The following is a 110,044-nucleotide window of genomic DNA, read 5'->3' as shown; positions in this document are numbered from 1 at the left end:
TCGAGGCGCCGTGAATGCCGTCGCGGCCGGTCTTGGAGCCCAGATAGACGATCGGCATGTTCACGCCGGAGGCGGCTGCATAAAAGATCTTGTCGGCATCGGCGAGGCCCACCGCCATCGCGTTGACGAGGATGTTGCCGTCATAGCGGGTGTGGAAGCGCACCTGCCCGCCGACCGTCGGCACGCCGAAGGAATTGCCGTAGCCGCCGACGCCAGCCACCACGCCGGAGACGAGATGCCGGGTCTTCGGGTGCTCGGGCGCGCCGAAGCTGAGCGCATTGAGGCAGGCGATCGGACGCGCGCCCATGGTGAAGACGTCACGCAGGATGCCGCCGACGCCGGTGGTCGCGCCCTGATACGGCTCGATATAGCTCGGGTGGTTGTGGCTCTCCATCTTGAAGACCACGGCCTGGCCGTCGCCGATGTCGATCACGCCGGCATTCTCGCCGGGGCCCTGGATCACCCAGGGAGCCTTGGTCGGCAAGCCGCGCAAATGGATGCGCGAGGACTTGTACGAGCAGTGCTCGTTCCACATCGCCGAGAAGATGCCGAGCTCGGTGAAGGTCGGCTCCCGCCCGATCAGCTTCAGGATGCGCTCGTACTCGTCGGGCTTGAGCCCGTGGGCGGCAACCAGTTCGGGGGTGATCTTGGGTTCGTTCTTCATGGATTCGGGGCTTTCGGCGGCGGTTGGCCGTTCTTAGGAACATCGGGGGCTCGCGGAAAGCCCTTTATGGCGCATTTTCCCGCAGTCCCACGTTTTGCGCCGGGGGCCCCGCGGGAACAGGAATTGCACGGCGCGAATGGATCGGATTTAAGGACTAAAGACCCGCAATTGAAGGCCCATTTCCTTGCACGAATTGACCAAAGCGCCCCCGCCCCGCCGTCCCGACCTCCACATTGCCACGGAGGGCGAATTTGTGGGCTGGCGGACCTGGATTCGCGATAGTTTTGAGGTCCATGTCGGCCCCTTCTGGCACCGGATCGAGGCGGACGGCAGTGTCCGCAGCGCCTTCCGGGTCGAGAAGAAGCACCTCAACGGCTCCGGGAACGTCCATGGCGGCTGCTACATGGCCTTTGCCGACTATTCCCTGTTCGCGATCGCCACGCACGTCCTTGACAGCCGGGCGGTGACGACCAATTTCGGCTGCGAATTCCTCGACGCGGCACGGGAGGGCGAGCTGATCGAATGCACCGGCGAGGTCACCCGCGCCGGCGGCTCGCTGATCTTCCTGCGCGGCAAGATGATGTCCGGGACGCGCGTGCTGCTGACCTTTTCCGGCACGATCAAGCGGATGAAGCGGAAGGCACTGCCTCAGCCAAACGCATAGCTCGGCGCCTTCCCTTTTCGCGCGCCCTCGCCCAGACTTCCCGGCAAGCGCTATCGCGCCGGGGAGCAGGAACAAGGTGCCGCAGAGCACATCGCCGACGGGGGGCACGGCGGCCTCCGCATCATCGCCGTTGCCGTCCGTGGCCGCCGCCGGCGCACGCAACTGGCGTGACTACACGCTGCTGCTCACGCTCGCCTGCTGCTGGAGCTCGACCTATCCGCTGGCCAAGCTGGCGCTTCCCACCATCCCGCCCATCACCTTCATCTCGGCGCGCTCGCTGATCGCGGCCGCCTTCCTGTTCGCGATCCTGTGGATGCGCGGCATCAAGCTCCCGACCGACGCCAGGGCCTGGAAGCTGTTCGCGACCCAGCAATTGATCAACTCGACCTTCCCGTTCCTGATCATCACCTGGTCGCAGCAATATGTGCCGGCCTCGAACACGGTGGTGCTGGCTTCGACGACGCCGATCTTCGCCTTCCTGATCACCTCGCTGATCACGCGGCACGAGCCGGCAACGCTGCTCAAGCTCGCCGGTGCGATCCTCGGACTTGCCGGAACTGTCGCCATCGTCGGCCTCGATGCGCTGCGCGGCCTCAGTAGCGAGATCGTCGCGGAGATCGCGATCTTGCTCGCCACCATCTCCTTTGCCTGCGCGACGATCTTCGGTCTTCGCCTCTCCGAATACGACCCGATGGTGGTGGCGGCCGGCTCGCTGCTGTTCGGCGGCTTCATCCTGTTGCCCCCCTCGCTGATCATCGACCAGCCCTGGACGCTGCACCCGACGCCGACCGCGATCGTCGCCACCATCGTCATGGGTATCGTCTCCAGCGCGCTCGGCTTGATGCTGTTCTACGTCTGCCTCGGCCGCCTCGGCACACTGACCACGAACGCCCAAGGCTATTTGCGCATCCCGATCGGCGTCGGTTTGTCGGTGCTGCTGCTCGGCGAGAGCGTGCCATCGAATTTGGCGCTGGGCCTGCTGCTGGTGATGGCCGGCGTTGCCGCGATGACGGTGCCTGCGGAGAAGCTCAAGCTGCGCTAGGGTCAGGACTCAAACAAGCTGTGGCCGTGGAATCAATCTGAACAGGAGAATCAGACAACATGGTGAGCGACACGAACGTTTGGGCCGGCCAGTGTCATTGCGGCGCGGTGCGCTTCGAGGCGACGCTCAGCGACGGCTTCAATTCGATCCGCCGCTGCACTTGCTCTTACTGCCGGATGCGAGGCGCCGTCGTTGCCATGGCGGAAATGGGTGGGATCAGGTTCCTGCAGGGCGAGGACGCGCTGACAACCTACCGCTTCCATACCGGATCGGCGCAACACTTCTTCTGTTCTCGCTGCGGAATATACACGCATCATCAACGGCGATCTGACACGACATCATATGCCGTCAACGTGGCCTGCCTGGACGGAGTAAGCCCGTTCGATTTCACTGAGGTGCCTGTCATGGATGGCGTCAATCACACCAACGATACCGGCAAGCCAACGCGTCGGGCAGGCACGCTCCGGTTTATACCGGCTGGCTAAAGCGGAATGGCTTTCGCAGCTGTCGCGAACGACACCGCCGCAATCGCGGCGAGCGTCCGCTTCAACACCGGCAGGATCACGCGGCCTTTTCCAGATGCTGGACGAGGCCGGCGAACAGGCCGCGGCCGTCGGTGCAGCCCATGATGTCTTCGACGTGGTTTTCCGGATGCGGCATCATGCCGAGCACGTTGCCCCTGTCATTGACGATGCCGGCGATGGAATGCGCTGCGCCGTTGATGTTGGCGGCCTCGTCGACCACGCCGGCGGCCGAGCAGTAGCGATAGAGCACCCGCCCCTCGCCTTCGAGCCGCTTGATGGTCTCCTCGTCCGCCTCGTAATTGCCCTCGCCGTGCGCGACGGGCACGCGGATCACCTGGCCCGCATTGTAGCCGCGCGTGAAGGGCGTGTCGGAGCGCTCGACGCGCAGGTGCACATCCCTGCAGATGAATTTCAGCCGCGCATTACGCATCAGGACGCCCGGCAGCAGGCCGGATTCACAGAGGATCTGGAAACCGTTGCAGACGCCGAGCACGAGGCCGCCCCCGGCCGCATAGGCGCGCACCGCGTCCATCACCGGCGCGCGTGCCGCGATGGCGCCGCAGCGCAAATAGTCGCCGTAGGAGAAGCCGCCCGGCACCACCACGAGGTCGGTACCCGCAGGCAATGACGTCTCGGCGTGCCAGACCATCGCCGGCTCGCCGCCCGAGATCAGCCTCAAGGCACGCGCCATGTCGCGCTCGCGGTTGATTCCGGGAAAGACGAGGATGGCGGCTTTCATGGTTCGGGGTTCCGGCGATGACGGGAATCGGGCTGGCCAAAGGGCCAATTCGCGAAAAGACATAGCCATTTGACGGGAATTTTACCAGTGCTAGCCTCGCCGGGCGGCCTTGTACACAGGCCATAGCCACGGCACGTCTGCCTGACGATCTAGCCCGGGATTGAAGCCATGAATGTCCCGTCGCTCCCCACATCCCTCTCCGAGCCGGTGCCCACCGAGGGCGTCGTCGCCGCCGGCGCCTATGTCGACGGACGGCGTGTCGCCAATATCGCCATCAGTGAGGCCTCGAGCTGGCGGGCCAAGCCCGGCCATGTGGTCTGGATCGGCCTGCACGAGCCCGACATGGCACTGCTCGGTGCGGTGCAGAAGCAGTTCGACCTCCACGAGCTCGCGATCGAGGACGCCAACCACGCCCATCAGCGACCCAAGATCGAGCAATATGGCGAGGCCCTGTTCATCGTCGCGCGCACCGCGCAATTGATCGAGGGCCGCATCGCCTTCGGCGAGACGCACATTTTCGTCGGCGAGGGCTATCTGGTCTCGGTGCGCCACGGCGCTTCGACCTCCTATACGCCGGTGCGCGAGCGCTGCGAGAGCTGCCCGCGGGCGCTCGCGCGCGGCGAGGACTACATCCTCTACGCCATCCTCGATTTCATCGTCGACAACTACTCGCCCGTGCTGGAAAGCATTCACGAAGAGATCGAGGAGATCGAGGACGACGTGCTCGCGCACGCGATCACCAAGACGCAGATCGAGCGGCTCTACATGCTGCGCCGTGACCTGTTACGGCTCCGCAACGCGATCGGGCCGCTGGTGGAGGTCTGCCGCCGGCTCGAGCACGATGAGCTGTCGATGGTGCGCGCGACGATGCAACCCCTGTTCCGCGACGTCACCGACCATGTCCGCAACATCCAGGAGCGCATCGATTCCATGCGCGAGGTGCTGGCCTTCGCCTTCGAGGCGAGCCTGCTGGTCGGCCAGGCCCACGAGACCGCGGTGTCGAAGAAGCTCGCCTCGTGGCTGGCGATCATCGCGATCCCGACCGCGCTCGCCGGCATCTACGGCATGAACTTCAAGCACATGCCGGAGCTCGAATGGGAGTACGGCTACTACATGCTGCTCGGCGTGATGCTGACGGCCTGCACCGCACTGTACTGGCGTTTTCGCAGAGCGGGATGGCTGTAAAGCATGTCGGCTTCACCGGACCGGCGCATCACTGAATTCAAGTCGGTGCTCGATGCGGTCGAGCCCTTCATGCCGCACCAGCCTGGCATGAATTCCGGAGATCTCCTGAAAGACGCTGGTGATCTCCTGACGAGGCTCCGCCTAGATCGATTTCAACACCTCGAACATGATCTCTGCCGTCACGTCGGGCATTTACGCACCTGTCACGCCTTCATCTCAATCGCGTAGTTCTCGATCACGGTGTTCGCCAGCAGCTTGTCGGCGGCTTCCTTCAGCGCCGCTTCCGCCTTGGCCTTGTCGGCGCCGGCAAGCTCGATGTCGAACACCTTGCCCTGCCGGACGCTGGCGACGCCGTCGACGCCGAGCGACCTCAGCGCGCCTTCGATGGCCTTGCCTTGCGGATCGAGGATGCCCGTCTTCAAGGTAACGGTGACACGTGCCTTCACGTCGAAATCCTCTCTCAGCTCTTCACCAGCACCGGGCCGGAGCCCTGCGGACGCTCGTTCTCCATGAGGATGCCGAGACGTTTTGCGACTTCGGTATAGGCCTCGAGCAGGCCGCCGAGATCCCTGCGGAAACGGTCCTTGTCGAGCTTCTCGTTCGACTTGATATCCCACAGACGGCAGCTGTCCGGCGAGATCTCGTCGGCGACGATGATGCGCATCATCTCGTTCTCGAACAGGCGCCCGCACTCCATCTTGAAGTCGACGAGGCGGATGCCGATGCCCAGGAAGAGGCCGGTGAGGAAATCGTTGACGCGGATGGCGAGCGCCATGATGTCGTCGATCTCTTGCGGCGTCGCCCACCCGAACGCGGTGATGTGCTCTTCCGACACCATGGGGTCGTTGAGCTGGTCGTTCTTGTAGTAGAATTCGATGATCGAACGGGGCAGCTGGGTGCCCTCCTCGATGCCCAGGCGCTGCGACAGCGAGCCGGCGGCGACATTCCGCACCACCACTTCGAGCGGCACGATCTCGACCTCGCGAATCAACTGCTCGCGCATATTGAGACGGCGGATGAAATGGGTCGGCACCCCGATGTCGTTGAGGTGCTGAAACAGGTACTCCGAGATCCGGTTGTTGAGGACACCCTTGCCCTCGATCACCTGATGCTTTTTCGCATTGAACGCGGTGGCGTCGTCCTTGAAGTGCTGGATCAGGGTACCGGGCTCGGGGCCTTCGTAGAGAACCTTTGCCTTGCCTTCATAAATGCGACGCCGACGGCTCATGGGGATGTACCGTGTTTTGTTGAAATCCATGAAATTGGTGTGCTCCGGTTGACTAGGATTGCGACCCACAGCGGAGCTGCCGTGAACGGCCGGGAACCCATCCATTAACCCTTGGAAACAGAACGGGAACCAAGCCTTTAGGCAACCTATCCGATTGGCTGTCCCAGCACAATCGATCCGGCCGTCCCGCGCCAACTTATACCGTCTTGCCTGCGGCTTAACGGCCCGTTGTTTTGCCGATTGGTGCTATCTATGTAGGCATCCAGCCGGGTCGCCGCAACGGAAGGCTCCCGCGCCATTCAGCAGGGGATTTGGAACAAGGCATGAGCGGGTTCGACAAGCGCCAGGAAGGTTTCGAGAAGAAGTTCGCCCTCGACGAGGAGCAGAAGTTCAAGGCGGAGGCCCGCCGCAACCGGCTGCTCGGCCTGTGGGCGGCCGAAAAGCTCGGCATCACCGGTGAAGCCGCCACCGCCTATGCCAAGGAGGTGGTCGCGTCGGATTTCGAGGAGGCCGGCGATGCCGACGTCATGCGCAAGCTGACGGCCGATTTCGCCGCCAGGAACGTCGCCGTCACCGAGCAGGCGATTCGCGCCAAGATGAGCGAGCTGCTCGCGGTGGCCGCCGCCGAGGTGAAGGCGGGGAAGTGACACGAAATGTCATTCCGGGACGCGCGCCAGCGCGGCCCCGGAATCTCGAGATTCCGGGTTCGATGCTTTGCATCGCCCCGGAATGACAAGGGTCTAGCTCACTCCTCCTTGAAGCCGTATTCCGGCACGTTGCCGCTGGCACCGTAATATTTGTACGGCAGGAACTTGCCCGACATCGTGAGCTTGACGCGGTCGCCCTTCGGATTCGGCTGCCTCTCCATCACCATGTCGAAATCGATCGCCGACATGATGCCGTCGCCGTACTCCTCCTCGATCAAGGCCTTCCAGGCCGGGCCGTTCACCATCACCAGTTCATAGAAGCGGTAGATCAGGGGATCAGTCGGAGGCATGGGCATGCCGCGCATCGGCGTCTCGTTGAGCATGGCGACTTCGGCCTTCGACAGGCCGAACAGTTCGCCGGCATTGGCGGCCTGCGGCTTCGTCAATTTCATCTGGCCGAGGATGGCGCCGACGATCAGCACTTCGGAATAGCCGCCGATCTTCTCGCAGATGTGCTTCCAGCTCCAGCCCTTCTCGCGCTTGATGTCGAGCAGCTTCTCAGTGAGGTCTTCGCGTTTCATGTCAGGGTCTCCTTGCTAGGCGCTCAATCCGGGATTTGTCCCCGGCATCCAGGTCTGTCGTGGCTCTTCGCCGGTCGATGCGATTGAAAGGCCGGGCTTGCCGATGGGCACCAACGGCACGTTGCGCGGATCGTGATCGGGTGTCTCGGCGGCAAAGGTCTTGCTGCGCGTCACCAGGAAATCGATGATGTGGTTGCGCAAGGCGTAGTAGAGCGGATGGCGGTGCAGATCGATGCGGCCGCGATCTCGAGGCAGCGGGTTCTCGACGACCTCGGCCAGCACCGCCCCTGGACCGTTGGTCATCAGGAAAATCTTGTCGGCGAGATAGATCGCCTCGTCGACGTCATGGGTGATCATGAACGCGGTCTGCCCGGTCTCGAGGCATATGCGCCGCACCTCGTCCTGGAGCGTGCCGCGCGTCAGCGCGTCGAGCGCGGAGAACGGCTCGTCCATCAGCATCATCTTCGGCGTGATCGACAGCGCCCGCGCGATGCCGACGCGCTGCTTCATGCCGCCCGACAGCTCCGACGGACGCTTGTGCTCCGAACCTGTCAGTCCAACGAGATCGATGAAAGTCTGCGCGTGCGCCCTCACCTTGGCGCGATCCCAGCTCCGCCATTTCGAGCTCACGGCATAGGCGACGTTGCCGAGCACGGTGCGCCAGGGCAAGAGCGCGTGGCTCTGGAAGATCACGGCGCGGTCGAGGCTGGTGCCCGAAATCGCCTGCCCGTCGACGATGACGGCGCCCTCGCTCGGCGCATCGAGGCCGGCGAGGATGTTGAGCACCGTGGTCTTGCCGCAGCCGGAATGGCCGATCACGCAAGCGAACTCGCCCCGCGCCATCGAGAGCCACAGGTTCTCGAACACGGTTGTCGTGGCGCCGCCCGCGCCGGGATAACGCTTGGCGATGCCTTCGATGGAGACGAATTTGTCGGTCATGTGTAAATCTCGTGTCCCGGGCGCGGTGCGCCACGCAGTGGTGCGCCGCAGAACCGGGACCCATGTTGCGGCAATGGGTCCCGGCTCTGCACAGCGGCACTTCGCGCCGCAGTGCGTCCGGGACACGGCTGAGTCTGTGTCGTCGCCATCGCCCTACTCCGGAAACGTGACCATGCGCGTGAAGCGCGCCAGGATCTGGTCGAGCAGCATGCCGACGACCCCGATGAGCAGGATCGCGATGATGACGTTGGTGATCGACAGATTATTCCACTCGTTCCAGACGAAATAGCCGATGCCGGTGCCGCCGACGAGCATTTCGGCGGCGACGATCACGAGCCAGGCAATCCCGATCGAGATGCGCATGCCGGTCAGGATCGTCGGCGCCGCCGCCGGCAGGATCACGGTGAAGGCGCGCCTGACGGTCCCGACCTCGAGCGTGCGCGCGACGTTGATCCATTCCCTGCGCACGCTGGCGACGCCGAACACGGTGTTGAGCAGCATCGGCCAGATCGAGCAGATGAAGATGACGAAGATCGCCGAGACCGAGGAATCCTTGATGGTGTAGAGCGCGAGCGGCATCCAGGCCAGCGGCGAGATCGGCTTCAGCACCTGGATGAAGGGATCGAGCGCCTTGCTCAGCAGCGGCGACATGCCGATCAGGAAGCCGAGCGGGATGGCGACGAGCACGGCGAGCAGATAGCCGGCGCCGACTCGCGCGATGGAATAGCCGAGCTGGATTCCGAGCCCCTTGTCGTTCGGCCCATTGTCGTAGAACGGCCGCTTCAGATGGTCCCAGAGCTTGGCGCCGACATCGAGCGGTCCGGGCATCGCCGATTTGCCCTGCGTCGCGGTCAGCCCCATCAGCTTGGCGTATTCCGGGCTCATCGTCGTCACCGGCGCAGTCGAGCGCGTGGCGAGGTGCCAGACGCCGAGAAACGCGGCGAGCAGCACGATGGAGACGAGGCCGGCACGGAGACGGAGGGAGCTGTTCATCTCGTATATCCCAGGTATCGTGTCCCGGGCGCGGCGCAGCGCGAAGCTGTGCGACGCAGAACCGGGACCCATGCGGCCCGACTGGGTCCCGGCTCTGCGAAGCAGCACACCGGACGATGCTTCGCATCGCCGGGAGTGCTGCATCGCGTCCGGGACACGAGATCGGCGCCCATCATCACGACGCCTTCCTGATCTTGAAGCCCGCCAGATAGTCCTCCGGCTTGGCCGGATCGAACGTCTTTCCCATCACCGCGAACGATTTGTAGGCGCTTGCAGGCGGCGAAAGCCCCATCTCGGTCATCAGCTTCTTGGTGTCGGTGGCGAGGTACACCTGCTCGGCGATCGCCTTGTAGTCGACGTCGCCCTTGATCTGGCCCCAGCGCTTCATCTGCGTCAGCATCCACACTGCAAAGGACTGCCAGGGGAACGGATCGAAGTCGACGCGCTTGGGATCGGTCTTCACCCCGCCGAGGCCGTCGGCGTAGGTGCCGGTCAAGACCTGCTCCAGCACCGTGACGGGCGCGTTGATGTAGTTGGCCGGCGCGATCGCTTCCGCGATCTGCTTGCGGTTCTCGGCCTTGGACGCATAGGCGGTGGCATCGACGATGGCTCGCGTCAGCGCCGCAAAGCTGTTCGGCGCGGTCGTGATGAATTCGCGGCTGGCGGCGAAGCTGCAGCAGGGATGACCGTCCCAGATCTCCTTGGACAATATGTGCATGAAGCCGACGCCGTCATAGATCGCGCGCTGGCAGATGTTGTCGGGGGCGAGGAAGCCGTCGATGTTGTCGGCGCGCAGGTTCGCGACCATTTCGGGCGGTGGCACCGAGCGCAGCTGCACGTCGGTATCAGGGTCGATGCCGTGCTCGGCGAGATAATAGCGCAGCAGATAGTTGTGCATGGAATAGTCGAAGGGAATGGCGAACTTCATTCCCTTCCAGCTTTTCGGGTCGCGCTTGTCCTTGTGCTTCATCGCAAGCGTGATGCCCTGCCCGTTGATGTTTTCGATCGCGGGGACGGCGAAGGGAATGGCGTTCGAGCCGAGGCCGAGCGAGATCGCGAGCGGCATCGGCGCCAGCATGTGCGCGGCGTCGTATTCCTTGTTGATGGTCTTGTCGCGGACTACGGCCCATCCCGCGGTCTTGACCACTTCGACGTTGAGGCCGTGCTTCGAATAGAAGCCGAGCGGCGCCGCCATGATGATGGGCGTCGCGCAGGTGATCGGGATGAAGCCGACCTTGAGGTCCTTTTTCTCGGGCGCGCCTCCTTGCGCGAATACTTCGGTCGCGGTCTGAAGCGGGAAGAACTGCGACAGCGCCGCAAGCGCGGTCGACGCACCGACCGATTTCAGGAAGGCGCGGCGCGCCATATCTTGCGGAAACATCGCGCGCATCACCGCGGACGCGACGACACCTTCGTAGCGCTTGTCGTCGCTTTCGATGTGTTCGCAGCTCAGGGCCGACTCTGCCTGCTCGTGCTCCAGGGCCGAACGATGCTGGCCACAGGCGCAGCCGGCTCGAAGGTTGCGGTCGGGATCAAACGAATTGTCGAACGTGGACATCGGCCCTCCTGCGCGTCATTGCGAGGAAGAATTACGCAAGGAGCATGCCACGGCCGCCGGATCCGTCAGTGCCTTGATGACGCAGCACTTTCCACGACGCTTGGTCGCTACGAAAACTCGTGATAAACGAGATTTCGTAGCTCAATTACGAGATCTCGCAATGGCAACGACGCCAATGCCCGTCCACGATGATGCGGCCCCCGCCATCGACCCGCGCATCGCAGCCTTCGAATCCTCGGTCGAGGCGACGCTGCTGATCGACCCCTTCGGCGACCAGATCGTCGATGCTAATCCCGCTGCCTGCGCCCTGCTCGGCTACGACCGCGCCCTGCTGCGGCAGACCAGGGCCAGCACGCTGCACGCCGGCGAGCTTCCAGCCCTCACCGTCTTCACCCAGGCCGTGCTGCACAAGGGCGCCTACTGGACCACGGCCCTCAATCCCCGCCATGCGACCGGGCAAAATCTCCGGCTCGAATATGCCGGTTGCCGGCTACCGCATGACGGGCGCTCGCTGCTGCTGCTCACGCTGACCGATCTCGACGCGCGCCGCCGGCGCAATGTCGATGCCGCCGCCGAAGATCACATGCGCAGCGGCATCTCGACCTGGCAGCGGGTGGAGCGCGTGTTCCAGGACATCGAGCGCGAGAACCAGCTGATCCTGCGCGCCGCCGGCGAAGGCATCTATGGCGTGAACGCGGAAGGAAAGACCACCTTCGTGAACCCCGCGGCGGAGCGGATGCTGGGCTGGACCGCCGAAGAGCTGGTCGGCAAGGAGATCCACCCGATCGTGCACCACACCCACCACGACGGCCGCCATTATCCCGATCACGACTGCCCGATTTATGCGGCGTTCCGCGACGGCGCCGTCCATCAGGTCGACGGCGAGGTGTTTTGGCGCAAGGACGGCTCGCCCGCCTGGGTCGAATACACCTCGACCCCGATCCGCGACCGCGGCGTGGTCGTCGGCGCGGTCGTCGTGTTTCGCGATGTCAGCCAGCGCCGCGAGGCCGACGAGAAGCTGCATGCGGCACTTGCCGAAGTCGATCGCCTGCGCGAGCGGCTGGAATTGGAAAATGCATACCTGCAGGAGGAGATCCGGATCGAGACCAATCCGCGCGGCATCATCGGTGGAAGCGAGGCGATCCAGAAGACGCTTCGCCAGGTCAAGCTGGTGGCGCCGACCACGGCGGCGGTGATGATCACCGGCGAATCCGGCACCGGCAAGGAGCTGATCGCGCGCGCCATCCACGAGGATTCCACCCGCAGCGACCGGCCGCTGATCCGCGTCAACTGCGCCGCGATCCCGCGCGAATTGTTCGAGAGCGAGTTCTTCGGCCATGTCCGTGGCGCCTTCACCGGCGCGACCCGCGACCGTATCGGCCGCTTCGAGCTCGCCAACGGCGGCACGCTGTTCCTGGACGAGGTCGGCGAAATTCCGATCGAGCTCCAGGGCAAGCTGCTGCGCGTGTTGCAGGAGGGCCATTTCGAGCGTGTCGGCGAGGCGCGCACCCGCGCGGTCGACGTCCGCGTCATCGCCGCGACCAACCGCGACCTCAAGCAGGAGGTGCAGCGCGGCCGTTTCCGCGAGGACCTCTATTTCCGCCTCAACGTGTTTCCGATCGAGACCGTGCCCTTGCGCGAACGGCGCGAGGACATTCCGTTGCTCGCCCAACACTTCCTGACGCGCGAGGGCAAGGCGCTGAAGTCGAACCTGCGTCTGTCGGAGGGCGATGCGCGGCGGCTGACCCGCTACGACTGGCCCGGCAATGTCCGCGAATTGCAGAACGTGATCGAGCGCGCTGCGATCCTGTCCCAGAACGGCCGCCTGCGCATCGATCTGCCTGACGCCTCCGGCGCGCAAGTTCCGCCCGGCGCCGCGCGCCCGAAGGCCGATGCGCGCCCGGCGGTCATGACCTCATCTGAGATGCGCGACCACGAGCGCGGCAACATTCTCGCCGCACTCGAGGCCTGCGCCGGAAAAGTCTTCGGTCCCGGCGGCGCCGCCGAAATGCTCGATATCAAGCCGACTACGCTCGCCTCGCGGATCAAGGCGCTGGGAATTACGCCTCGTCCGCAAGCGGCCCATCCTTCGAGACGCCCGCTCTAGGCGGTCTCCTCAGGATGAGGGCGGAGTGCGCGGCAGCAGTTTCAACAGGCACCGTTGCCGCTTAGCCTCATCCTGAGGAGACCGCGAAGCGGTCGTCTCGAAGGACGAGGCGCTTGCTCAGGCCGCCTTGGTCGTCACGTCAGCTGCAATCGGCAGCCCCTGCTCGATCGGCAGCGAGGGATCGCGCGACCATTCGTTCCAGGAGCCGAAATACATCCGCACGTCCTTCACGCCCGCGTTCTTCAGTGCCAGGAACGTGTTCGAAGCGCGTGCCCCCTTGAAGCAGTAGAGATAGACCGGCGTGGTCTGCGAGATGCCGACCGTGGCGCATTCGGCCAGAATCTCGTCCTTGGACTTGAAGCGCGGGCCCTCGGCGGTCGGCTTCATCATCCGATACCATTCCAGCCACACCGCGCCGGGAATGCGGCCCTTGCGCGGGCAGAAATCCTTCCCGTAGGGAGAAGAGCTGTCGCCGATCCACTCGTCGACGTCGCGCACGTCGAGGATGGCGATGCCGGGCTTGCCGACCGCGCCGAGCATGGTCTTGGCGTCGATCAGGATCTCGCCCGCCTCCGGCACGATCGCGAACGATGCCTGTGCCGGTGCCGGCACGTCCTTCGTCACCGGGAAGCCCGCGGCCGACCAGGCATCGAAACCGCCATGCAGCACCTTCACCTTGGGATAGCCGAGCATGGTGAGCAGGTAGTAGCCGCGGCAGGACTGACCGAAGCCCGAGTTCATCGACTGCTCGTAGATCACCGCAGTCTCCTTGCCGGACAGACCGGCCGCACCGAACGCGTCGGCAAACTTCGTCTTCAGCTCAGTCATCCCCTCGGGCGTCGAGGTCGCGAGGAAGGTGAAGATCTCATGGACGTTGACGGCGTTCGGAAGATGCCCGGCGGCATAAGCGTCAGGATTGCGGGTGTCGATGACGACACACGGTTCGCTCTTCAAGAGATCGGCAAGTTCGACGGCAGTGATCAGGACGTCAGTCATGGCAGCCTCTCCGTTGAGGTTGGGGGTCTTCAGGGTCGTCTTGGGGTGGACTCGTGAAGCTCAGGAATCCGCGAGCATCTTGCGCAGCTGCTTGGTGGCAGGCGTGACGATCGCGACGAAATAGGCCTCGCGCATGCGCCGCTGCGCGCGGTGGCTCTTCAGGTAGCCGCGCGCGCCACAATGCAGCATCGCCGCATGCGCCGCCGCGACGCTGGCCTCGCCGGCGCGAAGCCGCAGCGCAATCACCTTGCGCCAGTAGGTTTCCTCCTCATTGTAGGGATCGCGCGCCAGCGCCATGGTCTCGGCCTCGAGCTCGGTGGCGAGATCGCGGAAATGCACCGGCTGCTGCGGCAGATAGCGGTTGATATGGCCGAGAGGACTGTCGACCTCGTCCATGATGTTGATGCAATCCTTGATGAGGCCGAGCGCCATGCCGGCCTGAAGCAGGATGAAGCCGGCGCGGATCTTCTTGACGAAGGGCCCTGCGGGATCGGCCAGGATCAGCTCGTCCGGCACGAAGGCGTCGCGGAACTGCACCCCGTAGGTGCCGGTGCCGTCCATGGCGAGGAACGGCTTGCACGGCGTCAGCGTGATCGCAGGGTCCGAGCAGTCGGCCAGGAACATAACCGTGCCGGGCTCGCCTTTTGCGATGCCCTGATCGTCCTCGCGCTCGAAGATCGTGCCGAAATAATGATCCGGGCCGAGATTGGAGACCCAGGGCAGCGCGCCACGCACGATATAGCCGCCATCGACCTTGCGCCCCTTCAGCTTCAATTTCTCGATGCCGAAGAAGCTCTTCATCGGGTTGGAAAGTCCGGTGCCGCCGAGCACGCGCCCGGTCGAGAAGGCATCGCCGAAGCGCTTGGCGAGCTTCAGATTCGTCGAGTTCGCCGCGTACCAGACCAGGGTGTCCTGGCACCAGGCCATGAAGGCCGTGGCCCCGCAGACTTCCCCAATCGCCGCCATCGCCTGGATGGCGCAGCGCAGATCCGCCGGGCCTTCGTGGGGCACGTGACTGCCCCACGCCCCGACCACACCGAACCTGCGCAGCACCTCGGCCGGATAGACCGTACCGTCGTCGATGCCAGCGGCGAGCGGCGCGAGCTGCTCGCGCGCGATCCGCGCCACCTCGCCCACAATGGACGGTGCGGGCTGATCCAGAACTGCGGCCCGCGATAAAGCCAGTGAACCCATGATCGTCTCCCGCACCTTGTCCTGCCTGCAGCTAGATGCCGACCTCGAGATTGACCGGGCGGGTGAAGGTGTTGGCGACCGGCGACCATTTCTTCACATGAGCCACCAGCGCGTTGATCTCGTCCGGCGAGACGCCCTCGCATTCCATGTCGACCTTGACGCGGACATCGGTGAATCCGACCGGCTTGTCGGAGGTGTCGCCCGTGCCCCAAACCGCGGTGATGTTGAGATCGCCTTCGAGCTCCAGTTCGAGCTTGTTGACGATCCAGCCGCGGTGCACGGCATTGGCATGCAGGCCGACCGCGAGGCAGGAACCGAGCGCGGCAAGCGAGGCTTCGGACGGATTGGGCGCGGTGTCGTCGCCCAGCAAACCCGGCGGCTCGTCGACGATGTACGGCGGCAGGTTGCGGATATAGTTGGCGTGGCGGAATTTTCCTTCCGCGATTGTCTTGCACTTCAAGGTCTTGATGACCTTCGGATTCGCCTTGCCGCTCGCGATCAGTTGCTCGAGCCCATTCTTGTCGATGGGTGCGAGGCACCCCGTCAGCACTGTCTTTTGAACGACGGCAGTCATCAGTCTTCTCCCTGGCAGAAGTGGAAATCGGTAGGATACCGAACGGTCTGTTTCCTTGCATGGAGCGTGCCAGACGAGGCCAGAAACAAAATGCGAAGCATTGGAGCCGCTTAAGCGTCGCTGCCTGCGGATTGATCAGCCCTCCCCTGCTCAAGGGCGAAGCAGATGCCTGAGCGGATGCGAATCTTTTCGGCGCCAAACAGATGCGGCTTGCTGATGCGGCGCGGCTGCGATTAAGTTGCAGCTCATGGCAAAGACGTCATCGAAGAAGAATTCGAACTCGCCCCACGCCGGAGCCGGCGACGATGAATCCGCGCGAGGGCGCCTGCTCAGCGCCGCGTCGCATCTGTTCTGCAAGAACGGCATCAACGCGACCGGCATTGATGCGATCATCGAGGAGGCCGGCACCGCGAAGACGACGCTCTACAAATTGTTCGGCTCCAAGACCAATCTCGTCAACGCCGTGCTGGAGAGCGAGGGCAAGCAGTGGCGCGAATGGTTCATCGGCGCCATGGAGCAAGGCGGCGGCGATGCGCAGGCGAAGCTCACGCGCATCTTTCCCGCGCTGAAGAGCTGGTTTGCCGAGGAGCGCTTCTACGGCTGCCCTTTCATCAATGCGGTCGGCGAGCACGACAAGGACGCCAAGCAGTTTCGCAACATCGCGCTGAAGCACAAGAAGATCGTGCTCGGCCACATCGAGAAGCTCGCCAGCGAGCTCGGCTCGAGCGAGCCCTCGGTGCTGGCCCACCAGCTCGGCCTGATCATCGACGGCGCGATCGTCGCGGCGATGATCTCACGCGACCCGGGCGTCGCGGATACGGCGGCACTCACGGCAACTCCCCTGCTCGGCCAGGCGAAGGCGAAGAAGAAGCGTGCGGCGGATCAATTGGAGGCGGTGTAAGTCCGCAGGGTCGATTAGATTGAAGCATGATCCGGAAAGGTGCGCAGCGGTTTTCCGAAAAGATCACGCTTAAACAACAACCTACAGCGCGATGACGATTCATCCTGATCGCATCGCGCTTTAGGGAAACGCAACCGGTCTCGTCCCTTCAGCGGTCACGCGGGTATTCGAATGAGGGTGTCCGCTTCCAGCGGGTCAGCCAGGCTTACCGGCTCTCCGACCTGCGCACTCGTCGTGGCCACAGAGGTGGCCTTCTTCCATTGAGACAAGGGACCCCGCAACCAGCAAGCTACTCCGAGGGCATAATGCGAGTGTTCCGGCGCGCTGCCACTCAGAGGACGACTTGCCGTGCCGGCTCCTTTGGGCGACACTGGCCGTATTTCAGAGAATGTATTTTTCGAGAGGGCGTCATGCCCGAGATACTGGAAGTCATGCTGTGGTGTGCCGCGCTTGCGACGTGGCTGATGCTTCTCTTCGCCTTCCTGGGCGATGCTTTGAAGCCGCTCACAAGGAGTATCCGTCGAGCGATCGAGGACGCATTCAAGCCCCACGTGAAGTGATGCCGTCTACGTTGCCCGGTCCAGGCTGAAACGGCCCGGCCCGGTGACGAAGATCAACATCGCGCCTCCCATGATCGAGATGTTCTTCAGGAAGTGGTTGTATTGACCAATCTGCTGCGCACCGGCGGGATATTCCCAGTAGCGGTGCGCGATTATCGTCGCCGCCAACACGAACGCGAACATCAGAACTGCGCAGTAGCGCGTACCGAGACCCAATATCAAACCAACGGATATCAACGCTTCGACGGCCATGTTCGTGATGGTGAACAGCTCAGGTGCTGGAAGGTTCAGGGACCTGAAATAGCCCACCGAGCCGCTGAAATTGGATAGCGCTCCGTACAAGCTTCCGACGAATACCCACGCAAGCAGAATGCGGCCAATCAGGATCAGTACGCCAGCTTGCCTCGTGGCGAACTCGTCGAGCGCCAGCGACTCAAAATGGGATTTCACTGAAAGAATCCCCTTGCTGTCCACGACGGCTGAACACCTCCATGGCGAGAGCCAGCCTACCATGATTGGCGGATTGCACGAAGCGCTCTGGCCGCGCGCAGGCCGATCTGCCGCTCAAGAGAGGCAGCGGAGTTGACGCATATTGGTGGGACTTGGTGGAGTACGACGCGCCTTGAGCGTGCTGCTACGGAGCGCTCGATCTTTCCGCGACCATCCCCTGCAACCGCACCAGCTCCGTCTCGAGATCGCGCTCCACATCCGCAGCGCGTATGTCGATCACCCGATAGTCCCGCGCCTCCAGCCAGGTCCGCCGGCCCGCGCGGTCGGCCGCAATTGTCTCGCCCTCGCCCGGGTTGACCAGTTCGATCGCGATCCGGTGCGGGAAGGAGACGAAGTCCGGGATGTGACGACCGACCGGGGTCTGGCGCTTGAACTGGCCGGCGAAGCGGCGGTCGCGGGTCAGCGCCTGCCAGAGCAGGCGCTCGGCGTCGGTCGGATTGCGGCGGAGCAGGCGGGCAAGGCCGCGCACGGTGGAGCCGCTGTCGGGCACGCCGCCGCCCTGCCCGTGCTCGGCCAGGAGCGCGCGCAGGCGCGTCGCCTGCTCGCCATCGAGCACGCCGCCCTTGGCCGGACCCTTTCGTCCTTCCGCGATCGCCATGATCACGCCGTGCAGGGTGTGCATGTCCTGCTTGGTCGGCTCCATCCGGCTGAAGATGTTGCGCAGGTTCACCAGCATGGTGTCGCGCTTCTCGGCCGGCCGCAGGAACTCGACCTTGTCGAGCTCGCGCACGAGATTGTCGAAGAAGGCCTGCATCTGGTGCTGCGAGGCGCGCTCGGACCGCTCCGGCATGGCATGCGGCAGCTCGCCGGATGTGGCCCGCTTGAACCATTCATAGCCGATCAGCAGCACGGCCTGGGCGAGGTTGAGCGAGGCAAAGCCGGGATTGACCGGGAAGGTGATGATGCGGTTGGAGAGCCCGACCTCCTCATTGGTCAGGCCCCAGCGCTCCCGGCCGAACAGGATGCCGGCCCTGCCCCCGGCGGCGACATGCCCGGCGATCTCGCTTGCGGCCGCCTCCGGCCCGACAACCGGCTTGGCCTGGTCGTGGGGGCGCGCGGTGGTGGCGAACAGCAGGTCGAGGTCGGCGACCGCCTGCTCCACCGTGTCGAACAATTCGACCCGTTCCAGGATGTGGTCGGCGCCGGCCGCGGCGCGCTGGGCGGCGATGTTGGGCCAGCCGTCCCGGGGGTTGACGATGCGCAGGGCACCAAGCGCGAAATTGCCCATGGCGCGCGCGGCCATGCCGATGTTTTCACCCAGCTGCGGCTCGACCAGGATGACGATGGGACCGTCGAGGGAAAGGCCCGCCTTGCTTCTGTCAGTCCCCGACATCTCGCTTCGCTTTCCCACTGTCTCTCAAGGCCTTGGCAAGGCCGCCTCAGGAATTGATTCAAAGCCAGCCGTTGGCCGGCCCGCCGCGTTCGCCTGTCGTTTGCCTGTCCTGACGAAATTCTCAAGAGAAATAACGGGTTGGATTCGACTTTTGAATCTCGCCTGAAACCTCACCCTGCCCCCGGCCGGCCGCTTCCCATCTGCGGAAGCTGGATGAGCTAAAAGTGCATAATCCCTTGGCTTTCGCCCGCCGCGCGGCGGTGCTAAGAGGCGGCGGATATTCCCGTGGCGCGCCACAAGCGCCGTTCCCAAGAGGCTCCCCCGATCATGGCAAAAATCAAGGTATCCAATCCCGTCGTCGAACTCGATGGCGACGAGATGACCCGGATCATCTGGCAGTACATCAAGGACAAGCTGATCAACCCGTTCCTGGATGTCGAGCTGATGTATTTCGACCTGGGCATGGAATACCGCGACCACACCAACGATCAGGTCACCATCGACGCGGCCGAGGCGATCAAGAAGGTCGGCGTCGGCGTCAAGTGCGCCACCATCACCCCCGATGAAGCCCGGGTGAAGGAATTCAACCTCAAGCAGATGTGGAAGTCGCCGAACGGCACCATCCGCAACATCCTCGGCGGCGTGATCTTCCGCGAACCGATCATCTGCAAGAACGTGCCGCGCCTGGTTCCCGGCTGGACCAAGCCGATCATCATCGGCCGCCACGCCTATGGCGACCAGTACCGCGCCACCGACATCAAGTTCCCGGGCAAGGGCACCCTCTCGCTGAAGTTCGTCGGCGAGGACGGCACCGTGATCGAGAAGGAAGTGTTCAAGGCCCCCGGCGCCGGCGTCGCCATGGAGATGTACAATCTCGACGATTCCATCATCGATTTCGCCCGCGCCTCCTTCAATTACGGCCTGCTCCGTAATTACCCGGTGTACCTGTCGACCAAGAACACGATCCTCAAGGTCTATGACGGCCGCTTCAAGGACATCTTCCAGGAGATCTTCGAAAAGGAGTTCAAGAAGGAGTTCGACGCCAAGGGCCTGACCTACGAGCACCGCCTGATCGACGACATGGTGGCCTCGGCGCTGAAATGGTCCGGCGGCTATGTCTGGGCCTGCAAGAACTACGACGGCGACGTGCAGTCCGACACGGTCGCGCAGGGCTACGGCTCGCTCGGCCTGATGACCTCGGTGCTGCTCACCCCCGACGGCAAGACCGTCGAGGCCGAAGCCGCCCATGGCACGGTGACCCGCCACTACCGCGAGCACCAGAAGGGCAAGGAGACCTCGACCAACTCGATCGCGTCGATCTTCGCCTGGACCCGCGGCCTGTCGCACCGCGCCAAGCTCGACAACAATGCCGAGCTCGCCAAGTTCGCCGCCACGCTGGAGAAGGTCTGCGTCGACACCGTCGAGGCCGGCTACATGACCAAGGACCTCGCGCTCCTGGTCGGCGCCGACCAGCGCTGGCTCTCGACCACCGGCTTCCTCGACAAGGTCGCGGAAAACCTGACCAAGGCGCTGGCGGCGTAAGCCGTCCGCTCTTTCGCCCGACTGGGCCAGATCATCAAGGGCCGCGCCTCGAGGCGCGGCCCTTTTGCTTTTGAGGCCGCTTAGCGCTCCCCGCCTTCCTTCTCCGCCTGCGCGAGTTCGGCGAGCGCGAGATCGCCGGAGTCGGCGAGCCTCGCCTTGGCCGTATTGTGAACGTGTTTGGCGAGCGTCGGCATGCGCGCTATCAAAGCGTGGAAATCCTGGGCGTCGAGCACGAGCAGCCGGGTCTTGCGGGTCGCCGTCACGGTGCCGCTGCGCTTGGTCTTGTGCAGCAGCGCGATCTCGCCGAAGAAGGTGCCGTCGGCAAGGCGCACCTGCTGGCTCGGCAACGCAATCTCGACCTCGCCGGCGGTGATGAAATACATCGACGAGGCAACATCGCCCCGCCGCACCAGAATCTCGCCCTGCTCGATGGTGCGTGCCCTGAGCAGCCGCATGATGTCGGCGATCTCCGTGGCCGACAGGTGCGAGAACAGCGGCACCCGCGCCAGCATGCCCCAGGTGACGACGAAATCGCGCCGCCTCACCTCTTCCGCAAACGCGGTCGAGATGATCGCGACCGGCAGCGCGATCATGGCAAAGCCGGCGATGATGGCGAAGGTGGAGACGAACTTGCCGAGCGGCGTCACCGGCACGACGTCGCCATAGCCGACGGTGCCGAGCGTCACGATCGCCCACCACATCGCCTGCGGAATGGTGCCGAGCTTGTCCGGCTGAACGTCGCGCTCGATGGCATAGAGCAGCGAGGCGAAGGTCAGCACCGCGCCGATCAGGATCACGATGCAGCCGATCAGCGCCCGCCGCTCGGCATGCACCGCGGCGAGCAGCGAACGCATAGCCGGCGAATAGCGGATCAGCTTGAAGAACGGCAGCACGCCGAGCGCGGCCAGCGTCGCGTGCTGGCCGGTGGCGAGCACGATTGCGGCGGGCAGGAACGCCATGAGATCGATGATGCCGAGCGCCGAGAAGGCATAGCCGAGCCGGTCGGACAGCGCCGACCCCTTGCGCTGGGTGTGTCCCGCCACGGTCCATAGCCGCGCGGCATATTCCAGCGCGAACACGATCACGGACAGGACGGTGATGCCCGCAAACAGCGTGCCGAACCGGTCGTCGAGCTCCGGCACCGAGGCGAGGATCATCGCGGCGACGTTGAGCACGACGACGCCGATGATGAACTGGATGAAGCGCGACCCGGCCGAATAGGCCAGCGGATCGTGCTCCAGCAATTCGTAGAGGCGATCCCTCACATTGGGATCGCGAGGCCCACGTCCTCGCGGAACGGGGCGCATGATCGTCAGACGCCCGCCGATTTCTGTTGAGTCATGGCTTTTTCGATCGCCGCGAGCGCCTCGGTCGCCCTGGCGCCGTCGGGGCCGCCGGCCTGCGCCATGTCCGGCCGGCCGCCGCCGCCCTTGCCGCCGAGCGCCTCGGAGGCGACGCGGACGAGGTTCACGGCGTTGAAGCGCGCGGTGAGGTCCTGCGTGACGCCGACCACCACACCGGCCTTGCCGTCCTCGGTGACGCCGACGATGGCGACGACGCCCGAGCCGATCTGCTTCTTGCCGTCGTCGGCGAGGCTCTTGAGATCCTTCATCTCGATGCCCTCGACCGCGCGCGCCATCAGCTTGACGTCGCCGACCTCGCGCACGCCCGAAGCCGCGCCATTGCCGCCGGCGGCAGCGCCGCCGCCCATCGCGAGCTTCTTGCGCGCGTCGGAGAGCTCGCGCTCGAGCTTCTTGCGCTCCTCCATCAGCGCGGCGATGCGCGCCGGGACGTCGTCGATCGAGGTGCGCAGCTCGTTCGCCGCGGTCTTCGCCAGCGCCATGGTCTCGTTGGCGTGCCTACGCGCGTAATTGCCGGTCAGCGCCTCGATGCGGCGCACGCCCGAGGCGACCGCGCTCTCGCTCGTCAGCGTGATCAGGCCGATGTCGCCGGTGCGCTTGACATGGGTGCCGCCGCAGAGCTCGACCGACCAGCCGAGCGCGTTGGCGCCGCGCTCGCGCGCGGTCCTGCCCATCGAGACGACGCGGACCTCGTCGCCGTATTTCTCGCCGAACAGCGCGCGCGCCCCCGCCTCACGGGCTTCATCGACGCCCATGATGCGCGTCGTGACCTCGTCGTTCTCCAGCACCACGTCGTTGGCGATGTCCTCGACGCGGGCGAGCTCGTCGGCCGTGATCGGCTTCGGATGCACGAAGTCGAAGCGCAGCCGGTCGGGCGCGACCATCGAGCCGCGCTGGGCGATGTGGTCGCCGAGCACCTGGCGCAGCGCCTCGTGGATGAGATGCGTCGCCGAGTGATGCGCGCGGATCGAGGAACGCCTGCCATGATCCACCTCGAGCTGGAGCGCAGTGCCGAGCTTCACTTCGCCGCTCTCGACCGTGCCGATGTGGACGAAGAGATCGCCGAGCTTCTTCTGCGTGTCGGTGACACGGACCTTGATGCCGCCCTCTCCAAGCAGCACGCCGGTGTCGCCGACCTGGCCGCCGGACTCCGCATAGAACGGCGTCTGGTTCAGCACGATCGCGCCCGTCTCGCCGGCCTTGAGGCCGGCGACTTCGTGGCCGTCCTTCACCAGCGCGGACACCACGCCTTCGGCGCTCTCGGTCTCGTAGCCCAGGAATTCGGTCGCCCCCAGCTTCTCGCGCAGCGGGAACCAGATCGCCTCGGAAGCAGCTTCGCCCGAGCCCTTCCAGGACTCGCGCGCCTTGGTCTTCTGGCGCTCCATCGCGTCGGTGAAGGCCGCCTGGTCGACGCCGATGCCGCGCGACTTCAGCGCGTCCTGCGTCAGATCCAGCGGGAAGCCGTAGGTGTCGTACAGCGTGAAGGCGACGTCGCCGTCGAACATGTCGCCCTTCTTTAAGGAAGCACTCTTCTCGTCGAGGATGGCGAGGCCCCGCGAAAGCGTCTTGCGGAAACGAGTCTCTTCCAGCCGCAGCGTTTCCTCGATCAGCTTTTCCGCGCGCATCAGCTCGGGATAGGCCTGGCCCATCTCGCGCACCAGCGCCCAGACCAGGCGATACATCAAGGGCTCCTTGGCCCCCAGCAGCTGCGCATGGCGCATGGCGCGGCGCATGATCCGGCGCAACACATAGCCGCGGCCCTCGTTCGAGGGCAGCACGCCGTCGGAGACGAGGAACGCCGAGGAACGCAGATGATCGGCGATGACACGGAACGAGGCGACGGTCTGCTCGCTCGGCCCGGCGCCGAGCGCGGACGCCGTCGCGTCGATCAGGTTGCGGAACAGGTCGGTCTCGAACACGCTCTCGACGCCCTGGAGGATGCAGGCCATGCGCTCCAGGCCCATGCCGGTGTCGATCGAGGGACGCGGCAGCGGCTGGCGCTCCTCCTTCGTCACCTGCTCGAACTGCATGAACACCAGATTCCAGAATTCGAGGAAGCGGTCGCCATCCTCTTCCGGCGAGCCCGGAGGCCCGCCCCAGATGTGCTCGCCGCGATCGATGAAGATCTCCGAGCACGGACCGCACGGGCCGGTGTCGCCCATCGCCCAGAAATTGTCCGATGTCGGAATGCGGATGATGCGATCGTCGGAGAAGCCGGCGATCTTCTTCCACAGTCCCGCCGCCTCGTCGTCGGTGTGGTAGACGGTGACGAGCAGCTTGTCCTTCTTCAGCCCGAACTCTTTGGTGATCAGCTTCCAGGCAAGCTCGATCGCGCGCTCCTTGAAATAGTCGCCGAACGAGAAGTTGCCGAGCATCTCGAAGAAGGTGAGATGGCGCGCGGTATAGCCGACATTGTCGAGGTCGTTGTGCTTGCCGCCGGCGCGCACGCATTTCTGCGAGGTGGTGGCGCGCTGGTAGGGCCGCTTCTCCACGCCGGTGAAGACGTTCTTGAACTGCACCATGCCGGCATTGGTGAACATCAACGTCGGATCGTTGCGCGGCACGAGTGGCGAGGACGGCACGATCTCGTGGCCGTTCTCGGCAAAGAAGTTCAGAAAGGTCGACCTGATCTCGTTGACGCCGCTCATGTTCATCCAATCGGGTGTGCTTGGACCCGCTTCCTGCCATTCGAACCGGACGTTAAGGCTGATATCTGCGGGCCAAAGCGCTTTTAGACAAGGCCAGCTTCGCTGTCCAGAAACTGTGCAGAGAGATCAGAGGCTTGCCGCAGGCGCGCAATCCCGTTGAAAGGCGCTAGTGCCGCGTTGACAGGCTTGGCCGCCCTGTGGTCTTTATCCATCCATATCGTACGGCCACATCGGGAGAGACCGGCTTCAGGCAGCCGGCGCCGAAGGAGCAACCGCCCCGGAAACTCTCAGGCAAAAGGACCGCGTGGCTTTGACGACATCTGGAAAGAGGCGCCGACGGGCTTAAGACCCGGGTGGCACCCGCCGACGGGATAATACTCTCAGGCACAGCGACAGATGGGGCTTCGACTGGTTGCCCCGGGGAATCGTCCCCGGGGAACCGCCGAGGGCCCCTGTGATGCCAGTACCCGACGACCAGAAATCTCTCCGACATACGCCCCTCCACGCCCTGCACGTGTCCCTCGGCGGCAAGATGGTGCCGTTCGCGGGCTATGACATGCCCGTGCAGTACCCCGCGGGCGTGCTGAAGGAGCACCTGCATACGCGAGCCGCCGCCGGCCTGTTCGACGTCTCGCATATGGGGCAGCTCGCGCTTCGGCCGAAGTCGGGCAAGGTCGAGGACGCCGCCCGCGCGCTGGAACGGCTGGTGCCGCAGGACATCGTGGCGATCGCACCTGGCCGGCAGCGCTACGCCCAGTTCACCAATGCGGAAGGCGGGATTCTCGACGATCTGATGGTCGCCAATTTCGGCGATCACCTGTTCCTGGTCGTCAACGCCGCCTGCAAGGAAGCGGACGAGGCGCATCTGCGCGCGCATCTCGCGGACGACTGCGTCATCGATTCTCTGGCCGACCGCGCGCTGATCGCGCTGCAGGGCCCGAAGGCGGAAGCGGCGCTGGCAAAATTATGTGCAGGAGCGTCGTCCATGACATTCATGGATGCCGGCCCGCAAGAGGTCGCCGGCATCAAATGCTTCGTCTCGCGCTCCGGCTACACCGGCGAGGACGGGTTCGAGATCTCGGTCCCCGCGGCCGATGCCGAACGGCTCGCGAGAACGCTGCTCGACAATCCCGACGTGCTGCCGATCGGCCTCGGGGCGCGCGACAGCCTGCGGCTGGAAGCCGGGCTCTGCCTCTACGGCCACGACATCGACACCGCGACCACGCCGGTCGAGGCCGCGCTGGAATGGTCCGTGCAGAAGAGCCGCCGCAGCGGTGGCGCGCGCGCCGGCGGTTTTCCCGGCGCTGAAAAGATCCTGGCTCATTTCGATCAGGGCGCCAGCCGCCGCCGCGTCGGCCTGCGCGCCGAAGGCCGCGCGCCGGTGCGCGAGGGCGCGCTGCTGTTTGCGGATCAGGCCGCCGGCGAGCCGATCGGCAAGGTCACCTCGGGCGGCTTCGGCCCGAGCCTGAATGCGCCGGTCGCGATGGGCTATGTGCCTGTGAGCCTGAGCGCGCTCGGCACGAAACTTTTCGCCGAAGTGCGTGGCCAGCGCTTGGCCATGCAGGTCTCCGCCATGCCCTTCGTCAAGAACACCTACAAACGCTGAGGACCTCGAAAATGACCACGACGCTGTACACCTCCGACCATGAATGGCTCGCGATCGACGGCGACGTCGCCACCGTCGGCATCACCGATTACGCCCAGCAGCAGCTCGGCGATGTCGTGTTCGTCGAATTGCCCAAGGTCGGCCGCGCCTTGAAGAAGGCCGAAGCCGCCGCCGTCGTGGAATCCGTGAAGGCGGCCTCCGACGTCTACGCGCCCGTTACGGGCGAGGTGGTCGAGAGCAACGAGGCGCTCGCGGCCGAGCCCGCGCTGGTGAACTCGGATGCGCAAGGCAAGGCCTGGTTCTTCAAGATCAAGCTGGCCGACAGGAGCGAGCTCGGCAGTCTCATGGATGAAGCCGCCTACAAGGCACACACCGCTTAACGACGATGGAGCAAGCGATGACCGCGCACCGTAAATCCAGCGGCGACACCGCCGCCAGTTTCGTTCGCCGCCACATCGGCCCTTCCGCGCGCGATGTCACCGCAATGCTCGAAACCGTTGGCGCCAGGAGCGTCGACGCCCTGATGACGGAGACGCTGCCGGCCTCGATCCGGCAGGCCGCCGCGCTCGATCTCGGCAAACCGCTTAGCGAAACCGAGGCGATCGCGCATATGGCTGAACTCGCGCGTCAGAACCAGGTCTTCACCTCCCTGATCGGCCAAGGCTATTCCGGGACGATCCTGCCCGCGGTGATCCAGCGCAACATCCTGGAGAATCCTGCCTGGTACACGGCCTACACGCCCTACCAGCCCGAGATCAGCCAGGGCCGGCTGGAGGCGCTGTTCAACTTCCAGACCATGATCTGCGACCTCACCGGGCTCGACGTCGCCAACGCCTCGCTGCTCGATGAGGCGACCGCGGCGGCCGAAGCCATGGCGCTCGCCGAGCGGCACGCGCAGGTCAAGGCAAAAGCTTTCTTCGTCGACAAGGACGTGCATCCGCAGACGTTGGCTGTGATGCGCACCCGCGCCGAGCCGCTGGGCTGGACCCTGATCGTCGGCGATCCCGCGACCGACCTGGAAAGAGCCGATGTCGTCGGCGGGCTCCTGCAATATCCGGGCTCCTCCGGCGCATTGCGTGATCCGCGTGCGGCCATCGCGACGTTGAAGGCGAAGGGTGCGGTTGCCATCCTCGCCGCCGACCTGCTGGCGCTGACGCTGCTCGCCTCGCCCGGCGAGTTGGGCGCCGATATCGCGATCGGCTCGGCCCAGCGCTTCGGCGTTCCCATGGGCTATGGCGGCCCGCACGCGGCCTATATGGCGGTGCGCGATGCGCTGAAGCGCTCGCTGCCCGGCCGCATCGTCGGCCTCTCCGTCGACTCGCGCGGGATGCCTGCCTACCGCCTCGCACTGCAGACCCGCGAGCAGCACATCCGCCGCGAGAAGGCGACCTCCAACATCTGCACCGCGCAGGTGCTGCTCGCCGTGATCGCGGCGATGTATGCGGTCTATCACGGCCCCGAGGGGCTCATCCAGATCGCGCGCAACGTCCACCGCCGTGCCGTCGTGCTCGCCAGCGGCCTGCGCAAGCTCGGCTTTGCGCCGCAGTCCGACACCTTCTTCGACACGATCAGCGTGGATGCCGGCGCCAGGCGTGCCGAGATCGTCGCGCGCGCCGCGGCCGAGACAATCAATCTCGGCATCGGTGACACCAGCTTGCGCATCGCGCTCGACGAGACCACGACGCCTGCGACGGTTGAAGCGGTCTGGCGCGCCTTCGGCGGCACCTTCGCCTATGCCGAGATCGACGCCGAGGCGCGCGAGACGCTGCCGCACGAGTTGAAGCGCACGACCGCTTTCCTGACCCATCCGGTCTTCCATGCGCATCGCTCGGAGACCGAGATGCTGCGCTACATGCGCAAGCTCAGTGATCGCGACCTCGCGCTCGACCGCGCGATGATCCCGCTCGGCTCCTGCACCATGAAGCTGAACGCGACCACCGAGATGATGCCGTTGACCTGGCCGGAATTCGCGACGCTGCACCCGTTCGTCCCGCGCGAACAGGCCGCCGGCTATCACGCGCTGTTCGCGCGGCTGGAAAAATGGCTGTGCGACATCACCGGCTATGACGCGATCTCGCTGCAGCCGAATTCGGGCGCGCAAGGCGAATATGCCGGGCTTTTGGCTATTCGCGGGTATCACGCCGCGCGCGGACAGGGCCATCGCAAGATCTGCCTGATCCCCTCTTCCGCCCACGGCACCAACCCGGCCTCGGCCGCGATGGTCGGCATGGACGTGGTGGTGGTCGCTTGCGAGAAGAACGGCGACGTCGACGTCGACGACCTTCGCGCCAAGGCGGAAAAGCATTCGCATGATCTCGCCGCGGTCATGATCACCTATCCCTCGACCCACGGCGTGTTCGAGGAGCATATAAGCGAGATCTGCGACATCGTGCATGGCCATGGCGGCCAGGTGTATCTCGACGGCGCCAACCTCAACGCGCAGGTCGGCCTCAGCAGGCCCGGCGATTACGGCGCCGACGTCAGCCATCTCAATCTGCACAAGACCTTCTGCATCCCGCATGGCGGCGGCGGCCCCGGCATGGGTCCGATCGGCGTCAAGGCGCACCTTGCGCCGTTCCTGCCGGGTCATCCGGCGACGCAGGCGGATGCACCGGTCGGTCCGGTCTCGGCCGCACCGTTCGGCTCGGCCTCGATCCTCACCATCTCCTACATCTACATTCTGATGATGGGCGGCGAAGGCTTGAAGCGTGCCACCGAGATCGCGATCCTCAATGCCAATTACATTGCAGCGCGTCTCGATCCGCACTTTCCGGTGCTCTACAAGAACGCCAGGGGCCGTGTCGCGCATGAGTGCATCGTCGATCCCCGTCCGCTGAAGACGACCTCAGGCGTCACCGTCGACGACATCGCCAAGCGCCTGATCGACTACGGCTTCCATGCGCCGACCATGAGCTTCCCGGTCCCGGGCACGCTGATGATCGAGCCGACCGAGTCGGAATCCAAGGCGGAACTGGACCGCTTCTGCGACGCCATGATCGCGATCAGGAAGGAGATCGCCGAGGTCGAGGCCGGCCGCTTCAAGATCGAGGCTTCGCCGCTGCGCAATGCGCCGCACACCGTGCATGACATCGCCGACGACAACTGGAATCGCGCCTACACCCGCGCCGAGGGCTGTTTCCCCGACGGCGTCTCGCGCACCGACAAATATTGGAGCCCGGTCGGCCGGGTCGACAACGTCTATGGCGACCGCAATCTGGTGTGCTCCTGTCCGCCGGTGAGCGATTACGCGCAAGCCGCGGAGTAGGACGCCGGCCTCATGTCCCGGACGCGGTGCGGCATGAAATGACGCACCGCAGAGCCGGGACCCATGTTGCTGACAGAGGTGATGGACCCCGGCTCAGCAGCGCACGCTTCGCGCTGCGCTGCGTCCGGGGCACGAAACCACGCGATCCGCCCACGCATAACGAAACGGGCACCGAAGACGTCGGCAACTCAACGTCCTCAGCGCCCGCTCCTCGCGAAAGGCTTTCGCGTCAGGTCCTACTCGTCCGCCGGCTCCTCGCCGTCGGCGTCGCGCTCCGGCGCGCCGGCCAGGATCTGCTCGGCGATCAGGCCGGAGTTCTGGCGGATCGCGGTCTCGATCTTGGCGGTGATGTCGGGGTTGGCCTTCAAGAACGCTTTCGAGTTCTCGCGGCCCTGGCCAAGGCGCTGGCTGTCATAGGAGAACCAGGCGCCGGACTTCTCGACGATGCCGGCCTTGACGCCGAGATCGAGGATCTCGCCCATCTTGGACACGCCCTCGCCGTACATGATGTCGAACTCGACCTGCTTGAAGGGTGGCGCCAGCTTGTTCTTCACCACCTTGACGCGGGTGGTGTTGCCGACCACCTCGTCGCGCTCCTTGATCGCGCCGATGCGGCGGATGTCGAGACGGACGGAGGCATAGAATTTCAGCGCGTTGCCGCCGGTCGTGGTTTCCGGCGAGCCGTACATCACACCGATCTTCATGCGGATCTGGTTGATGAAGATCACCATGGTGTTGGACTTGTTGATGGAGGCCGTGAGCTTGCGCAGCGCCTGGCTCATCAGGCGGGCTTGCAGGCCCGGCAGCGCATCGCCCATCTCGCCTTCGAGTTCGGCCTTCGGCACCAGCGCCGCGACCGAATCGACCACCAGAACGTCGACTGCGCCCGAGCGCACCAGCGTGTCGCAGATTTCCAGCGCCTGCTCGCCGGTGTCCGGCTGCGAGATCAGGAGCTCGTCGATGTTGACGCCGAGCTTGCGGGCATAGACCGGATCGAGCGCGTGCTCGGCATCGATGAAGGCGCAGATGCCGCCCTTCTTCTGCGCTTCCGCCACCGTATGCAGCGCCAGCGTGGTCTTGCCGGAGGATTCCGGCCCGTAGATCTCGACGATGCGCCCCTTGGGCAGGCCGCCGATGCCGAGCGCGATATCGAGCCCGAGCGAACCGGAGGACACCGCCTCGATGTCCATGGACCGGTCGTTCTTGCCGAGCTTCATCACCGAGCCCTTGCCGAACTGGCGCTCGATCTGAGAGAGCGCAGCAGCCAGAGCTTTACTCTTGTCCATGGAAGATCCTTCGACGATACGCAGGGCAGTTGCGGACATTGGGTCGTGCTCCTTATGGCGAGGATTCGCGTGAGGGACAAACGGTTGCGAGGCAGCTCGGCGATAAAAGCAATGTACCCTATTTGTTCTAGGTTCGCAATATGTTCTTTTGGGAATTGGGGCACTGGCCTGTTTCCGAACGCGGTGGCCTAATTTGAATAAGGCGTTGGCCTAATTTAAATTAGTGGCCCTTTGGCCACACACGAAACCTAGTATCGCTGAATCAGCAATTCCAAGCTGACCTAGAATTCGAGATTCACGCTTTCGCGGTAACATTGCACCAAAGAGACCGCCTCAGTTGGCGGCATCTTTCATTGCCCTTGTTTCCATTGCTGATAGCCAGCGTCCTCGTCTTCTGGCTCAGCGTCCTGTTCGGCAAGGATTTCCTTGTCGATTTCAAGCTTCTTAATCAGCCGTTCGATCTCCTTGACGCCGATCTTGCCGGAGACGATCAGGCGGAAGCTGGCGTCTTTGGCGAGCATGCCGGTGGTGAGTTCGCGTTCGCCTTCCATCAGAATTCGCCTTTCCGGTTGCTTGACGGAGTGCTTATGAGGCGGCGGGTTATGGCCCGCTTTGGGAAGGTCGGGCTTATCACCCAACTTATCCCCACTTTCCCCAGCCTTTTGTCCGTCAGACTGCGTAGCTTGGTCAGGCTTCTTATCAGATTCCGCGGCCTTTGTGAATCCCGCAGTATCGTCAAAGACCTTCAAAAAGGCCTTCGCGCCGTCCTCGGTAAAGCCCCGTTCAAACCGAAGTTCGCTTATACAAATGCCGTCTGCTGGGCGCCCTTCCTTCCACTTCTCTACGTACTCTGCGATCAGCTTGGGCTTCAACGCAGCCTCAGCTTGCGCCGCCTCACGCGCACCAGGGCGCTGATCTTCAAGCGCCTTAAGCGCGAGTTCGGTCACCTTGAACTTGCGCGTTTCCCCCGATCCCTGATCCTCTAGCAGGCCATAGGCCACGAGGGCGGCAACAGTCTGAATCGTTCCGCTACTCTTGACGCCCATTCCCCAAGCGGCAGCCAGATCGGCTAGGCGTGCCTCGTGCCGCTTCGCGTGAGCATAGACGGCGCGCACTCGCTCAAGAGCCTTAGAGAGGCCGATGAAGGGAAAGGACGGGCTGCGTTCCTTCCTGATCTTGCTCGCCTCCGGCGGCGGATTGGTGTCGGTAGCGGTCACGGCGACCCTCCTTGTGTTGGCGACAGACATACTGATAGCTTATCACGATGCGCTTGACAAGCTATCAGGCGCCCGGCAGTATGATCCCGCGACGGAGGGTCCAATGAGAATACGGCCAGAGCCCCAGCGTAATCCCGACCGGCGCTGAGGCTATGACACATAGGTGGGGCCACCACCCCCGCTCTCTCACAAGGACGGTGGCGGCCCCTTAATCGGATCTACTTGGTGCCCCGTGGTCTAAAGGTAGGACGCTCGCTGTTACACGCGGAGAGGTCCGGGTTCTAATCCCAGCAGGGCAGCCGAGAATTAGCGGGACCGACGGCGCGGGAACGCTGCCGATCCCTAGCCATCAAACCCGCGATTGCGCCCCGGGCCGGACGACCAAATCAGAATATACGCTCTGGAAGGCGTATTTTCTAGAGTCCCCCGAGGCCAATCCAAAACCGAGGATTGCGCCCTCATGAACGTCCTAGCCCGCGAAAAGCAAATTGAAGTCATTGCCGCCCTTTGCGAAGGCGTCGACATCCGCACCGCCGCGCGCCTTACTGGCGTCAACCGTGGCACCGTCGCCAGCCTGGCCCTGCGTGTGGGCATGGGCTGCATGGAATTGCACGACCGCATCATGGTCGGCGTGCGCACCGAGCGCCTTGAGCTTGATGAGCTGTGGAGCTTCGTCGGCAAGAAGCAAAAGAACGTCCAGCGGCACGAAATCCACGCCAAAGGCGATCAGTACGTTTTCATCGGCATGGCCGGAACGCAGAAGGCGATCATTAGCTGGGGCGTCGGCAAGCGGAATGCCGAAAGCACCATGGACTTTCTGCACGACCTCCGCAGCCGGGTCATTGGTCAGCCCGAGATCAGCACGGACGGTTTCCACCCCTACCGCGTAGCGATCCGTGACGCCTTCGGCCCCGACGCCTCACATGGTGTCATCGTAAAGACCTACTCGGTAACGCATCTCGTAAAGGAAGCGCAGGGGCGCTACTCCCCGGCCGCCGTAGTAGCTGTAAGCCGTGACGTAGTATCGGGCGATCCCGATCAGTACGTTTCAACTAGCTACGTGGAACGCCAAAACCTCACGCTGCGCATGGCGTCGCGGCGCTTCACGCGTCTGACCAACGGCTTTAGCAAGAAGCTGGACAACCACGTTGCCGCCGTCGCGCTGTACGTCGCGCACTACAATCTGTGTCGCATCCATGAAGCCCTGCGCACGACGCCAGCGAAGGCGCTGGGCGTGGCTGACAAGACTTGGACATTGCGCAGCTTGTGGATACGGCGCTCTCTGTGGCCCCTGCGCTACCCACTGAAACGCCGCCAGACCGGCGCCGGAAGTTCGTAGTAATTCAGGGTGGCAAGACCTGAGTCATTTTGACTCACGAAAGACCCTTGCGGAATCAATGATTCTGTTACTCTGCCATCCAAGGAGATTCGGATGGCAGATCCAACTTACAACTTGAACGGCGGCTTTAAGCCGACAATGAAAAGGTTCGCCGATCTCAGCGGACCTGATTTTTTCCCGACCCCTCCATGGGCGACATTCGCTCTGATCGACAACGAAAAGTTCAACGGCGAGATTTGGGAAAGCGCCTGCGGCGACGGCACCATGTCCCGCGTACTAGAGCAGACAGGACAATCCGTTCGCAGCTCTGACTTGTACGATCGCGGCTATGGCGAGGTCGGCTTTGACTTCCTTGAGCCGAAATGGTCGGCCGACAACATCGTTACCAATCCGCCGTATAACTGCGCTGAGGGATTTGTCGCGAGTGGCGTCAAACACTCAAACCGCAAATTCGCCCTGCTCCTGCGGCTGGCTTTCCTAGAGGGCGCAAACCGAGCGAATACGATCTTTGCGAAGATGCCACCCGCCCGCGTCTGGGTTTTCAGCGAGCGTATCACCTTCTATCCGAGCGGCGTCGAGCCGAAGGGCAGCGGAACAACTGCTTATGCTTGGTTCGTTTGGGATAAGGATGCTCCGGGCCAAACCGAATTGAAGTGGTTCAAGCCCGGCTACAAAGCGAAATTTGCCTAGGCTATTTTCCAGGCAGCGCGAGGCCGCCCGGGATGGCTACCAACCACCCTTCATAAATCGCATTACCGGGCGAGGCTTTGTGAGACGTAATATTCCGAACCTGCTGCTCCCAAATCGCTTCGTTGGGGCGCGTTTCGCTCTGCTTAAGGTCTTCCTCGGACAGAGCGAGATGGTTCGGAATTTCCCTTACAAGCTCCTGTATCGTGGCCCGCCCAGTAGTGCTGGCCTTCAAGATGGCCATAACGGCTTTAGCTACTTCATCCTCAGTAACGCGCGACATTGCTTCTCCCTCCGCTAAGTGGAGTCAAAAGATAGGTTCGCGCTATGGTAGTTGGAGTCAGTAGAAATACGGGTGAGTTGAGTAGCCTACTTTGAAATCACCAGTGGCTCATTTCGGCCAGTACCGGAATTGGGGTACTGTCCGTATTCGACCCCGAGTGTCCTAAGTTGAATTTAGAACTGTCCCAATTTACTTTGCTACCGGCGAAGCCAACGATGCCTTCGCACCGCTTTGGTGGGGTGCGACCGTGAAAGATTACCTGGCACAAGTCGAAAAGTTACGAAAAGAAGCCGCCGAGGCCGCTCTGATCCGGGACCTTGCGACCGATCCGGAGAAGCGCCAGATGTTCGACCGGATCGCCAGCCATCTAACCGTCCTCGCCGATCAGGTTGAGATGGCAATGCTTGAGCGGAAGAAGACGACAGGAACGTAAGGCAGCCTCGGTTGGCGGCCTCCTTCGCTTCCTTGGCGCCCGCCCCCCATCGCTACTCTGCCGATTTCGTTCCCATTGTGCACAACTGAACAGACGCGGATCCGTTCATGGATCCTAATGCATCATCACCGCGCGGACCGTGGCTGCCATCGGTGACGAGAACGCTGACCCGCGCTCCCGCCTCCCCGCATGGAAATGAGAGCACCATGTTCAAGCGGCGACGTTTCAAGCAGCAGCTGACCCTGCAAGACCGGCTTTCCGCGTGGGTGAAGCAGGTCCGAAAGCAGGCCTCCGAGCTTCCACCTGGTCCGGAGCGAGATGCCCTCCTCGAGAAGGCGCGCCAGGCCGACGTCGCCAATCAACTGCACGGCTGGGTCAAATCGCCCGGGCTTCAACCACCGAAATAGCCGGGCACCCGTCGTTGCTTTTCGACCGCGAGATGACGCGCATCAAAGACGCGCGGCCGATGCGCCGTCAGAATTCCGCAATCTTGCGGCACCGAACCTTTTCGGGATCTCCGGCCTTCTCACGGAATGGGACCGCAACCCTGGGACCTCAGTCATGACTGAAAACATGCGCGGCGATGCCACCAGACGCAATCATCTGCTCGAAGTAGCGCACGAGGAGATGGTGAAGTTCGAACGCAAGGAAAACGAGTTCCGCAAGAAGGACCGTGCGGAGCGTGCCGCAGAGCTCCATCTTCCCCTGAACGGGATCAAGATCCACTAAAGCATGATCCGGAAAAGTGCGCAGCGGTTTTCCGAAAAGATCATGCTTAAACAACAACCTAAAGCGCGATGACGATTCATCCAAATCTCATCGCGCTTTGGGCCGGCAGGACCGCCTCGGACAGGACCGCTTCGGAGCCGGCGGAGCTCGCCCCGGGGGTGCGGCAGCCGGCGCCCATCCCTGGCCGGGAAGCGATCGCCTGTTGATTCGATGCGGCGTCACCGCCAGGTGTGCATGACCTCGAAGGCGCGAGCGCGCGCCTTCGGGTATCTAAATACTACCAATAAGCCATTGGCCACTAAAGGAAATTGCCAAGCGTCCTACTGTGCATGGGGTCGTTTTCCATTTTTCAAAGTCGAGGCGTGCCTGGCGCTGTCCATCGAAGGGCACGGTCGCCGTCCCCTCGGCCTGCCCGCCCCGTCTACAGCACCGCCAGCAGCACGAGGCCGATCACCAGCACGACGAAGCCAGCCGCCGTCGCGGCGGCAAATGACCGCTCTACGTTATCCATGATGCCACCCCGTTTTCGGCGCGCCACGTTTCCCCCATGGCTGAGCCGAAGGATAAAATCTTGCCGACGGGTGTGTCCGCAGTTGTGCGAACGGATGTCGAAATTGGGACGGGTGCGGGGCCAGTCTGCGGCCTTTCGATCTCGTTCCTTCGCGGCGGCCGATACGGGCAGCCGTCGGCCGGGAGCAGATCCGACCCGCCTGTCAGGTTGTCGTAAGCCGCGCCGGCTAAAGTCGCTCGGCTATGGTGTTGCAGCCCAGCACCTCAGCCTCCAACAACTCTCTGCCCCGCCTGGCTCTCCCCAGGCGGGGCTTTTTCATGCCTGTCGCCCGGCTCGCGGGTCGCTCTCCACCTGCGTCAGGCGCAGCGCGAAGGCGCGGATCGCGGGCGCTGCCAGCAGCACGACCGGCAGCATCGCGGCCCATGCGATCAGCCACGACACCATCCAGTGCCGAACGAAGATCATCGCGCTGCCCGCGGGAAAGCTGGCGATTCCCGTGGCGACCAGCGAGGTCAGTCCGGACTGGATGATGCCGAAGACGAAATGAGCATAGCGGCGGGGAATGCCGAGCATGAGGCGTCCATGGTTGCTTGCCGTCATCAGGCAAGCAAGGCACATGCCGTCACCTGGCGGGGATCCGGTAGCGTTGGCGCGAACCGCCCCGCACGCCTTTGCCGGCGCCGCATGCGGCCTGGACGGCAGGAACTCTGTTCATGGTGGGAGAATCACGGAGTTCGAACGCCCACTCGCGGACCGGCGGACCAGCAGGCGATCCGGCGCATGCAGCGAAGCATCGATCGGAAGCCGAAGGGGACAGATCGGATCGGCAGCGGCGGGGCGCCAGGGGCCCCCGCGGGGTGGAATCCGTAGCCGCCCGGGATTGATCCGACCGTGGTTTGGGATTGGACTGCGCGCGCCCGGGGGCCTTGGGGGCGAGGCATCATGCGCGCGATCGGTGCCAGCCATGCCGCTTTATTTCTTTCGAATCCGCAACGGCCGCTATTCCGGCTGCGCCGACCGGGCGACGGAATTTGCCGATCGCGATGCGGCCTGGAAGGAGATGACCAGTGTCTGCGCCGACATGACCGCCGGCATTGCCCGCAAGCTCCAGGAAAATTCCGAATGGCAAATGGAGCTGCTGGACGAGGCCAACGAGCCGGTGTTCCGGATTCGCATCGTTGCCGAAACCTTCGACTAGCAGGCCTTTCGGATCAGGCCCGCTCCAAGGCGCGTTCCGCGTTTGTCGCGAGGGAAGCGCACTTTTCCGGGCCAGTCAGTCCGCGCTGGGCAGCCGCCGCATGGTGAACTCGATGTCGCCGCCGGGCAGTTCGCGCCAGGTCTCGACCGCGCTCATATAGCCGGCCTTGGGATAGCGGGCGAAGAAGGCCTGCGCCCTTTCCCGCGCCGCCGGGCGCGGCAGCGTGAAGGTCTCGCGCAGATAGCCGTCGCCGAGCGTCTGGCTCGGCTTACCGGCCATCTTGCGCCGGCGCGCCATCCGCTCGGCGAGATCCCGCGGACGATCGGCCATGTCCTGCTCTCCTCTACGCGCCACGCTCTCAGCCAGATGTAGGGTGCCGGCCGGATCAAGAGGAGTCCTGTCCGGAAGGCGTCGTGTCGCCCCCCGAACGGAGTCGCGGTCAGTTGGCGGCCGTGCCGCTCCTGCTCTTCTTCGGCGTACCGGTTGCGGCCGATGCCTTCGGCCCCGCCGGCTGCTTCGGCGGATCGGCGCGCATGCCACCCCAGGGATCGTTGGACGCCTTGGAATCCGGAATCTTCTTCAGCGTTTCCTTGTAGGCCTTTTCACGCTCGGCTTCCGCGGCCTTCTCCTCGGGGGTCTTGCCCGGACCCTCCTGCAGCAAGTTGAGATTGGGCATTTGCGCGTAGGCAGGTCCCGCCAGCACGGCCAGCACCGCGGCCAAACGGAAAAGCTTCATCATCTACTCCTTGATATCCATGTCCTTGATATCCATGGCGCGCGGATCGCCCGCGCCGTGTCATCCTTGTCTCAGCCCGGTCGCACCCCGGCGCCGCTCGAGGCCCCGTGGGCCCGCTAAAGCCGATCCGATCTGCACGATTTGGGGGCATGCAGCCAGTCGTCCCAGATCGGGCCGCATTTGGTGCACCCGCTCAGCGCGAGACCGAGCCCGACCATGCAAAAGACGAGGACACCCCGACGCAACATCATCCACCCGTACCCAAGCGAGGCATCATATCGGGCCAAGTCAGGCAATTTCAAGCCAACGGGACCGGCGCGAGACCGGGTGACTTTGCCGCGCCGATGCGCGCACAATGAGGCGAAACATCCGGCAATACAGGAGAGCGCGACAGCAATGCAAAGGCAGCCAGAAGCCGAATTCGGCCTCACCGACGCCCGCCGCATCCTCGGTGAGGTTTTTGCGCCCTGGGTCCAGGATCTCGACCTCGCGGTCGAGCGCATCGAGCACGCGCAGCCGGCGGACGTACCGGACTGGCAACCGGGCGCGCTCCTGCGCATGCCGTTTTCGGAACGACTGTGCCGGAACGGCGGCGTGGTCTGCGGCCAGGCCCTGATGGCGCTCGCCGACACCGCGATGGTGATCGCGATCCTCGCTGCCAATCGCGGCTACCGCCCCATGACCACGGTCGACCAGACCACGCATTTCATGCGTGCGATCTCCTCAGCGGACGTGCTGGCCGACGCCCGCGTGGTGCGGCTCGGGCGGACCATGAGCTTTGGCCGCGTTACGCTGCTCTCCGCCGCCGACAGCAAGCCGGTCGCGATGGTGTCGAGCGCGTTCGCGATGCTGCCGGGCTGAACGCGCTCTGAAAAAAGGAGAGTCGCGGGAAGCGCAAGTCGCACCGCGGCTCTCGATCACGCCATAAAAGAGCGCCAAAAAGGAAAGGCTCGCAGGAAAGTTCGCGGAGCGGCCCTCCGCTCCGACGTCGTCAACAAAGTCTGAAGCGCCGTGCAAGTAGCGCCAGTATTGAGTTTAGTTCAACGTAATTTCTATGCACTACTTCACGATCATCAGCAGGACCAACGCCGATGATCGAGAAGCGTGAAGATCAACGTCACCGTGTTTTCAAAGGCGGAACGATCACCTTCGAAAACAGCGGCATCCCTTGCACCGTGCGAAACATGTCGGCGAGCGGCGCGGCAATCGACCTCGACGCCCCAGTCATGTTGCCGCAATCGTTCACGCTCTCGATCGAGCGCGACGACTTCGTGCGGCATTGTCGCACAGTTTGGCGCAACGACAAGCGCGTCGGCCTCGCGTTCGTGCCGTAGTGCACGCGGTGTGAATGGCCGTTCGCATCGCCCGCGAAATGCAGCGTCATGTTCGCCCGATACGCCGACGCCAGCGCAGGCCCGCGATGACAAGCACGATGATCGCGAGCGCGAGAGCCATCGATGCCGCAAGTAATCGTCCGCCGGGACGATCGATCGTGCGCGAGCGCAGCGACGGCGCTTCGCCAGGCCGCGCCAGGCGGAACGCAACCAGGCTGTCGCCGATCGAGGTGCCCGCCTCGGAGTGGCCGCCGGCGCCGATCGCGACATATTGCTCGCCCTTCCAGAGATAGGTCATGGGATTGGCGACGCCCGGGACCGGCAGCCGGCCCTGCCACAGCTCCCTGCCGCTGCGCGCATCGAAAGCACGCAAGTAAGCGTCCATTGCGCCGGTGAAGACGAGACCGCCGGCGGTGACCGCGAGCCCGTTGACGAGCGGCGCGCCCCAGGGCAGCGGCACGCCGAGCGGCGCCAGATCCTCGGTGGTGCCGACTACCGCCCGCCAGAGGATCTTTCCGCCCCTCAGATCGACCGCGACCATCTCACCCCAGGGCGGCTTGTTGCACAGCAGCCCGAGCGGCGACATCATCACCGCACGCGACATCGCGAACGGCGCGCCACGCTGCCGGCCGAAATCGTGACCGGGCGGCGGATTGAATCCGGCCGCCTCGGCGCGCGGGATCAGCTTGACCAGATGGGCGGCGCGGCTGGTGTTGGCATAGAGGATCTGGTTGACGGGATCGAAGGCCGCGCTGCCCCAGTTCACGCCGCCGCCGGTGAACGGAAACAACAGCGTGCCCTGCACCGAAGGCGGCGTGAACAGACCTTCGTTGCGTGCTTCCGCGAATTGACGTTCGCAGGACGAGCGGCCGAGGCCCGGCAACAGCGAGAGCGCATCGTCGGGCGAGATCCTCTGTGACGTCAGTGCCGGCACATGCGTCGGGAAGGGCTGCGTCGGCGACAGCGCTTCGCCCTCGGCTCCGCCCTGCGGCACGGCACGCTCTTCGACCGGCCAGACCGGCTTGCCGGTGTCGCGGTCGAGCACGAAGACAAAACCCTGCTTGGTCGGCTGGATCACGACATCGCGCTGCCCCTCGCCGGTGTCGATGCGCGTGAGCGTCGGCTGCGCGGCCAGATCGTAATCCCAGACGTCATGATGCACGGTCTGGAACGCCCACACCAGCTCGCCGGTCTCGATACGCAGCGCAACCACCGAATTGGCGTGCTGATTGTTGCCCGGCCGCTTGCCACCCCAGAAGTCCGGTGATGGCGAGGATGTCGGCAGGAACACGAGTCCGCGCGCGTCATCGACCGACATCGGCGCCCAGACATTGGCGTGACCGGCTTCGATGCCGTCGCGCTTGAGCGGCTCGAAGGTCCAGAGTGGCAGGCCGCTCCGCGCGTCGAACGCACGCACCACGCCGCTCGGCGCATCGACGCGGCGATTGTCGCCGATCGCGGATCCGACCACGACCACACCGCGTCCGACGGCCGGCGGCGAGGTGATCTGGAATTCGCCGGGCCAATCCAGCGCCATGCCGATCTCGAGCTTGATCTCGCCGCCCTTGCCGAAATCGGCACAGGGAATTCCCGTCTTCGCATCGAGCGCGATCAGGCGGGCATCGTTGGTGCCCATGAAGATGCGCGATCGGCAGACGGAAGCCCGGGGTGCCCTGTCATCGATCCAGTACGTGACACCGCGGCAGACATAGCGATTGGCAGGACGTTGATTGGTGGCGATCCCGGGATCGAAACGCCATTTTTGCGCGCCCGTGCCGGGATCGAGCGCGATCACCTCGTTGAAGGGGGAGCAGAAGATGAGGCTGTCCTCGACGAACAGCGGCGTCGCCTGGAATTTGGTCCGCCGCATCAGTTCGGGCGGGCGCGCGGCGAGATCGCCGGTGTGATATTCGAAGGCGCGGACGAGCTGTCCGACATTGTCCGGCGTGATCTCGCGCAAGGCCGAGAAGCGCGAGCCGCCGACATCGCCGCCCCAACTTTCCCAGGCAAAGCACGGCCGCGCTGCAAACAGCAGGAATGCGAGCCCGGCCGAAACCCATAAGCAGGTCCGCAATATCCGCCTCACTTCATTTCGGCTTTCTGGCAGGTTCGCTCGGGCGGGCGCCCACGGGTCGTACTTGTCCTTGGGCTCGGGAATGCGCTCGAGCGCGGCCTTGTAGGCCTTTTCGTCGACCATGGGCCTGTTGTCCGCCGGCTTGGCTCCATCATTGGGATGGCCGGCCCTGCGCCTCCGCCGAGGCAGCCGTCAGTGCCAGAACCGCGGCCGCCATGATCAAAATCCTCATCGGTGCAATCCCCCTCTTGTGGGGTACAAGCTAGCCGGCAATCGCGGAATAGCAAATGCTGCGGGTTCCAGGCCTTCAGCAGAACTTGGATTTCAGCAGAACTTGGACTTCAGCAGAATTTGGGCTTCAGCAAAACTTGATCGGCATGGACTTCGTCGAATCGCATTCGTGCCTATCTGTTCGCCCGCAGGGGACCTTCACGGATGTTGCGGATCGTTGCTCATGCGGCGCTGCTCATTGGCGCGCTTGCACTCGGTGCCTGCGGCTTTGCCGACAGCCGCGCACCGGTGCCCGAGTTCATGCGCATGAAGGAGGCGGAGCAGCCGCCGCCCGAAGCGCCGCCCGACGTCAAGCGCGTGGTGCGCGAGCAGATCGACGTCGTCTTTCTCGCAACGTCCTATCCGCGCGAGGTGCACGTCGCCCCGCCCCATCGTGAGGTGCGAGGACCAGGCTGGACGGCGTGCGTCCGTGCGCAGCTCACCTCCGCGACCGGCACGCCGCTCGGCGCCCAGACCTACATCGTGACCATCAACGACGGGAAAGTCGTGGACCGCCGGCGGGCGGAAGCCGACGACATCTGCGGGACGGAGACTTACGAGCCGATCTAGGCGCAGCCTCGGCGATGGACGTCCGCCCCGGTCGTTTTCGGACACGGTCATCGCGTCGGACTCGCGCGACAAAGGTGTAGCCGCTATAGCAGGCGCCATGCTCGACTTCGACGCTCACTACGATGCCCTCCGCCGCCGCGACGCAACGTTGGACGGCGTGATATTCGTCGCGGTGAAAACAACCGGCATCTATTGTCGTCCGGTCTGCCCGGCGCGCACGCCACTCGCCCGCAACGTAACCTTCTATCGTAGCGCGGCCGCGGCCGAGCATGCCGGCTTCCGTCCTTGCCTGAGATGCCGGCCGGAAACAGCGCCGTTCTGTCCCGCATGGAAAGGTTCAAGGACAACCGTCGAACGCGCGCTGGCACTCATCGAGAAGGGAGAGCTCGATCGCGGCGGCGTGGACCGGCTGGCCGAACGGTTGGGAGTCGGCGCGCGCCACCTGGCGCGCCTGTTCGCCCGACATCTCGATGCGTCTCCACTGCAAGTGGCGCTGTCGATCCGTGTGCAGCGCGCCAAGCGGCTGCTTGATGCAAGCGATCTTCCGATGGCCGCCGTCGCGGAACGCTCCGGCTTTTCAAGCGCGCGGCGCATGAGCACCGCATTCACGCGGCTCTACGGTCGCCCGCCATCGACCTTCCGGAGAAAGACCGAAGCTTCGCGACTCGAACACAGGCGAGTGCGATGAGGAGATTCAGATGACCGCGAAGAGCTATGGAACGGTCGACGCCGGACGACAGAAGCAGTTGAGCGGGCTGGAGTTCGTCCAGGGCCTCGCCAACGGAACGTTGCCTCTCAACACGCTCGCCCAAACATTGGGCTATGATGTGGTGAAGGCAGAATCTGGCCGCGTCGTCGTCGCGCTCGTCCCGACCGGCGCTCACCTCAACCCGGCAGGCACGGTGCATGGCGGTCTCACGGCCACCTTGCTCGACAGTTGCATGGGGTTGGCGATCCAGTCGGTCCTCGACAAGGGGGCCGGCCAGACCACGCTCGAGTTCAAGGTTTCGCTGCTGCGGCCGATTACGCCGGAGACGGGCCTGGTCACGGCCGAAGGCAAGGTTCTGAGTTGCGGCCGCCGCATCGGAACGGCCGACGGACGCGTGACGGATGCCAAGGGCCGGCTGCTCGCTCACGGCACGACCACGTGCCTCATCTTCCCGGCTTGAGATCAAGGGAACAAACCACCCACAAGGTCCCGGTTCCGGGAAAAACCAGCATCGCGGCCGGGAACGATCACCGCCTCCCCTTCTTGTACCGCCGAGGGCAATCTCGGAGGAGGACATGATGAGGACGTTTACGATTGCGCTGTTGGCGGGCGTCGGTGCTTTGGCAGCCGCGTCGAGTGCGAGCGCTTCCGATATCTACACGACCAGCGAATATGCGAATCCGGATCTCGTCCAGCAGGTGCGGCTCGTTTGCGACGACGCCGGCCGCTGCTATCGCACGCGCGGTGGTTCGCGCGTGATCGTACGCGACTCCTACAACTACATGCCGCGCGACCGCTATTACGAGCGCCGGACCTATCATCGCCATTGGGACGACGGCCCGCGCGCCGGAGTCGGCATTCGCGCGCCCGGCGTCAGCGTCGGCGTAGGTGTCGACGACCGCTGGTAATCGATCAAGGCTTGATGGCGGGACCGGCGAGACGACTCGTCCGGTCCCGCTCGTACAATCGTATCAGGTGACCGACATTACACGGCGGCCGATTGCTGTTGGAACTGCTCGTAGGCCGCGATCGCATCCGCGGCATACATCAGCGACGGTCCGCCTCCCATGTAGACGGCCATGCCGAGCGTCTCCTCGATCTCCTGGCGCGTCGCACCGAGCTTGACCAGCGCCTCGGTGTGGAAGCCGATGCAGCCGTCGCAATGTGCGGCGACGCCGAGTGCCAGCGCGATCAGCTCCTTGGTCTTCTTGTCCAGCGCGCCGTCGCGCGTGGCGGCCTGCGCGAGTACGGCAAACCCCTTCATGGTGTCGGGAATGTCGCCCCGCAGCTTCCTCAGGTTGGACGAGATGTTTTTGGTGATGTCGACGTAGTTCTTGTCCATCGGTTCCTCGCTAGCTGGATTCGGCTGTGGTCGGAGCCGCCTCGCGCGGAGCGCGCAGGGCGACATAGATCGCGGGAATCACCAGCACGGTCAGCAGCGTTGACGACGCCAGCCCGAACAGGAGCGAGATCGCCAGTCCCTGAAAGATCGGATCGAGCAGGATGGTCGCCGCCCCGATCATGGCCGCGAGCGCGGTGAGCAGGATCGGCTTGAAGCGGACGGCGCCCGCTTCCAGCACCACTTCGCGAAGCGACTTGCCGTCTCCGCCGCTGTGCCGGATGAAATCGACCAGCAGGATCGAATTGCGTACGATGATGCCCGCCAGCGCGATGAACCCGATCATCGAGGTCGCCGTGAACGGCGCACCCAGGAGCCAGTGCCCGATCAGGATGCCGATCAGCGTCAGCGGGATCGGCGTCAGGATGACGAGCGGCAGGCGGAAGCTCCTGAACTGGGCGACAACCAGCACGTAGATTCCGAGGATGGCTGCGCCGAAGGCGGCGCCCATGTCGCGGAAGGTCACCCAGGTGATTTCCCATTCGCCGTCCCACAGCAGCGTCGGACGCGACTCGTCCGACGGCTGGCCGTGCAGGCTGATCGCAGGCTTCGGCAGCTTGCCCCAATCATGTGCATCCACGCGATCGGCGACGGCGAGCATGCCGTAGAGCGGCGCCTCGAAGCGCCCGGCAAGCTCGGCCATCACCATGTCGGCGAAGCGGCCGTCGCGGCGGAAGATCGTCGGCGAGCCCTCCTCCACGGTCGCCTTCACGACTTGGCCGAGTTCGACCACCGTCTTGCTGCCGGGCAATGTATTGGCCGGCACCGGTGTGGAGGCCAGAGCCTCGTCCCAGAGCAGATCGCGCTTTCCGAGATGCACCGCTATCTCGATCGGGTTGCGGTCCTCGCCGCGATGCGAATAGCCGATCGATGTGCCGCCGAACAGCGTCTGGATGGTGTCGTAGACATCGCGCTGCTCGACGCCGAAGAACTCGAGCCGGTCCTGATCGATCGAGAGCCGCAGCCGTGGCCGCTTCTCGCCGACCGAATCGTCGATGTCGACGATGAACGGCACTTCCGCGAAGATCTTTCTGAGCTCGGCCGTGACCGCACGGCGCGTGGTCGCATCGGGACCGTAGACCTCGGCGAGCAGCGTCGACAGCACCGGCGGCCCGGGCGGCACTTCGACCACCTTGATGTTGGTGCCCGTGGGCAGAGCGAGCGCCTTCAGCTTCTCGCGCAGCTCGAGCGCGATCTCATGGCTCGCGCGCTTGCGCTCGCCGCGCGCAGCCAGGTTGATCTGCACCTCGCCGAGCTCGGGCCTCTCCCGCAAGTAATAGTGCCGCACCAGGCCGTTGAAATTGAAGGGAGCCGGCGTGCCGGCATAGGATTGCAGCGAGGTGACCTCCGGCAATTGCCGCGCGATTTCGGCCGCACCGAACAGCGTGCGCTCGGTCGCCTCCAGGCTCGCCCCTTCCGGCAGGTCGACGACCACGGCGATCTCGGACTTGTTGTCGAACGGCAGAAGCTTGACCGTCACCGACTTGGTCGCAAACAGCGTCATCGACAGCAGCGTCGCGATGCCGACGCCGAGCAGGAATATCCAGGCCGACCGCTTGCTCCGCACGATCGGTGTGGCGAAGCGCCGGTAGAGCCGGCCGAGCCGGCCTTCATCGTGGGCCGCATGCGTCGGGGCAATGTCGCCCTTCGGCGCGAGCTTGAGCATCAGCCAGGGCGCCACCACCATCGCGACGAAGAACGAGAACAGCATGGCAGCCGACGCATTGGCCGGGATCGGCGCCATATAGGGGCCCATCAGGCCCGACACGAACAGCATCGGCAACAGCGCCGCGACCACGGTCAACGTCGCGACGATGGTGGGGTTGCCGACCTCCGCCACGGCCTCGATGGTCGCCTGCAGGCGTGGCCGGCCATCGCGCATGCCCCAGTGCCGCGCGATGTTTTCGACCACGACGATGGCGTCGTCGACGAGGATGCCGATCGAGAAGATCAGCGCGAACAGGCTGACGCGGTTGATGGTGTAGCCCATCAGGTTGGCGGCGAACATCGTGAGCAGAATCGTCGTGGGAATCACGACGAACGTCACCAGCGCCTCGCGCCATCCGATCGCGATCGCGATCAGGACGACGATCGAGATCGTCGCAAGGCCGAGGTGGAACAGCAGCTCGTTGGCCTTCTCGTTGGCCGTCTCGCCGTAGTCGCGCGTCACCGTCACCTGGATATCTTCGGGAATCAGGCGCGACTTCAATCCTTCGAGGCGTTCGGCGATGCTCTCGGACACGATGACCGCATTGGCGCCGGCCCGCTTCGCCAGCGCCAGGCTGACGGCGGGCGTCCGGGCCCACTGCCCGGCGGCGTCGCGTGATTCCGTCCAGACACGATGCTCGATGGTGCTCGGGCCGACGACGACGGAGGCGACGTCCTTGACGTAGACCGGCCGGCCGTCGCGGCTCGTGATGAGCAATAGTCCGATATCGGGAATGCCGGACAGCGTCTGCCCCGCCGCAACGCTCCGCACGATGCCGGCATCATGGACCTGCCCCGCCAGGAACGAGCGGTTGGCATCCTTCACCTTGGCCACGAGCTGCTGCAGCGTGATGCCGAACAGCGACAGTTTCTCCGGATCGGGCTCGACCCGGATCTGCTGCGCCGCGCCGCCGGCGATGTAGGTCAGGCCGACATCTTCGACCTTCATCAGCTCCGCGCGCAGCTTGTCGGCAAGCTCGTAGAGGTCCTTGTCGGTCCAGCGGCTGGCAGCTTCCGGCTTCGGCGACAGCGTCAATACGGTGACCGCGACGTCATTGATGCCCCGGCCGACGATCAGCGGCTCGGGGATGCCGACGGGAATGCGGTCGAGATTGGCGCGGATCTTCTCGTGCACCCGCAGGATGGCATCCTCGAACTTGGTGCCGACCAGGAAGCGCGCGGTGACCATCACGCGGTCGTCCTCGGTCTGGCTGTAGACGTGCTCGACCCCGTCGATGCCCTTGACGATCGACTCCAGCGGCTTGCTCACCAGCTCCACCGCGTCCGGCCCGCGCAGGCCGTCGGCATTGACGCGGATGTCCACCATGGGAACGCTGATCTGCGGCTCCTCCTCGCGCGGGATCACCACGACGGCCATCAGCCCCACGACGAGCGCCGCGAGCAGGAACAGCGGCGTCAGCGGCGATGCGATGGTCGACTTTGTCAACCGTCCTGAGAGCCCGAGATTCACGGCCGCACCAACTGGTCGCCGGCTGAAACGCCGGACAGGATCTCGAGCCCATCGGGAAGCGCCGGCGTCGGCAATTCGCGGCCACGCTGCACCGGCACGTCCATCGCTCCGCTGTCCTTCTGCAGCCGAACGTAGTCGATACCGAACCTGGTGGTCACATAGCTCGAGGGGATGACGTAGGCCGATCGCATGCCGCCGGAGATCCAGACCCGCAGGCGGTCGCCGACGAAATATTCGCCGAGACCCTCGACGGTCGCATCCGCAATGACGCGCCCCTCCTCGATCTGGGGATAGACGAGGTCGATGACGCCCGACTTGGCGGCTTCTCCGACGAACTCCGCGCCGTCGACGCGAATCCTGTCTCCCGCCTTGAGGAAGCGCGCATGCCGCTCCGGCACGCGAAGCCGCAGCTTGAAATTCTGCTGGGCGACGGTGACGATCGGATCGCCCGCGAGCACGACGGACCCTATCGTGATCAACCGCTTCAGCACGCGACCATCCGCCGGCGCGAGCACCTGGCCCTGGTTGAGCTGCTCGGCGATCACCGCACGTTCGGCAGTCTTGGCACGCAGGCCGTTCTCGGCGACGTTCAGCGCGGTGCGCTGCTCGTCGAGCTTGATCCGGGGCAGGATACCGCGTTCGACCAGCCCTTCGGTCCGGGTGAAGTCGAGCTGCGCCTGGTTCGCCTGCGCCTGCAGCGCCTCGATCTGCGCGTCGAGCGATTTCATCTGCAGCACGAGCTTTTCGTCGCCGATGGTCGCGATCGCCTGGCCGGCGGCAACGCGATCCCCTTCCCTGACCTTGAGCTGAACCACCGTACCGCCGATCCGCCCGCGCGCCGGCACCACGCTGATGCTTTCGACCGTGGCGAAGACCGCCTTTTCATCGGCGATCGATTGCCTGACGACCACGAGTGTTTCGGCTGCCCTCGCCGGTGCTCCAGCCAAGCCGATCGCCGCAAAGGCGGCGAGCAGGCCCAAATGTCTCATCGTACATCGCATGGAACTCTTCCGTGTCATGATCGAAGCATCACCACGCCGCCGCGCAGCGCATTTCATCTGCATCGGAATGGAGCGTGTTGATCCTGCTCAAGGCGCCCTCACCCGAGCTTTCCTAGGTTTCATCTCGTCCTTGCGGACCTCGGCGCGCAGAACGCCTGGTAGAGCGTCTTCAGAACCTCGCGCGCCGGCTCGCTCGCGATCGAATAGAAGATCGTCTGCGCCTCGCGCCGGGCAGACACCAGTCCATCCTTGCGAAGGAGCGCAAGATGTTGGGAGACCGTGGAATCCCGGAGGTTCAGGAACTCGGCCAACTCGCCGACCGACTGCTCGCCATCGATCAACTGGCAGATAATCAGCAGACGGTGCCGGTTGGCGAGCGCCTTCAGCAGCTCGCTCGCCTGATCCGCCGCCCGCTCCATGATCTCAGCATTCATATTCATACTTGCGTATATACGCAAATACGAATATATAGTCAAGCGCCGCACGACAGCCGGGGCTGAACCGGCGGAGCGGCTTGGTCCAACGGAGGTACCCATGGCGGAAGTTGTCGTAATCGGAGCTGGTCTGAGCGGAACGCTGATGGCCTATGAATTGCTGCCGCAGTTGAGAAAGGAGGATCGCCTCAGCGTCGTCTCGCAAGGCGCCGTCTATCACTTCGTCCCATCCAATCCCTGGGTCGCAGTCGGCTGGCGCAAGCGCGAAGAGATCGAGATCGATCTGGCGGACATCATGAAACGCAAGGGCGTGCGACTGCTGACGCAGGGCGCAAAGCGCGTCCACCCGACCGAGAACCGCGTCGAGCTCGGCGACGGCACGTCGATCGACTACGACTACCTGGTCGTCGCCACCGGTCCCGAACTGGCGTTCGACGAGATTCCGGGTCTCGGGCCACAGGGCCATACCCAGTCGATCTGCCACGTCGATCACGCCGCGCATGCCCGTGAAGCCTTCGAGAAGCTCGCGGCGAACCCGGGTCCGGTCGTCATCGGCGCGGTGCAGGGCGCTTCCTGTTTCGGACCGGCCTATGAATTCCTCTTCATCCTGGAAACGGAGCTGCGCCGCCGGAAGCTGCGCGACCGGGTCCCGATGACGTTCGTCACCTCCGAGCCCTATATCGGCCATCTCGGTCTCGACGGCGTCGGAGACACCAAGGGGCTTCTGGAAAGCGAGATGCGCGAGAAGCACATCAAGTGGATCACCAACGCCCGCGTCGACAACGTCGCCCCCGGCATGATGACGGTGGAGGAGTTTTCCGACGACGGCACGTCCCGCAAGGCTCATGAGCTGCCATTCGCCTATTCGATGATGTTGCCGGCCTTTCGCGGCGTCGATGCGGTACGGGGCATCGAGAAATTGACCAACCCGCGCGGCTTCGTCGTCGTCGACAAGCATCAGCAGAACCCCGCCTTTCCCAACGTGTTTGCGGTCGGTGTCTGCGTCGCGATCGCACCGGTCGGCGCGACACCGGTGCCGGTCGGCGTCCCCAAGACCGGCTTCATGATCGAATCCATGGTGACGGCAACCGCGATCAACATCGGCGCCCTGCTCCGCGGCAAGGCACCGACGACGCAGCCGACCTGGAACGCGATCTGTCTCGCCGATTTCGGCGACTCCGGGGTCGCCTTCCTGGCGCAGCCGCAGATTCCGCCGCGCAACGTCAATTGGTCCTCCAAGGGCGAATGGGTGCACTTCGCCAAGGTCGCCTTCGAGAAGTACTTCCTGCGCAAGATGCGGCGCGGCGAGAGCGAGCCGTTCTATGAACGCTTCCTGCTCGACCGGCTGAATATCGCCAAGATCAAGGAGGTCCGAACAGGCACATGAGCACGACGCGCCAGATCGTCTGCGGACGTTGCGGCCGCATCAACCGCCTGCCCGCCGAGCGCGCGGCGGAAGCTGCGCGCTGCGGCGCCTGCCACCAGCCGATGTTCACCGGTCATCCGATCGAGGTGGACGAAGCAGCCTTTGGCCGCCATGTCGCCAACAGCGACATTCCCGTGCTGGTCGACGTCTGGGCACCATGGTGCGGCCCGTGCCGCGCCATGGCACCGATGTTCGAGCGCGCCGCGCAGCAGCTGGAGCCGAACGTCCGGCTGTTGAAGCTCAACTCGGACAACGCACCCGCGCTGTCGTCGCGCCTCAACATCAGCGGCATCCCGACCCTGCTGTTGATGCGCGGCGGCCGCGAGATCGCCCGCCATTCCGGCGCGATGGATGCCCGCAGCATCGTCGCCTGGACCGAAGCCGGCCTGACCCGTTCGTAACGTCGCCAGAAAAAAGGAGCCTGCCATGAATGTCGATAAAGCCGTTCTCGCCTTTGCGGGATTCGTCGTCCTGCTCGGTCTCGCACTGGGCACCTATGTGAATGCGTACTGGTACCTGCTGACGGCCTTTGCCGGACTGAACATGTTGCAGGCCTCGTTCACGGGCTTCTGCCCGGCGGCGATCGTGTTCAGGAAGCTTGGCCTGAGCAGCGGCTGCGCGTTCTCCTGAACGCGCAATGTAGCCTGTGATGCGGGGGAACTTGCCATGACCGACGACACCTTCATCGAGGGGCCTCTCTACGAGAAGCGCAGGAAGGTCTATCCGCAGTCGGTCCACGGGCCGTTCCGCCGCATCAAATGGGCGATCCTCTGCGTCACGCTCGGGATCTATTATCTCTTGCCGTTCGTTCGCTGGAATCGCGGCCCCGGCCTGCCCGACCAGGCCGTGCTGATCGACCTGCCGCATCGGCGCTTCTACTTCTTCTTCATCGAGCTATGGCCGCAGGAGGTCTATTATTTCACAGGCCTGCTCATCCTCGCCGCCATGATTCTGTTCCTGATGAACGCGGTCGCGGGACGGCTGTGGTGCGGCTATCTGTGCCCGCAGACGGTGTGGACCGACCTGTTCTACGCCGTCGAACGCTGGGTCGAAGGCGACCGGCGCGAACGCATGCAGGGCGACAAGCGCTACTGGACGTTCGATCACATCCGAAAAGTCGCGCTGAAGCACTTCCTCTGGATCATGATTGCCTGGTGGACCGGCGGCGCCTGGGTGCTCTATTTCGACGACGCGCCGACGCTGGTGAAGCAGCTCGCCACCTTCCAGGCCCCGTTCATCGCCTATCTCTGGATCGGCATCCTCACCGCCACGACCTATGTCTTTGCCGGGCACGCCCGCGAGCAGATGTGCATCTACATGTGCCCCTGGCCGCGCATCCAGGCGGCTCTGACCGACGAATGGGCGCTCAACGTCACCTATCGCCGCGACCGCGGCGAGCCGCGCATGTCGGTGAAAAAGGCGGACGCCGCCCGCGCTCATGGTGATATCGCCGGCGACTGCGTCGACTGCCGCCAGTGCATCAATGTCTGCCCGACCGGCGTCGACATCCGCCATGGCATTCAGCTCGGCTGCATCCAGTGCGGTCTGTGCATCGACGCCTGCGACAACGTCATGGGCGAGATCGGCCGGCCCAAGGGCCTGATCGGCTACGACACCGACATCAACATGCAGCGCCGCCGCGAGGGCAAGCCGCCGCTCTATCGCATCATCCGCCCGCGCACCGTGATCTACGCGGCGGCGATCGCGATCGTCGGCAGCATCATGGTCTACACGCTCGCGACCCGCAGCACGATGAGCATCAACGTTCTGCACGAGCGCAATCCATTGTTCGTCCAACTGGCCGATGGCGGGGTGCGCAACGACTACACGGTGCGCCTGCTGAACAAGGGCGCCGCGAGATCGTTCGCAATCGAGGTCAAGGATCTGCCGGGCGCGAGCGTGCGCGTCGCCGGCGTCGAGCGCAAGCCCGACGGCCGACTGATCGTCGAGGTCGGGCAGGACCAGACCCGGGAGATCCGGATGTCGGTGCAGGTCGCGCCCGCGCAGATGCCGAAGGCAGCCACCGACATCGAGATCGAAGCGACCGAGATCGCCAGCGGCCAGACCGCGACCGCCCGCGACCATTTCGTGCCGTCGGAGCAATGAGGGAGGCAGCCAGGGAACCATGCAGCAGGCGGTGGTCCATCACCTCTGGAAATCGCTGGCGGCCGGCTTGTGCGGCAACGCCGCGCACTCGAGCGTGATGTTCCTCAAGCGGTGGATGGGCTGGCTTCCAACGTTCCAGCCGTACCACGATCTTCAGCTCGGCCTTAGCCACTGGCTGGGTGGCGGCCCGGTCCACCCCACTGTGCCATGGGCGATGTCGTTCGTGAACGGCACTCTCGTGCTCGGCATCCTGTTCCGCTCCACCTACCATCTCCTGCCCGGGCACAACGCCGTCACGAAGGGATTCCTGTTCGGCATCATGGGCTGGATCGCCATGGGATTGCTCTACTTTCCCATCCTCGGGAGAGGACCGTTCGCCTCCGACCTGGGACTCGGCATACTCCCCGCCGCGTATTCGCTGGCGATGGTGCTTGCCTACAGCACGTTCTTGGGCATCGGGTTTTCGGTGCTGCATTCCGAGCCGGGACGGCTGTGGTCAATGCGCGGTTAACGCTACCGCTGGAATTGAGACGGCGTCCCAACGGTATTTTCCATCCTTTGCGCTAGCATGACCGCACAACTCGGGCTCGGCCCGCGTGAACGGGGACGAGGGACGTGGTCGACATCGCGCAGCAGGCAGCGCTTCCTCCGGCATCCGCAAAGGATGCCGTGGCCGCGCGCGTCCCGCTCACGACCATCGACCCTGGCCAATGGCGCGCCCTCGCGCAGCGGGCGATCGAGCCGAACGGCTATTACCTGCCCGCCTGGGAGCTCGCCGTCAGCGCCAGCGCACGCGGCCGCACGAGCGCCTCTGCACTGCCCGTATTCGACGGCACGTCGACCCGGCTGATCGGGCTGATGCCCGTGATCTCGCTGTGGCAAGCCCTGAAGATTCCCCTGCCCGCGCTGGTGAGCGCGCATCCCTACGGCACGCTGTGCAGTCCGTTGATCGACTGCGACGCTCCGATCGAGGTGGCGGCGCGGCTGTTGCAGCAAGCCCGGCAAGCCGGCGCGCATGCGCTCGTGCTGAACGACGTCGCGCTCGACGGTGCTGCGATGAATGCGCTCGTGCAGGCCCTGAGCCGCGACGGATTGAAGCCGCGCGTGCTGTCCTCCTACAAGCGCGCCAGCCTCGATGCGACGCAGGATGCCGAAACGCTGCTGCGCGAGGCGCTCGGCGCCAGGAAGCTCAAGGAGCTGCGCCGCCAGCGCCATCGTCTCGAAGAGCACGGCCCGGTCAGGTTCGAGGTTGCGCGCAGGCCGGATGAGATCGGGCCCGCGCTCGAGACATTCCTGCAGCTCGAGGCCAGCGGCTGGAAGGGCAAGCGCGGCACCGCGCTGGTCCAGCATGCGGGCGATGCGGCCTTCATCCGCCGCGCCGTACCGGCGCTGGCAGAGACCGCGCAATGCGAGATCATCACGCTGCGCGCCGGCACGACAGCGGTGGCCGCCGGCATCGTGCTGCACCACCAGGACCGCGCCTTCTTCTTCAAGCTCGGCATCGACGAGCGCTTTGCGAGGTATTCGCCGGGCGTGCAGCTCACCCTCGATCTCACCCGCCACCTCTGCGCCGATCCCACCATCGCCAGCGCGGACTCGACGGCGAGCGCCGATCACCCCATGATCAACCCGATCTGGCGCGGACGCTTCGCGATCGGCGATGTGCTGGTCCCGCTGCGCCGGCACGATCCGGTCGTGGCGCTGGTTCACGGCGCGCTCGCGGCGCACGGCATCGCGTATGCAGCGGCGCGCCGCGCAGTTCGCCTGCTTCGTAAATAGAACAGCTACTCCGCCGCCTGCGCGTTGATCTCCGCCGAGACCTGGCGGATGGCGCGGGCGAGCAGGTTCGGATCCTGCGCGCCGGAGACGGCGTATTTCTGCGCGAAGACATAGGTCGGCACGCCGGAGATGCCCTTCTCGGCGGCTTCCTGCGCATCCGCCGAGACGCGCGCCACATCCTCGTCGGTGGCGAGGCGCTTGCGCACGTCGTCGGCGTCGAGGCCGATGTCGGCGGCCGCCTGCACCAGCACGTTCACGTCGGTGAGATCGCCGCCGTCGCGGAAATACAGCTCCATCAGGCGCTGCTTCATTTCAGGAGCCTTGCCGATCGCCTCCGCCCACAGGATCAGGCGGTGGCAGTCGGTCGTGTTGGGCTGCCGCGCCACCAGCTCGGGCTTGTAGACGAGGCCCTCCTCGCTTGCCGCCGCAACGACGCGCCCGGCAACGCCCTTGTACGCCTCCACCGAGCCGAACTTCTGGGTGAGATAGGCCTCGCGGCTGATGCCCTCGCGCGGTACCCAGGGATTGAGGAAGAACGGGCGGAAATTGAGCTTGACGGGAACGTCGGGCACGAGCGCCAGCGCGCTCTCGATCCGGTGCTTGCCGATATAGCACCAGGGACACACCACGTCGGAGACGACATCGATCTGGAGCGGTTTCAGCGTGCTCATGTCAGGCGCCTCCTTCGGGCAGGTCACGGGTTCGCCCAAAGATAAGCCGAACCCGCCCCGAGGCAAGAGCGCTAGGTCATGGCTGCTTCCATCTGCTTCAGCCGTTCGGCCGTGCGCTCGTCGGCGGGAAAGAAGGTCTCCAGAGCCAGTTCGGACAGGGTGATGTCGACGGGCGTGCCGAACACCATCGTGGTGGAGAAGAAGCTGAGGATCTCCCCGCCATGCCGCAGCTTGAAGGGGATCGCGACAGTGTCGCTCGACAGCGGGGCCGCGCGGGCGGGAATGGGATAGCTCTTCAGGTCGTTGTAGAGCTTGATCAGTTCCGGATCGGCCGTCGCCTCGCATTGCCGGTGCAGCCGCTCCAGGAGGTGCCCACACCATTCCGCGAGATTGACCGTGCGCGGGGCCAGCGCCTCCGGGTGGAACGCGAGCCGCAGCACGTTGAAGGGCTGTCCGAGCAGATGCTGCGGGATGCCGTCGAGCAGCGGTGCCACCATGCGATTGGCGGAGACCAGGTTCCAGTGCCGGTCCACCGCGAGCGCGGGATTGGGCTCATGCGCCCTGAGCACGAGGTCGATCGCCTGGCGGGCTGACTTCAAGGCAGGATCCTCCAGCGTGCGCTGCTGGAATGCCGGCGCGTAGCCGGCGGCCACCAGCAGCACGTTGCGTTCGCGCAAGGGCACGTCGAGACGCTCGGCGAGCCTGAGCACCATGTCGCGCGACGGCGCGGCGCGGCCGGTCTCGACGAAGCTCAGGTGCCGCGCCGAGATCTCGGCTTCGCCAGCGAGATCGAGCTGGCTCATGCGGCGACGCTGCCGCCATTCGCGCAAATGGTCGCCGATATGGACCGGCTGGCTGCGTTCGGTACGTGCCGTGGAAGCATGTGGGTTCATGACCAGAAACCTATCATGCGGATTTCGGCCCTTCCATTACCAGCGAGGTAATCGAATTGGCCCGCGGGCCGGCGCATCTTCGGTTGCAACAGGAGATGACCATGATCGCGCTGCTGCTGTACCGGACCGTCGCCGACCACCTTCTTCCCTGGGCCATGACGCTCGCGACCCGCATGCTGGCGCGCAGCCTCAACATGCCGGAGCCGCTGGTGCATTCGACCGGCGATTACGTGGTCGCACAGGTCATCGCCTTCGAGCACGGCGTCGGCAGGAGCCTCTGCCCGTTCCGCCTCGCCCGCCTCGTTCGCGCCTGGTGGCGCGGATTGCGCTGACTTTCACCCCGAGCCCACCCCAACCATGGAGACCCAAGATGATCGACGCATCCACCTTCCTGCGCCGCGCCCTGCTCGCTGACGCGATCTTCAGCGGCATCGCCGCCCTCGGCTTCACTTTCTGCGCGAGCGCGTTCGCGGCACTGTTCAACCTGCCCGAAGCACTGCTGCGCGAGACCGGCCTGTTCCTGATCGCCTACACCGCGCTGGTCGGCTGGCTAGCCTCACGCGTGACAGTGCCGAAGCCCCTCGTGCTGCTGGTCGTGGTCGGCAATGCGGCCTGGACCGTCGGCAGCATCGCACTGCTGCTCTCCGGCGCGGCGTCGCCGAATATCGCCGGCGAGCTCATGGTCGTCGCGCAGGCGATCGCCACCGGCGTGTTCGCCGAGCTGCAATATGTGGGATTGCGGAAGAGCGGGAGCGTGGTGGCGGCGTGACACTCCCGTGTCCAGGACGCGCCGCAGCGCTCCTGCGCTGCTGCGCAGAGCCGGGACCCATGCCACACGGATCGCTCGCGGATATATGCCCCGGCTCAGCAGCGCACCGCTGAAGTCGCGCTGCGCTGCGTCCGGGGCACGAGACCGTAGTTTGTCGCACACCCGTTTCCACAATCGTCATTGCAGACATAGCCTCGCGTTCTCGCGGCGCATTTCGCCCGAGCTTTGCCCGATCGATCGCACCCTTCAATTGCCAAAGGGCGCAGGGAAGGCCGGGCGCCGGCGGCACCCGAGTCCGTGTACAAGGAATGCACACGGGTTGGACCACAGGTGATGCCGGTCGCCCGGCCTTCCCTGCGCGGATGGTTTTAACGGTGTCCTTCGTGCTCTCCTCGGGGAGCGTTGCACTATTGCCCCCGTCGCCTTGCGGATGACTGATGCGCGCGCCGGTCGGTCGCCACATCACCGCAAGCCTTGACGCCAGAACCCCGGGCGTCGGGACCACACGACTTCTCCGTCCGCGGACGGCCTGGCCTCAGCGCCCGGCGCTCGGTGTGCGCACCCCGGACCGTCGACCAAACCGCTGTGACCGCGCCGTGTCGTATGCACGTTGTGCCGGAACTCAACGGTCGCCCGTCCCTGCCCCACGCAAATCGCGCCGGCGCTGCCGCGTCCACCGCACCCCAGCCCGCATCTCGTGACGATCGCGAAGCGCCCCTCTGGCAGGGCCGGGATGGGCGCACATATGCCACAAATCCGAAATTCGGAAAAGTGATATATTTTTGACGGGAGGGATTGACGGGTTTTGGGTGTTTTGCCCGACGCCTCGCCAGAGCCGGTAGGATGGGTTGAGCTCTTGCGAAACCTATCGGCTTTGCCGAACGACCGGTGATGGGTATCGCTTCGCTCCATCCGTCCTACGACGTCTTCAACCGCTCGGCCATGCGCTCGGCGATGGCGACAGTTGTGAGATGGGTGTTGGCACGCGGCACTTCCGGCATGATCGAGGCGTCGATCACCCGCAGGCCCGTGCAGCCGATCACCCGGCAGTCGGGATCGACGACGGAGCGCGGATCGGAGGCTGCGCCCATGCGGCAGGTGCCGCTGGCGTGCTGGGCATCGCTGCACTCGGCGAACAGCCAGTCATCCAGCTCGGCATCGCTGAACGGCGCGTCCATCGAGCGGCCGCTGTTGCCGTAGTCGACGCGGGAGGCGATCTCGGTCACCGCCGGCTGCAGGCAGATCTCGCGCAGGCGGCGGACGCCGTCGCGCATCCGCGCGAGATCGCGCGGGTCGGACAGCATGCGTTCCTCGACCGCAGGGTCGACCTCGGGGTCGGTCGTGGTGATGCGGACGTGGCCCTGGCTGAACGCCTGATAGACGGAGACGGCGATGCGTCCCAGCGAGACCACGGCCAGCGCCTGCGGCGTGCGGGCGAGATTGCCTGCGATCATGATCATGTCGTTGTCACCGGCGCCCGCAAGGCCGGAGGAATAACGCAGGCAGCAATTGGTGTGCCGGTGCATCAGCGTCGAGACATGGCGGTCGTCGCGCAGATGCAGCAGCGCGTTGACGATCGGGTGGTCGAGCAGGTTTTCGCCGACCGGCAGGTCGGCGCGGACCGGAATGCCGAGCCGCTCCAGCAGCGCGGCGGGGCCGATGCCGGAGCGTTGCAGGATCGCCGGCGAATGGATGGCGCCGGCGCAGAGGATCACCTCGCGCGCGGCGCGGGGCGTGTAGGACTGGCCGTTGACGCGGACCCGGACGCCGCTGGCATGCAGCCGGTTGCCCTCGAAGACGACGGTGTCGACCAGCGCGTTGCCGACGATGTGGAGATTGGCGCGGCCGCGCGCCGGCTCCAGATAGCCGTCATTGGTGGAGATGCGCAGTCCCGCTTCGCTGTTGATCGCGTAGGGCGAGACGCCGGTGCCATCGGGCGCGTTGTGGTCCTCGCACCAGCCATAGCCGAGCGCAAGCGCCGAGGATCGCAACGCCCGGTCGACATTGCCCCAATCCGGAATCGGCGCGCGATACACCGGGATCGGACCTCGGTCGCCGTGATAGGCGGCCTCGGGGAAATTCTTGTCGGTCTCGAGCTTGCAGAAGAACGGCAGCATCTCGTCCCATGACCAGCCGGTGCAGCCCGCGTCTGCCCAACGGTCGAGATCGTCGGGAACGGCGCGGATCGCGATCTGGCCGTTGATGGTCGAGCTGCCGCCCATGGCACGGCCGCGCCAGAGCAGCAGCGGCTGCTGCCGTTCGGTGCGCCGCGCGAGCAGCTTCGGCCAGCGGAAGTCGTCATCGCCAATGGCACGCATCGGGTTCGGGATGCGGATATGCTCCGGCGTGGTCGCCGTGCGCAGATCCTGCCCCGCTTCGACCAGCAGCACGCGATGCGACGGGTCTTCGCTGAGCCGCGCCGCCAGGGTCGCGCCGGCGGAGCCACCGCCGATGACGATCGTGTCGTAGTCCTGCTCGAGCATTTTCGCTTGCTCCCACTTGCTTCGCTCCACCCCGTGCTACGACCCGATCGGGCGTGGCCGATCTGGCGCGATCCAGCCCGGAGGCAGCGGTTCGCTGTAGCCGTCGGCTCTGGGAAAGCCCGAGCCGGATACGAATTGTCCAGTCGGTGCCTTGAAACCGAGAATGTACCAGACCTCGATGAGATATTCGGCGGTTCGGTCGCGGTCCTCCGTCGCGAGCCAAAACACCTGCTTCATGCCTTTGCCGATCAGCCGCGAGAGATCGCGCGCGGACCTCCATTGACCGGCTTCAAGATTGTATCTACATTGTATCATTGGATGTCGGAGGCCCGGAATGAAGGTGGCATTCCAGAAGTGGGGCAATAGCCTGGCGCTGCGGGTGCCCAAAGCGTTCGCAGATGAAATCGGAGCGCGCGACGGCCGTGCGGCGGAGATGACAGTGGCCGACGGGAAGCTGGTGATCGAGATTGCGCTGCCGAAACGGCGGAAACGCCGCTATGCGCTCGACGAGCTCGTTGCCGGGATAACGCCGGACAACCGCCATGACGAGACCGATTGGGGGCGGGCGGTTGGCAAAGAAATCTGGTGATTATTGCCCGGAGGCCGGCGATCTGATCTGGATTGATTTGGACCCTACGGTGGGCCACGAGCAAAGCGGCCGACGACCAGCCATCGTGGTGTCGCAGCACAATTACAACGCTGCAGCAGGCCTTTGCGTGATCTGCCCGATCACAAGCCGCGTGCGCGGCTATCCATTCGAAGCCGCACTGCCGGACGATCCGAACATTCGTGGCGTCGTCCTGGCAGACCAGCCCAGAAGCATCTCGTGGGAAAAGCGGCCCATCGCGTATGCCGGACGGGCAACCGACATGCTGCTGACCGAAGTCCGCGAGCGCTTGGCGGCGCTGCTCGGAATTGACTGAACTTCGCTCAGGTCATGTGATCAGGTGCGGGATGGGTCACGCCGTAGCAACCATCAAGTGGCGGCGCTGATTTCGCCATCCGCCTCAAGGGGGGCGCGATTGGCCATCGTCGTTATTCCTCGGGCATGCGAAGCTCGGCAACGATCCGGCTGATGGGCCGGGCCATCAGTTGGAGAACGGCAGTGAGTTCGGTGAGCGGAACCAAGGAAAGTGATGGGTTCGCAAAGGGCTCAACCCATCTGACTGTCATCGCCCGGCCTATGCGCAATTGCGAACTGGACCTTGGGCGACCTGACATTCCAGAGACGTGAGTGTCATAATCGAGAAGCTACGGCGCACTGGATGCCCCGGCCGAGCCAGGGCATGACAGCGGAGCCAGGCGCGAGTGCGAGCTACGCCCGTGCGCGGCCGCCAACCTTGGCAACGGCGTGGCCGTTGAGCTTCTTCTTTTTGGCGGCCTTGGTCTTCGAGCCCTTTGCGACAACCCTCCTGGCTTTGCGCGCCTTTGCCTTGGCGGCTTCCCCCCGCGCTTCGGCGCGCAGCTTCTTGCGCTTCTTCTCGCAGGAGTCGCATTTGCAGCCGATCGGCTTCAGGTATGCTTTGAAATAGTCGGTGCCGTAATCGTAGTTGATCTCCTCGCCCGGCTCGATGTTTTTGATGGCGCGGATGAAGACCTTGCGCTCGCGCGGGCGAACGTCGGACTCCGCGTTGGGGCGGCAGGAATGATTGATGTAGCGGGCGAGGTTCTTGCGCACCGAGCCGTCGATGGTCCAGCGGCCGTTGAGCTCGAACAGGTACTTGTTCTCGATCTCGTCCTGCTCGGGAATCCGCGAATCCAGGATCGGCCCGAAATAGCGGATGATCCTTGTGCCCTTCTTGATCGGCTTGGTGGCGAAGAGGCCGAGCCCGGTCTTGGAACGGCCGACGCGATAGGATTTGCTGGAAGCGATGGCTGGCATGATCGAGAGAAATGAGAACGCGAACGAGGCCCGATGCCTCAGACGAAGCCGCTCTTCTAGAACGATTCCGCACCGCTGTCAGGTCCATCCCACCCCCGTTTGAACCTTGCCCACAATGAAGACGTCTGATGGAAGGAAGTTCCAAGATCATCGAAGCCTCATGATGAACCACATCGCCAGCATGGGCCTTGCCGTCTCGATGGCCTGCATCGGCCTGAACAGCGCCGGCGCCCAATCGGTGGGCAGCAGCTACAGCTCCACCGCGCCGAAGCATTGCCGCCAGATCGGCAAGCCCAGCGAGCTCGACGGCAGCACCACGCGGGCGTGCCCAGGCAAGGACGGGCTCGTCGTGCTGGTCGCGGAGGACGATCTTCGCGAAGTCGTCTCGGTCGGCCGCAATCGCAGGGCTGCGGCCGAGGAACCGGCGGCCAGGGTCTGGTTCGCCCCGTTCAATTCGTCGGAGACCACGATCGAATGGCGCACCGTGGGCGCCAAGCCGTTTGCGATCATCCAGCGCTGGCACATCGCCGACAGCGCCGATCCCGACAAGCGGGGACGCCCGAGCACCAAGGCCATGCTGGTCGTGACCCGGCTACCACCGGGTCCGGTCTGCCACGTCGCTTATGTCGACGCGACCGCCAACTCCACCGCCAATGAGCTGGCGCGCAAGGCCGCCGATGATGTCGCCCGCGGTTTCGTGTGCGGCAAGGACGAGGTGAAGATCATCGGCACGCGCGGCCGCGCCGTCGAGCTTGCTACCATACGCTAGCCCTCGGGAGCGCTGAAACGATCGCTATGCGGGGAGTTTGGTGGTCACCGGCGCCGTCAGCATCGCCTCGAGCAGCCGCTCCGCCGTCGTTCCCTCGGGCAGACGCCCCAAAATGTCCTCGAGCCGTCCGTCGAGCAGCAGCGTGGTGAAGCCGTGCACCATGGACCAGGCACGTGCGATCGCGGCGCCCTGGCTCAGCGTCAGCGCGTCGCCACGGATCTGTTCCTGCCGCATCATGCCGACCGCATTGGCAAGCCCGGCAAAGGAGGCTTCGGCGGCCTCGTGCAACGACGGCCTGGAATAGTCGAGGCGCTCGGTGCGGAACATGATGCTGTACATGCCGGGATGGGCCTGCGCATAGGCGACATAGGCTTTCGGTCGCGCCAGCGCGGCTTCGAGCGGCGTGGCGGCAACTTCGCAGGACGCGGCCGTTGCCGCGTTGAACTGGCAAAAGCCCACGGCCGCAAGCTCGCTGAGCAGGCCGGTGAGATCCCCGAAATGGTGGGTGGGCGCCGCATGGGAGACGCCGGCCTCGCGCGCCACCGCCCGCAAGGTCAGGCCGGCCAGCCCGTCGCGCTCGAGCACGCGTTCGGCGGCCTGGAGCAACGCCTCGCGCAGGGCGCCGTGATGGTACCGCGTCTCGGTCTTCGCGCTTCCCGCACGGCGCGAGGTGCGCGATGCCGCGGTCGACGTGGCTCTTCTGGGAGTGCGCGAGCTTCGCGCCGTTTCGCTCTTGGTGTCGGTCTTGGTGTCGATCTTGGCCATTTACAAGCTATATGACGCAATATTTACAGTGTAAAGATTTCGCTTGACCAAAATGGCAATCGGCGCTATCTGATCTTTACGATGTAAAGATTGGGAGAGGAAAACGCCGTGCAGCACGACGCCATCGCCGAGCGCCGCAACAATATCGCGCCAATCCCGTTCGAAGCGGACGCTCCGTTCCTGACGATCATCGGCGAGTTGCCGCGCGAGCTGAACGGCACGCTCTATCGCAATGGTCCCAATCCGCAGTTCTCGTCGCCCGGCGCGCACTGGTTCGTCGGCGACGGCATGCTGCACGCGTTTCATCTCGAGAACGGCCGCGCCAGCTATCGCAACCGCTGGGTCCGTACACCGAAATGGCTCGCCGAGCACGATGCCGGCCGCGCCCTGTTCGGCGGCTTCGGCCGCAAACTGCCGGATGCGCCGAAAGATCTCACCGACGGCGGCGTCGCCAACACCAACATCATCTTCCATGCCGGCAAGCTGCTCGCGCTGGAAGAGGCGCACCTGCCGACCGAGATCGAGCCGGGCACACTGACGACGCGCGGCTATCACAATTATCAGGGCCGCGTCGCCGGCAGCTTCACCGCGCATCCGAAAATCGATCCCGTCACCGGCGAGATGGTGTTCTTCGGCTACAACGCCGCAGGTCCGTTGACCCCTGCCCTCTCCTACGGCTCGATCGATGCATCCGGCAAGGCGACGCGCTTCGAGCGGTTCGAAGCGCCCTATGCCAGCATGGTGCACGACTTCATCGTCACCGCGAACCACGTGCTGTTTCCGATCCTGCCCATCACCGGCAGAATGGAGCGCGCGATGAGCGGACGGCCGCCCTATGCCTGGGAGCCGGACAAGGGCGCCTATGTCGGCGTGATGAAGCGCAGCGGTACCGCGAAGGACATCGTCTGGTTCCGCGGTGAAGCCTGCTACGTCTTCCACATCATGAATGCGTGGGAACACGAGAACCGCATCATCGCGGACGTCATGCAGTTCGAGGAAGCGCCGCTGTTTCCGCATCCCGATGGACGGCCGACCGATCCGGAGAAGTCGCGCGCCCGCCATTGCCGCTGGACCTTCGATCTTTCGGGGAACACCGACCGCTTCCAGCAGACCTATCTCGACGATCTCACCGGCGAATTCCCGCGCATCGACGATCGCCGCGCCGGGCTGAAGAGCCGTCACGGCTGGTACGCCTGCGCCAATCCGAAGCTGCCGATGTTCGGCGCGCTGTCGGGCATCGTCCATGTCGATGGCAATGGAACGCGGCTCGGCCATTATCTGCTGCCGGCCGGCGACACCATCTCCGAACCGGTGTTCGTCGAGCGGTCGAAGGATGCGGCCGAAGGCGATGGCTGGCTGCTCGCGGTGGTCTGGCGCGCGCGGGAGAACCGCAGCGATCTCGCGGTGTTCAACGCCACCGATGTCGAGGCGGGTCCCGTCGCGCTGGTGCAGCTCGGCCATCGCGTACCCGACGGCTTTCACGGCAATTGGGTGGGTGCGGTGTAGCGCCCGTCATTCCGGGCGCCTCCTTCGCGCCCGAGGCCGCAGCACCGATGTGTCACCAGAGAGGCCCCATGCAGATGCCCTCGCTCGCCGCAGACTTTCTCGCCGTCCTCGCCCTGATCTGCGTCGCGGCTGCCGTCCAGATGATCCGGCTGCGACGGAGCGGCGAGGTCGTCTTCAACGGCGGCATCCTGCTCGCTCTCGGTCTCGCGATCGCCTGCGCGCTTCCCATCCTGTCGCGCCTACCCTGGGCAGAATTGGTCGATGAGGTGTCCGACCAAGCCATTGCCACTATTGAACTCCTACATGCCGCTTTCGTTATTTTGACACTGTAAAGATTTTGCTTGACCCAGTGCTCCTTCTGAACTACTGATCTTTACACCGTAAAGATCGACCTTACCGGGGCGGCCCATGGCGATTTTCCTGATCCTCGCGCCCTACGGCGCTTACACTTGTCTGATGCTGGTGACGTCGGCCACTTCAAGCGTGTTCGCGGCCTCCGCGATCTGCCTCGCCACCATCGCGATCGATGTCGCGTGCGGCCGCTCGGTGAAGACCCTGGCCGCGGGCTCGGCGGTCGTGTTCGCCGCTATTGGGCTCTACCTCGCGCTGCTCGATCCGCAGCTCGGCACGCTCGGCGTCAAGCTGTCGGTCGACATCGGCATCTTCGTCATCTCGCTCGGCTCGATGCTGGTCCGCCGTCCCTTCACGCTGCAATATGCGCTGGAAGCGGTCCCGGCCGAGACCGCGGCGATGCCCGGCTTTCTCCATGCCAACTACGTCATCACCGCCGCGTGGACTGCAGCCGCGTTGTTGATGGCGGCCGCCAATCTCGTACTGCTCTACGTTCCCGGGCTGCCGCTCTGGTCGAGCCTTGCGGTCGCCTTCGCTGCCCGCAACAGCGCAATCTACTTCACAAGATGGTATCCCGAGTATCGCCAGATCAAGTACGGTACGCCGGCCCGCGCACTGCCCAACGCCCGCTGAACAGGATCGACGATGAAGGACGTATTCGCCCGCCTTGCCTCCGATTTCCTCTCGGCCATCGTCTTCCTGGCCGTCTACCTCATCACAGACAACGTCGTGCTGGCGACGTCGGTGGCAATTGCCGGCGCGATCGCGCAGGTGATCTATGCCCGCGTCAAGGGACGAGAGCTCAACTACATGACCTATGCGAGCCTCGCGCTCGTCGTCGTGCTGGGCGCCGTCACGCTGCTGACCAACGATCCGCGCTTCATGCTGGCAAAACCTTCCATCGCGCATTTCGCGATCGGCCTCATCATGCTCAAGCGCGGCTGGATGCTGCGCTACATGCCGCCGATCGTCGCCGAGACCGTTCCGGAATATGTGACGGCCGCGGGCTATGCCTGGGCGGTGCTGATGTTCGTGATCGGCGCGGGCATGATCGTGGTCGCCTCCACAGGCGATCTGAAGCTGTGGGCCTTCTACATCACAGTGGTTGCCGGTGGCGCCAAGATCCTGGCCTTCGCCGTGCAGTATGTGGTCCTGCGGCTCATCGTCACCAGCCGCCGGCGCGCCGCCGCCCGCGCCTAAAGCGCGATGTGATCGCGCTTTAGGTCGTTGTCTGAGCACGATCTTTTCCGAAAACCTACGCACTTTTCGGGATCATGCTTCTATGCCCCGAATGCAGCGTTAGGCAGGAGCTGCGAGTTGGGCTATAGGCTCGCTGAGGACAGGCCGCGGATCGTCGCGGGCTGCCGGAATTTATTCGGGAGACGGGAATGGCTGTGGACGGCAACTGGAATCTGACGATGACCACGCCGATGGGCGAGCGCCAGGCGACGCTGAGCCTGAAGGCTGCGGGCGGCACGCTCACGGGCATGCAGGGCGCGGAAGGCAATACCGCCGAGATTTTCGACGGCACTGTCTCTGGCGACAACGTCTCCTGGAAAGTCTCGATCGACAAACCAATGCCGCTCACGCTCGAATTCACCGGCACCGTCTCCGGCGACAGCATCAGCGGCGAGATGGGCATCGGCCCGATGGGCAGCTTCCCGTTCACGGGCGCGCGGGCGTAAGCGCGCGCTGCACCGATGCGTGCGCTCCGTCTCATCGCGGCGACGATCCTGTGTGTCGCGTCACAGGCCGCGCGCGCCGACGACACCGAGCCGGCGTGGCGCGCGAGCGCGCTCGCCCTGGTGCCGGCGGGCTATGTCGCCGGCACCGCCTATCGAACCGATGGTTCGACCGGCTATCTCGCCGTCTATCCGACGACCTCGAACGATCCGAAGACGCCGGGAAGCGTCTTTGCTGCGCGTCAGGCCCTCGTGGTCACGCTGACGGCGGATGCGGCACGCGCGATATCGGCCGAGTTGAAGCCGCGCGCCGAGCCGGATCCCGACAACGACGACACCGATTTCGCAAAGCTGCACGCCGAACTCGCCGCCAAGCGCGCCACCCTGCCCGAAGGCACCGAGCCCTGCGATCTCGGCGCTTGGTCCATCGACAAGGATCCGAACGGCCTGAATGTGCGCGCCGAGCCCTCGGTGAAGGCCGGCGTGCTCGGGACGCTGCCACCGCCCTATCGGCTCAAGCTCGGCGGCGCCGAGAACACGCCCGACGGCGGCTGGCTCACCGAATTCCGCATCATCGGCTTCAAGGACGGCTGGTTTTTGATCGAAGGCGCCAAGCCGCCGGGCAAGGACTACGAGGACGACAAGAAATATCCGCGTAGCGCGCCAAAACCCTATGCCGGGCGCGGCTGGGTCGCTTCGAGCAAGGTCGGCGCGAACTACGCCAATGGCGCCACGCGCGCGGGCGGACTGTTCCAGGCCCCCTTCGTCGACGCCAAATGGGTGCCGGCCCAGCGCGAGCTCGGCGGTCCGATCGACGGCGATGGCGGGCCGAAGCGGCTTCTCGCCTGCAGCGGCCATTGGGGTCTGGTCGAGAGCCACGACGGCGTGCGCGGCTGGTGGCGCGCGCTCTGCTCCAACCAGGTCACGAATTGCAGCTGACGGGAGCCAGCGCTCCGCGACATTCTCTCCCTTGCCTCTTATGCAATTCAGGATTGTATCTGGGGGTGACACCCGGGAGGCAAGAATGTCCGATAGCATCGCGCGTGCAACTCACCGATCACTGACGGCTGCGTTCGTCTGCATTCTGCTGGGAGCAACAATGCCGGCCGGGCGCGGCGAACATTTGCCGCCGAAGGTTGCTCCTGACGCAACGACCTGGAAGCCCGCCTCGATCTTCAAAGACAACGAGAAGAACGAAAAGCTCAAGGACCAGCCGCGCATGAATCTGAGCGGCGCGGCATGCGTGCCGACCACGCCCAAATTCACGTCGTGCCTGATTGCCAATGACGAGAAGAAGTATGCGCAGTTCTTCTCGATCGAAGGCAACGTCCTCCTTCCAAAGGATCTCATTCTGCTTTCGGACGAAGACAAGGACCCCGATGCCGAGGGCGTCGCCTATGACGAAGGCTTCTTCTACGTGACCGGCTCGCATGGTCGAAGCCGTCACAATGACAAGAAAAACCTGTCGAGCTACGCCGTATTTCGGATCGCCGTCGATCCGCAAACCGGCGTTCCCAGGACCAAACCTGATGCCGAGCGCGTCGATGGCGTCGAGGCGAGTTCACGGTTGCGCAAAGTGCTCAAGAAGGACGACGACGTCGAGGCTTACTTCAACGAGCCGCTTGCCGATGGCGGCATCAACATCGAAGGAATTGCGGTCAGGAACGGTCGCATGTACTTCGGGTTGCGAAGCCCGTCGCTGAAGCGTCATGCCTTCGTGGTCAGCGTCAAGGCGGATGCGCTCTTCACCAAGGACGACGATCTCAAGCCCAGGACCAAATCGCTCGAACTCGGCAAGGATACCGGGATCCGGGACCTCGCTGCGGTCCGCGACGGGCTCTTGATACTCGCAGGCCCGACACGCGAGGAAGACGTTCCCTATACCGTCTGGCTGTGGGACGGCAGCAGCGAGACCGCAAAGCCCCTGGCGAGGCTGGACCTGAGCAAGGTCAAGGACGGCGCCAAAGCGGAAATTCTGCTTCCCCTCGAGGAAGACGCCGACAGCATTCGCGTCCTCGTCATGTTTGACGGCGTCGAAAATGGCGGCGCCATGTCGTTCAAGATCCAGCGCTGAACGCGCGCCGCGCGTCCGCCGGCGCGAGACCGGCGGACCACGCTGGACCCGATTAGACTAGAGTCTAGTTCCGCCACGCCCGCGGCAGGGCCGCGGCGCCAATTCCGCGGTCGCCAAGATTGCCGACGTCACGAGCTTTTGCCGAGGACCAGGGCGACGAACGCCCGCAGGTCGCTCAGCATCAGGTCCGGCTCCTCCCAAGCGGCGAAGTGGCCGCCCGACGGCATGTCGCTCCAGTGCACGATGTCGTAGGTCTTCTGTGCAAAGGTGCGCGGCGGCGGGATGAATACGGGGTCGGGGAAGGCGGCGACGCCGGTCGGCACCTTGATGCGCGTTCCAGCGGGAAACTTGTTCGACTTTTCGAGGCGCCTGCCCTGATAGATCCAGGTCGCAGTGACGACCGAGGACGGCGCGACGTAGAGCATGATGTTGGTGAGCAACTCTTCTTCGCAGAACTTGCTCCAGATGTCCGGGCGGCCATCGGGCGCCACCGGGAGATCGGCCCACTTGCCGATCTTCTCGAGCATCCAGCCGGCCGCGCCGACGGGGCTGTCGGCCATCGCCGCGCCGAGCGTTTGCGGGCGCGTCCCCTGCTGGTGACTGTAGCCGCTCTCCAGCTCCAAGAGTTCGTCCCGTTTGGCGACGAATGCCTTTTCCGCGTCGCTCGTCGGTGCGGCATCCTCCGCGTGTAGGTTGACCATGTTGAGGTGGATGCCGAGCAGCGCGTCGGGCCGGTCGTGCGCCATCCACGCGGCGATGGCGTTACCCCAATCCCCGCCCTGGACGATGAAGCGCTCGGCACCGTAAAGCTCGCCCATCAGCCCGTTCATCAGCGCCGCGGCCCGCCGCGGCCCGACGAGGCCGGTAATCGGCTTCGAGAAAGCGAAGCCGGGCAGCGACGGGACGACGACGTCGTGACCGTCCGCCACCAGCGGCTCCAGCAGCGGCTCGAACTCGAGATACGAGCCTGGCCAGCCGTGCAGGAGTAGAAGCGGCGGCTTCGAGCCGTCGCCCTTCAAATGCACGAAATGCAGGTGCTCGCCGTCGACATCCGTCATGAAATTCGGAAGCCGATTGAGGCGCCGCTCGACGGCACGCCAGTCGTAGACATCCCGCCAATAGGTGACGAGCCGCTGGAGGTCGGCGACCCCGACGCCCGATCGCCAACCTCCCGCGTCGGGAAGCTCGCTCCAGTCGTAGGCGGCGACCTTGCGCGCGATGGTCGCGAGCCGGTCGTCGGAAATCTCGATCTTGTAGGGCGTCGCCATCGCCGTCTCCTCGCTCCGCCGCCGCTCGCCGCGTGACGCCCGTTGGCTGCTCTAGCCCAGGTTCAACTCCTTGAAGAAGTCGTTGCCCTTGTCGTCGATGATGATGAACGCCGGGAAGTCGACCACCTCGATGCGCCAGATCGCTTCCATGCCGAGTTCGGGATATTCGAGCACCTCGACCTTCTTGATGCAGTGCTCGGCGAGGTTCGCGGCGGCGCCGCCGATCGAGCCGAGATAGAAACCGCCGTACTTCTTGCAGGCCTCGCGCACGGCGGGCGCACGGTTGCCCTTGGCCACCATCACCATCGAGCCGCCGGCGGCCTGGAACTGGTCCACGAAGGAATCCATGCGGCCCGCGGTGGTCGGGCCGAACGCGCCGGAGGCGTAGCCTTCGGGCGTCTTGGCAGGACCGGCATAATAGACCGGATGGTTCTTGAAGTAATCCGGCAGCGGCTCGCCCCTCTCCAGCCGCTCGCGTAGCTTGGCATGGGCGGAATCGCGCGCGACGATCATGGTGCCGGTCATCGACACCCGCGTCTTGATCGGGTGCTTCGAGAACGTCGCCAGGATGTCCTTCATCGGCTGGTTGAGGTCGATCTTGACGACCTCGCCGCCGAGCGACTGCTCGACCTGCGGCAGGTACTGCGCCGGGTTGTGCTCGAGCTCCTCGAGATAGACGCCGTCCCTGGTGATCTTGCCGAGCACCTGGCGGTCGGCCGAGCAGGACACGCCAAGCCCGATGGGGAGCGATGCGCCGTGGCGCGGCATGCGGATCACGCGCACGTCGTGGCAGAAATATTTTCCGCCGAACTGCGCGCCCACCCCCAGGCTTTGCGTCATCTTGTGGATTTCCTTCTCCATCTCGACGTCGCGGAAGGCATTGCCGTCGGGCGAGCCGTGGGTCGGCAGCGCGTCGAGATAGCGCGCGGAGGCGAGCTTCACCGTCTTCATGCAGAGCTCGGCCGAAGTGCCGCCGATCACGATGGCGAGGTGATAGGGCGGGCACGCCGCGGTGCCGAGGGTGAGGATCTTCTCCTTCAGGAAGGCAAGCAGCCGATCCTTGGTCAGCACCGAGGGCGTCGCCTGGAACAGAAAGCTCTTGTTGGCGGAGCCGCCGCCCTTGGCCATGAACATGAACTTGTAGGCGGTTGCTAAGTCCCCTTGGCCCTCGGCGTAGATCTCGCACTGCGCCGGCATGTTGTTGGCGGTGTTCTTCTCCTCGTACATCGAGAGCGGAGCCACCTGCGAGTAGCGCAGATTGCGGCGCAGGTAAGCGTCGCGCGCGCCTTCCGACAGCGCCGCCTCGTCGTCACCGTCGGTGATGACGTTGCAGCCCTTCTTGCCCATGATGATCGCGGTGCCGGTGTCCTGGCACATCGGCAGCACGCCGCCGGCCGCGATGTTGGCGTTCTTCAGGAAGTCCAGCGCAACGAACTTGTCGTTCGGGCTCGCCTCACCGTCCTCCAGGATCGCGCGGAGCTGCTGCAAATGGCCGGGCCGCAGATAGTGGTTGATGTCGCCAAAGGCCGCCTCCGACAGCGCCCGCAGCGCCTCGCGCGAGACCACCAGCATGTCCTTGCCGAGGACCTTCTCGACCCTGACACCCTCGGACGAAATCTTCTTGTAGGGCGTCTCGTCCTTGCCCAGCGGGAACAGCGGGGTGTGCTTGTAGGGCGGAACGGGCTTGGACTGGTCGGGAAAGGCGGTGGGAGCGTTCATGGGGCGGATCTCGGGGTTCTGGGGGCTCGCGGGCCCTTAGGCATAGAAGGGTTCTAAGCGCATTTTGGCCCGAAAAGAAAGGGAGCGGTGCGCATGGGAGAGGCAGGCCGGGCTCGGGAAGGCATTGGCACAGCTCGTGGAAATGCCTTTGCCCGCCCTTGCGCTTCGCGTCCACCGAGGCTTGAATGCGCGCCCCAAGGGGCTTTTCATCATGACATTGAAACTGAACGTCCGCGGCGCGATCCTGGTCGCCGCTGCCATCACCGGACTTGTGACCTTCACCTCGCCCGCTCGCGCCGATCGCTGTGACGACAGCGCCAAGGAATTGGCAAACCAGGTCGACCGCCTCAAGGTGAATTTCCGGGCCGCCAACGTCGTATACATGACGCATCCGGCGGCCAAGGAGCTGTCCGTGGGTTGCCGCGGCGACAAATATTCCATCGAGCTCTATGCCAAGGGTGATCGCAAACCCAAGCCGGAGTTCTACGCGCTGGTCGGTTCGATGGCCGCGATCGTCTTCACCGTGACGAAGGACGACACGACGACGGGCGCGACACGCTGCCTGAAGCGGATGGGCCTGTTGCGCGGCGACAAGATCAGCATGCGCTACCGCCGCCTCAACATGGAATGCACCCGCACCAGGACGGAGGCATCCATCGCCATCACGCGCGGCAAGGACGAGTAGGCGGGGCACTCACCCTGTCCGCGCGCTCGCGGCGTATGCGTCGCGGTGCCGCTCACCACATTCTCCGTCATTGCGAGCGCAGCGACTTGTCCGCCGAAGCCTTCGGCGAAGGCGGAAGCAATCCAGAATCTTTCCGCGGAGACAGGCTGGATCGCTTCGTCGCTCCGCTCCTCGCAATGACGAGGAAAGTCTTCGTTGTCTCCTCACATAGCGAAGACGCCTGCCTCATTCCGCCAATTCCCTCGCATTTTAGCGATTGCCTTGAGGGAAACTTCGCTCCTCGCAAGGCAGGCTCAATTGTTTCCATGTGTGAGGATTTGCGGATGAAGGTTTCCACCGTTGCGCCGCCGCCGATCGCGATCGTGGTGCCGAGCTACGACACGACCAAGCAGCAGGACGATCGGACCATGACCCAGGACAACGACCCGACCTACAAGCCGCCGCCGCCCGCGCCGCTGCCGCCAGGTCAGGGCACGCGGATCGACCAGCTCGCCTGATCAGGCTTGCCAAAGCTGAAGCGCCCGATCCGGTCGATCGGGCTTTTCGCGCGTCCGGCCGCATCTTTGCCGGATAGCCGCGGCAGCATCGCGCGCCCTTCATCTGGGACCCGCGTATGATCGCACGCCTGCTGCTGCAGAACACGGTCTTCGTCGCCGCAATGGGCGCGCTGCTGTTCGCGTGCGCCGGGACACTGCACTGGCCGTCGGCGTGGACGTTCCTCGCCACCTCCGCGCTACTTGGCCCGCTCTGCGGCTGGTGGCTCTACCGGATCGATCCGGCGCTGCTCGCCGAACGTCTGCGCCCGGTCCTGCAGAAGGATCAGCCCGCCGCCGACAAGATGTTCATGACCGTTTTCGTCGTCGCGATGCTGGCCTGGCTGGCCGTGATGGGGCTCGACCGCCGGTTTCAATCCTCGGACATGCCGATTGCGTTGCAGGCGCTCGGCCTCGGATTGCTCCTGGTCTCGACACTGTTCACCATGTGGGTCTTCCGCGAGAACTCGTTCGCCGCGCCCGTGGTGAAGCTGCAAACCGAGCGCGCGCAGCACGTGATCTCGACCGGTCCCTACGCCTATGTCCGCCATCCCATGTACAGCGGCCTGGTGCTGTTCTTCACCGGCGTGCCTTTGCTGCTGGGATCGTGGTGGGGACTTGCGATGATGCCGCTCTTCATCGCGTTGTTCGCGGTCCGCATCCCTATCGAGGAGCGCACGTTGCGCGAGGGCCTGCCGGGCTACACCGACTACATGGTGCGGGTGCCCTATCGCCTTGTACCCGGCGTCTGGTGAGCGCCGATCGCTGTCCCGCCGGACCGGCTAACCATCCAGCTCGCGATAGCGGCGGAAGATGCCCTGCTCGTTGAAGGGAATACGGCGCTCGCTTTCGAGATAGGCCTTGATATTCGGCCGTGCCGCGATGCGGTCGTGCAGGCCGACAAGGCCCGGCACATCCGCTTCGAACGCTTTCATGCGCTTGGGGAAGGCATAGCGCAGCCCGTCGACGATCTGGAACAGCGAGAGGTCGACGTAAGTCAGGCGGCGACCGGCGACATGGGTGCCGCCGCTCTCGGCGAGAAGCTGCTCGAAATAGCCGAGATATTTCGGCACGCGCTCGCTCCAGAAGTCGGCCGTGCGCTTCTTCGCCGGCGGCTTCTGGTCCTCGTAATAGAGCGAGGGCCCGAGCGGATGATGGGTGTCGTGGATCTCGACGACGAGATCGGTGATGGTGAGCTGCAGCTGGTGCACCCAGAGCCTGCCGGCGTCCGTCTTCGGCGCAAGCCCATGGCGGGCGCCGAGATAGAGCAGGATGTTGGCGGTCTGGCCGATGACGAGCTTGCCCGCTTTCAGGAACGGCGGCGCAAAAGGCGGCGTGCCCTTGCGCGCGTCCATCATCTTCATCATTGCGCTGGTGCCGCGCGGACCGCGCGCGACGTCGACATAGGGCGCCCCCGCCTCCTCCAGCGCCAGCCGCACATATTCACCGCGGCCCTGGATCTCGGGCCAGTAGTAGAGCTCGTATTTCATGGGTGGGTCCGTAAGAGTGGCGCGAGGCAAATCAATGTAGCACCCGCCGCAAGTTCCGTCAGCGTTGCAGCGCCCGCCGCTCCTACCCCAACAAAAAAGGGCGCCGTGCTCGAGCACGACGCCCCTTCCTGCCAAATCGCTTGCGATCAGTTGGTCTGCTGGATCGCCGACAATTCCCAGCCGCTGCCCGGGCGTCGGGCGAACGTCCAGACCTCCGTGGCTTCGCCCGGCTGCTCGCTGCCGGCAACAATTGCGCCGCTGTTGCGGTCGACCGTCTTGTCGGTGAGCGCGAAGCGCAGCGCCACCGTGGCGTATTCGGTCTCGCCTTCGCGCCAGGCTTCCGCGAGGTCGCCCTGCAGCAGCTTGACGTTGGTTACCTTGTTGACGACGTTGCGCGCGCGGTTCTGGGCGAGGTCCTGCTCGAAATAGGAGACCATTTCCGGCGTCGCGAGCGTGTGCAGCTTGGCCACATCCTCGTTCGACCAGGCCGTCTGGATCTCGCCGAGCAGACGCTCGAATGCCTCATAGTCGCCCGGCTTGATCTCGAGCGGCGCGTTGTTGGCGCCGAAGCCGAAGCCACCGAGACCACCAGCGAGGCCGCTGCGATAGTTCGCTTGCGGTCCAGGGCCTGCGCCGGCATCAGCATTGGCGTAGGCCGCGCGCGGGGCATGACGGCGCTGCCACCAGGACATCGCCAGCCGCACCACGAGGACCATGAGCGCGATCTGGATGATCAGACCGAGGATCGAGGACAGGCCGCCGAGGCCGCCGAACAGGCCGCCGCCGAACAGCATGCCGAGCAGTCCGGCGCCGAGGAAGCCGGCCGCAAGGCCGCCCAGGAAGCCGCCGCCGCGACCGAACAGGCCACCGCGCGCGGGCGCGGTTGCGGCCGAATTCATGCCTGCGCCCGGCTGGGTGTAGGTGCGGTTGAACTGCGAGGCCGAGCCCGGCGCGGTCGTGGTCGAGGGCGGCGCCGAATAGGTGCGCGAACCGCGCGAACCCGACGAGAAGCCGCCTCCGACGCGCGCATCGGCGGATGAGATCGCCAGCGCGGTCGGCAGCGCAAGCGCCAGCACGACGGCGATCGTCTTGAAGAGATTGCGGGAGCGTAGCGAGAAAGTCATGTGCGTTTCCCAAATCCCCGGCATGGGGACATGCGCTTAAGATGGGCAGACTTCCCGAAAAGTGAAGCCGGTTTCGGAACCCGCGGCTGCGGCCCTCAGTCGCGGGGATGTGACGAAACCCCATATTTGACGGGGGCTTGGCCGGTGCACCCTGGAACCGTGGTCGCCTGTTACCGACGGCATCAGGATGAAAATTCCGCTTTTTCCTCGTCATTGCGAACGGAGTGTGGAAGCGATTGGGCGCAAGGAACGGCGTGCCGCCTCCCGCTCTCACCCCTGCTTCGCCATCGTCTCCTTCACCGCCGCCACCAGCTGGCTCAGCGTGAACGGCTTTGGCAGGAAGTCGAACTGCTGGCCTTCAGGCAGGCTCTTCTCGAAGGCGTCCTCGGCATAGCCGGAGACGAAGATGAACTTGATGTCGGGGTTCTTGTCGCGCATCGCCTTCAGCAGCGTCGGGCCGTCCATCTCCGGCATCACGACGTCGGAGACGACGAGATCGATCGCGCCGCCCTGCTCCTCCAGCACGTCCATGGCCTCGACGCCGTTCTCGGCCTCGACCACGGTGTAGCCGCGCGAGCGCAGGCCGCGGGCGTTGAGCGCGCGCAGGCCCTCTTCGTCTTCGACCAGCAGGATGGTGCCCTGCCCGGTGAGATCGGTGCGCGGCTTGGCCTCGGCGCCCGCAGGCGCGGCTTCCTTCGCAGCGCTGACCGCCGCTGCGGACTGCTCGACCTGCACTTCCTCCTCGGCATGGTGACGCGGCAGGAAGATGTGGAACGAGGTGCCCTGCCCCGGCTCGGAGTCCACGTAGATGAAGCCGCCGGTCTGCTTGACGATGCCGTAGACGGTGGAGAGCCCGAGGCCGGTACCCTTGCCCACTTCCTTCGTCGAGAAGAACGGCTCGAAGATCTTGTCGCGGATGTCGGGAGGAATGCCGGTGCCGGTGTCGGCGACCTCGATCCGGACATAATCCGCAGCCGGCATGCCCTTGTAGGCGAGCCTGCCTGCGTCCTCGGTGCTGACGTTGGCGGTACGGATGATCAGCTTGCCGCCGTCGGGCATGGCGTCGCGCGCGTTCACGGCGAGGTTGACGATCACCTGCTCGAACTGGGAGACGTCGACCTTCACCGGCCAGAGATCGCGGCCGTGGACGAGGTCGAGCTTGACCTTCTCGCCGATCAGCCGGCGCAGCAGCATGGTGAGATCGCTCAGGGCGTCGCCGAGATCGAGCACCTGCGGCCGCAGCGTCTGCCGCCGCGAGAACGCCAGCAGCTGCCGCACCAGGGTCGCGGCCCGCGTCGCGTTCTGCTTGATCTGCATGATGTCCTGGAACGACGGGTCGGTCGGCTTGTGCGCGTTCAGCAGGAAGTCGTTCGCCATCATGATGGCGGACAGCACGTTGTTGAAGTCGTGGGCGATGCCGCCGGCGAGCTGGCCGACCGTCTCCATCTTCTGGGACTGGTTGATCTGGTTCTCCAGCGCGCGCCGCTCGGTGGTCTCGAGCATGTGCACGATGGCGGCTTCCGCCTCGTTCTCGGCCGCATCGACCGGCGTGACGAAGAACTGGCCCCAGCGCTCCTTGGCCCCTTCCAGCGCCACCTCGACCGGCGCGATATCGGCCTTGCCTTCGGCGGCCTGGTTGATGGCGGCGATCAAAAGGTGCCGGTCGCGCGAATTGACCGCGCGGAAGATCGACTTGCTGGCGCTGTCGAGCCCGAGCGCCTGTCCGAGCTTGGCATAGCGCGCATTGGCGCGCACGACATTGCCGGCGCGATCGACCGTCGCGATCGCCATCGGCGTGTGGTCGAAGAAGCGCATGAAGCGTACTTCGGCGGCGCGGTCGGGGTCGCTGCGCTCGTCGCGGGCGCGGCTGATCACCAGCGTGCGCGACGGCCCCGGCGCACCGTCGGCGCCGAAGGCGAGCTTGTGATAGAGCCGCACCGGCATGGTCTTGCCGGTGCGCATGCGCAGGTCGATGTCGAAGACCTCCGTCTTCACCTCGCCCGGCACCGCCACGATCGAGGTCAGCAGCGAGGCGCCGTCGCCGGACACGATGTCGGTCAGCTTCAATCCGCCCGAGCCGATCTCGGCGAGGTCGTAGTCGAGCCAGTTTGCCAGCGTCGCATTGACGTAGGCGAGCTCTCCGGCCGGATTGACCGAGAAGAAGCCGCACGGCGCGTGATCGAGATATTCGATCGCGTGCTGGAGCTCCTGGAACACGTCCTCCTGGCGCTCGCGGTCGCGGGTGATGTCGGCGATCGACCACACCGCGTATTTCGCGTCGCGCTTTCCGGTGCCGAGCGGGCGCACCCGCATGCGCAACCAGCGGCCCTGACTGCCGTCATGGCCGGAGATCCGCACCTCTTCCTGCTGCCGCTTGCCTTCGCGGGCGGCCTTGAGCAGCCGGAACACCGCTTCGGAGACGTCGGGATTGCCGATGAAGACGCGCTCGACCGGACGCACGTCCTGCGGACCGCTGGCGCCGGTCAGCGTCAGGTAGGCCGCGTTGGAATAGACCACGTGGCCGCGCGGATCGGTCACGGCCAGCCCGTCGAATCCATGATCGGCGATCCGGCCCACGACCGGATCATCGAGACTGCGGTCGGCGAAGCGGATGATGCCGGCGGCGAAGGCGAACAGGTTGAACAGGCCGACCATCGCCAGCACGGCGAGGATGCCGAGGATATAGGGCTGCGCCTGCGCCCGCCCGAGCGTCATCAGCCCGACGGCCACCGCGACGAGGCCGGCGGCCACCAGCAGCACCAGCGCAATGCTGCCCGAGCGCGGCGACGGTTCGTGCGCCGGAACGGGTTCGCGTGTGAGGTCGTGGTCGGTCTCGGCGGTCATCTCAAGCTGGCGCAGCCTGTCGGCAGAGAATCAACGCGCTACAGGGCGCGTAGGGTCCTCCCTGCCTGAATCGGACCCAAAGGTGCAAGGGCAGCAGGGGCGAAACGTACGCTGATTCCCAGATTACGGCCATTTCCGGTACTTTTCGGGGTGTTTTATCCCCGCCCGGCGCTGAATCCGCGCTTCAGCCGCATGACGTAGCCGATCACCTCGGCGACCGCATGGTAGTGTTCGGTCGGGATTTCCTGGTCGATGTCGACCGTGGCGTAGAGCGCGCGGGCCAGCGGCACGTTCTCCACGATCGGGATGTCGTGCTCGCGCGCGATCTCCCGGATCTTGAAGGCGAGGTTGTCGACGCCCTTGGCGACGCAGATCGGCGCCGACATGCCACGCTCATAGGACAGCGCCACCGAGTAGTGGGTCGGGTTGGTGATAATCACCGAGGCCTTGGGAACCGCCGCCATCATGCGCTTCTTGGCGCGCTGCTGCCGCAACTGCCTGATCTTGCCCTTGATGTGCGGGTCACCTTCGGACTGCTTGAATTCTTCCTTGATCTCCTGAAGCGACATTTTCTGCCGCTGGAACCAGCTTCGGTACTGGAAGAAATAATCGCCGATGGCGACGATCGCGAGCGCTGCGACCACCGCGCCGAGCAGATGAATGGTCATGCTGGTGCTGGCACCGAGCATGGCGGCCGGATCGAGCCGGACCATCGCCTCCATGCGATGCCGCTCCGGCCACAGGATCATGGTCATGACCACGCCGAGCACCACCAGCTTGCCGATGCCTTTGAGAAAATTGGCTGCCGCCTGCTTGCCGAAGATGCGCTTGAATCCGGCGCCGGGCGATATTTTGCTGAGCTTGGGTGTCAGGGATTCGGTCGACCAGACCAGGCGGTGCTGCAGCATGTTGCCGGCAATCGCGGCCAGCATCAGCATCAGGAGGGGCACGCCGATCGCCGCGAGCACGGCGAATTCGATCTGCTGCATCAGCGCGAGCAGAGCCTTGCCGTCGGTCTTGATCATCCAGGAATTGGCGAGCAGGTTGCGCATCGGCGCCAGCAGCCCGCTGCCGACCGACCCCGAGAAGGTCGACACCACGAGCGTGCCGCCCGCCATCATGAACCAGGTGTTGATCTCCTGGCTCTTGGCGACGTCGCCGCGTTCGAGCGCATCGTCAAGGCGCTTTTGCGTCGGGTCTTCTGTTTGACTCTCTGGGTCCTTGTCTTCCGACATCGATCTATCGTGCCCTGAGCGGCATCATCTGGTGCATGACACCGATGAAATAATCCAGATACGTGCCCATCATCGCCGTGAGCACCACCGCGAGCACCAGGAAGCCCACGAAGATCGAGAGCGGCACGCCGACGAAATAGACCTGCATCTGCGGCATCAGCCGCGCCAGCACCCCCAACCCGATGTTGAAGACGAGGCCGAACACCAGGAACGGCCCGGAGAGCTGCAAGCCCAGGCGGAACGCGGCTGCGAAGGCGCGCGTTGCCAGCGAGGCGACATCGCCGCTCGATACGGTCTCGCCCGGCGAGAAGATCGCGTAGCTGTCGTTCAGCGCCGCGATCACCAGATGATGGCTGTCGGTGGCAAACAGCAGCGTCACCCCCAGCATGGTCAGGAAGTTGCCGACCAGCACGCCCTGCTGTCCCTGCGTCGGATCGACCGAGGTGACGAAGCCAAGCCCCATCTGCTGGGCGATCACGGATCCCGCAACCTGGAGCGCCGACAACGTCACGCGCGCGGTCGCGCCCAGCACGATACCGATCACGATCTCATGCAGCATCAGGACCAGCAGCGGCGCCAGCGAGCCCATGTCGACGTGGTAGGCGTTGCGATGCAGGGGCAGGATGATCAGCGTGAGCAACAGCGCGATCGACAGCTTTATCCGCGTCGGAATGTTGGTCTCGCCCAGACCTGGCAGCAGCATCACCATCGCGCCGACCCGGGCGAAGGCGAGCATGAAGGAGGCGGCGAGCGCCGGCAGCAGCGAGACGTCGATGCGCATGGCCGAATGCCTCGGCTCCAACATTCGCATGCCATCGCGGCAGGCACTTTTGCGAATGTTGGAGCCAAAGAGGCATTCGCAAATATCAATAGTCGTGCGGCTATTGGATTTGACATTCGCCAACGCGACTGCGGAGCCCCCTGGGCGAACGTCAAATCCACCGCACGACGCATTGTGCCTCAGCCGCCGATGATTCGCGACGAGATCCGCAACATGTGGGCGTGGAGCGCGTCGGCCATGAACGGCAGCGCCAGCAGCATCGTGGCGAAGATGGCCAGGATCTTCGGCACGTAGATCAGCGTCTGCTCCTGGATCTGCGTCAGCGCCTGGAACAGCGACACGATGACGCCGACCACGAGGCCGACCACCATCAGCGGCGAGGACACGATCACAATGGTCCAGATCGCATCGCGCGCGACGTCGAGAGTCTCGGGTCCGGTCATTTGGCAATTCTCACTCTAAAATTGTTTGTCGTCATTCCGGGGCTCGCGAAGCGAGAACCCGGAATCTCGAGATTCCGGGTTCGGTGCTTCGCACCGCCCCGGAATGACTGCGCATCAGATCGGCATCTTCATGATGTCTTCATATGCCGCGATCACGCGGTCGCGCACCGAGACCAGCGTGGATACCGCGACGTCGGTGTCTGCAACCGCCGTCACCACGTCCATCACGTTGGCCTTGCCGGCGGCCATCGCCACCGTCTGCGCATCGGATTTGCGGCCGGACTCCATGACGCTGCCGACGGCGTCCTTCAGCAGCGAAGCAAAGGATTGCCCGGCCGGCTCGCTGCCCTTGCCGGCGCCGCTGTTCTCGAGCACGCGGGCCAGGCTGGCATAGGCGTTCGCGGCGATTGTGGGTGATGCCATGTCTCAAATGTCCTGTTCAGCTCTTGAGGATGTCGAGCGTGCGCTGGATCATCCGGCGCGTCGCACTGATGATGTTGAGATTGGCCTCGTAGGACCGCTGCGCGTCGCGCATGTCGGTCATCTCGACCACCGAATTCACGTTGGGATATTTGACGTTGCCGCTCGCATCCGCAGCCGGATTGCTTGGCTCGTATTTGACGCGGAAGCTGGACTGGTCGGGCTTGATCCTGCCGAGAGTGACGACCTGCGCCTCGAGCGTGCGGTCGAGCGCGGAGGAGAAGGTCGGAACCTTGCGCCGATAGGGGTCGCCGCCGGCGGTTTGCGCCGTCGAGTCGGCATTCGCGATGTTTTCCGAGATCACCCGCATGCGCCCGGCCTGCGCGCGCAGGCCGGAGGTGGCGATCGCCATCGAGCGGGCAAAGTCGCTGCTGTCATTCGCCATGATGCGCCTCTGGCTCTCCTGGTCCCCGGATCACGCCTAGCCCTTGCCGATCGCGGTCTTGAGCAGGCGCAGGCTCTTCGAATAGAGCGAGGTCGCCGCCGCGTAGTCCATCTGGTTGCTGGCGGCCTTCATCATCTCCTCCTCGAGATTGACGGCGTTGCCCGCGGGGCGGGTCTCAAAGCCCGCGTCCCTGTTCTGGTCGAATGCGGAAACCGCGCCCGATGGCGTCATGTGCGAGGCGCTGGTACGGGTCAGGGCCAGGGGGCCCATGGACCCCGTGACGGCGCCGGTCCTGTCGAACTTCGGCTCGACCAGGTCGCGCGGCCGGAATTTGGGCGTGTCGGAATTGGAGACGTTCTCGGACAGGACGCGCTGGCGCTCCTGGTGCCACTGCATCTTGGTGCGAAGCGCCGACAGCACCGGGAGATCGTTGATGGACATCGTCGCGGCTCCTTCCGCCCTTTCCGGACCTCCAAGGTCCGAAGCTAGGCAGAATTTGCCGGCTGTATGGTTAACAGCTGGTTAAGGACGCTCTCGACGCCTGTCCCCGAGCGAGACACGATTTTGCAACCCCGTGATTCTACGCCTCGAAAAGCGACATTAACCCAACCGTTTGGCGGCGCGTGCACAGGGCAAGAAGTCGTTTTGGATCGGGCGATTCATGGGTTATTAAGGGTTGGGGACGGCAAAACCTGCCGTGGAACGTTAAGAAATCGCAGTTTGGGGCATCGTATGCCGGTGGTTGGCCAATCTGACCACGGGCACGAGAAAAGCGCCATTTGTCGGGGACAAGTATGCAAGGCAGCCCTATCACCTTCATCGTCGCGTTCATCGTCGTTCTGGCGTTGATCGGCGTCGCTGCGTGGCTGGTTCGCCGATTCGGCAGCAGCCGGCTGGGTGCCAACACCCAGCGCGGCAGGATGCCCCGCCTCGCCGTGATCGACGCCGCCGCGGTCGACGGAAGGCGCCGGCTGGTGCTGGTCCGGCGCGACAATGTCGAGCATCTCCTGATGATCGGCGGGCCCACCGACATCGTGGTCGAGCCCAATATCGTTCGTGCCGCGCCCAGCCGCGACCAGCTCCCGCAGCGTCCCAACGCCGAGCCGCCGCGCCTCGCGCCCATGCCCGACGCCGGCGGCTGGGCCGACGAAGCGCCGCGCCCCGAACTGCTCGATCATCCCGAGCCGCAAATGCCCGAGCCGCCGCCGCGGCCCGCGCGCCCCTCCTTCGCCGAGGAACTGCGCCGGCCTGCTCCTCCGCTGGCCGAACGCCGCAGCGAACCGCCCCTGGGAGGCTTTACACCGGAGCCGGCCGCGCCACGTCCCGAGCGCGAAGCACGGCCCGAGCCGCCGCGCATCACGCGCGGCGAGCCGCCGCTGATGCCGCGTCCGCCGCGCGGGAGCGAGGCGGTGAAGATGCCGCCAGTGCGCCCTGAGCGCGCTGCTGCACCGCCGCCTCCTCCGCCCGTGCCGCAGGCTCCGCCCGTGCCGCCGCCGGCACCTGCTGCTGCGCCCTCGAGCGCCGAGCAGAATCTCGCCGAAATGGCGCAGCGGCTGGAGGCCGCCCTGCGCCGCCCGGCCGGGGAAACGGTCGCACCTCCGGTTGCGCCGGAGCCGCCGGCCGCTCCCCCGCGGGCGGCACGCAGCGAGCCGCCGGCACCACCTGCCCCGCCGGCGAAGCCGGCTGCGGAAAAGACCAGCTTTGAAAATCTCGAAGACGAGATGGCCTCGCTGCTCGGCCGTCCGAAGCCGTCTTCGTGAGGCTGCCGGCCCTCCCGCGTAGAGTTCTTTTCCTCTCTGTCCTGCTCGGCGCGGCCTCGCTCGCGATGCCGGCGCATGCGCAGGACATCAGCATCAATCTCGGCGGCCAGGGCGGCGGCGTCACCGAGCGCGCGATCCAGCTCATCGCCCTGCTCACGGTGCTGTCGATCGCGCCCTCGATCCTGATCATGATGACGTCGTTCACGCGCATCGTGGTCGTGCTGTCGCTGCTGCGCACCGCGATGGGCACCGCGACCGCCCCGCCGAACTCGGTGATCATTGCGCTCGCGATGTTCCTCACCTTCTTCGTGATGGGCCCGGTCCTGCAAAAATCCTACGACGAGGGCATCCGTCCGCTTGTCGCCAACCAGATCGACGTCGAGGATGCACTCCAGCGCGCCTCCGTCCCCTTGCGCGGCTTCATGCAGAAGAACGTGCGCGAGAAGGACCTCAAGCTGTTCCTGGACCTGTCGGGCGAGCCGCCGCCGGCCACTCCCGACGAGCTCGCCTTGCGCATTCTCGTCCCCGCCTTCATGATTTCCGAGCTGAAGCGCGCCTTCGAGATCGGCTTCCTGTTGTTCCTCCCCTTCCTGATCATCGACCTCGTCGTCGCCTCGGTGCTGATGTCGATGGGCATGATGATGCTGCCCCCGGCGACGATCTCGCTGCCGTTCAAGCTGATCTTCTTCGTGCTGGTCGACGGCTGGTCGCTGGTGGCGGGAAGTCTGGTGCAGAGTTACGGGGGGTGAGGCTGGCTCGGAGATGAGGCGAGCGACGCATCCTCTCCGCTCCCAGCGATGGCCCCCGGCCCCTCGCCGTCATTGCGAGGCCCCCTCGCGATGACGCAATCCAGACTGCCGCCGCGAAAAGATCTGGATTGCTTCGCGCAGCTCGCAATGACGGAGACCGTGGCACTGTCCCGGGTCGCGCTTCGCGCCGCAGCTGAGCCCTATCGCGTCATCTTGATCTGCCGCACGACCGGGATCGTGGGCAGCGAGCCGGTGTGGTCGGACTCGTCCCTGGCCTGCGGCGAGCCGGGCGCGCGCGCCGTGGCGTCGGGGAAGCGCTGCTTCATCTCGCGCAGGAAGCCGTCGAGCGTATCGACGCTGGCAGCGAGCTTGGCGATCTCGGCAAATTCGGCGCTCGATGCCGCGGCCGGCTTGCTGGCGATGTCGAAGGCGAGACGGTCGGCGCTCTCGCTCATCAGCGGCGCGTATTTCTCGCGGAAGCGCGACAGGCCGATCGAGTCGTCGGCGAGCGCATAGCCGACGGCGGCGCGGATGATGTCGCTCTTCTCGACCGCATTGAGCGGCTTGAAGTCGCGGAAACGGTCGCCGTAATAGAGTTCGATCTGCTCGGCGGACTCGCGCCAGCGCCGCGCCGCCCAGAAGATGTCGGAGCGCAGACGGAGCACTTCGCGCCCCGAGACGTTGGAGACGATGTCGAGCGCGAGGTCGTGACGGCCGACGTCGCTCTGCGCGCGCGCTTCCAGCAGCAGGCGCTGCTGCCGGAGCTCGCCGGAGAGATCGCTGATGCGGCTCGCGCGCAGCGCGGTGATTGCCATGTCGGGCTTGCGGTTGGCGAGATAGATCATGGAAAGCCGCGCGGCGACCTGGGCGCGCGCCGCGCCTTCAAGGCGATGATCGACTTGGTATTGCAGAAGCTCGGCGGCCTGATCGAGCAGATCGATCGAGGCGAGACGGTCGGCGAGCCGGCGGATCAGCTCGTCGCCGCGGCGGCCGATCGGCGTCAGCTCGCGGAACTCGTAGAACATCCCGAGCGCCTCGACCGGCGGCAGCTCGTCGCCCTTCGGCCCGAGAAATAGCTGCGTGAACAGGTCGGAGGCGAGATCCTGCGCCTGACGCGAGGCTTCGGCATTCGGCTGGAGCCTCGTCGCGGTGCGCGCGGCGGTGAGCGCTTCCCGGTAACGCCCGTTCTCGGCATACAGCTGCGCCAGCATCTGGAGCGTCTTGACCTCGATCGTGTCGCCGCGCCAGGTCATGGACAGCGTCTCGAGTTCGCGCAGCGCCTCTTCCTTGCCGATCTCGTCGCGCTTCTGCCGCAGTGCGACCTCGAGCTGCTTGGCCTCGGCCGCAGCCGGACGGTCGTTCGAGGCGACCGCGAACCTGTAGTCGTCGAGCGCATCCTTGTCGTGGCCGAGCGCCTCGGCGAGCCGGCCGCGCAGCACGGCGAAGCCGGGCGCGGCCTCGGGCGGGACGCCGACCACCTCGAGCTCGCTGCGGCGCTTGGAGGCGCCGGCATAGTCCTTCACCTCGAGCGAGGCGCGCATCGCGTCCATCGTCACGATGCGTTGGATGTCGAGCGGCAGCGAGGCGATGGCGAATTCGACGTTCTTGAACTTCTCGCGCGCGTCTGCCCATTTGCCCTGGCGCGCATAGGCGAGCGCCTTCCAGAGCTGGGAATCGTGGCTGTTGCCGATCACGGGATTGGCGAGATCCTTCAGGCCCTGCGCCGGCCGGCCGATCAGGATGCTCGCGATCGCATGCATGATCAGCGCACCGCTCTCCTCCTTGTTGAGGGGATCGGTCAGCATCACGTCGGTCACGGCCTTGGCCTCGTGATACATGGCGCGCGACATGTAGAACTGCGCGAGATCGAGCCGCGGTAGCGAACGCAACGCCGGCTCGACCGCCGAGATCGCCGTCATCAGCTCGCCCTGGCGCGCCCAGAAATTCTCCGACTGGCCCTTGCGCCAGCCGTCGGGGCTGAAGACCGGGCGCACCGCGGTCGGCGCCCGCTCGGCCGAGATGTCGACCGGCGACAGCGTCAACCCGCCCTTCTTGCCGAGAATCACCTTGTCGGAGCCGACCTCGACGCCGACCTCGTCGGAGTTCGGCCGGATCGCGATGCCGTGCGCGGATTCCAGCAGCGAGAGATCGACGAGGTCCTGCCGCTTGATGAAGCCGCGCACCGGCCGCTGCGCGGTGACGACATAGAGCGTGTCGCCGGCATCCGGGTCGGTGAGCTTGTGCAGGAGGCCCGGATTGGCGAAGGGGATCGCGATATTGGCCAGCGCGGGATCGGTGATGTTGCGCGACATCATCAGCGGCAGCGGGGTCGCCTGGATCTTGTCGGCGAGCGTCAGCAGCCAGTTGGTCTCCTTGCCGACCTCCTCGCTCGTCAGCGAGTAGACCAGCGGACGGGTGAGACGGATGCGCACCGCCTGCCCCTTGTCGAGCGGGATGCGGCCGACCTCGCCGATCATCGCGCCGCCCTTGGTGCGGATCGCCTCGACATCGATCGGTTTCGGTGTATCGAACACCAGCCACACCGTGTCGCCGCGGCGGAACGCCGCCGCCGGCGTTGCGACCTGAACCGGGAACGTCACGCGCAGGCCGTCACTGTCGCGGCGCGCATCGACGCCGGCGACCGTCGGCTGCGGCGCAGGCTTGGTGACTTCCTTGGCAACGTCCTTGACCGGCGCCTTCGCAGCCTCTTCGGCAGGCGCGGGCTTGGCCGGCGCGGCCGCCGCTTCGGCGGCGGGAGGCGCGGGCTTCGCAACTTCCTTCGCGGCTTCCTTTGGCGCTTCCTTGGGCGCTTCCTTGACCATCTCCGGCGCGTGCGCCGCCTCAGCCGCAGGAGCCGGCTTCGCCGCTTCGGCGGGTGGCATCGCAGCCGGTGCGTCCGGCTTCGCTTCCGGCTTCGCCTCGGGCTTGACGTCGATCCTGGCTTCGCGCGCGATCGTCTCGGAGGTCGGCGGTGCGATCTCGCTACGGGCGTCCTTCGGCTTCTCGGCCGCCGGCTTTTCCGGCGCAGGCTCCGGTCCGTGACCGGCGGGCTTCATCTGCGCGATCGCCGCCTCGGGCGTCGCGGTCGCCCTGCCCTTGTCGGGCTGGAAGGCGACGTCGACGACGTAGTTCTTCTCGTCGCGGAACGAATGTACGTCGGAATCGCCGATCAGCGCGATCTCGACATTGGTCTGGTCGATGTCGGCCTTCTGCTTGATCGAGGCGACGTTCGGCGGCGCTGCGACGATCGCGTCCGCCAGGTCGAAATTGAGATTGGCGTTGAAGGCGAGCGTGAGCTTCTGCTCGTTGAGCACGGAGGAGACGCCGACGCCGTCGGGCATCTCGAACACGAAGCGCACGAAGGTCGGCTGCACCGAGGCACGCACGCGGATCTGCGGACGCTTCCTGGCCTCGGCGGCGGCGCGCTGGGCACGCAGCGCGCGTTCGGCCACGCGTGCGCGCTCGGCGAGCTCCTTGACCACGTCCATGGGCAGGCTCGGCGGCGGTCCCTTCCAGCCCTCGGGCAAGAGGTCGACGAAGGTGCGCTCGCCGGCATTCATGGTGTTGACGGTGACGCGCCGCGCCAGCGACAGGCGGATCGCGCTGCCATCCGGGTCGCGGCGGGCGGAGTTGACGTAATCGGGCGCGCCTTCCGGGACTCGGTCGACGGGAACGTCGACGGGCCGATCGAAGCGGATGATGAGGATGGAACCCGCGGTCGCCACCTCGGAGGGAACGTCCTCGCCGAGCTTGATGACGAGACGGGCAAAGCCGCCGCCGGCGGAAAACGTCGCCTCGCCCCTGACAGGATCAGCCGCCCGGGCAGGCGCACCAAGGCCGATCAGCAGGCAGACCGCCAGCACGCCCGCGTTTCGGACATGACGCGACAACCCCGGCACCGAAGCGCGGGCTCGCGACACAAATCCAGCGGCAGCCTCTCGCGCCATTGGCGGCATTTCTTCCGTTTCGACGGCCGGCGCCGGTCCTGATGCCGGCTCCTCCCCTCGACCTTAAGGTTTTGCCAATTAAGGACTTCTTAAGTATGAGCCCTCAATTCGGCTTTTGCGTCGGCTTGCCGTCGATCTTGGGCAGGTCCGCGGCCGAAGCCGACTGATCGCCGCCGCCATTGGCGCGGCGGGCCATCTCGACCGTCAGCTTCTCGGCCGCTTCCGGCGACATCAATCCCAGGATGTCCGACATCTTCCGCGGCGCGATGGCCGAGGCGATCTCGATCAGCACGCCCATCTCGAGCCGGTCGAACACCCGTGCGGCGTCCTTGGGCTTCATCCCCTCGTACATGGTCACGAGGCCCTTCATGCGCTGGGCTTCGGCGGCCTTCTGCTCGGCCTGCGTCGCCGAGATGCGGCTTTCCACCGCCTTCATCTCCTCGACCTTGCCTTCGATGCGCTTCTCGGCCGATTTGAGCAGGCTTTCGCGAATGTCGATCTCGCGCTGGCGGGCCTCGATCTCCTGGCGCCGCGCCTGCAGCCGCTCCAGGATCGCGCGCTCGGCGGCCGAGACCTGCGGCTGGGCTTCGTCCATCTTGACCACGGTGCCTTCCGGCTTGGTCTCGGGCGCGGCGGGCTTGGGCGCCTCCTTCGGCGCGCCGTGGGTCGAGCCGGTGATGATCTCCGGCTCCTCGCGGCCGGTCGGGAAGTTCAGATTCTCCTGCGCCCAGGATTTCCTGGTCTGGTTCGGCTTGTAGTCGAAGACATAGCCGCCATTGATCACGAGGCCCGCCACCTTCAGCGTGGCAAGACCGGCGACGGCAACCAGGACGACCGGAATGACGCGGATGTTACGAAAGGACTTCATTTCCTGACTTCATGCGGCAAGACCATTGGAGCGTCGGCGCTCGGAGAAGGCTTCGGCCGCAGCCGCCACCGCCTTCGCCGTCGACGGCTTGGCCGCGGACGCGGCAACTGCTTCGGGGTTCGTCACGGGGCGCGCGGCGATCGCGATCTTGGACAGACGCCGGACCACGTTGTCGGCCTCGCCGAGCTGCTTGTAGAGCTGATCCGACATCTGCGTCGCGGCGGCGAGCTGGTTGCCCAGGTTCTCGTTGACGTCGCGCACGGCCAGCTTCAGCCCGCCGATCGCGCGCTCGGCGATCTCGGTCGCCGTGATCAGCTCGCCGATGACCGCCTTTAGCGAATGCTCGTCCGCCTTCAGCCGCGTCAGCCGCTTGTTGAGCATGACGCAGTAGACGATCGTCAGCATCAGCAGGATAGCCACCAGCGTCTCGATCGCCATTCCCAGAGAGTGGTTCATGGGGCCTCCATCATCTTGTTCTGCTCGTCCGCCTTCTCGAACATCGCAAGTGTCGTACTTGGCTTGCGCAGGGGTTTCGTCACGCGGATCGCGACGCGGTCGCCGACCCGGCCCATCCGCCCCTCGGTCAGCGTGACGTCGCCGCAGCGCACGGTGACGTTGGCATCGGCGCGCATGTCCAGCGGCAGCGTGTCGCCGACCTTGAGCCGCATCAGCTGCTTGAGCGGAATGTCGGCCTCGTAGAGCACCGCATCGACGGCGATCTCGGCCTGCACGATCTCGGTGGCGAAATGGCCCTCCCAGACCGGGTCGCGGCCGAACTTTTCGCCCATGAACATCTGGAGCAGGACGCCCCGGATCGGCTCGATGGTCGCATAGGGCAGCAGCAGCTCGATGTTGCCGCCGCGGTCTTCCATGTCGATGCGAAGGCGGACCAGGATCGCGGCGTTGGCGGGACGGCTGATCGCGGCGAAACGCGGATTGGTCTCGAGCCGGTCGATCGTGAAGGTCACCGGCGACAGCGGCCGGAACGCCTGCTCGGCGTCGGCCAGCACCACCTCGACCAGCCGCTTGACCAGCTCGGTCTCGATCGTGGTGTAGGGCCGGCCCTCGATGCGGAGCTGGCTGGTGCCGCGGCGGCCGCCGAGCAGCACGTCGATCATCGAATAGATCAGGTTGGAATCGACCGTCGCCATGCCGAAATTCTCCCACTCCTCGGCCTTGAAGACGGTGAGGACGGCGGGCAGCGGGATCGAGTTCATGTAGTCGCCGAAACGCACCGAGGTGATGCGGTCGAGCGAGACTTCGACGTTGTCGGAGGTGAAGTTGCGCAAGGACGTCGTCATCAGCCGCACCAAGCGGTCGAAGACGATTTCGAGCATCGGCAGACGCTCGTAGGAGACCATCGCCGAATCGATGATCGCGCGAATGCCCGAATGATCGTCGAGCGTGACGTCGCCGACGGTGAAGCCGAGGAGATTGTCGATCTCCTCCTGCGACAGCACCCGCTCGCCGGAGTTCTTGCCGGTGCCGAGATCGCGGCTTCCGTCCTCGACCATGGCCGCCCATTGCAGGGCCATGGTCTCCGATAGCTCGTTCTCGGCAGCAGCCTTTGCGGCCTCGGCGGGATCCTCGGAATCGAGCGACGCCTCCCACTGGGCGGCAATCGCGTCCTGGTCCATTTGCTCGTTGCCGGCCATGATCCCTAGTCCGTCATGCTCACTGGACCACGACTTCCTTGAACAGCACGGCGCTGACCTGGATCGGGGCGACCGCCGCGTTGACGCGCTTGGTCAGTTCCTCCTTGAGGCGGAAGATGCCGGCGGAACCGTTGAGGTCGGAGGGGCGCAGTTCGCGCACATAGGTCTGGAAGATGTCGGTGACCCGCGGCATCATCGGCTTGATCGCCTCGATCTGCTTCTCTTCCTTCAGCTCCAGCACGATCTTCAGCCGCAGATACTGCACGCGCTCGCCCGGCGCGCCGGCGAGGTTGACCATCATGTCGGGGACGTCGACGAAGGAAGGCGGCTTTGGCGGGGCCGCGGCCTCGGCATGATGCTCTTCGTCGCCGTGACGGAAGAAGAAGAACCAGGTCGCGGCACCGCCGCCGAGGACGGCGAGCAGACCGACGGCCATGATGATGAGCTTGAGCTTGTTCTTCGGCGGAGCGGCTTCCGCGCCGTCGGCGGCTGCGCCGCCTTCTTCATTCTCTGCCATGGTTGCCGCGCTCGTTCATCTCTCAAAGGGGGTCGAAAGAGCGAAGCCTCCTGGCAGACAGTGACGCGATACGAATGCCCCAGCGCAATGCGCTCCTCTGATGCGCAAACGCTACGGTAATAATGGTTAACGGAACCTTTCGATTGGGCTTCCGCTAGGAAAAATCTGCCGGGCAAACATGGCTAACAGAACCTTTCTGCCGCCCTCCCGCGCTCATCAAAAACAAGCAAGCAATTGAAATTACGCTTGTTTTTTAGTTGGCACGGCTTTCGCTGAGAGAGCGCCGAGACCTCTCGGTTTGGGAGAACCTCGAGGTCTCGTTCACGGGGTCCGCCAAGGCGCTTGGGAGAGCGAAATGGCAGATCTCACTCAGGGGAGATTTTCCGATGCAGAACGCGCTTCTGATCGGCTTGTCGCGGCAGATGACGTTGGAACGGCAGATGGATGTCATCGCCAACAACGTCGCCAATGCCAACACCAACGGCTTCAAGGCCGACCATTCGCTGTTCGAGGAGTATCTCAACTCGAACGCGCGCGAGGACAATTTCGTCGGTGGCGACCGCCGGGTCTCCTATGTGCAGGACCGCGGGACCTTCCGCGACGTCGGTCAGGGACCGATGGAGCCGACCAACAATCCCCTCGACATGGCGATCAGCGGCGGCGCCTATTTCGCGGTGCAGGCCAATGGCGGCGAGCTCTATACCCGCGACGGCAAGTTCTCGCTCAACAGCACCGGCCAGCTCGTCACCGCCGACGGCAATCTCGTGCTCGGCAATGCCGGCCCGATTACCTTCCAGCCGACCGACCACGACATCAATGTCGCGCCCGACGGCACCGTCACGGTGCTCGAGGGGACGGCGCGGACCGACTCGATCCGCGGCAAGATCCGCATGGTGTCGTTCGACGATCCGGCCAAGCTGACCAAGCTCGGCGGCAATCTCTACGGCGTCGGCTCGGCCAACCAGCAGGCCGACACCAAGTCCACCTTGCAGCAGGGTTACGTCGAGAAGTCGAACGTGAATGCGGTCGGCGAGATGACCCGCATGGTCGAGGTGATGCGCAGCTACACCGCGATCGCCAACCTGCTCCAGCAGCAGAGCGACCTCCACAAATCGGCGATCGAAAAGCTCGCCGACGTTCCGGCCTGATTGAAGGAGAATTGACATGCAGGCGCTTCACACCGCTGCGACCGGAATGGCGGCCCAGGAACTCAACGTTCAGGTGATCTCCAACAACATCGCCAACCTGCGCACCACCGGCTTCAAGAAGCAGACCGCGGCGTTCCAGGACCTGATCTACGAGCACGTCCGCCGCGTCGGCGCCCAATCGTCGGACCAGGGCACCATCCTGCCGGTCGGCGTCGACATCGGCGGCGGCGTCAAGACCGTCGGCACGCCGCGCAGCATGACGCAGGGAACGCTGTCGCAGACCGGTAACGACCTCGATCTCGCGCTCTCGGGCGAGGGCTTCTTCAAGATCCTGATGCCCGACGGCACCTACCAGTACACCCGCGACGGCACCTTCCAGATGGACAATCAGGGACGCGTCGTCACCGCGCAGGGCAACCCGGTGCAGCCGACCATCACCATCCCGAACAACGCCTCGGGCATCTCCGTGAGCGAGCAGGGCCAGGTCTCGGTGACCCTGCCGGGTTCATCGGCCTCGTCGATCATCGGCCAGATCGGCGTCACCCGCTTCATCAACAAGGCGGGCCTTCAGCCCGTCGGCAACAACCAGTTCATCGAGACCCCCTCCTCCGGAGCGCCCCAGGACGGCACCGCCAACTCCGAGGGTTACGGCAAGATCACGCAGGGCAGCCTGGAGCAGGCCAATATCGACGTCGTCTCGGAGATGAGCGACCTGATCGCCGCGCAGCGCGCCTACGAGATGAACGCCAAGGTCATCAGCGCGGCCGACCAGATGATGCAGTCGACCACGGCGCTGTTCCGCTGAGGTGATGACGATGATCCGCACCACGCTCGCCTCGATCTCCATCCTTCTCGCGCTGGCATTGCCGGCGGCGGCCGCCGACGAGTTCATCGCCTCGCCGACGCTGCGCACGAGCGTCACCGTGACCTCGGACGTGGTGCGGATCGGCGATCTCATCGAGAACGCGGGATCGGCCGCGCTGATCCCGGTCTACCGCTCGCCCGATCTCGGCACCACCGGCACGCTGACGGTCGGCCAAGTGCTCTCGGTGTTGCGGGCCAAACAGGTGATCGGGGTCATGACCGGCGACATCAAGGAGGTCCAGGTCACCCGCCTCGCCCGCACGCTCGCGAGCAAGGAGATCGAGAACGCGGTAGCCGCCGCGCTCGAGCGCCGCTTCGGCCTGGGCGAGGCCGCCAACATCACCATCACCTTCGATCGCGGCGTCGCCGACATGCGGCTCGATGCCTCCAACACCGGCGCGCTCCAGCCGGTCGCAACCCGCTACGATGCGCGCAGCGGCCGTTTCGATGTCGGCTTCGAGATTGCCAACGACAGCAATCCGGCGCCGACCAGGCTGCGCTTCACCGGCACCGCGGTCGAGACCGTGGAAGTGGCCGTGCTGACCCGGGACATCGACCGCGCCGAGCTTCTGAAATCCTCCGATCTCTCGCTGGAGCGCCGGCCGAGGGCCGAGATCACCGGCGAACCGGCCGGGCGCGACCGCAGCATCGGCATGCAGCTGCGCCGGCCGATGCGCGCGGGCACGCCGCTCCGCATCGCCGACATCGTCAAGCCCGACTTCGTGCTGCGCGACCAGGCCGTCACCATCATCTACCAGGTGCCCGGCCTCTATCTCACCACGCGCGGCAAGGCGGTCGAGAACGGCGCCGAGGGCGACAGCATCAGCGTGCTCAATCTGCAGTCCAAGCGCACGCTGACCGGCATCGTCACCGGCCGCGGCCAGGTGACGGTCCAGGGCGCAAGTCAGTCCGCGCCGATGGTGCCGGCCGTCGAGCAGACCTCGTCGATCAAGCGCGATGAGACGCCCGCCCCCGTCGACACTGCAGCCCTCGTCCGGAGCCTGGTCCAGGCCCCCGCGTCGCCGGCCCAGGTCGCACAAGCCAAGGTCGCACAAGCCCAGATCCCGCAAGCCCGCCTCTCGCAAGCTCCAGCCAAGTCAGAGTAAGTCATGTCCACGTTCAGTTCGGCTTCCCGCCTTCGTCGCATCGCGATCTCTGCCCTGCTGCTGGCCTCTTGCGCGCTGGGCGGCTGCTCCTCGATCGATCGCCTGTCGCAGATCGGCGAGCAGCCGAAATTGTCCGCGATCGACAATCCGACGACGCAGCCCGGCTACAAGCCGGTGCAGATGCCGATGCCGAAGCCGGAAGTCGCCTCCTACAATCCGAACTCGCTGTGGCGCAACGGCAGCCGCGCCTTCTTCAAGGACCAGCGCGCCCGCCAGGTCGGCGACCTCCTGACCGTGACCGTGAACATCACCGACAAGGCCAATCTCTCCAACGAGACCCAGCGCAGCCGGACCAGCAAGGAAGACTCAGGGATTACGGACTTCATTGGCAGCCAGACAGTCACGCAGCCGCTCAAGGTTCTCCCCGGACGTCTTCTCACCACCGACTCGACGTCCTCGGCCGACGGCAAGGGGTCGGTCAACCGCACGGAAGCCCTGCAGACCAACGTCGCCGCGGTCGTGACGCAGGTGCTGCCGAACGGCAACCTCGTGGTCGAGGGCAAGCAGGAGATCCGGGTCAACTACGAGATCCGCGAGCTCATAGTCGCCGGCATCGTTCGCCCCGAAGACATCCAGAGCGACAACACCATCGATTCCAGCAAGATCGCGCAGGCCCGCATCGCCTATGGCGGCCGCGGCCAGATCATGGACGTGCAACAGCCGCGCTACGGCCAGCAGGTCATGGACGTGCTGCTGCCCTTCTAAGCCTCTTCAAGAGCTCCCACATCGTGTTCGCGAACCTAGGCGCGAACGACGATGTACGACGCGGCCTCCGGTAGCTCCCCTGCCGGAGGCCGCATGTATTTTGGGAAGGCCGCTGCTGTCATCGTCCGCGAAGGCGGACGATCCAGTACTCTGAGGCCCGAGTTGCTAAACCGATACGGCGCGGCGTACTGGATTCCCCGCCTTCGCGGGGAATGACAGCGGAGGATGTCGTGGCACTCTACGTAAACTCCGCCTCGACCACGCCGAGCCCGTCCAGCTCCATCCGCACCTTGTCGCCGGCCTTCAGCCACAGCGTCTTGACCAGGCTGCCGGTGAGCACCAGCTGCCCTGCGTGCAGACCCTTGCCTTCGGCGGCGAGGTGGTTGGCGAGCCAGGCGAGGGCGTTGTGAGGATGGCCGAGCACGTCGGCGCCGGTGCCGTGGCTCACCTCCTCGCCGTTGACGATGGCGCGCCCCTTGACCGCCTTCAGGTCCAGAACCGACGAGCGCGGCACCGACGGACCCAGCACGCAGCCGGAGGCGAAGAAATCGTCGGCAATCAAGGTCGGCGCGCCCATCGTTTCCCACTTCACGTAGCGATCGTCGACGATCTCGATTGCGGGATGATAGGCCTCGACCGCCTCGCCGACCCATTCGGCCGTGAACGGGGCTTCGCCGGCGGCAAGGTCGCGCTTGAGCCGCACCGCGATCTCGCATTCGACGCCGACCCGGACATAGTTGGAGGTGGCGAGCTTGGCGCCGCTGTCATGGACGCCCTTCTGGAACACGCCGCCGCCGCAAGGGTGCGGGATGCCGATGTACTCCTGCATCACCTGGCTGGTGCAGCCGATCTTGTAGCCGATGAGCGGGCCGACATGCGGCAGCAGAAGATCGTGCAGCGCGCGCTGCACCTGATAGCCCTCGGCTTCATCGGCAGGAGGACGCTCCAGCGCCGCGAGCGGTGCATGGTTGCGGCGCGCCAGCGCGATTGCCTTTGCGGCTGCGAGAATCCTGTCCATCGGCGCCGCCTCCCACGCTACGCATTCGAAGGCGGCACTTCAGCATCCCCGCCCGGGCGTGACAAGCCAGGGGCAACCTCACGCCTTGACCAGGCCGAGCCGGATCAGGCTCTCGGCGGTCGCAAGGATCGCCTCGCGGTTGGAGCGGGGCTCCCAGCCGAGCAGCGACCTCGCCTTGGCGCTGCTGGAATGCCGCACCCTGCCGAGCATCGGCACGACCGCACGCAGCAGGGGAATCCGGGTCGCGGCCAGCCGCACCAGCCAGTCGGGGGCCTGAAGCCGCGGAACCCGGCGTGCGGACGGCCCGAGTTCCCGCCGCAGCACCTTGGCGATACCGAGGATCGACATCGTTTCACCGGAGACCGCAATGAAGCGCTCGCCCCTGGCCTCGGGCGCCGTCATCGCCCGCAGGTGCAGATCGGCGACATCGCGCACGTCGACCACGCCGAAATAGACCCGCGGCACCGCCGGCATGGCGCCGTCGAGCAGCGATTTGACGATCTCGATCGAGCCCGAGAAGTCCGGCCCCAGCACGGGACCAAAAATGCCGGCGGGATTGACCACCGACAGTTCGAGGCCGTCACCCTCGCGCGCGACGAAATCCCAGGCCGCCCGCTCGGCCAGCGCCTTGGATTTGATGTAGGGCTGCACGTCGGGACCATCGAGATTGGTCCAGTCGGTCTCGTCGAATGGTTTTTCACGCGGCTGATGGCCGTAGCCGATCGCGCCCAGCGACGAGGTGATGACGACGCGCCTGACGCCGGCCTCGCGTGCGGCGCGCAGGACCCGCAACGTGCCGTCGCGGGCCGGGACGATCATCTCGTTCTCGTCCTTGGGTACGCTGGTCGACAGCGGCGAGGCGACGTGCAGGACGTAGTCGCACCCGGCGATCGCCTCGCGCCAGCCCGCGTCGGCCGTGAGATCCGCCGTGAAGAAGGACACCGTTTCCGGCGAAGCCGCCCCGCCCTCGCGCAGCATCGCCAGCACGTCGTCCCGACGATCAGGCCGGCGTATCGTCGTCCGCACGGCATGGCCCGCGGCCAGAAGTTGCAGGACGACGTGAATGCCGACGAAGCCCGACCCGCCGGTGACCAGAACAGTGCTCATTGCCAAATTCCCCTCGATGCGAGGGCCGGCGGATCGGTTCCGCCGCGGCCCTGCTCAAGGCCGCATCTGGTCACTATCTCCAAGGGGACAAGTAGAATGGATGTCGAGACCGGTATGGAAAACCTGACCAGCAACTGCGACGACGACTGCGATTGCAGCCCGGATCCTGCCCTGCTCGCCGACTTCAAGCGGGCCATCCACGCCCTCGGCGGCAAGTGGAAACTGGAGATCCTGTTTACGCTGACGAACGGTGCGGTTCGCTTCGGTGCCTTGCGACGATCGATCGGCGGCATCACCCAGCACATGCTGACCACGCAGCTCCGCGAACTCGAGCAGGATGGCCTCGTATCGCGCAACGTCCTCGCGGAGAAACCCTTGCGGGTCGAGTACGAACTGACGGATGCGGCTTACGGCCTCTTGCCGGCGTTTAAGGAAATGTTGAGCTGGTCCAGGCTTTATGGGGACGCGCGCCTCTTGGCGTTGCGACAAACCTGATTGCAGCGATGCTTGATGCAGCTGGATCGGCGCCTCACCATTCGAGCCGATGTCGTTGATGCGACTCGCAAAACGCGCCCCCACCTGAAGTGAAGGCTGTTTCTTCATTCGAACTCACGTGAGCTCGGAGGAATCGAGTCTAGCCCATTGATCGTGATTCACTTTTCGCGATCACGCCCCGCGCGTCGCCGTGCGGCTGCAAGCGGCAGGCAAAATGCGGATCACGGCGCCAAACGGCACCTTGCGTCCCAAAAACAAAGAGCCGCAACTCTGCGGCCCGGGCTCTATTCGTCGCGATAGACCTTCTCGCGTTTCTCGTGGCGCTCCTGCGCTTCCACCGAGAGCGTTGCGATGGGCCGGGCTTCGAGCCGCTTCAACGAGATCGGCTCGCCGGTTTCCTCGCAATAGCCGTAGGTGTTGTCCTCGATGCGCTGGAGCGCGGCGTCGATCTTGGCGATCAACTTGCGCTGGCGGTCGCGGGCGCGGAGTTCGATGGCACGGTCGGTTTCGGACGATGCCCGATCGGCGAGATCGGGGTGGTTCACGTTCTCCTCCTGCAAAGCCTGCAGGGTGAGCTTGGACTCTTTGAGGATCTCATCCTTCCAGGCGAGGAGCTTCAAACGGAAGTACTCCTTCTGCCGGTCGTTCATGAAAGGCTCTTTGTCGGTCGGTCGGTAGTTTTTCAACTTTTCCAAGGGGGGCCTATCTTCTTAAGCAACGACTCGCGAACGGAACGGGGTCCGTTGAGCCGGGCCTTATATAGCGGCCTCCCGTGACAGACAATATTTCCCTGCCGCCCCGGTCCCCGCCACCAAGCCCTTGCACAGGAAGGTTTATCCCCGAGGGCTCGGAGGCGGCTGACGGCCCTAATAGCCGACCGTGAAGCGCTGCTTCAGATGGGCGGGCCGTTCGATCTCGTCGGCGAGCGCGATGGCGTAGTCGGCGAAGCTGATCCAGCTCTTGCCGTTCGCATCTGCGAGAAGCTGGTCGGTCCCAAGCCGGAACTTGCCCGTGCGTTCCCCCTCGACGAACAAGGCCGACGGCGAGATGAAGGTCCAGTTCAGGTCCTTTTCCTGCCGCAGCAGGTCGAGGAAGACCGAGCCTGCCTCCGCTTCAGCCTTGTATTGGGCGGGAAAATTGGCCGTCGTGACCAGCTTCACGCCAGGGGCAACCTCAAGGCTGCCGGCGCCGCCGACCACGAGATAACGACCGACCTTGGAGTCCTTCGCCGCACCGATCAGCTTGAGCGGGTCACTGGCCAGGAAGTGCACGGAACTCACGGCAACATCGTGCCCGGCCCACAGCTTGGCGAGGCCGGCCTGGTCGAGCACATCCCCCTTGGTCGGGGTGACGTTGGGCAGGGCTGCGATCTTGTCAGGGTTGCGGGCGATGGCTGTAACCGCGTGGCCGCGGCGGGAAAGCTCCCTGGTGATCTCCGACCCGGCCCGGCCCGAGGCGCCGGCGACTGCGATTTTCATGGAAGGCTCCTTTGCTCGATAGTAACTAATGGTTACTAGATACTGCAAAGAATGCTGGTGTTAAGAGAGCACTTTGTGCTTACCTGATTACGCCAGGGTAACCCGGACGCGCAGCCGATCACACGCAACCGGCACGCGCTCCGCCAGCGACGGAATGAGGACCGACGATGAAGCCCGACGTCTACGCAGCGAACTGCCCCACACGCCAGATCCTCGATCGCATCGGCGATAAATGGGCGGTGCTGATCCTCTTGCTCCTGCGCGAGGAGCCGATGCGCTTCAATCAGTTGCGCCGCACGATTGAAGGCATCTCGCAGAAGATGCTGAGCCAGGTTCTCAAGTCGCTTGAACGCGACGGCCTGATCAGGCGCCATGCCATCGCGACGGTGCCTGTGACGGTGGAGTATTCGATCACGCAGCTCGGGCTGACGTTGGCGGCGGCGGTCGATCCCCTGCGCGATTGGGCCGAGCAGAATCTGAAAGACGTGCTTGCCGCCCAGCGTCGCTACGACGCACAGCAGAAGGAGGAAGCGGCCTGAGACCGCTCTGCAAGCTGCTCAGATCGGATGTCGGTCAGGCCTGCCCGGCCTTGGCGAGCTCGACCTCGACGCGCAGCTCGATTTCGGAAAGCACCCCATCGAGACCGGGATCGCCCGAGGACGATTTCAGATTCGCTGCAGCATCGCGCAGGCGCATCACCGTCGACGCATCGAGGTTGCCGGACAGAAGCCCCATCTTGAGATCGTCGAGCACGTCGAGCGCAGTCCTGCCGCGGGCCACCGAGCGCTTGCGGCGCTCGACCGGATCCTCCTCGACGCCCTGCAATGCCAGCAGCGCATCGATGTTGGCGGCGGCTTTCGGCGCGGCAGCGCTCCGCGTCTCCTGCGCAGATGAGGTGTCGGGCAGCACGAAGCTGCCGGAACCCGTCCGCCTGGCCTGGCTGGCCGGCGCTCCAAGCGTGGTGCCGTTCGGTCCGTAGATGCGCATCGGAAGCAATCCGGGTGATCGATGCCCTCACCTTCGCCGTCTTATGGTTAACGGCGCGTAAACAGCCCGGCAAAATCTGCCGAGATGCGGCAGTTTCGCTCCTCAGGCACAACACCCGCTGACACCGGTCGAGACAGATTTATTCAACCTATTCAGCGACCTACCCCGAAGCCCCGGGTTGGCACAGCGCTCGCAAGGAAAGCTGCGGGCCAGCTCGTCATGGGAGTGTCGAGAATGGTCCTTCCGATTTGAGGAGCCTCTTCTGGGAGCCCTCTTAGGAGCCTTTGGGGAGCAGATGATGCCAGGCGTTCGTTGGATGAGGATTGTTGGGGTGGCCTGCGCCGCGCTGTCAGCGCTGGCGCTCTCGGTCACGTCAGCGAGTGCGACCTCGCGCATCAAGGATCTCGCCAACATCGAAGGCGTGCGGCAGAACCAGCTCATCGGTTACGGCCTCGTCGTCGGCCTCAACGGCACCGGCGACACGCTCAACAACATCCCCTTCACCAAGCAGTCGCTGCAAGCGATGCTCGAGCGCATGGGCGTCAACATTCGCGGCGCAACCATCCGCACCGGCAACGTCGCCGCCGTGATGGTCACGGGCAACCTGCCCGCCTTCGCCACCCAGGGCACGCGCATGGACGTCACCGTCTCCGCGCTCGGCGACGCCAAGAATCTCCAGGGCGGCACCCTGCTCGTGACCCCCCTGCTGGGTGCCGACGGCAACGTCTACGCGGTGGCGCAGGGCTCGCTCGCGATCTCCGGCTTCCAGGCCGAGGGCGAGGCGGCCAAGATCGTGCGCGGCGTGCCGACCGTGGGACGCATCGCCAACGGGGCCATCATCGAGCGCGAGATCGAGTTCGCACTCAATCGGCTGCCGAACGTGCGCCTGGCGCTGCGCAACGCCGACTTCACCACCGCCAAGCGCATCGCGGCAGCGGTCAACGACTATCTCGGCGTCAAGACCGCCGAACCGATCGACCCCTCCACGGTGCAGCTGTCGATCCCGCCGGAGTTCAAGGGCAACGTCGTCGCATTCCTCACCGAGATCGAGCAGCTCCAGGTCGATCCCGATCTCGCCGCCAAGATCATCATCGACGAGCGGAGTGGCATCATCGTGATGGGCCGCGACGTCCGCGTCGCCACCGTCGCCGTGGCGCAAGGCAATCTCACCGTCACCATCTCCGAGAGCCCGCAGGTCAGTCAGCCCAACCCGCTGTCGCGCGGCCGCACCGTGGTCGCGCCGCGCTCCAGTGTGACCGTCAGCGAGGACGGCAAGAAGTTGGCCCTCGTCAAGGACGGCGTCTCGCTGCAGCAGCTCGTCGACGGCCTCAACGGACTCGGCATCGGTCCCCGCGACATGATCAGCATCCTGCAGGCGATCAAGGCCGCCGGCGCCATCGAAGCCGACATCGAGGTGATGTGATGCAGACCAGCGCGATCAACACCCCGCGCCACGCCAACTCTTCGGCCTTTTCGGTGGAGAGCCGCAACGGCCGGCCGGACTTCGAGCTCGCCGCCGCGTTGCAGAAGGTCTCGCCGCAGCAACAGGCCAAGGCGCAGAAGATCGCCACCGATTTCGAGGCGATGTTCCTCAACAGCATGTTCTCGCAGATGACCTCGGGCCTGAAGGGCGAAGGCCCGTTCGGCAACACGCCCGGCACCGGCGTTTGGCGCTCGATGCTGACCGAGCAATATTCCAAGAACTTTGCTCAGGCCGGCGGCGTCGGCGTCGCCACCGACGTCTACCGCACCCTCATCCTGCAGCAGGCGAAAACGATCCGCACGGCATAAGGTCAAACGAGATGAACCATTTCAACGCCTCGCGTCAGCCGATGCAAGCCCAGCGCCCGAACTCCGCGCCCGGCAACCGCGAGGCGCGCAAGCTCGCCGAGGACCTGATGGATGCGATGAGCGCCCTGCTCGGACTGATCGAGCGCGAGACCGAGCTCGTTCGCGCCGGCAAGGTCCGCGAGGCGATGACGCTCGAGAGCAAGAAGCAGGAGCTGTCGCGCAACTACGTCGGCGCCGTCAGCCAGCTGAAGGCGAACCAGGCCCAGCTCGCGAAATCCGCGCCGGAGCTGCTCTCGACGCTGCATCGCCATCACGACGCGTTCCGCGCGATGCTGCAGGTCAATCTCACCGTGCTCGCGACCGCGCACGCGGTTTCCGAGAGCGTCGTGCGCGGCGTCAACGCCGAAATCCAGAAACGTAACGTGCCGAATACCTATACGGCCGCGGGGCGCCGCGCCGCGCCGGGTCCGCGCCACATCACCCCGCTCGCGGTCAGCCGCTCGCTCTGAGCGCAGAAACAAGCGACGATTTTACGAAAACCTGCGCGGCGATATCGTCGCGCGATTAGGCACGTTTCCTTACCGGGTCTTCAAACCTGGTGTTCCATGGTTGCGCTATTAGAGGGGTTGGGATTTGACTCAAGTAAGGCAACCAGGAGGCTGCCATGAGTACAGATTTCAGCATCAGGCCGGTGGGGATACCGGCGCCCGCGCAGATCGTAACGACGTCCAACGCGGCGGCGAACGAGGCCGTGCAAACCGATCTGCCAGTGAGCCAGACGGTCGCCGCGGCCGATACCGGCGCACCCGTGCGCAATGATTTGCCGAACCACGAGAACGTCTCGCGCCAGGTCGTGTTCGACCAGGCCGCCGCATCATTCGTCTTTCAGGTCGTCAACGAGAAGACCGACGCGGTCGTCAACCAGTTCCCCGACGAAGCGATGCTGCGCCGGCGGGCCTATTTCCATGCCCTGGATATGAAGTCCGAACCCTCGCGTCCGCTCAGCACGGACGTCAGCGCCTGATCAACATCGGTCGAGCCGGTCGCAAAGTCGGTGACGAAGTCATTGATCTGTACCCTCGCCGGCATTTATCAGCGTGAGCGCGCTCCGCGGTCGACGAAATGTTCGACCACGACGGTGCTCCGTCACGGCCGTCCGGACAGACCTGCAGCGATATTGCGATTGATCTCGATCAGCGGACGGAAGTGATCGAACTGCGGGCTCATCTGGAGCGCGGCGGTCTGGCTCAGCACGAACACGCTGATGTTGGCGATCTTCTGCCGGACGTCGATCGGCTGCGGATTGGTGTCACGCATCGCCTCGCTCAGGAAGATGGTCCAGAGCTTGCGGTTGAACATCAGGGCCTGCATGGTCTGCTCGCTGAGCGGATCGGCGTTGTTCACCGCGTCCTGGAGCTTGTTGGCGGCCTTGAGCAGGGTCTGCGCCTCGATGTCCCGAGGAGATGCGGTGGTCGTTGCAACACGCGCATAAGCCGAGGCAGCGGAATTCGACATCAATCACACCCTGGAGGTTACCTAGCGCGTTGGACGCGCTTAAGGATTTCTTTCCCAACCCTAGGCAGCACCGCTTAAGATTTGCTTACGTGTGTGCTTCGAAGCGCTCCGGACAATTACGGGGCGCGGAGCTCTTCGTCAGCACAACGCTAGATCCGCGCACGCACGATGTAAACTCGCCTGGCGTGACGCGTGTCGATCTCGGCTAATCCTGCCTTAGCGATCTCCCTCAAAAGAACGGCGGAGCGTTAGCCCCGCCGCGAAATCTCGCGTAGCGAACCTGGCTCTCGAAACTAGCGGAGCAGCTGCAGCACGCTCTGCTGCGACTGGTTGGCGAGCGACAACGCGGAGACCGCGATCGACTGGCGCGTCGACAGCGCCTGGCTGTTCGCCGCTTCCTCGTTGGTGTCGGCGAGCGTCAGGTTGGACGAGCCGGTCTGCAGCACGTTGATCAGGTTCTTGGAGAAATCCTGACGCACCTGCACGATCGACAGATTCGAACCGAGTGCGGAGCCTTCCGAACGCAGCGTGCTCGAGGCTGCGTTCAGGCTTGCCAGCACCTTGTTGGTGGCGCCGTTGTCGATGAAGTCGACGCCGTTGACGAGATTGCTGAGACCGAGACCCGCCGCATTGAACACCACGCCGTTTATGCTCAGCGTGGAGCTGCCGGTCTCGTTGAAGACGAGCTTCAGCGTGTCGCCGTTGAGCAGGTTGACGCCGTTGAAGGAGGAATCCTGCGACGTCGTGTCGATCTGCGCCAGGATGTTGTTGAACTGGTTGACCAGGTTGGAGCGCGCGGTCTGCGCCACCGGATCCTGGACCGGCGGCTGCGCGGTGGTGAAGGCCAGAACACCGGTGATCGTACCGCCGACTGCGCCGCCCGCGAGGGTCGAACCGAGCGTCGACGAGGCGTATTCGTTGACGGTCGTCACCGTGAGCACACCGTTGGCATCGATCGTCGCCGTCAGGTGGTTGGCCTGCAGCTGCGCGTTGAGCTGATCCAGCGTCTTGACCGTGCCATTCGTGCCGTCGCCGAACGTGACGTTCACCGGGGTGCCGCCGTTGAACGAGGTGAAGGTCAGCGTCTTGCCGCTGATGCCGCCGACGCCGGACGTGCGGGCCGCGGTGAAAGCAGTCGCCGTTCCCGTGTTGCCGCTGAGACCGAATGCGCTGAGGGCATTGCCGGTGCCGGTGATCGAGAGATCGGCGTTGATGCCGGTGGAGAGCGCAAGCTGACCGCTGCTGTTCACCGACGACGGGATCTGGCCCGAGGTGGTCGACAACGTCGCCGCGCCGTTGAAGATGCTCGCCGTCTTGACGCCGGTCGCGAGATCGATCGAGTTGAGCAGGTCGGTCAGCGTCGCGCTCTGGATGTAGACGGTCGAGTTGCCGTTGCCGTCCGTGACGATGTTGCCGCTGACGCCACCCGACGTGACGCTGGCCGCCGATTGCGGCGTTTGCGCATTCTTGAACGTGATGGTGTGGCCGTCGATGTTCAGCGTCGAGCCGTCCTGCACGAGGGTGCCGAGCGAACCCGCGGTGGTCGACCGGGCCGCGGTGACGTTGGCATTGCCGGCGCCGGTTGCAGCCGTCAGGCCGAGCGCCTTGAGGAAGTCGGCCTTTCCGGTCACGCTCAGATCGGCGCCGGTCGAGCTCTTCAGCGTGACCTGGCCGCCCGTGATGGACGATGCCACCTGAAGCGTGCCGACGGGACCGGCCGAACCGCTGACGGCGATGGTCGCAGCGCCGGCGCTGATCGTCGCGCTCTTGACGCCGCTGGCGAGATCGATCGCGCTCAACAGGTCGTTGACGTTCGCAGTGGGCGCGGCGGCCGTCCCCATGTAGACGATCGAGTTGCCGTTGCCGTCAGTGGCGATGTGGCCGCTGGCATCCAGGCCCCAGCCGGTCGGCTGCGTCGCGGGCGCCGCACCGGTCCGGAAGGTAATGGTCTTGCCGTTGACGGTGATCGAGTCGCCGTCGGCCGGCGACGAGCCGAGGGTGCTGGCTGCCGTGGTGCCGATCAGCGTTGCAGTGCCGGTCAGTGCAGTGGTGCCGTCGGCCGCATTGGCGACAGCGCCGAGCAACGTGCCCGCAGTCGAGCCCAATGATGCACCGAGCGCGGCGGCGGCCGTTACCGGCGTCACGCCACCGGGGGCGCCGGTGTAGAGCACATTGCTGTTGGCGGTCGCGCTCGCATACGACGTCGTGCCGCGCAGATCGGCCGGCGTCGCACCGGGAATCGTGGTCGAGACGTTCGACTTGGTGGAGTAGCCGACGGTGGTCTGCAGCGCCTGGTTGGCGATCGATTTCGCGCTGTCGATCAGCTTCTGCAGCGAGGTGATGCCGGTGTTGGCGGCCTGGAGCACCTGTACACCGTTGTTGATGCCGTCGAGCAGGTTGCTGATGTCGCTCGCCCGGTTGTCCAACCCCTGCGCCGTGAAGAAGTTGGTGGGATTGTCGAGCGCCGTATTGACCTTTTTGCCGGTCGACAGCCGCTCCTGCGTCGTGGCCAGCAAGTCGGCCGTCGACTGCAGCGACAACAGGTTCTGGCGAACGGACGCCGAGAGAACGATGTTGGACATTGGCGAGTCTTCCTCTTGAACCGGATACGAATCGGCCGCGCGGTTGCAAAGCGGGGCTTTTGTCCAGTTTTAGGAGGTGTCCTTTAAAGTATGGTTAACGCCGGCTTAAGCGATAGGGTTAATGCCCGGTGAACGCCCCCTGCCCGCCTCCAAACACAAAAAGAGCGGCGGGGAAAATAGCCCCGCCGCTCGATTTTACCTCGTAATTTCAGTAGCTTATTAGCGGAGCAGCTGGAGCACGCTCTGCTGCGACTGGTTGGCCAGCGACAGTGCGGAGACCGCGATCGACTGACGGGTCGACAGCGCCTGGCTGTTGGCCGCCTCGACGTTGGTGTCGGCCAAGGTCAGGTTGGACGAGCCGGTCTGCAGCACGTTGATCAGGTTCTTGTTGAAGTCCTGACGGATCTGCACCACCGAGAGGTTCGAGCCGAGGCTCGAGGCTTCCGAACGCAGCGTGCTCGATGCGGCGTTCAGGTTGGTCAGCACCCTGTTGGCGGCAGCGTTGTCGATGAAGTCGACGCCAATCGTCAACGCGGCGAGGCCCAGCCCCTTGGAGTTGTAGGTCACGCCGGTGATGCTCAGGCTCGACTTGGCGGTCTCGTCGAACACCAGCTTGAGCTGGTCGCCGTTCAGGAGGTTGACGCCGTTGAACGAGGAGTCCTGCGCCGTCGTGTCGATCTGGTTCAGGATATTGTTGTACTGGGACACCAGGTTCGCCCGGGCCGTCTGCGCAACCGCGTCCTGGACGGGGGTGGAAGCCGTCGAGAAGGTCAAGGCTGAAGTGAGCGTGCCGCCGATCGCACCGCCTGCCGCCGTCGACCCGAGCGTCGAGGATGCGTAGTCGTTGGACGCAGTGATGGTCAGCAGACCGTTGGCGTCGATCGTGGCAGCCAGGTTATTGGCGAGAAGCTGCGTATTGAGCTGATCGAGCGTCTTGACCGTGCCGTTGGTGCCATCGCCGAAGGTGACGTTGACCGCCGTACCGCCGTTGAAGGAGGTGAAGGTCAGGGTCTTGCCGCTGATGCCGCCGACGCCGGAGGTGCGGGCCGCGGTGAACGCGGTCGCGCTGCCGGTGTTGCCGGCAAGGCCCAGCGCGGTCAGCACATTGCCGGTGCCGGTGATCGACAGGTCGGCATTGACGCCGGTCGACAGTTTGAGCTGGCCGGAGGCGTTGATCGCCGAGTTGGTCTGACCTGTCGTTGTCGCGAGCGTGCCGCCACCGCTGCCGTTCAGCGTGAAGGTCTGCACGCCGGTGGCGAAGTCGATCGCCTTCAGCACGTCGGCCACCGTGCCGGTCTGGAGATAGACCGTCGAGTTGCCATTGCCGTCGGTGAGGACGTTACCGCTGACACCGAAGCCGCTCGGAACGGCCGGCGCGTTGGTCGAGCCCGGGACCGGCGCGTTCTTGAAGGTGATGACGTGACCGTCGACGTTGAGCGTCGAGCCGTCCTGGATCAGCGAGCCCAGCGAGCCAGCCGCCGTCGTGCGGGCCACCGTGACAACTGCGTTGCCGCCACCCGTCGCACTGGTGAGGCCCAAGCCCTTGAGGAAGTCGGCCTTGCCCGTGATGGAGACGTCGGCACCGGTCGAGGTCTTGATCGTCGTGAGGCCGGCGGCGATCGACGACGGGGTCGCGCTGGACGCCGCGCCGATGGTTGCAACACCGGTGCTGATCGAAGCGGTCTGCACGCCGCTGGCGAGGTCGATCGCAGTCAGGAGGTCGTCAACGGTGGCGGTCGGCGCAGCGGTGGTGCCGAGATAGACGGTCGAGTTGCCGTTGCCGTCGGTGAGGATGCTGCCGCCCGCGTTGACACCCGAGCCGCTCGGGATCGAGGTGCCGGTCGGCGCGGAGCCGGCGCGGAAGGTGATCGTGTGACCGTTGACGGTGAGCGTGTCGCCGTCGACAGGCGAGGTTCCGGCAACGCCTGCACCGCCGGCGGTGCCGATCAGGGTCGCGGTGCCGGTCAGGTTGGTCGTACCGTCCGCCGCCTTCACCGCAGATGCGGCCGGAGTGGTGTAGGTGCCCTGGGCCGCGCTGCCCAGCAAAGTGGATGACGTCGCAGCGGTCGTGCCACCGGCCGCGCCGGTGTAAAGTACGTTGCTCGATGCGGTGGCGCTGGCAAAGGAGGTCGTGCCGCGCAGGTCGGCGGCGGTGGCGCCCGCAATCGTGGTGGAGACGTTGGACTTGGTGGAGTAGCCGACCGTGGTCTGCAGCGCCTGGTTGGCGATCGACTTGGCGCTGTCGATCAGCTTCTGCAACGAGGTCAGGCCGGTGTTGGCGGCCTGCAGCACCTGCACACCGTTGGCGATGCCGTCGAGCAGGTTGTTGATGTCGCTGGCGCGGTTGTCGAGCGACTGGGCGGTGAAGAAGTTGGTGGGATTGTCGAGAGCCGAGTTGACGCTCTTGCCGGTCGACAGACGGTTCTGTGTGGTGGCGAGGAGGTCGGCGGTGGACTGGAGAGAGAGCAGGTTCTGACGAACCGACGCAGAGAGAACGATACCGGACATGACTCTTACCCTTCTGGCTTACGCGTCTTCGTTCGATCGCTTCAGATCGAGTGACGGGCACAGCCTGCGCGGACATGGCTAACAAAGGGTGAAACGAACATCGCCAGCATAAGCGCCGGTTCACCATAAGCGCGTGGAAGGCGCGCAGAGCATCGACAATTGGCCTGAAATCATTGGCGTTTCTCTGCGATTACGCTCCATTAACCATAACCGCCGGTTACTTTTTCGGAGTGTCGCCTGTCCCCGCGAAACGTCGAGCGACGATGAAAAAAAGCGGCGGGGCCGAAGCCCCGCCGCCGGATCTTGCTTGCGATGTCGTCCGCGACTTAGCGGAGCAGCTGGAGCACGCTCTGCTGCGACTGGTTGGCCAGCGACAGCGCGGAGACCGCGATCGACTGACGGGTCGACAGCGCCTGGCTGTTGGCGGCCTCGACGTTGGTGTCGGCCAAGGTCAGGTTGGACGAGCCGGTCTGCAGCACGTTGATCAGGTTCTTGTTGAAGTCCTGACGAACCTGCACGATCGTCAGGTTCGAGCCCAGAGCCGAAGCTTCCGAACGCAGCGTGCTCGATGCGGCGTTCAGGTTGGTCAGCACCTTGTTGGTGGCAGCGTTGTCGATGAAGTCGACGCCGCTAGTCAGCGCAGCAAGGCCCAGACCCTTGGAGTTGTAGGTCACGCCGGTGATGCTCAGGCTCGACTTGGCGGTCTCGTCGAACACCAGCTTGAGCTGGTCGCCGTTCAGGAGGTTGACGCCGTTGAACGAGGAGTCCTGTGCGGTCGAGTCGATCTGCTGGAGGATGTTGTTGTACTGGGACACCAGGTTGGCACGAGCCGTCTGCGCGACCGTATCCTGGACGGGGGTGGAAGCCGTCGAGAAGGTCAAGGCTGAAGTGAGCGTGCCGCCGATCGCACCACCCGCGGCGCTCGATCCGATGGTCGAGGACGCGTAGTCGTTGGTGGTCGAGATCGTCAGCAGGCCGTTGGCGTCGATCGTCGCGGACAGGTTGTTGGCCTGCAGCTTCGAATTGAGCTGATCGAGCGTCTTGACCGTGCCGTTGGTGCCGTCGCCGAAGGTGACGTCGACCGCCGTGCCGCCGTTGAAGGAGGAGAAGGTCAGGGTCTTGCCGCTGATGCCGCCGATACCGGAGGTGCGGGCCGCGGTGAACGCGGTCGCGCTGCCGGTGTTGCCGGCGAGGCCGAGCGTGGCCAGCGCATTGCCGGTGCCGGTGATCGACAGGTCGGCATTGACGCCGGTCGACAGCTTGAGCTGGCCGGAGGCGCTGATCGACGAGGCGATCTGGCCCGAGGCGGTCNGGAGCAGCTGGAGCACGCTCTGCTGCGACTGGTTGGCCAGCGACAGCGCGGAGACCGCGATCGACTGGCGGGTCGACAGCGCCTGGCTGTTGGCCGCTTCGGTGTTGGTGTCGGCCAGGGTCAGGTTGGACGAACCGGTCTGCAGCACGTTGATCAGGCTCTTGTTGAAGTCCTGACGCACCTGCACCACCGAGAGGTTCGAACCGAGGCTCGATGCCTCCGAACGCAGCGTGCTCGATGCGGCGTTCAGGTTGGTCAGCACCTTGTTGGTGGCAGCGTTGTCGATGAAGTCGACGCCGCTGGTCAGCGCAGCAAGGCCCAGACCCTTGGAGTTGTAGGTCACGCCGGTGATGCTCAGGCTCGACTTGGCGGTCTCGTCGAACACCAGCTTGAGCTGGTCGCCGTTCAGGAGGTTGACACCGTTGAACGAGGAGTCCTGAGCGGTCGTGTCGATCTGGTTCAGGATGTTGTTGTACTGGTTGACCAGATTGGCACGCGCCGTCTGCGCAACCGTGTCCTGGACGGGGGTGGAAGCCGTCGAGAAGGTCAAGGCTGAAGTGAGCGTGCCGCCGATCGCACCACCGGCGGCCGTCGAACCGATGGTCGAGGACGCATAGTCGTTGGTGGTCGAGACCGTCAGCAGGCCGTTGGCGTCGATCGTCGCCGTCAGGTTGTTGGCCTGCAGCTTGGTGTTGAGCTGATCGAGCGTCTTGACCGTGCCGTTGGTGCCGTCGCCGAAGGTGACGTCGACCGCCGTGCCGCCGTTGAAGGAGGAGAAGGTCAGGGTCTTGCCGCTGATGCCGCCGACGCCGGAGGTGCGGGCCGCCGAGAACGCGGTGGCGCTGCCGGTGTTGCCGGCGAGGCCGAGCGTGGCCAGCGCGTTGCCGGTGCCGGTGATCGACAGGTCGGCATTGACGCCGGTCGACAGCTTGAGCTGGCCGGAGGCGTTGATCGACGAGGCGATCTGGCCCGAGGTGGTT

General features: G+C 64.9%; 113 protein-coding genes, 1 tRNA gene, 1 pseudogene and 1 riboswitch (1 of these 116 only partly in view). Of the genes and pseudogenes, 58 read left to right on the top strand and 57 right to left on the bottom strand.

The features are described from left to right. Positions 1 to 664: the 5' end (the start) of a phosphoribosylformylglycinamidine synthase subunit PurL gene (gene purL / locus XH87_RS05310; protein WP_271586422.1), read on the bottom strand. Its footprint begins 1,547 nt before the window's first position; 664 of the gene's 2,211 nt are visible here — the first part of the coding sequence; its start codon is at positions 662 to 664; the stop codon falls past the left edge of the window. A 184-nt stretch (positions 665 to 848) separates the two neighbouring features. Between purL and XH87_RS05305 the strand changes: the two genes are divergently transcribed. From XH87_RS05305 to XH87_RS05295, 3 genes are all read left to right on the top strand, one after another. After that, on the top strand, positions 849 to 1,328 hold the full coding sequence (locus XH87_RS05305; protein ID WP_271586421.1) for a PaaI family thioesterase: 480 nt from the start codon (positions 849 to 851) through the stop codon (positions 1,326 to 1,328). 76 nt (positions 1,329 to 1,404) lie between these two features. Beyond that, on the top strand, positions 1,405 to 2,370 hold the full coding sequence (locus XH87_RS05300; protein WP_271586420.1) for a DMT family transporter: 966 nt from the start codon (positions 1,405 to 1,407) through the stop codon (positions 2,368 to 2,370). Between the two features lie 59 nt (positions 2,371 to 2,429). Next, positions 2,430 to 2,855 carry a GFA family protein gene (locus tag XH87_RS05295; RefSeq protein WP_271586419.1) on the top strand — a complete coding sequence of 142 codons (426 nt, stop codon included), beginning with the start codon at positions 2,430 to 2,432 and terminating at the stop codon, positions 2,853 to 2,855. A gap of 76 nt (positions 2,856 to 2,931) precedes the next feature. Here the strand turns inward: XH87_RS05295 and purQ are convergent, their stop codons facing one another. Further along, positions 2,932 to 3,633: a phosphoribosylformylglycinamidine synthase subunit PurQ gene (gene purQ, locus XH87_RS05290; RefSeq protein WP_271586418.1), complete on the bottom strand. Its 702-nt coding sequence runs from the start codon at positions 3,631 to 3,633 to the stop codon at positions 2,932 to 2,934. Between the two features lie 168 nt (positions 3,634 to 3,801). Here purQ and XH87_RS05285 point away from each other — a divergent pair, with 168 nt between their 5' ends. Then, positions 3,802 to 4,818, top strand: coding sequence for a magnesium and cobalt transport protein CorA (locus tag XH87_RS05285; RefSeq protein WP_158669793.1), 1,017 nt, complete (start codon positions 3,802 to 3,804; stop codon positions 4,816 to 4,818). Positions 4,819 to 5,021: 203 nt separating this feature from the next. Here the strand turns inward: XH87_RS05285 and purS are convergent, their stop codons facing one another. Together purS and purC are read right to left on the bottom strand one after the other, a co-directional pair. Continuing rightward, positions 5,022 to 5,264 carry a phosphoribosylformylglycinamidine synthase subunit PurS gene (purS, locus tag XH87_RS05280; RefSeq protein WP_158669795.1) on the bottom strand — a complete coding sequence of 81 codons (243 nt, stop codon included), beginning with the start codon at positions 5,262 to 5,264 and terminating at the stop codon, positions 5,022 to 5,024. Between the two features lie 14 nt (positions 5,265 to 5,278). Further along, positions 5,279 to 6,046, bottom strand: a complete 768-nt coding sequence (gene purC, locus XH87_RS05275) for a phosphoribosylaminoimidazolesuccinocarboxamide synthase (RefSeq protein WP_173015815.1) — start codon at positions 6,044 to 6,046, stop codon at positions 5,279 to 5,281. A gap of 323 nt (positions 6,047 to 6,369) precedes the next feature. Between purC and XH87_RS05270 the strand changes: the two genes are divergently transcribed. Then, positions 6,370 to 6,693, top strand: coding sequence for a DUF1476 domain-containing protein (locus XH87_RS05270; protein ID WP_271586417.1), 324 nt, complete (start codon positions 6,370 to 6,372; stop codon positions 6,691 to 6,693). Between the two features lie 98 nt (positions 6,694 to 6,791). On the opposite strand, the gene cynS is transcribed toward XH87_RS05270, so the two are convergent. The 4 genes from cynS to XH87_RS05250 all read right to left on the bottom strand — a co-directional run bounded on the left by cynS (position 6,792) and on the right by XH87_RS05250 (position 10,764). Then, the gene (cynS, locus tag XH87_RS05265) at positions 6,792 to 7,274 is read right to left on the bottom strand and encodes a cyanase (RefSeq protein ID WP_271586416.1); all 483 of its coding nucleotides are present in this window, start codon (positions 7,272 to 7,274) and stop codon (positions 6,792 to 6,794) included. A gap of 15 nt (positions 7,275 to 7,289) precedes the next feature. Beyond that, on the bottom strand, positions 7,290 to 8,213 hold the full coding sequence (locus XH87_RS05260) for an ABC transporter ATP-binding protein (RefSeq protein WP_271586415.1): 924 nt from the start codon (positions 8,211 to 8,213) through the stop codon (positions 7,290 to 7,292). A 153-nt stretch (positions 8,214 to 8,366) separates the two neighbouring features. Continuing rightward, entirely contained in the window at positions 8,367 to 9,206 is an 840-nt protein-coding gene (gene ntrB / locus XH87_RS05255) for a nitrate ABC transporter permease (protein ID WP_271586414.1), read from the bottom strand. 175 nt (positions 9,207 to 9,381) lie between these two features. Next, positions 9,382 to 10,764 (bottom strand): CmpA/NrtA family ABC transporter substrate-binding protein, encoded by a 1,383-nt coding sequence (locus XH87_RS05250; protein WP_271586413.1) that lies wholly within the window; start codon positions 10,762 to 10,764, stop codon positions 9,382 to 9,384. Between the two features lie 160 nt (positions 10,765 to 10,924). Between XH87_RS05250 and XH87_RS05245 the strand changes: the two genes are divergently transcribed. Next, a complete protein-coding gene (locus XH87_RS05245; protein ID WP_271586412.1) occupies positions 10,925 to 12,871 on the top strand; it encodes a sigma 54-interacting transcriptional regulator in 1,947 nt (648 codons plus the stop codon). A gap of 117 nt (positions 12,872 to 12,988) precedes the next feature. On the opposite strand, the gene XH87_RS05240 is transcribed toward XH87_RS05245, so the two are convergent. Genes XH87_RS05240 through XH87_RS05230 form a run of 3 tightly spaced genes read right to left on the bottom strand, consistent with a single transcriptional unit; the run spans position 12,989 to position 15,635 of the window. After that, a complete protein-coding gene (locus XH87_RS05240; RefSeq protein ID WP_035707531.1) occupies positions 12,989 to 13,867 on the bottom strand; it encodes a sulfurtransferase in 879 nt (292 codons plus the stop codon). A gap of 60 nt (positions 13,868 to 13,927) precedes the next feature. Continuing rightward, positions 13,928 to 15,061: an acyl-CoA dehydrogenase family protein gene (locus XH87_RS05235; RefSeq protein WP_271586411.1), complete on the bottom strand. Its 1,134-nt coding sequence runs from the start codon at positions 15,059 to 15,061 to the stop codon at positions 13,928 to 13,930. 31 nt (positions 15,062 to 15,092) lie between these two features. Continuing rightward, positions 15,093 to 15,635 carry an OsmC family protein gene (locus tag XH87_RS05230; protein ID WP_158669802.1) on the bottom strand — a complete coding sequence of 181 codons (543 nt, stop codon included), beginning with the start codon at positions 15,633 to 15,635 and terminating at the stop codon, positions 15,093 to 15,095. Between the two features lie 247 nt (positions 15,636 to 15,882). Between XH87_RS05230 and XH87_RS05225 the strand changes: the two genes are divergently transcribed. After that, positions 15,883 to 16,536 (top strand): TetR/AcrR family transcriptional regulator, encoded by a 654-nt coding sequence (locus XH87_RS05225; RefSeq protein WP_271586410.1) that lies wholly within the window; start codon positions 15,883 to 15,885, stop codon positions 16,534 to 16,536. A gap of 410 nt (positions 16,537 to 16,946) precedes the next feature. Then, the gene (locus tag XH87_RS05220; protein ID WP_194393097.1) at positions 16,947 to 17,096 is read left to right on the top strand and encodes a hypothetical protein; all 150 of its coding nucleotides are present in this window, start codon (positions 16,947 to 16,949) and stop codon (positions 17,094 to 17,096) included. Positions 17,097 to 17,102: 6 nt separating this feature from the next. Here XH87_RS05220 and XH87_RS05215 read toward each other — a convergent pair whose 3' ends face one another. Both XH87_RS05215 and XH87_RS05210 read right to left on the bottom strand, forming a co-directional pair. Continuing rightward, positions 17,103 to 17,570: a DoxX family protein gene (locus XH87_RS05215; protein WP_271586409.1), complete on the bottom strand. Its 468-nt coding sequence runs from the start codon at positions 17,568 to 17,570 to the stop codon at positions 17,103 to 17,105. A 160-nt stretch (positions 17,571 to 17,730) separates the two neighbouring features. Next, positions 17,731 to 18,939: a TrmJ/YjtD family RNA methyltransferase gene (locus tag XH87_RS05210; protein WP_271586408.1), complete on the bottom strand. Its 1,209-nt coding sequence runs from the start codon at positions 18,937 to 18,939 to the stop codon at positions 17,731 to 17,733. Between the two features lie 327 nt (positions 18,940 to 19,266). On the opposite strand from XH87_RS05210, the gene XH87_RS05205 reads away from it, so the two are divergent. Then, positions 19,267 to 20,481, top strand: a complete 1,215-nt coding sequence (locus tag XH87_RS05205; RefSeq protein WP_271586407.1) for an NADP-dependent isocitrate dehydrogenase — start codon at positions 19,267 to 19,269, stop codon at positions 20,479 to 20,481. Positions 20,482 to 20,561: 80 nt separating this feature from the next. On the opposite strand, the gene XH87_RS05200 is transcribed toward XH87_RS05205, so the two are convergent. Continuing rightward, on the bottom strand, positions 20,562 to 21,788 hold the full coding sequence (locus tag XH87_RS05200; protein ID WP_271586406.1) for a cyclic nucleotide-gated ion channel: 1,227 nt from the start codon (positions 21,786 to 21,788) through the stop codon (positions 20,562 to 20,564). 5 nt (positions 21,789 to 21,793) lie between these two features. Next, complete coding sequence (alaS, locus tag XH87_RS05195; protein WP_271586405.1) at positions 21,794 to 24,490, bottom strand: alanine--tRNA ligase; 2,697 nt, start codon at positions 24,488 to 24,490, stop codon at positions 21,794 to 21,796. A gap of 221 nt (positions 24,491 to 24,711) precedes the next feature. After that, a riboswitch (glycine riboswitch) is annotated at positions 24,712 to 24,803 on the top strand. A 144-nt stretch (positions 24,804 to 24,947) separates the two neighbouring features. Here alaS and gcvT point away from each other — a divergent pair. The 3 genes from gcvT to gcvP are packed head-to-tail and all read left to right on the top strand — an operon-like array spanning position 24,948 to position 29,361. Then, positions 24,948 to 26,096: a glycine cleavage system aminomethyltransferase GcvT gene (gene gcvT, locus XH87_RS05190; protein ID WP_271586404.1), complete on the top strand. Its 1,149-nt coding sequence runs from the start codon at positions 24,948 to 24,950 to the stop codon at positions 26,094 to 26,096. An 11-nt stretch (positions 26,097 to 26,107) separates the two neighbouring features. Further along, positions 26,108 to 26,476: a glycine cleavage system protein GcvH gene (gene gcvH / locus XH87_RS05185; RefSeq protein ID WP_271586403.1), complete on the top strand. Its 369-nt coding sequence runs from the start codon at positions 26,108 to 26,110 to the stop codon at positions 26,474 to 26,476. Between the two features lie 17 nt (positions 26,477 to 26,493). Then, the gene (gene gcvP / locus XH87_RS05180) at positions 26,494 to 29,361 is read left to right on the top strand and encodes an aminomethyl-transferring glycine dehydrogenase (RefSeq protein ID WP_271586402.1); all 2,868 of its coding nucleotides are present in this window, start codon (positions 26,494 to 26,496) and stop codon (positions 29,359 to 29,361) included. A gap of 236 nt (positions 29,362 to 29,597) precedes the next feature. On the opposite strand, the gene recA is transcribed toward gcvP, so the two are convergent. After that, a complete protein-coding gene (gene recA, locus XH87_RS05175) occupies positions 29,598 to 30,686 on the bottom strand; it encodes a recombinase RecA (protein WP_035707474.1) in 1,089 nt (362 codons plus the stop codon). A 311-nt stretch (positions 30,687 to 30,997) separates the two neighbouring features. Further along, positions 30,998 to 31,864, bottom strand: coding sequence for a hypothetical protein (locus tag XH87_RS05170; protein ID WP_271586401.1), 867 nt, complete (start codon positions 31,862 to 31,864; stop codon positions 30,998 to 31,000). 226 nt (positions 31,865 to 32,090) lie between these two features. Between XH87_RS05170 and XH87_RS05165 the strand changes: the two genes are divergently transcribed. From XH87_RS05165 to XH87_RS05155, 3 genes and pseudogenes are all read left to right on the top strand, one after another. Then, positions 32,091 to 32,163 (top strand) — tRNA-OTHER (locus XH87_RS05165). Positions 32,164 to 32,324: 161 nt separating this feature from the next. Then, positions 32,325 to 33,226: pseudogene (locus tag XH87_RS05160) on the top strand (IS1 family transposase). Positions 33,227 to 33,296: 70 nt separating this feature from the next. Then, entirely contained in the window at positions 33,297 to 33,893 is a 597-nt protein-coding gene (locus tag XH87_RS05155; protein WP_271586399.1) for a hypothetical protein, read from the top strand. A gap of 1 nt (position 33,894) precedes the next feature. Here XH87_RS05155 and XH87_RS05150 read toward each other — a convergent pair whose 3' ends face one another. Further along, positions 33,895 to 34,173, bottom strand: coding sequence for a hypothetical protein (locus tag XH87_RS05150; RefSeq protein ID WP_271586398.1), 279 nt, complete (start codon positions 34,171 to 34,173; stop codon positions 33,895 to 33,897). A gap of 247 nt (positions 34,174 to 34,420) precedes the next feature. Here XH87_RS05150 and XH87_RS05145 point away from each other — a divergent pair, with 247 nt between their 5' ends. The 3 genes from XH87_RS05145 (at position 34,421) to XH87_RS05135 (ending at position 35,335) form a co-directional block, all read left to right on the top strand. Continuing rightward, positions 34,421 to 34,606: a hypothetical protein gene (locus XH87_RS05145; RefSeq protein WP_035707500.1), complete on the top strand. Its 186-nt coding sequence runs from the start codon at positions 34,421 to 34,423 to the stop codon at positions 34,604 to 34,606. A 206-nt stretch (positions 34,607 to 34,812) separates the two neighbouring features. Continuing rightward, positions 34,813 to 35,013: a hypothetical protein gene (locus XH87_RS05140; protein ID WP_035707471.1), complete on the top strand. Its 201-nt coding sequence runs from the start codon at positions 34,813 to 34,815 to the stop codon at positions 35,011 to 35,013. A 154-nt stretch (positions 35,014 to 35,167) separates the two neighbouring features. Then, entirely contained in the window at positions 35,168 to 35,335 is a 168-nt protein-coding gene (locus XH87_RS05135; protein WP_035707469.1) for a hypothetical protein, read from the top strand. Positions 35,336 to 36,161: 826 nt separating this feature from the next. Here XH87_RS05135 and XH87_RS05130 read toward each other — a convergent pair. After that, positions 36,162 to 36,419: a DUF2798 domain-containing protein gene (locus XH87_RS05130; RefSeq protein WP_271586397.1), complete on the bottom strand. Its 258-nt coding sequence runs from the start codon at positions 36,417 to 36,419 to the stop codon at positions 36,162 to 36,164. A 391-nt stretch (positions 36,420 to 36,810) separates the two neighbouring features. Here XH87_RS05130 and XH87_RS05125 point away from each other — a divergent pair, with 391 nt between their 5' ends. Further along, entirely contained in the window at positions 36,811 to 37,044 is a 234-nt protein-coding gene (locus tag XH87_RS05125) for a DUF6894 family protein (RefSeq protein WP_271586396.1), read from the top strand. Positions 37,045 to 37,119: 75 nt separating this feature from the next. Here the strand turns inward: XH87_RS05125 and XH87_RS05120 are convergent, their stop codons facing one another. Further along, the gene (locus tag XH87_RS05120) at positions 37,120 to 37,374 is read right to left on the bottom strand and encodes a hypothetical protein (protein ID WP_271586395.1); all 255 of its coding nucleotides are present in this window, start codon (positions 37,372 to 37,374) and stop codon (positions 37,120 to 37,122) included. A gap of 109 nt (positions 37,375 to 37,483) precedes the next feature. Continuing rightward, on the bottom strand, positions 37,484 to 37,780 hold the full coding sequence (locus XH87_RS05115; protein ID WP_035707494.1) for a hypothetical protein: 297 nt from the start codon (positions 37,778 to 37,780) through the stop codon (positions 37,484 to 37,486). A 396-nt stretch (positions 37,781 to 38,176) separates the two neighbouring features. On the opposite strand from XH87_RS05115, the gene XH87_RS05110 reads away from it, so the two are divergent. Both XH87_RS05110 and XH87_RS05105 read left to right on the top strand, forming a co-directional pair. Next, complete coding sequence (locus tag XH87_RS05110; RefSeq protein WP_271586394.1) at positions 38,177 to 38,641, top strand: PaaI family thioesterase; 465 nt, start codon at positions 38,177 to 38,179, stop codon at positions 38,639 to 38,641. Between the two features lie 230 nt (positions 38,642 to 38,871). Continuing rightward, complete coding sequence (locus XH87_RS05105; protein WP_271586393.1) at positions 38,872 to 39,114, top strand: PilZ domain-containing protein; 243 nt, start codon at positions 38,872 to 38,874, stop codon at positions 39,112 to 39,114. A 46-nt stretch (positions 39,115 to 39,160) separates the two neighbouring features. Here the strand turns inward: XH87_RS05105 and XH87_RS05100 are convergent, their stop codons facing one another. Then, positions 39,161 to 41,311, bottom strand: a complete 2,151-nt coding sequence (locus tag XH87_RS05100) for a pyrroloquinoline quinone-dependent dehydrogenase (RefSeq protein ID WP_271586392.1) — start codon at positions 41,309 to 41,311, stop codon at positions 39,161 to 39,163. A gap of 312 nt (positions 41,312 to 41,623) precedes the next feature. On the opposite strand from XH87_RS05100, the gene XH87_RS05095 reads away from it, so the two are divergent. The 4 genes from XH87_RS05095 (at position 41,624) to XH87_RS05080 (ending at position 43,645) form a co-directional block, all read left to right on the top strand. Next, positions 41,624 to 42,028, top strand: a complete 405-nt coding sequence (locus XH87_RS05095; protein WP_271586391.1) for a hypothetical protein — start codon at positions 41,624 to 41,626, stop codon at positions 42,026 to 42,028. A 97-nt stretch (positions 42,029 to 42,125) separates the two neighbouring features. Then, on the top strand, positions 42,126 to 42,716 hold the full coding sequence (locus XH87_RS05090; protein ID WP_271586390.1) for a bifunctional transcriptional activator/DNA repair enzyme AdaA: 591 nt from the start codon (positions 42,126 to 42,128) through the stop codon (positions 42,714 to 42,716). A 10-nt stretch (positions 42,717 to 42,726) separates the two neighbouring features. Further along, positions 42,727 to 43,197 carry a PaaI family thioesterase gene (locus tag XH87_RS05085; protein ID WP_271586389.1) on the top strand — a complete coding sequence of 157 codons (471 nt, stop codon included), beginning with the start codon at positions 42,727 to 42,729 and terminating at the stop codon, positions 43,195 to 43,197. Positions 43,198 to 43,312: 115 nt separating this feature from the next. Further along, the gene (locus tag XH87_RS05080; protein ID WP_035707445.1) at positions 43,313 to 43,645 is read left to right on the top strand and encodes a hypothetical protein; all 333 of its coding nucleotides are present in this window, start codon (positions 43,313 to 43,315) and stop codon (positions 43,643 to 43,645) included. 77 nt (positions 43,646 to 43,722) lie between these two features. On the opposite strand, the gene XH87_RS05075 is transcribed toward XH87_RS05080, so the two are convergent. The 4 genes from XH87_RS05075 to XH87_RS05060 all read right to left on the bottom strand — a co-directional run bounded on the left by XH87_RS05075 (position 43,723) and on the right by XH87_RS05060 (position 48,734). Further along, positions 43,723 to 44,079: a carboxymuconolactone decarboxylase family protein gene (locus XH87_RS05075; protein ID WP_271586388.1), complete on the bottom strand. Its 357-nt coding sequence runs from the start codon at positions 44,077 to 44,079 to the stop codon at positions 43,723 to 43,725. 10 nt (positions 44,080 to 44,089) lie between these two features. Further along, complete coding sequence (locus XH87_RS05070; RefSeq protein WP_271586387.1) at positions 44,090 to 47,314, bottom strand: efflux RND transporter permease subunit; 3,225 nt, start codon at positions 47,312 to 47,314, stop codon at positions 44,090 to 44,092. Then, entirely contained in the window at positions 47,311 to 48,303 is a 993-nt protein-coding gene (locus XH87_RS05065; protein WP_271586386.1) for an efflux RND transporter periplasmic adaptor subunit, read from the bottom strand. Before XH87_RS05065 ends, XH87_RS05070 begins: the two co-directional genes overlap by 4 nt. Before the next feature lie 131 nt (positions 48,304 to 48,434). Continuing rightward, on the bottom strand, positions 48,435 to 48,734 hold the full coding sequence (locus XH87_RS05060; protein ID WP_193374131.1) for an ArsR/SmtB family transcription factor: 300 nt from the start codon (positions 48,732 to 48,734) through the stop codon (positions 48,435 to 48,437). Positions 48,735 to 48,849: 115 nt separating this feature from the next. On the opposite strand from XH87_RS05060, the gene XH87_RS05055 reads away from it, so the two are divergent. From XH87_RS05055 to XH87_RS05030, 6 genes are all read left to right on the top strand, one after another. Beyond that, entirely contained in the window at positions 48,850 to 50,136 is a 1,287-nt protein-coding gene (locus XH87_RS05055) for an NAD(P)/FAD-dependent oxidoreductase (protein ID WP_271586385.1), read from the top strand. Continuing rightward, positions 50,133 to 50,576 (top strand): thioredoxin TrxC, encoded by a 444-nt coding sequence (gene trxC, locus XH87_RS05050; protein ID WP_271586384.1) that lies wholly within the window; start codon positions 50,133 to 50,135, stop codon positions 50,574 to 50,576. Before XH87_RS05055 ends, trxC begins: the two co-directional genes overlap by 4 nt. Before the next feature lie 25 nt (positions 50,577 to 50,601). After that, complete coding sequence (locus tag XH87_RS05045) at positions 50,602 to 50,805, top strand: YgaP family membrane protein (protein WP_028181089.1); 204 nt, start codon at positions 50,602 to 50,604, stop codon at positions 50,803 to 50,805. 36 nt (positions 50,806 to 50,841) lie between these two features. Further along, positions 50,842 to 52,281, top strand: a complete 1,440-nt coding sequence (ccoG, locus tag XH87_RS05040) for a cytochrome c oxidase accessory protein CcoG (RefSeq protein WP_271586383.1) — start codon at positions 50,842 to 50,844, stop codon at positions 52,279 to 52,281. A 19-nt stretch (positions 52,282 to 52,300) separates the two neighbouring features. Beyond that, a complete protein-coding gene (locus XH87_RS05035) occupies positions 52,301 to 52,792 on the top strand; it encodes a DUF6789 family protein (protein ID WP_271586382.1) in 492 nt (163 codons plus the stop codon). Between the two features lie 104 nt (positions 52,793 to 52,896). Further along, entirely contained in the window at positions 52,897 to 54,060 is a 1,164-nt protein-coding gene (locus tag XH87_RS05030) for a GNAT family N-acetyltransferase (RefSeq protein WP_271586381.1), read from the top strand. A gap of 5 nt (positions 54,061 to 54,065) precedes the next feature. Here XH87_RS05030 and XH87_RS05025 read toward each other — a convergent pair whose 3' ends face one another. Then, a complete protein-coding gene (locus tag XH87_RS05025; protein WP_271586380.1) occupies positions 54,066 to 54,731 on the bottom strand; it encodes a DsbA family oxidoreductase in 666 nt (221 codons plus the stop codon). Between the two features lie 71 nt (positions 54,732 to 54,802). Then, positions 54,803 to 55,624, bottom strand: coding sequence for a helix-turn-helix domain-containing protein (locus XH87_RS05020; RefSeq protein WP_035707419.1), 822 nt, complete (start codon positions 55,622 to 55,624; stop codon positions 54,803 to 54,805). Positions 55,625 to 55,725: 101 nt separating this feature from the next. Here XH87_RS05020 and XH87_RS05015 point away from each other — a divergent pair, with 101 nt between their 5' ends. Beyond that, a complete protein-coding gene (locus XH87_RS05015) occupies positions 55,726 to 55,956 on the top strand; it encodes a hypothetical protein (RefSeq protein ID WP_271586379.1) in 231 nt (76 codons plus the stop codon). A 38-nt stretch (positions 55,957 to 55,994) separates the two neighbouring features. Beyond that, positions 55,995 to 56,393, top strand: a complete 399-nt coding sequence (locus XH87_RS05010; RefSeq protein ID WP_271586378.1) for a hypothetical protein — start codon at positions 55,995 to 55,997, stop codon at positions 56,391 to 56,393. A gap of 917 nt (positions 56,394 to 57,310) precedes the next feature. Here the strand turns inward: XH87_RS05010 and XH87_RS05005 are convergent. Beyond that, on the bottom strand, positions 57,311 to 58,876 hold the full coding sequence (locus tag XH87_RS05005) for a GMC family oxidoreductase (protein ID WP_271586377.1): 1,566 nt from the start codon (positions 58,874 to 58,876) through the stop codon (positions 57,311 to 57,313). Between the two features lie 36 nt (positions 58,877 to 58,912). Then, positions 58,913 to 59,113 (bottom strand): hypothetical protein, encoded by a 201-nt coding sequence (locus tag XH87_RS05000; RefSeq protein ID WP_271586376.1) that lies wholly within the window; start codon positions 59,111 to 59,113, stop codon positions 58,913 to 58,915. A 97-nt stretch (positions 59,114 to 59,210) separates the two neighbouring features. Here XH87_RS05000 and XH87_RS04995 point away from each other — a divergent pair, with 97 nt between their 5' ends. After that, positions 59,211 to 59,465 carry an AbrB/MazE/SpoVT family DNA-binding domain-containing protein gene (locus XH87_RS04995; protein WP_035707395.1) on the top strand — a complete coding sequence of 85 codons (255 nt, stop codon included), beginning with the start codon at positions 59,211 to 59,213 and terminating at the stop codon, positions 59,463 to 59,465. Beyond that, positions 59,446 to 59,799 (top strand): type II toxin-antitoxin system PemK/MazF family toxin, encoded by a 354-nt coding sequence (locus XH87_RS04990; RefSeq protein WP_271586375.1) that lies wholly within the window; start codon positions 59,446 to 59,448, stop codon positions 59,797 to 59,799. The genes XH87_RS04995 and XH87_RS04990 overlap by 20 nt, the downstream gene beginning before the upstream one ends. Before the next feature lie 392 nt (positions 59,800 to 60,191). On the opposite strand, the gene XH87_RS04985 is transcribed toward XH87_RS04990, so the two are convergent. Further along, on the bottom strand, positions 60,192 to 60,758 hold the full coding sequence (locus XH87_RS04985) for an SET domain-containing protein (protein WP_271586374.1): 567 nt from the start codon (positions 60,756 to 60,758) through the stop codon (positions 60,192 to 60,194). A 160-nt stretch (positions 60,759 to 60,918) separates the two neighbouring features. Here XH87_RS04985 and XH87_RS04980 point away from each other — a divergent pair, with 160 nt between their 5' ends. Continuing rightward, complete coding sequence (locus tag XH87_RS04980) at positions 60,919 to 61,527, top strand: hypothetical protein (protein WP_442868235.1); 609 nt, start codon at positions 60,919 to 60,921, stop codon at positions 61,525 to 61,527. Between the two features lie 24 nt (positions 61,528 to 61,551). On the opposite strand, the gene XH87_RS04975 is transcribed toward XH87_RS04980, so the two are convergent. Further along, positions 61,552 to 62,292 carry a TetR/AcrR family transcriptional regulator gene (locus XH87_RS04975; protein WP_271586373.1) on the bottom strand — a complete coding sequence of 247 codons (741 nt, stop codon included), beginning with the start codon at positions 62,290 to 62,292 and terminating at the stop codon, positions 61,552 to 61,554. A 108-nt stretch (positions 62,293 to 62,400) separates the two neighbouring features. On the opposite strand from XH87_RS04975, the gene XH87_RS04970 reads away from it, so the two are divergent. The 7 genes from XH87_RS04970 to XH87_RS04940 all read left to right on the top strand — a co-directional run bounded on the left by XH87_RS04970 (position 62,401) and on the right by XH87_RS04940 (position 67,905). Beyond that, positions 62,401 to 63,798 (top strand): carotenoid oxygenase family protein, encoded by a 1,398-nt coding sequence (locus XH87_RS04970; protein ID WP_271586372.1) that lies wholly within the window; start codon positions 62,401 to 62,403, stop codon positions 63,796 to 63,798. Between the two features lie 68 nt (positions 63,799 to 63,866). Then, positions 63,867 to 64,130, top strand: a complete 264-nt coding sequence (locus XH87_RS04965; protein ID WP_271586371.1) for a hypothetical protein — start codon at positions 63,867 to 63,869, stop codon at positions 64,128 to 64,130. A 76-nt stretch (positions 64,131 to 64,206) separates the two neighbouring features. Further along, positions 64,207 to 64,782: a hypothetical protein gene (locus XH87_RS04960; protein ID WP_158670862.1), complete on the top strand. Its 576-nt coding sequence runs from the start codon at positions 64,207 to 64,209 to the stop codon at positions 64,780 to 64,782. Between the two features lie 12 nt (positions 64,783 to 64,794). Then, the gene (locus XH87_RS04955) at positions 64,795 to 65,349 is read left to right on the top strand and encodes an inner membrane-spanning protein YciB (RefSeq protein WP_158670863.1); all 555 of its coding nucleotides are present in this window, start codon (positions 64,795 to 64,797) and stop codon (positions 65,347 to 65,349) included. A 188-nt stretch (positions 65,350 to 65,537) separates the two neighbouring features. Continuing rightward, positions 65,538 to 65,834: a hypothetical protein gene (locus XH87_RS04950; RefSeq protein ID WP_035707375.1), complete on the top strand. Its 297-nt coding sequence runs from the start codon at positions 65,538 to 65,540 to the stop codon at positions 65,832 to 65,834. A 15-nt stretch (positions 65,835 to 65,849) separates the two neighbouring features. Then, a complete protein-coding gene (locus tag XH87_RS04945; protein ID WP_271586370.1) occupies positions 65,850 to 66,770 on the top strand; it encodes an SH3 domain-containing protein in 921 nt (306 codons plus the stop codon). 85 nt (positions 66,771 to 66,855) lie between these two features. Then, a complete protein-coding gene (locus XH87_RS04940) occupies positions 66,856 to 67,905 on the top strand; it encodes a DUF3616 domain-containing protein (protein ID WP_271586369.1) in 1,050 nt (349 codons plus the stop codon). A gap of 128 nt (positions 67,906 to 68,033) precedes the next feature. Here the strand turns inward: XH87_RS04940 and XH87_RS04935 are convergent, their stop codons facing one another. Beyond that, entirely contained in the window at positions 68,034 to 69,173 is a 1,140-nt protein-coding gene (locus XH87_RS04935) for an epoxide hydrolase family protein (protein ID WP_271586368.1), read from the bottom strand. A 51-nt stretch (positions 69,174 to 69,224) separates the two neighbouring features. Further along, complete coding sequence (locus XH87_RS04930; RefSeq protein ID WP_271586367.1) at positions 69,225 to 70,892, bottom strand: fumarate hydratase; 1,668 nt, start codon at positions 70,890 to 70,892, stop codon at positions 69,225 to 69,227. A 211-nt stretch (positions 70,893 to 71,103) separates the two neighbouring features. Between XH87_RS04930 and XH87_RS04925 the strand changes: the two genes are divergently transcribed. The 3 genes from XH87_RS04925 to XH87_RS04915 all read left to right on the top strand — a co-directional run bounded on the left by XH87_RS04925 (position 71,104) and on the right by XH87_RS04915 (position 72,865). Further along, the gene (locus XH87_RS04925; protein WP_271586366.1) at positions 71,104 to 71,577 is read left to right on the top strand and encodes a hypothetical protein; all 474 of its coding nucleotides are present in this window, start codon (positions 71,104 to 71,106) and stop codon (positions 71,575 to 71,577) included. Between the two features lie 323 nt (positions 71,578 to 71,900). Beyond that, complete coding sequence (locus XH87_RS04920; protein WP_271586365.1) at positions 71,901 to 72,074, top strand: hypothetical protein; 174 nt, start codon at positions 71,901 to 71,903, stop codon at positions 72,072 to 72,074. A 116-nt stretch (positions 72,075 to 72,190) separates the two neighbouring features. After that, complete coding sequence (locus tag XH87_RS04915) at positions 72,191 to 72,865, top strand: methyltransferase family protein (protein ID WP_271586364.1); 675 nt, start codon at positions 72,191 to 72,193, stop codon at positions 72,863 to 72,865. 27 nt (positions 72,866 to 72,892) lie between these two features. Here XH87_RS04915 and XH87_RS04910 read toward each other — a convergent pair whose 3' ends face one another. The 9 genes from XH87_RS04910 to flgB all read right to left on the bottom strand — a co-directional run bounded on the left by XH87_RS04910 (position 72,893) and on the right by flgB (position 81,333). Continuing rightward, positions 72,893 to 73,600 carry a glutathione S-transferase gene (locus XH87_RS04910; RefSeq protein WP_271586363.1) on the bottom strand — a complete coding sequence of 236 codons (708 nt, stop codon included), beginning with the start codon at positions 73,598 to 73,600 and terminating at the stop codon, positions 72,893 to 72,895. A gap of 146 nt (positions 73,601 to 73,746) precedes the next feature. Then, complete coding sequence (locus XH87_RS04905; protein ID WP_271586362.1) at positions 73,747 to 74,748, bottom strand: Tim44 domain-containing protein; 1,002 nt, start codon at positions 74,746 to 74,748, stop codon at positions 73,747 to 73,749. A 246-nt stretch (positions 74,749 to 74,994) separates the two neighbouring features. Then, a complete protein-coding gene (gene cckA / locus XH87_RS04900; RefSeq protein ID WP_271586361.1) occupies positions 74,995 to 77,568 on the bottom strand; it encodes a cell cycle histidine kinase CckA in 2,574 nt (857 codons plus the stop codon). A gap of 155 nt (positions 77,569 to 77,723) precedes the next feature. Next, on the bottom strand, positions 77,724 to 78,803 hold the full coding sequence (gene flhB, locus XH87_RS04895; RefSeq protein WP_271586360.1) for a flagellar biosynthesis protein FlhB: 1,080 nt from the start codon (positions 78,801 to 78,803) through the stop codon (positions 77,724 to 77,726). 4 nt (positions 78,804 to 78,807) lie between these two features. Next, positions 78,808 to 79,584, bottom strand: a complete 777-nt coding sequence (fliR, locus tag XH87_RS04890; RefSeq protein WP_035707361.1) for a flagellar biosynthetic protein FliR — start codon at positions 79,582 to 79,584, stop codon at positions 78,808 to 78,810. A 179-nt stretch (positions 79,585 to 79,763) separates the two neighbouring features. Next, the gene (gene fliQ, locus XH87_RS04885; RefSeq protein WP_018321865.1) at positions 79,764 to 80,027 is read right to left on the bottom strand and encodes a flagellar biosynthesis protein FliQ; all 264 of its coding nucleotides are present in this window, start codon (positions 80,025 to 80,027) and stop codon (positions 79,764 to 79,766) included. Between the two features lie 114 nt (positions 80,028 to 80,141). Continuing rightward, positions 80,142 to 80,450, bottom strand: coding sequence for a flagellar hook-basal body complex protein FliE (fliE, locus tag XH87_RS04880; protein WP_271586359.1), 309 nt, complete (start codon positions 80,448 to 80,450; stop codon positions 80,142 to 80,144). Between the two features lie 16 nt (positions 80,451 to 80,466). Beyond that, positions 80,467 to 80,892, bottom strand: coding sequence for a flagellar basal body rod protein FlgC (gene flgC / locus XH87_RS04875; RefSeq protein ID WP_271586358.1), 426 nt, complete (start codon positions 80,890 to 80,892; stop codon positions 80,467 to 80,469). A gap of 36 nt (positions 80,893 to 80,928) precedes the next feature. After that, on the bottom strand, positions 80,929 to 81,333 hold the full coding sequence (flgB, locus tag XH87_RS04870; protein WP_035707335.1) for a flagellar basal body rod protein FlgB: 405 nt from the start codon (positions 81,331 to 81,333) through the stop codon (positions 80,929 to 80,931). Positions 81,334 to 81,686: 353 nt separating this feature from the next. Here flgB and XH87_RS04865 point away from each other — a divergent pair, with 353 nt between their 5' ends. Then, on the top strand, positions 81,687 to 82,652 hold the full coding sequence (locus XH87_RS04865; protein WP_271586357.1) for a flagellar biosynthetic protein FliO: 966 nt from the start codon (positions 81,687 to 81,689) through the stop codon (positions 82,650 to 82,652). Beyond that, positions 82,649 to 83,401 carry a flagellar type III secretion system pore protein FliP gene (gene fliP / locus XH87_RS04860; protein ID WP_271586356.1) on the top strand — a complete coding sequence of 251 codons (753 nt, stop codon included), beginning with the start codon at positions 82,649 to 82,651 and terminating at the stop codon, positions 83,399 to 83,401. The genes XH87_RS04865 and fliP overlap by 4 nt, the downstream gene beginning before the upstream one ends. A 200-nt stretch (positions 83,402 to 83,601) precedes the next feature. Here fliP and XH87_RS04855 read toward each other — a convergent pair whose 3' ends face one another. From XH87_RS04855 to fliL, 5 genes are all read right to left on the bottom strand, one after another. Further along, positions 83,602 to 87,348 (bottom strand): tetratricopeptide repeat protein, encoded by a 3,747-nt coding sequence (locus tag XH87_RS04855; protein WP_271586355.1) that lies wholly within the window; start codon positions 87,346 to 87,348, stop codon positions 83,602 to 83,604. Between the two features lie 103 nt (positions 87,349 to 87,451). Further along, positions 87,452 to 88,216 (bottom strand): MotE family protein, encoded by a 765-nt coding sequence (locus XH87_RS04850; RefSeq protein WP_035707314.1) that lies wholly within the window; start codon positions 88,214 to 88,216, stop codon positions 87,452 to 87,454. Between the two features lie 9 nt (positions 88,217 to 88,225). Next, positions 88,226 to 88,672: a DUF6468 domain-containing protein gene (locus tag XH87_RS04845; protein WP_035707311.1), complete on the bottom strand. Its 447-nt coding sequence runs from the start codon at positions 88,670 to 88,672 to the stop codon at positions 88,226 to 88,228. Further along, entirely contained in the window at positions 88,669 to 89,871 is a 1,203-nt protein-coding gene (fliM, locus tag XH87_RS04840; RefSeq protein WP_035707307.1) for a flagellar motor switch protein FliM, read from the bottom strand. Before fliM ends, XH87_RS04845 begins: the two co-directional genes overlap by 4 nt. Before the next feature lie 19 nt (positions 89,872 to 89,890). Continuing rightward, positions 89,891 to 90,388, bottom strand: a complete 498-nt coding sequence (gene fliL / locus XH87_RS04835; RefSeq protein WP_271586354.1) for a flagellar basal body-associated protein FliL — start codon at positions 90,386 to 90,388, stop codon at positions 89,891 to 89,893. A gap of 386 nt (positions 90,389 to 90,774) precedes the next feature. On the opposite strand from fliL, the gene flgF reads away from it, so the two are divergent. From flgF to flgH, 4 genes are read left to right on the top strand one after another with little or no spacing between them, the layout of a single operon-like run. Then, positions 90,775 to 91,536 (top strand): flagellar basal-body rod protein FlgF, encoded by a 762-nt coding sequence (flgF, locus tag XH87_RS04830; protein WP_035707301.1) that lies wholly within the window; start codon positions 90,775 to 90,777, stop codon positions 91,534 to 91,536. Positions 91,537 to 91,552: 16 nt separating this feature from the next. Beyond that, positions 91,553 to 92,341 carry a flagellar basal-body rod protein FlgG gene (gene flgG / locus XH87_RS04825; protein WP_158671659.1) on the top strand — a complete coding sequence of 263 codons (789 nt, stop codon included), beginning with the start codon at positions 91,553 to 91,555 and terminating at the stop codon, positions 92,339 to 92,341. A gap of 10 nt (positions 92,342 to 92,351) precedes the next feature. Then, positions 92,352 to 93,506, top strand: coding sequence for a flagellar basal body P-ring formation chaperone FlgA (gene flgA, locus XH87_RS04820; RefSeq protein ID WP_271586353.1), 1,155 nt, complete (start codon positions 92,352 to 92,354; stop codon positions 93,504 to 93,506). Between the two features lie 3 nt (positions 93,507 to 93,509). Next, complete coding sequence (gene flgH / locus XH87_RS04815; protein ID WP_271586352.1) at positions 93,510 to 94,271, top strand: flagellar basal body L-ring protein FlgH; 762 nt, start codon at positions 93,510 to 93,512, stop codon at positions 94,269 to 94,271. Positions 94,272 to 94,509: 238 nt separating this feature from the next. Here flgH and XH87_RS04810 read toward each other — a convergent pair whose 3' ends face one another. After that, positions 94,510 to 95,289 carry a 2-keto-4-pentenoate hydratase gene (locus tag XH87_RS04810; RefSeq protein WP_271586351.1) on the bottom strand — a complete coding sequence of 260 codons (780 nt, stop codon included), beginning with the start codon at positions 95,287 to 95,289 and terminating at the stop codon, positions 94,510 to 94,512. Between the two features lie 78 nt (positions 95,290 to 95,367). Then, entirely contained in the window at positions 95,368 to 96,396 is a 1,029-nt protein-coding gene (locus XH87_RS04805; protein WP_271586350.1) for an SDR family oxidoreductase, read from the bottom strand. 96 nt (positions 96,397 to 96,492) lie between these two features. Between XH87_RS04805 and XH87_RS04800 the strand changes: the two genes are divergently transcribed. After that, positions 96,493 to 96,891 carry a winged helix-turn-helix transcriptional regulator gene (locus tag XH87_RS04800; RefSeq protein ID WP_271586349.1) on the top strand — a complete coding sequence of 133 codons (399 nt, stop codon included), beginning with the start codon at positions 96,493 to 96,495 and terminating at the stop codon, positions 96,889 to 96,891. A gap of 284 nt (positions 96,892 to 97,175) precedes the next feature. Here the strand turns inward: XH87_RS04800 and dksA are convergent, their stop codons facing one another. Further along, positions 97,176 to 97,541 (bottom strand): RNA polymerase-binding protein DksA, encoded by a 366-nt coding sequence (gene dksA, locus XH87_RS04795; RefSeq protein ID WP_085966600.1) that lies wholly within the window; start codon positions 97,539 to 97,541, stop codon positions 97,176 to 97,178. 216 nt (positions 97,542 to 97,757) lie between these two features. Next, positions 97,758 to 98,369: an NAD(P)-dependent oxidoreductase gene (locus XH87_RS04790; RefSeq protein ID WP_271586348.1), complete on the bottom strand. Its 612-nt coding sequence runs from the start codon at positions 98,367 to 98,369 to the stop codon at positions 97,758 to 97,760. 167 nt (positions 98,370 to 98,536) lie between these two features. On the opposite strand from XH87_RS04790, the gene XH87_RS04785 reads away from it, so the two are divergent. Further along, complete coding sequence (locus tag XH87_RS04785; protein ID WP_035707267.1) at positions 98,537 to 98,908, top strand: winged helix-turn-helix transcriptional regulator; 372 nt, start codon at positions 98,537 to 98,539, stop codon at positions 98,906 to 98,908. Between the two features lie 34 nt (positions 98,909 to 98,942). Here the strand turns inward: XH87_RS04785 and XH87_RS04780 are convergent, their stop codons facing one another. Beyond that, entirely contained in the window at positions 98,943 to 99,356 is a 414-nt protein-coding gene (locus tag XH87_RS04780; RefSeq protein ID WP_035707265.1) for a flagellar assembly protein FliX, read from the bottom strand. 298 nt (positions 99,357 to 99,654) lie between these two features. On the opposite strand from XH87_RS04780, the gene XH87_RS04775 reads away from it, so the two are divergent. From XH87_RS04775 to XH87_RS04760, 4 genes are all read left to right on the top strand, one after another. Then, the gene (locus tag XH87_RS04775) at positions 99,655 to 100,779 is read left to right on the top strand and encodes a flagellar basal body P-ring protein FlgI (RefSeq protein WP_035707262.1); all 1,125 of its coding nucleotides are present in this window, start codon (positions 99,655 to 99,657) and stop codon (positions 100,777 to 100,779) included. Next, positions 100,779 to 101,147, top strand: coding sequence for a flagellar assembly peptidoglycan hydrolase FlgJ (gene flgJ / locus XH87_RS04770; RefSeq protein WP_199763310.1), 369 nt, complete (start codon positions 100,779 to 100,781; stop codon positions 101,145 to 101,147). Before XH87_RS04775 ends, flgJ begins: the two co-directional genes overlap by 1 nt. An 11-nt stretch (positions 101,148 to 101,158) precedes the next feature. Further along, positions 101,159 to 101,656: a hypothetical protein gene (locus XH87_RS04765; RefSeq protein WP_158671631.1), complete on the top strand. Its 498-nt coding sequence runs from the start codon at positions 101,159 to 101,161 to the stop codon at positions 101,654 to 101,656. A 155-nt stretch (positions 101,657 to 101,811) separates the two neighbouring features. Then, positions 101,812 to 102,171, top strand: a complete 360-nt coding sequence (locus XH87_RS04760) for a hypothetical protein (protein WP_035707253.1) — start codon at positions 101,812 to 101,814, stop codon at positions 102,169 to 102,171. 122 nt (positions 102,172 to 102,293) lie between these two features. On the opposite strand, the gene flaF is transcribed toward XH87_RS04760, so the two are convergent. The 4 genes from flaF to XH87_RS04740 all read right to left on the bottom strand — a co-directional run. Then, positions 102,294 to 102,662 carry a flagellar biosynthesis regulator FlaF gene (gene flaF, locus XH87_RS04755; protein WP_028181463.1) on the bottom strand — a complete coding sequence of 123 codons (369 nt, stop codon included), beginning with the start codon at positions 102,660 to 102,662 and terminating at the stop codon, positions 102,294 to 102,296. A 293-nt stretch (positions 102,663 to 102,955) separates the two neighbouring features. Continuing rightward, a complete protein-coding gene (locus XH87_RS04750; protein WP_271586347.1) occupies positions 102,956 to 105,244 on the bottom strand; it encodes a DUF1522 domain-containing protein in 2,289 nt (762 codons plus the stop codon). Positions 105,245 to 105,463: 219 nt separating this feature from the next. Continuing rightward, positions 105,464 to 107,752 carry a DUF1522 domain-containing protein gene (locus XH87_RS04745; RefSeq protein ID WP_271586346.1) on the bottom strand — a complete coding sequence of 763 codons (2,289 nt, stop codon included), beginning with the start codon at positions 107,750 to 107,752 and terminating at the stop codon, positions 105,464 to 105,466. Between the two features lie 326 nt (positions 107,753 to 108,078). Further along, a partial coding sequence (locus XH87_RS04740; RefSeq protein WP_271586345.1) for a DUF1522 domain-containing protein occupies positions 108,079 to 110,044 on the bottom strand: 1,966 nt, incomplete at its 5' end.

It is taken from the genome of Bradyrhizobium sp. CCBAU 53415, assembly GCF_028128735.1.
In the GTDB taxonomy this organism is placed as follows: Bacteria; Pseudomonadota; Alphaproteobacteria; order Rhizobiales; family Xanthobacteraceae; genus Bradyrhizobium.
Note: the sequence above shows the minus strand (reverse complement) of the source record. Positions and strands in the feature narration are given on the sequence as shown.

Excerpts from the sequence above, each read along its gene's own strand:
- XH87_RS05295 (WP_271586419.1), top strand. The coding sequence starts at position 2,430 with ATGGTGAGCGACACGAACGTTTGGGCCGGCCAGTGTCATTGCGGCGCG.
- purQ (WP_271586418.1), bottom strand. The coding sequence starts at position 3,633 with ATGAAAGCCGCCATCCTCGTCTTTCCCGGAATCAACCGCGAGCGCGAC.
- XH87_RS05285 (WP_158669793.1), top strand. The coding sequence starts at position 3,802 with ATGAATGTCCCGTCGCTCCCCACATCCCTCTCCGAGCCGGTGCCCACC.
- purC (WP_173015815.1), bottom strand. The coding sequence starts at position 6,046 with ATGAGCCGTCGGCGTCGCATTTATGAAGGCAAGGCAAAGGTTCTCTAC.
- XH87_RS05270 (WP_271586417.1), top strand. The coding sequence starts at position 6,370 with ATGAGCGGGTTCGACAAGCGCCAGGAAGGTTTCGAGAAGAAGTTCGCC.
- cynS (WP_271586416.1), bottom strand. The coding sequence starts at position 7,274 with ATGAAACGCGAAGACCTCACTGAGAAGCTGCTCGACATCAAGCGCGAG.
- XH87_RS05260 (WP_271586415.1), bottom strand. The coding sequence starts at position 8,213 with ATGACCGACAAATTCGTCTCCATCGAAGGCATCGCCAAGCGTTATCCC.
- ntrB (WP_271586414.1), bottom strand. The coding sequence starts at position 9,206 with ATGAACAGCTCCCTCCGTCTCCGTGCCGGCCTCGTCTCCATCGTGCTG.
- XH87_RS05250 (WP_271586413.1), bottom strand. The coding sequence starts at position 10,764 with ATGTCCACGTTCGACAATTCGTTTGATCCCGACCGCAACCTTCGAGCC.
- XH87_RS05245 (WP_271586412.1), top strand. The coding sequence starts at position 10,925 with ATGGCAACGACGCCAATGCCCGTCCACGATGATGCGGCCCCCGCCATC.
- XH87_RS05240 (WP_035707531.1), bottom strand. The coding sequence starts at position 13,867 with ATGACTGACGTCCTGATCACTGCCGTCGAACTTGCCGATCTCTTGAAG.
- XH87_RS05235 (WP_271586411.1), bottom strand. The coding sequence starts at position 15,061 with ATGGGTTCACTGGCTTTATCGCGGGCCGCAGTTCTGGATCAGCCCGCA.
- XH87_RS05230 (WP_158669802.1), bottom strand. The coding sequence starts at position 15,635 with ATGACTGCCGTCGTTCAAAAGACAGTGCTGACGGGGTGCCTCGCACCC.
- XH87_RS05225 (WP_271586410.1), top strand. The coding sequence starts at position 15,883 with ATGGCAAAGACGTCATCGAAGAAGAATTCGAACTCGCCCCACGCCGGA.
- XH87_RS05220 (WP_194393097.1), top strand. The coding sequence starts at position 16,947 with ATGCCCGAGATACTGGAAGTCATGCTGTGGTGTGCCGCGCTTGCGACG.
- XH87_RS05210 (WP_271586408.1), bottom strand. The coding sequence starts at position 18,939 with ATGTCGGGGACTGACAGAAGCAAGGCGGGCCTTTCCCTCGACGGTCCC.
- XH87_RS05205 (WP_271586407.1), top strand. The coding sequence starts at position 19,267 with ATGGCAAAAATCAAGGTATCCAATCCCGTCGTCGAACTCGATGGCGAC.
- XH87_RS05200 (WP_271586406.1), bottom strand. The coding sequence starts at position 21,788 with ATGCGCCCCGTTCCGCGAGGACGTGGGCCTCGCGATCCCAATGTGAGG.
- alaS (WP_271586405.1), bottom strand. The coding sequence starts at position 24,490 with ATGAGCGGCGTCAACGAGATCAGGTCGACCTTTCTGAACTTCTTTGCC.
- gcvT (WP_271586404.1), top strand. The coding sequence starts at position 24,948 with ATGCCAGTACCCGACGACCAGAAATCTCTCCGACATACGCCCCTCCAC.
- gcvH (WP_271586403.1), top strand. The coding sequence starts at position 26,108 with ATGACCACGACGCTGTACACCTCCGACCATGAATGGCTCGCGATCGAC.
- gcvP (WP_271586402.1), top strand. The coding sequence starts at position 26,494 with ATGACCGCGCACCGTAAATCCAGCGGCGACACCGCCGCCAGTTTCGTT.
- recA (WP_035707474.1), bottom strand. The coding sequence starts at position 30,686 with ATGTCCGCAACTGCCCTGCGTATCGTCGAAGGATCTTCCATGGACAAG.
- XH87_RS05155 (WP_271586399.1), top strand. The coding sequence starts at position 33,297 with ATGGCAGATCCAACTTACAACTTGAACGGCGGCTTTAAGCCGACAATG.
- XH87_RS05150 (WP_271586398.1), bottom strand. The coding sequence starts at position 34,173 with ATGTCGCGCGTTACTGAGGATGAAGTAGCTAAAGCCGTTATGGCCATC.
- XH87_RS05140 (WP_035707471.1), top strand. The coding sequence starts at position 34,813 with ATGTTCAAGCGGCGACGTTTCAAGCAGCAGCTGACCCTGCAAGACCGG.
- XH87_RS05135 (WP_035707469.1), top strand. The coding sequence starts at position 35,168 with ATGACTGAAAACATGCGCGGCGATGCCACCAGACGCAATCATCTGCTC.
- XH87_RS05130 (WP_271586397.1), bottom strand. The coding sequence starts at position 36,419 with ATGCTCGGCATTCCCCGCCGCTATGCTCATTTCGTCTTCGGCATCATC.
- XH87_RS05125 (WP_271586396.1), top strand. The coding sequence starts at position 36,811 with ATGCCGCTTTATTTCTTTCGAATCCGCAACGGCCGCTATTCCGGCTGC.
- XH87_RS05120 (WP_271586395.1), bottom strand. The coding sequence starts at position 37,374 with ATGGCCGATCGTCCGCGGGATCTCGCCGAGCGGATGGCGCGCCGGCGC.
- XH87_RS05115 (WP_035707494.1), bottom strand. The coding sequence starts at position 37,780 with ATGAAGCTTTTCCGTTTGGCCGCGGTGCTGGCCGTGCTGGCGGGACCT.
- XH87_RS05110 (WP_271586394.1), top strand. The coding sequence starts at position 38,177 with ATGCAAAGGCAGCCAGAAGCCGAATTCGGCCTCACCGACGCCCGCCGC.
- XH87_RS05105 (WP_271586393.1), top strand. The coding sequence starts at position 38,872 with ATGATCGAGAAGCGTGAAGATCAACGTCACCGTGTTTTCAAAGGCGGA.
- XH87_RS05100 (WP_271586392.1), bottom strand. The coding sequence starts at position 41,311 with ATGGTCGACGAAAAGGCCTACAAGGCCGCGCTCGAGCGCATTCCCGAG.
- XH87_RS05095 (WP_271586391.1), top strand. The coding sequence starts at position 41,624 with ATGTTGCGGATCGTTGCTCATGCGGCGCTGCTCATTGGCGCGCTTGCA.
- XH87_RS05090 (WP_271586390.1), top strand. The coding sequence starts at position 42,126 with ATGCTCGACTTCGACGCTCACTACGATGCCCTCCGCCGCCGCGACGCA.
- XH87_RS05085 (WP_271586389.1), top strand. The coding sequence starts at position 42,727 with ATGACCGCGAAGAGCTATGGAACGGTCGACGCCGGACGACAGAAGCAG.
- XH87_RS05080 (WP_035707445.1), top strand. The coding sequence starts at position 43,313 with ATGATGAGGACGTTTACGATTGCGCTGTTGGCGGGCGTCGGTGCTTTG.
- XH87_RS05075 (WP_271586388.1), bottom strand. The coding sequence starts at position 44,079 with ATGGACAAGAACTACGTCGACATCACCAAAAACATCTCGTCCAACCTG.
- XH87_RS05065 (WP_271586386.1), bottom strand. The coding sequence starts at position 48,303 with ATGAGACATTTGGGCCTGCTCGCCGCCTTTGCGGCGATCGGCTTGGCT.
- XH87_RS05060 (WP_193374131.1), bottom strand. The coding sequence starts at position 48,734 with ATGGAGCGGGCGGCGGATCAGGCGAGCGAGCTGCTGAAGGCGCTCGCC.
- XH87_RS05055 (WP_271586385.1), top strand. The coding sequence starts at position 48,850 with ATGGCGGAAGTTGTCGTAATCGGAGCTGGTCTGAGCGGAACGCTGATG.
- trxC (WP_271586384.1), top strand. The coding sequence starts at position 50,133 with ATGAGCACGACGCGCCAGATCGTCTGCGGACGTTGCGGCCGCATCAAC.
- XH87_RS05045 (WP_028181089.1), top strand. The coding sequence starts at position 50,602 with ATGAATGTCGATAAAGCCGTTCTCGCCTTTGCGGGATTCGTCGTCCTG.
- ccoG (WP_271586383.1), top strand. The coding sequence starts at position 50,842 with ATGACCGACGACACCTTCATCGAGGGGCCTCTCTACGAGAAGCGCAGG.
- XH87_RS05035 (WP_271586382.1), top strand. The coding sequence starts at position 52,301 with ATGCAGCAGGCGGTGGTCCATCACCTCTGGAAATCGCTGGCGGCCGGC.
- XH87_RS05025 (WP_271586380.1), bottom strand. The coding sequence starts at position 54,731 with ATGAGCACGCTGAAACCGCTCCAGATCGATGTCGTCTCCGACGTGGTG.
- XH87_RS05020 (WP_035707419.1), bottom strand. The coding sequence starts at position 55,624 with ATGAACCCACATGCTTCCACGGCACGTACCGAACGCAGCCAGCCGGTC.
- XH87_RS05015 (WP_271586379.1), top strand. The coding sequence starts at position 55,726 with ATGATCGCGCTGCTGCTGTACCGGACCGTCGCCGACCACCTTCTTCCC.
- XH87_RS05010 (WP_271586378.1), top strand. The coding sequence starts at position 55,995 with ATGATCGACGCATCCACCTTCCTGCGCCGCGCCCTGCTCGCTGACGCG.
- XH87_RS05005 (WP_271586377.1), bottom strand. The coding sequence starts at position 58,876 with ATGCTCGAGCAGGACTACGACACGATCGTCATCGGCGGTGGCTCCGCC.
- XH87_RS05000 (WP_271586376.1), bottom strand. The coding sequence starts at position 59,113 with ATGAAGCAGGTGTTTTGGCTCGCGACGGAGGACCGCGACCGAACCGCC.
- XH87_RS04995 (WP_035707395.1), top strand. The coding sequence starts at position 59,211 with ATGAAGGTGGCATTCCAGAAGTGGGGCAATAGCCTGGCGCTGCGGGTG.
- XH87_RS04985 (WP_271586374.1), bottom strand. The coding sequence starts at position 60,758 with ATGCCAGCCATCGCTTCCAGCAAATCCTATCGCGTCGGCCGTTCCAAG.
- XH87_RS04980 (WP_442868235.1), top strand. The coding sequence starts at position 60,919 with ATGATGAACCACATCGCCAGCATGGGCCTTGCCGTCTCGATGGCCTGC.
- XH87_RS04975 (WP_271586373.1), bottom strand. The coding sequence starts at position 62,292 with ATGGCCAAGATCGACACCAAGACCGACACCAAGAGCGAAACGGCGCGA.
- XH87_RS04965 (WP_271586371.1), top strand. The coding sequence starts at position 63,867 with ATGCAGATGCCCTCGCTCGCCGCAGACTTTCTCGCCGTCCTCGCCCTG.
- XH87_RS04960 (WP_158670862.1), top strand. The coding sequence starts at position 64,207 with ATGGCGATTTTCCTGATCCTCGCGCCCTACGGCGCTTACACTTGTCTG.
- XH87_RS04955 (WP_158670863.1), top strand. The coding sequence starts at position 64,795 with ATGAAGGACGTATTCGCCCGCCTTGCCTCCGATTTCCTCTCGGCCATC.
- XH87_RS04950 (WP_035707375.1), top strand. The coding sequence starts at position 65,538 with ATGGCTGTGGACGGCAACTGGAATCTGACGATGACCACGCCGATGGGC.
- XH87_RS04945 (WP_271586370.1), top strand. The coding sequence starts at position 65,850 with ATGCGTGCGCTCCGTCTCATCGCGGCGACGATCCTGTGTGTCGCGTCA.
- XH87_RS04940 (WP_271586369.1), top strand. The coding sequence starts at position 66,856 with ATGTCCGATAGCATCGCGCGTGCAACTCACCGATCACTGACGGCTGCG.
- XH87_RS04935 (WP_271586368.1), bottom strand. The coding sequence starts at position 69,173 with ATGGCGACGCCCTACAAGATCGAGATTTCCGACGACCGGCTCGCGACC.
- XH87_RS04930 (WP_271586367.1), bottom strand. The coding sequence starts at position 70,892 with ATGAACGCTCCCACCGCCTTTCCCGACCAGTCCAAGCCCGTTCCGCCC.
- XH87_RS04925 (WP_271586366.1), top strand. The coding sequence starts at position 71,104 with ATGACATTGAAACTGAACGTCCGCGGCGCGATCCTGGTCGCCGCTGCC.
- XH87_RS04920 (WP_271586365.1), top strand. The coding sequence starts at position 71,901 with ATGAAGGTTTCCACCGTTGCGCCGCCGCCGATCGCGATCGTGGTGCCG.
- XH87_RS04915 (WP_271586364.1), top strand. The coding sequence starts at position 72,191 with ATGATCGCACGCCTGCTGCTGCAGAACACGGTCTTCGTCGCCGCAATG.
- XH87_RS04910 (WP_271586363.1), bottom strand. The coding sequence starts at position 73,600 with ATGAAATACGAGCTCTACTACTGGCCCGAGATCCAGGGCCGCGGTGAA.
- XH87_RS04905 (WP_271586362.1), bottom strand. The coding sequence starts at position 74,748 with ATGCCGGGGATTTGGGAAACGCACATGACTTTCTCGCTACGCTCCCGC.
- cckA (WP_271586361.1), bottom strand. The coding sequence starts at position 77,568 with ATGACCGCCGAGACCGACCACGACCTCACACGCGAACCCGTTCCGGCG.
- flhB (WP_271586360.1), bottom strand. The coding sequence starts at position 78,803 with ATGTCGGAAGACAAGGACCCAGAGAGTCAAACAGAAGACCCGACGCAA.
- fliR (WP_035707361.1), bottom strand. The coding sequence starts at position 79,584 with ATGCGCATCGACGTCTCGCTGCTGCCGGCGCTCGCCGCCTCCTTCATG.
- fliQ (WP_018321865.1), bottom strand. The coding sequence starts at position 80,027 with ATGACCGGACCCGAGACTCTCGACGTCGCGCGCGATGCGATCTGGACC.
- fliE (WP_271586359.1), bottom strand. The coding sequence starts at position 80,450 with ATGGCATCACCCACAATCGCCGCGAACGCCTATGCCAGCCTGGCCCGC.
- flgC (WP_271586358.1), bottom strand. The coding sequence starts at position 80,892 with ATGGCGAATGACAGCAGCGACTTTGCCCGCTCGATGGCGATCGCCACC.
- flgB (WP_035707335.1), bottom strand. The coding sequence starts at position 81,333 with ATGTCCATCAACGATCTCCCGGTGCTGTCGGCGCTTCGCACCAAGATG.
- XH87_RS04865 (WP_271586357.1), top strand. The coding sequence starts at position 81,687 with ATGCAAGGCAGCCCTATCACCTTCATCGTCGCGTTCATCGTCGTTCTG.
- XH87_RS04855 (WP_271586355.1), bottom strand. The coding sequence starts at position 87,348 with ATGGCGCGAGAGGCTGCCGCTGGATTTGTGTCGCGAGCCCGCGCTTCG.
- XH87_RS04850 (WP_035707314.1), bottom strand. The coding sequence starts at position 88,216 with ATGAAGTCCTTTCGTAACATCCGCGTCATTCCGGTCGTCCTGGTTGCC.
- XH87_RS04845 (WP_035707311.1), bottom strand. The coding sequence starts at position 88,672 with ATGAACCACTCTCTGGGAATGGCGATCGAGACGCTGGTGGCTATCCTG.
- fliM (WP_035707307.1), bottom strand. The coding sequence starts at position 89,871 with ATGGCCGGCAACGAGCAAATGGACCAGGACGCGATTGCCGCCCAGTGG.
- fliL (WP_271586354.1), bottom strand. The coding sequence starts at position 90,388 with ATGGCAGAGAATGAAGAAGGCGGCGCAGCCGCCGACGGCGCGGAAGCC.
- flgF (WP_035707301.1), top strand. The coding sequence starts at position 90,775 with ATGCAGAACGCGCTTCTGATCGGCTTGTCGCGGCAGATGACGTTGGAA.
- flgG (WP_158671659.1), top strand. The coding sequence starts at position 91,553 with ATGCAGGCGCTTCACACCGCTGCGACCGGAATGGCGGCCCAGGAACTC.
- flgA (WP_271586353.1), top strand. The coding sequence starts at position 92,352 with ATGATCCGCACCACGCTCGCCTCGATCTCCATCCTTCTCGCGCTGGCA.
- flgH (WP_271586352.1), top strand. The coding sequence starts at position 93,510 with ATGTCCACGTTCAGTTCGGCTTCCCGCCTTCGTCGCATCGCGATCTCT.
- XH87_RS04810 (WP_271586351.1), bottom strand. The coding sequence starts at position 95,289 with ATGGACAGGATTCTCGCAGCCGCAAAGGCAATCGCGCTGGCGCGCCGC.
- XH87_RS04805 (WP_271586350.1), bottom strand. The coding sequence starts at position 96,396 with ATGAGCACTGTTCTGGTCACCGGCGGGTCGGGCTTCGTCGGCATTCAC.
- XH87_RS04800 (WP_271586349.1), top strand. The coding sequence starts at position 96,493 with ATGGATGTCGAGACCGGTATGGAAAACCTGACCAGCAACTGCGACGAC.
- dksA (WP_085966600.1), bottom strand. The coding sequence starts at position 97,541 with ATGAACGACCGGCAGAAGGAGTACTTCCGTTTGAAGCTCCTCGCCTGG.
- XH87_RS04790 (WP_271586348.1), bottom strand. The coding sequence starts at position 98,369 with ATGAAAATCGCAGTCGCCGGCGCCTCGGGCCGGGCCGGGTCGGAGATC.
- XH87_RS04785 (WP_035707267.1), top strand. The coding sequence starts at position 98,537 with ATGAAGCCCGACGTCTACGCAGCGAACTGCCCCACACGCCAGATCCTC.
- XH87_RS04780 (WP_035707265.1), bottom strand. The coding sequence starts at position 99,356 with ATGCGCATCTACGGACCGAACGGCACCACGCTTGGAGCGCCGGCCAGC.
- XH87_RS04775 (WP_035707262.1), top strand. The coding sequence starts at position 99,655 with ATGCCAGGCGTTCGTTGGATGAGGATTGTTGGGGTGGCCTGCGCCGCG.
- flgJ (WP_199763310.1), top strand. The coding sequence starts at position 100,779 with ATGCAGACCAGCGCGATCAACACCCCGCGCCACGCCAACTCTTCGGCC.
- XH87_RS04765 (WP_158671631.1), top strand. The coding sequence starts at position 101,159 with ATGAACCATTTCAACGCCTCGCGTCAGCCGATGCAAGCCCAGCGCCCG.
- XH87_RS04760 (WP_035707253.1), top strand. The coding sequence starts at position 101,812 with ATGAGTACAGATTTCAGCATCAGGCCGGTGGGGATACCGGCGCCCGCG.
- flaF (WP_028181463.1), bottom strand. The coding sequence starts at position 102,662 with ATGTCGAATTCCGCTGCCTCGGCTTATGCGCGTGTTGCAACGACCACC.
- XH87_RS04750 (WP_271586347.1), bottom strand. The coding sequence starts at position 105,244 with ATGTCCAACATCGTTCTCTCGGCGTCCGTTCGCCAGAACCTGTTGTCG.
- XH87_RS04745 (WP_271586346.1), bottom strand. The coding sequence starts at position 107,752 with ATGTCCGGTATCGTTCTCTCTGCGTCGGTTCGTCAGAACCTGCTCTCT.